Raw genomic sequence first — 94,776 nt, 5'->3', positions numbered from 1 at the left:
GGCTCCCAGTAGACGACTGGGTTGATAGGCCGGATATGGAAGCCCTGTAAGGGGTGGAGTTGACCGGTACTAATAGGCCGAGGGCTTGTCCTCAGTTGCTCGCGTCCACTGTGTTGTTCTGAAACAACGACCCGCCCGAATTCGGGTGTGCGGTTGACAGTTTCATAGTGTTTCGGTGGTCATAGCGTGAGGGAAACGCCCGGTTACATTCCGAACCCGGAAGCTAAGCCTCACAGCGCCGATGGTACTGCAGGGGGGACCCTGTGGGAGAGTAGGACGCCGCCGAACAATCTTTGTGAAGAACCCCCATCCGGATTCCGGATGGGGGTTCTTCGCGTTTCCCGGGCACGTGTTTCCGGGGCGAACGCCGGAGCCCATCGGAGCCGGTCGATGCGCACGGGCGCCGGTGGGGGTCCTGGCGGCTCCGGCGGGAGGAGCTGCGGGGGAGGATCCCGAAAATCTTGGTCGACCGTGTCGAGAACCCGTGGCCGGCTTCGTCCCCGGGGTGAACGCGGCCACAATGGGTGGCACCAGCACGAGGGAGAAGCACGATGGCCAAGTACCTGATGCTCAAGCACTACCGGGGTGCCCCGGACGCGGTCAACTGCGTGCCGATGGACCAGTGGACGCCGGAGGAGATCTCCGCGCACATCCGGTACATGCAGGACTTCGCGGCCCGGCTGGAGAAGACCGGTGAGTTCGTCGACGGTCAGGCGCTCGCACCCGAGGGCACCTGGGTGCGGTACGACGGCGAGGGCCGTCCGCCGGTTACCGACGGTCCGTTCGCGGAGACCAAGGACCTGATCGCCGGCTGGATGGTGATCGACGTGGACAGCTACGAGCGGGCCCTGGAGCTGGCCGGGGAGCTGTCGGCCGCGCCGGGGGCCGGTGGGAAGCCGATCCACGAGTGGCTGGAGCTGCGTCCGTTCCTGGCCGCGCCGCCCACCATCACGGAGTGACCTTGCCGATGGACGAGGCCCTGCTCCGGAGCCTCACGCCGAGCGTGCTTGGGATCCTCGTCCGCCGCGGAGCGGATTTCGCGGCGGCCGAGGACGCCGTCCAGGAGGCGTTGGTCGAGGCGGTGCGCGTCTGGCCGGCCGGTCCGCCCCGGGATCCCAAGGGCTGGCTGGTCACGGTCGCCTGGCGGAAGTTCCTCGACGCGGCCCGGTCGGACACCGCCCGCCGCCGGCGGGAGGACCTGGTCGACCAGGAGCCGGGTCCGGGGCCGGCGGCCGAGGTGGACGACACGCTCCAGCTCTACTTCCTGTGCGCCCACCCGTCGTTGACGCCGTCGTCCGCGGTCGCGCTCACCCTGCGGGCGGTGGGCGGTCTGACCACCCGCCAGATCGCCCGGGCCTACCTGGTGCCCGAGGCGACCATGGCCCAGCGCATCAGCCGGGCCAAGCGCACCGTGTCCGGCGTGCGGTTCGATCAACCCGGCGATCTCTCCACGGTGTTGCGCGTCCTCTACCTGGTGTTCAACGAGGGCTACTCCGGGGACGTCGACCTCGCCGCCGAGGCCATCCGGCTCACCAGACGGCTGGCGGCTGCGAGCGACCATCCCGAGGTGGCGGGGCTGTTGGCCCTGATGCTGCTTCACCACGCCCGGCGGGCCGGCCGGACCGGGCCCGACGGCAGCCTGGTCCCGCTGGCCGAGCAGGACCGCGGCCGGTGGGACACCGGGTTGATCGCCGAGGGGGTCGGGATCCTCCGGACTGCGCTGGCCCGTGACCGGCTGGGCGAGTTCCAGGCACAGGCCGCCGTCGCGGCGTTGCATGCCGACGCCCCCACCGCCACTGAGACGGACTGGGTGCAGATCGTCGAGTGGTACGACGAGTTGGTGCGGCTGACGGACAGTCCGGTCGTGCGGTTGAACCGCGCGGTGGCGGTCGGTGAGGCGGACGGGCCGCGGGCCGGGCTGGCGGCGCTCGCGGAGCTTGACGACGCACTGCCCCGGTACACGGCGGTAGCGGCGTACCTCCACGAGCGCGACGGGGACCCGGGGACGGCGGCACGCCTGTACGCCGAGGCGGCGCACAAGGCGCCGAACCTGGCCGAGCGCGAGCATCTGACCCGTCAGGCGGCCCGGCTCAACGCGGGTCCGAACGCCGCCCGGCCCCGCTGAGGGGACCCGAGGGGTCCCGAGGGGCCGGCCGGGGCGGAGTCAGAGCCGGCCCGCGGCCTTCAGCGCCAGGTAGGTGTCGGCCAGGGCCGGGGCGATCTGCGCGGGCGGGGCGTCGAGCACGGTGACGCCGTGGCGGGTGAGGTGTTCGGCGGTGGCGCGGCGGTCGGCGCGGGTCTGCTCGGCGGCCGCGGCGCCGTAGACGGCCTCGACGGTGCCGCGGCCGGCGGCGAGGACGTCCAGCCGCGGGTCGGCGACGGAGGCGAGGACGACCTCGTGGCGCTTGGTGAGCAGCGGCAGCAGAGGGCGCAGGCCGTCCTCGACCGGGGCCGCGTCGAGGCCGGTGAGCAGGACGATCAGTGAGCGCTGCGGTGCCATCTTGAGGGCGGTGGAGACCAGCGAGCGCATGTCGGTCTCGTGCAGCGCGGGCTCCAGGTCGGCCATCGCGTTGGTGAAGGCGGGCAGTACCTCGTGGGCGGAGCAGCCGGCCACGGCGGCGCGCTTGTGGAGGTCGTGGGCGAGCAGGTCGACGCGGTCGCCGGCGCGGGTGGCGAGGGCGCTCAGCAGCAGGGCGGCGTCGAGGGCGGCGTCCAGACGGGGGGCGTCGCCGACGCGGCCGGCCGAGGTGCGGCCGGTGTCGAGGACGACGAGGATGTGCCGGTCGCGTTCGGGGCGCCAGGTGCGGACGGCGACGGTGGTGCGGCGGGCGCTGGCGCGCCAGTCGATGGAGCGGACGTCGTCGCCGGGCAGGTACTCGCGCAGGGAGTCGAACTCGGTGCCCTGGCCGCGGGTCAACACCGAGGTGCGGCCGTCGAGTTCGCGCAGGCGGGCGAGCCGGGAGGGCAGGTGCTTGCGGCTGGCGAACGGGGGCAGCGCGCGGACCGTCCACGGGACGAGGTGCGAGCCCTGGCGGGCGGCGAGGCCGAGCGGGCCGAACGAGCGGACCGTGACCCGGTGGGCGTGGTGGTCACCGCGGCGGGTCGGGTCGAGCAGGGTGACGGCCCGGCGCCGTTCGCCGCCGGGCACGGTCAGGGTGTGCCGGGAGGCGGTCTCGGCGGTGCCGGGCCGCCAGGCGGACGGGGCCCAGGCGTCGCGGACCAGGGCCCGGAGGGGGCGCCCGGACGGATTGGTGACGGTCAGTTCGACCGAGGCGGGTTCGCCGAGCCGGACGGTGGTGTCGCCGCCCCGGCCGAACCGCAGGTCGCGGACGGGGGCGGCGAGCACCAGGTCGGCCACGACGGCGAGCAGGACCGTGCCGGTGACCAGCCAGATCCCGGTCGCCGACGGCAGCAGCAGGCCCACGACGAGCGCGCCGAGCGCGGCGAGCAGGGCGGTTCGCCCGGTGAGGGCCATGCGGTGCGCTCCTTCGGTGACCCGTCGTCCGGACGCCCGTGACGGGAACGGGCGGCGGGCGGCGGGCGATGGATCGGGAGGGTCGGGCTGATCGGGTGGATCAGCGGGGTGCGGGCGTCTGGGCGAGGACGGCCTGGATGACGGAGTCGGCGGTGACGCCCTCCATCTCGGCCTCGGCGCGCAGCGCGACCCGGTGCCGCAGGGTGGGCAGGGCGAGCGCCTTCACGTCGTCGGGGGTGACGTAGTCGCGGCCGGCCAGCCAGGCCCAGGCACGGGAGGCGGCGAGCAGGGCGGTGGCGCCGCGCGGGGAGACGCCGATGGACAGCGACGGGGACTGCCGGGTGGCGCGGCAGAGGTCGACGATGTAGGCGAGGACCCCGGGGGAGACGGTCAGCTTGGCGATCTGCTCACGGGCGGCGGCGAGGTGCTCGGGCCCGGCGACCGGGCGGACGCCGGCCGCGGCGAGGTCGCGGGGGTCGAAGCCGGCGGCGTGCCGGGAGAGGACCTGGAACTCCTGGTCGCGGTCGGGCAGCGGCAGGATCAGCTTGAGCAGGAAGCGGTCCAGCTGGGCCTCGGGCAGCGGGTAGGTGCCCTCGTACTCGACCGGGTTCTGGGTCGCGGCGACCATGAACGGCACGGGCAGCGCGCGCGGCTCGCCGTCGACCGTGACCTGGCGCTCCTCCATGGCCTCCAGCAGGGCGGCCTGGGTCTTCGGCGGGGTGCGGTTGATCTCGTCGGCGAGCAGCAGGTTGGTGAAGACCGGACCGGGCTGGAAGGAGAACTCGGAGGTGCGGGCGTCGTAGACGAGCGAGCCGGTGACGTCGCCCGGCATCAGGTCGGGGGTGAACTGGATGCGCTTGGTCTCAAGGCTGAGCGCGGTGGAGAGGGTGCGGATCAGCAGGGTCTTGGCGACGCCGGGGACGCCCTCCAGCAGGACGTGGCCGCCGCACAGGAGTGCGACCACCAGGCCGGTGACGGCGGCATCCTGACCGACCACGGCCTTGCCGATCTCGGCGCGAAGGGCGGTCAGCGCGGCCCGCGGGTCGGTGCTGCCGGGGGTGGCGGTCGCCGGGCCGGGGACGGCGCGGAGCTGGGCGGTTGCCTGGTCGGTCACGGGTTCCGAACCTGCCTTTCGAGGGCGTCGAGGTCGTCGGCGAGCCGCAGCAGTGCGGCGTCGTCGGTCGGGGGCGGGCCGAACAGCAGGGCCCGGACGTCCCCGGCGGGCCGGCCGGGGAGCCGGTCGGCCACGGCCGCGCAGAGTGCGTCGGTGTCGGGTGCGCCGGCTCGGAGCGGGACGCCCAGGGCCGGGGCGAGGCGGTGGGCGGTCGCGCCGCGCAGGCCCTCGGCGGCGTGGCCGCGGGCCCTGGCCCGCCGGTAGAGGCGGGCGCGACCCTCGGTGGTCTCGGAGGCGCGGACCACCACGGGCAGGGCCTCGCTGACCACCGGGCCGAGCCGGCGGCCGCGCCAGAGGGCGGCGAGCACGGCGGCGACCACGAGTTGGTAGTAGGCCCAGTGCCAGCCGCTCGGGATGAAGTCCTCAAGGGTCTTGTGGCCGGCGCCCTCGGCGAGCGGGGCGGTGTAGTCCGGGAGGTGCCAGGTGAGGTGCGGCTGCGAGCCGAGCAGGCCGAGGGCGAGGGACGCGTCGCCGTCGGTGGCGAGCTTCTCGTTCTGCAGGAACGCGCCGCTGCCGAGCACGATGACGTCGCCGGCGCCGGCCGGGGTGCTGACCAGCGGGTAGCCGTGGCCGCGCGGGTAGCAGCCCTGGCCTCGGCTGCCGCTGGTGTAGAGCATGCCGCCCAGGTGGGCGCTGCCGGCCCGGGTGGCCTCGACGAGCGGGCAGTCCGCGGTGGTGCTGCGGACGGAGGCGTAGCCGCCGCCGTCCTCGGACGGCCGGATGCCGGGGGCGAGCACGGTGAGTGCGGTCGGGCCCGGGGCGATCAGGACCAGCCTCCGGTGTCCGGCGGCCGCGACGGCGCGCAGCTGGGCGGGGTCGAGCAGGTCCGGTTCGGGCAGCACGAGCGTGTCGGGGCCGGCCGGGCTGCCGGTCGGGTCGGTGGTGAACTCGGCCTTGAGGCCCTGCTGTTCGAGCAGCGTGACGACGGCGTGGGCGCCGTCGGCGTCGTACGAGCGGGGGTCGAGCGGCGGGTAGCGGTGGTCCTGGCCGAGGGAGGTCACGGCGACGGCGCCGATCAGCAGGGCGGCGAGGAAGGCCAGGTACCAGCGGGCCCGGCGCCACAGGCCGCGGGCCGTGGGGGCGAGGCTGGTGGGGGCGGCGCCGGCCGGCGCCTCGGCCGCGGGCGACGGCGCGGGGGCGGTGGCGGTCATGCCGTTCCTCCCGGGGCCTGGGTCGGGGTCGAAGCGGACGCGGCGGGGGCCGCCGCGCCGGGCGTGAGCACCGGGCGGGTGTGCTCCAGCGTCCGGTCGAGCTCGTGCAGCAGCCGGTACGCGGCCTGGTCGGCGGTGCGCTCGCCGTACGTGATGTCGTCGAAGGTGCGGGCGGCCGCGTGCAGTGCGGCGGCGTGCTCGGGCAGCGCCCGGCCTGCCTCGTCGGCGGCCTCGTCCGCGGTGCGGCCGGGGCGGGAGTCGAGCAGGGTGCGCTCCTCCAGGCCCCGGACGAGGGCCCGCATCTGCTCGCGGACGGCGTCGGCCCAGCGTCCGGCGGCGGCGTGCCCGGCGGCGTCCGCCCGGTACTGCGCGGCGCTGCGCGGGCCCTCGACCCCGTACACGTCCCCGGTGGTGCGGGCGGCGCGCCCGGGCGCGCCGAGGCGCCACCAGAGCGCGGCGCCGATCAGCACCGCGACGACCAGGAAGAGCACCAGGCCGGTGGTGCCGCTCGTGCCGTCGCCGGAGATGCTGCCGAGCGCGCCGGAGACGTGGTCCCAGAACCAGTCCACGGCCCGCTGCAGGATCGACGGGTCGTTCTTGTGGTACTCGGCGTTGAGCAGCTCGTCCCGGGCGGCGTCGCGCGCGGGATCGCGCGGGACGGTGACCGGGGCGCCGCCCGCGGCGAGGAGCCTGTCCCCCCAACTAGGCATCCGGTTCAGCGCCTCGCCGGGGTCTGGTCGCTGGGCTCGCCCCAGCCGGTGCCGCCGTACTCGGGCAGGCCGGCGGCGCGGGCGAGCTCGATGTCCAGGGCTTCGCGGCGGATCCGCTGGTCGACGTAGAGCAGTACGCCGACGGCCGCCATGAAGGGGGTGGTGAGGGTGCCGGCGATGATTCCGGCGACCGCCATGACGACCATCATCGCGACGCCCTGGTGGCTCGTGCCGGTCAGGCCGTTCGGGTCGAGGGTCTCGAAGCCGAGCATCAGGCCGATGAAGCGGAACGGGACGGCGATGACCACCGCGACGACCAGCGACAGCACCTTGCTCAGCAGGGTGATGCCGAAGATCCGCCACCAGGAGCCGCGGACCAGGCGCCGCGAGCGCGACAGTGCCGTGGCCACGCCCTGCTTCTCCAGCATCAGCGCGGGGGCAGCCAGGCTGTACCGGACCCACAGCCAGGCGGCGACGGGCAGGGCCAGCAGGCCGACGAGGAAGAGCAGCGCGGTGGTCGCGGGCTCGTCGGCGCCGCCGGCGCCGTAACCGATCAGCGGGGCGAAGCCGAGCAGGGCCACTCCGGGGCCCATCAGGACGGTGAGCAGGGTGAGCCCGAGCAGCTGCAGGATCCGCGGCCGGGCGTCGCGCCAGGCTTCCCCGGCGGTCGCGGAGCGGCCGAGGACGGCGCGGCTGACGACGATCGTGAGGAGTGCGGCGGCGAGCACGTCGAGCAGCAACTGCAGCGGCAGGGCGGCGACCAGGCGCAGGGTCTGGGTGGCGGCGCCGGTCTTGCCCCTGACCAGGAGGTCCACCAGGACGGCTCCGGCCTGGGCGACCACGGCGATGCCGAGGGAGAGGGCGAGAACGGTCCGCCAGTGCCGACGGACGGTGCCGACGGCGCCGTCGAGCAGCTCGCCGACGCCGAGCGGGCGCAGCGGGATGACGCCGGGCCTGGGGCTCTGCGGTGCGCCCCAGCCGTGGGGGTGCCGGCCGCCGGGGGGCTGCTGGCCCCACTGGGGCCGGTCGTACTGGCCGTACTGGCCCGGCTGGCCGGTCCAGCCGGGGGTGGCCTGCGGTGGTGCCGACGGCCCGGGCACGGCGGCGGGCGCGTCGGCCGGGGGCCGGACGCCGTCGCGGGGTGGCTCGGACGAGCTGGGCGAGGCCCAGCCCGGAGTGTCGGTCATCACTGCTCCTCGGAGGGGCGTCGTGGGCGCGGCTCCGGACGGATCTTCCGCCCGCACGCAGCGCCAATCGTGCCATGGGGCCGCAGGAGGCCCCATGGGGATCCGGTTGCTGATCGGCAACGGGTGGTCACGGTGGGTCGGGTGGTGGGCCGCGGACGGTTCGGAGGCGCTCGGGCCGTGGTCATTCGCCCGGTATGGCCGGAATGCGCCGGTGGGGGAAGTTGGCCGTTCTGGAGCAATGGCACTGCTGTGCGGCAGGTCACAATCCGGTAATGAGAGGATGGACGCATGAAGGGACGCGTCCTCGTCGTTGATGACGACTCCGCACTGGCCGAGATGCTCGGCATCGTGCTGCGTGGTGAGGGTTTTGAGCCGTTTTTCGTCGCGGATGGGGACAAGGCGCTAGCCGCGTTCCGGGAGACCAAGCCCGATCTGGTCCTGCTCGACTTGATGCTGCCCGGTCGGGACGGCATCGACGTCTGCAGGCAGATCCGGGCGGAATCCGGGATTCCGATCGTCATGCTGACCGCCAAGACCGACACGGTCGACGTGGTGGTGGGCCTGGAATCGGGTGCCGACGACTACGTCACCAAGCCGTTCAAGCCCAAGGAGCTGGTGGCCCGGGTCCGTGCGCGGCTGCGCCGCGCCGAGGAGCCGACACCCGAGCAGCTGACCATCGGCGATCTGGTGATCGATGTGGCCGGCCACTCGGTGAAGCGGGACGGCCGGGGCATCCCGCTGACCCCGCTGGAGTTCGACCTGCTGGTCGCGCTGGCCCGCAAGCCCTGGCAGGTGTTCACCCGCGAGGTGCTGCTGGAGCAGGTCTGGGGCTACCGCCACGCGGCGGACACCCGCCTGGTCAACGTCCACGTGCAGCGCCTCCGCTCCAAGATCGAGAAGGACCCGGAGCGCCCCGAGATCGTGGTGACCGTCCGCGGCGTCGGCTACAAGGCCGGACCCAGCTGACGTGACGGACCGGGCTGACGAGACCCCGTCGGGTACCGCGACCGACGGGGCCGGAGCCGTGCGCGGGGACGTACTGAGTTCGACCACCCGCCGCCGGCGCCCCTCCGGCGTCGCCGGGCTGGCCAAGCGTCAGCTGCGCCGTCCCGTGCACCGGGTGTCCGCGCTGTACCGGCGGTCGATCCAGCTGCGCGTGGTCGCGGTGTCCCTGCTGGCGTCCATCGCGGTGGTCCTGGTGCTGGGCGTGGTCGTGGTGGCGCAGGTGCGCACCGGCCTGCTCGACACCAAGATGGACGCCGCCCGGGCGCAGGCCAGGATCGGCTTCCAGGTCGAGCAGAAGAAGATCGACGAGGCCAGGGACCAGAAGCTGCGGGGCACCGCCGACCCGACCGTCGACGAGATCGGCACCTGGCTGCTGCGGCAGGTCAACGACCTCGCCGGGAGCGGGCAGACCGTCTACTCGGTGATCGCGATGGCCCCCGGCAGCGGCGCCGTCGTCCCGGACACCGCCGGCTTCGCGCCGCGCTACTCCGGTGACATCCAGCCCAGCAGCATCCCGGACGCCCTGCGGGCCAAGCTCGCCTCCGAGCCCGGCCAGATGTTCGACCAGCCGACCCGGATCCACCGCTCGCCCGAGAGCGGCGGGAAGACCGAGCCCGGGCTGGCCCTCGGCATGCAGTTCATCGGTCCGGCCGCGGCCGGAAACAGCTACCAGATGTTCTACGTGTTCTCCTTCGGCCAGGAGACCGACACCCTCAACCTGGTCACCGGCACCCTGGCGACCGCCGGCGTGTTCGTGGTGATCCTGATGGGCGGCATCGCCTGGGTCGTGGTGCGCCAGGTGGTCACCCCGGTCCGGATGGCCGCCGGGATCTCCGAGCGGCTCGCCGACGGGCACCTGGAAGAGCGGATGAAGGTGACCGGGACGGACGACATCGCCCGCCTCGGGGAATCGTTCAACCGGATGGCCAACGCCCTGCAGGCGCAGATCCGCCAGCTGGAGGAGCTGTCCCGGGTGCAGCGGCGCTTCGTCTCGGACGTCTCGCACGAGCTGCGCACCCCGCTGACCACGGTGCGCATGGCCGCCGACCTCATCTACGACAGCCGCGAGGACCTGGACCCGATGGCCGCCCGCTCCGCGGAGCTGCTGCAGGGCCAGCTGGACCGCTTCGAGTCGCTGCTCGCCGACCTGCTGGAGATCAGCCGGTTCGACGCCGGCGCCGCGATCCTGGACGCCGAGCCGGTCGACCTGCGAGAGATCGTCGGCCGGGTGGTCGAGGCCGCCGAACCGCTCGCCGAGGCCAAGGGCAGCGCCGTGGTGATCCGCGGCGACGGCGAGCCGGTGCTGGCCGAGGTCGACTCCCGCCGGATCGAGCGCATCCTGCGCAACCTGGTCGTCAACGCGCTGGAGCACGGCGAGGGCCGCGACGTGGTGGTCCGGCTGGGCTCGGCGGACGGCGCGGTCGCGGTCGGCGTGCGCGACTACGGCATCGGCCTCAAGCCGGGCGAGGCGTCCCGGGTGTTCCACCGCTTCTGGCGGGCCGACCCGTCCCGGGTGCGGACCACCGGAGGCACCGGCCTCGGCCTGTCCATCGCCGTCGAGGACGCCCACCTGCACGGCGGCTGGCTCCAGGCCTGGGGCGAGCCCGGCGGCGGCTCGCACTTCCGGCTGACCCTGCCGCGCACCCGCGGCGGCGAGATCTCCCGGGCGCCCTTCCGGCTGGAGCCGGAGGACTCCCGCAACAACCGGGGCCTGGGCACGTACGGGACGCCGTACCGGCGGGCGATCAGCCCGGTCGGCTCGACGGCGATGACCGTCGCCGAGGAGCCGACGGAGGCGCCGGACGGCCTCGGTCTCGGTGCCGGCCTCGGAAGCGGGCTCGGCGGGGTGCTGAACATCGGCCCCGGCCTCGGCCAGCGCCGACTGCCCGAGGGGCCGCGTACGGACCCCTCGGACGTGCGGACGGCGGGTGCCGGGTACGGGGCGACCGGCGCCCAGGTCATGGTGGACCCGACGCCCGGACGGCCGTCGGTGGCACAGCGGACGGCTGAGCCGGACGTGATGGGTGGGACGGACCTGGAGGGGTCGCATCGTGCGAGGGACGAGCAACAGGACTGAGCCGCGGCGCCTCGCGGTGACCGGCGCGCTGCTCGCCCTGCTGGCGAGCGGCTGCGCCGCCATGCCGGACTCCGGCGGCATCACCAAGGTGGAGCTGTCCCAGGGCTCGGCGGACAAGAACCTGCAGGCCAGGGTCTACCCGGTGGCACCCGGCAAGGGAGCCAAGCCGCACGAGCTGCTGACCGGCTTCCTGGACGCGGTGACCGCCGACGAGGGGTACGAGACGGCGCGCAAGTACCTCACCGAGGGCGCCGCCGCGGCCTGGAAGCCGGAGGCCGGGATCCGGGTGCTCTCGTCCACCACCATCCCGGGCGGCCAGGACGTCACCAACGCGGACGGCCTGGACCCGGTGACGGTGACGGTCAGCGGGCAACTGGTCGCCAGCGTCGACGACAAGCACTCGTACCTGCCGGTGGCCGGGCAGAACAACAACGTCTCGTCCGATTTCACCTTCGTCCGGGAGAAGGACGGCGAGTGGCGGATCGACAAGCTGCCGTCCGGCGTGATCATGAACGAGACCAACTTCCGGAACAGCTTCCGCCAGGTCGAGCGGTTCTTCTACACCTCGCCGGACCCGTCCGCGGTGGCCTCGGGGAACGTCGGCCAGGAGGTGCTGGTCGCCGACCCGATCTACCTGCGGCGCCGAATAGACCCGCTGACCTCGGCCGCCCAGGCGGTGGCCGACGGGCCCTCCACCTGGCTCTCGCCGGTGGTCCGCACGGCCTTCCCGAACGCCGCCCGGGTCGACCGGGTGACCATCGACGACGGCCGGGTCGCCCACGTGCAGCTCGGCGGCGCCGACGTCAGCGAGCCGATGGCCTGCCGGCGGATGGCGACCCAGCTCTTCTACACCCTCGCCGACCAGGGCAAGGGGCAGGTCGAGCGGCTGGAACTGAAGGGGCAGCGCGGCTCCTGCACCGCCAGCCGCACCGACGTGCCGGCCACCGGCCCCGGGGCCCTGGCCGGATCGACGGCCGCGACGCAGTACTACCAGCGCGCCGACGGCTCCCTGGTGGCGACCGACGAGGGGCGTGCCGGCGACCCGGTCCGCGGCGTCCTCGGCAAGCCGCAGTCGAACACCAAGCCGCCGCTCGGCGCCGTCGCGGTCAGCCGGGGCGGCGCCCAGGCCGCCGTGATCAGCGAGGACGGCCACCAGGTCTACTCGGTGCAGCTGACGGACGCGGCGGTCGCCCTGGGCGAGCCGGTGCTCAGCTCGACGGCGAAGTCGGGCGACAAGGAGGACGGCTTCGCCTCGCCCAGCTGGGACGGCCGCGGCGACCTCTGGGTGGTGGACCGCAACCAGCAGGGGCAGCGCGTCGTGATGGTGCGCGGCAACAAGTCGTACACCGTGCCGGTCGAGGGGCTGACCGGGCAGACCGTGCAGGCGCTGAAGATCTCCTCGGACGGCGTCCGGGTCGCCCTGGTGGTCAAGACCCCGGGCGTGGCCATCCGCTCGCTGATGTTCGGCCTGGTGGTGCACGGCGGCACCCCGCAGGCGCCGACGGTGAAGATCACCGGGCTGCGCCGGGCCGCCCCCACGCTCACCGACGTCGCCTCGGTGTCCTGGGCGGACGCCGACCAGCTGCTGGTGCTCGGCAAGGAGGCCGACCGGACCCAGCAGCTGTACTTCATCAGCACCGACGGCTCGCAGAGCACCGACACCCAACTGCAGAGCGCCGACAGCATGATGACCGTCGCGGCCTCGGAGTCCCGGGCGGACAGCCTGACCCAGGCGCCGCCGGTCCTCGCGATGGCGGAGGTCAAGCAGGCGGACGGCAAGCCGAGCGAACTCAAGGCCTACCGGCTGGTCAACAACCAGTGGCGGGAGGCCCCGCTGGTCGACAAGCCGCGGTCCTTCTTCTACGCGGGCTGACGCCCGGTCGGGAGGGGCGGACGGACCGTCCGCGCGGGCTGACGCCGGGTCCGGCGTGCGGCCCGCGGGGTCGGCGCGCCGGTGGCGGTCAGCCCGCCGGGCGCATCGAGGTGGCCGCGACCGCGGCGCCGGCCCGGGCCGGCAGGCCGGCGTCGGCCAGCGCCCGGGCGGCCTCGGCGAGGCTGGCCCCGGTGGTCACCAGGTCGTCCACCAGGACGGGGTGACGGCCCGCCAGGCCCGCCCGGGCGCGCGGCAGCACGGTGAGCGCGCCGTGCAGGTTGCGGCGCCGCTCCGCCGCGTTCAGCCCGGTCTGGTCGGCGACCGGGCGGGCGTGCCGCAGCAGCGCCGCGGCCCGGGCGTCCAGGCCGGCCCGGCGCAGCGAGCGGGCGGCGGCCCCGGCCAGTCGCAGCGTCGGGTCGTGGCCGCGGGCGCGGACGGCCGCGCGGGCCGAGGGCATCGGCACCAGCAGCAGCGGCGCGGTGCCGGCCCGCGCTCCCAGGGCGGAGCACACGGCCCGGCCGAGGGCCTCGCCGAGCGGGCCGGCCAGTCGTAGTGCGCCGCGTTCCTTGTGGGCGAGCAGCAACTGCCGGACCGGGTCGCCGTAGGGGGCTGCGGCGTGCGCCCAGGGCAGCAGGGTGGGGCCGGGCCGTGCGGCGGCCAGGACGTGCCGGCAGGCCGGGCAGAGCTGGGTGCGTTCGCTGCCGCAGCCGGCGCAGTTCGCGGGGAGCAGGACGTCCAGCAGCCCGGCCAGTGCGTGGCCGAACGGTCCGTGGCCGGACGGTGGACGAGGGGGCGAGGGGTGCGGTGGCACGGCTGCTCCTGGCGGCGGCAGGCACGGGGAGTGAGCAAAGGATCCGCCGTATGGGGGGTGTTGTCCAGGTATTTACCGATACTTCACTCATGGGAGGGTAGACAGGGTGCAACAGCTTGACCGCCCGCTCGCAGTATCGGGTCATACCCCGTTTCTCGCCTGGGGAGGCGAAAACCCCCTGTGAGGTGTTCGATAAGGCTCCAGGGGGTTTCAACCGTCCCTGGTGGGGAGGAAGTGAGGTGAGGGCCAGTCGTTTCCGCCGCTGGCGGCGGGGCGGGGGGCCGGCAGTGGATGGGCTGGTCCAGCTGGGTCTCAGCCCGATCCGGTAGCACCCGGATCGGCGTCAGCACGAGGGATCGGAGTTCTGCGTGGACATCGTCGTCAAGGGCCGCAAGACCGAGGTGCCCAAGAGGTTCCGCGAGCACGTGGCCGAGAAGCTGGAGAAGGTCCAGAAGTTCGACGGCAAGGTGATCAGCCTCGACGTCGAGGTGTCCAAGGAGCACAACCCGCGGCAGGCCGACCGGTCGGAGCGGGTGGAGATCACTCTCCGTACCCGTGGGCCGGTGATCCGGGCCGAAGCCGCCGCCGCCGACCCGTACGCGGCGCTCGACCTGGCTTCGGCGAAGCTCGACGCGCAGCTGCGCAAGTCCGCAGACCGGCGCCGGGTGCACAAGGGCGGCGCGAACGGCCGCACCCCCATCAGCGTCGCCGAGGCGACCGCGTCCCTGGCCGCGCTGCCGGAGCCGTCGACGCTGGAGAGCGGGACCAACGGCGCCGTCCGCAAGACCATGATGGGATCCCTGGAAGTGGAGGGCGAAGGCCCGCTGGTGGTCCGGGAGAAGACGCACCCGGCCGCCCCCATGGCGCTGGACCAGGCGCTCTACGAGATGGAACTGGTCGGCCACGACTTCTACCTCTTCGTGGAGAAGGACAGCGGCCTGCCCAGCGTCGTCTACCGCCGGCACGGCTACAACTACGGTGTCATCCACCTGCAGACGGACCTGCAGGCCGGGCCGGGCAGTGGCGCGGGCGGCGCGATCGGCGAGGCCGACGACGAGGACTGACCGTCCGAGCGGTGATGGAGGGGTGACCCCGGTGGCAGCGACCGCCGGGGTCACCGGCGTTCCGGGGGCGGGGTGGTTCGAACGCGGTCGGGTCCGGGGCCGGGGTCACCCGATGCGGGGGAATCGGTGCCGGAGGGTGACCTCGGCGGCTGCCGGGCGTGGAATGATTGGCGCACGACGACCCGCGAAGGGGGAGGAGCGGATGGGGGATCACTTCGGGCTGGGGCCCGCGGCTGGGCCCGGGCTGCCGTTGGGGCCGGAGGAGGAGCCCGCGTACGCGCCGCGCCGGGGTGAGCCGATCCGTGTGCTGGTGGTGGACGACCACGCCCTGTTCCGGCGGGGGCTGGAGATCGTCCTCGCCGAGGAGCAGGACATCAAGGTCGTCGGCGAGGCGGGGGACGGCGCCGAGGCGGTGCTGAAGGCCGCCGACCTGCTGCCGGACATCATCCTGATGGACGTCCGGATGCCGCGGCGCAGCGGGATCGAGGCCTGCACGGCGATCAAGGACGTGGCACCCAGCACCAAGATCATCATGCTGACGATAAGCGACGAGGAGGCCGACCTCTACGAGGCGATCAAGGCGGGGGCCACCGGCTACCTGCTCAAGGAGATCTCCACCGACGAGGTCGCCACGGCGATCCGCGCGGTCGCCGACGGGCAGTCGCAGATCAGCCCGTCGATGGCCTCCAAGCTGCTCACCGAGTTCAAGTCGATGATCCAGCGACGGTCCGACGACCGGGACTTGGTGCCCGCGCCCCGGCTCACCGACCGGGAGCTGGAGGTGCTCAAGCTGGTGGCGACCGGGATGAACAACCGGGAGATCGCCAAAGAGCTGTTCATCAGCGAGAACACCGTGAAGAACCACGTGCGCAACATCCTGGAGAAGCTCCAACTGCATTCCAGGATGGAGGCGGTGGTGTACGCGATGCGGGAGAAGATCCTCGAAATAGGGTGAGCCGGCCGCGCTCACGCCAGCAGCTTCTCCAGGGCCGGGCGCAGCCGCTCGTCGTGCAGCGCCCCGACCCGCACGGTGTCGCAGCCGACCCAGGCGGCCGCCTCGCGCAGGGCCGTCGCCAGCGGCTCGACGTACCGGGCGTCCCGCCCCCGGTCCCCGGTGAGCGAGATCTGCCGGGCGACCAGGGTGCGGCCCTCGCGGGCCGGGTCGACCCGGCCGACCAGCCGGCCGCCGGCCAGCAGCGGCATCGCGAAGTAGCCGTGCACCCGCTTGTGCTTGGGGGTGTAGGCCTCCAGCCGGTGCTCCATGGCGAAGATCCGCTCCGTCCGCGGGCGGTCCCAGACCAGCGAGTCGAACGGCGAGAGCAGCGTGGTGCGGTGGCGCCCGCGCGGGGTGGTGGCCAGGGCGGCCGGGTCGGCCCAGGCGGGGGCCGGGGCGCCGTCCGGGCCCCAGCCGGCCACCTCGACCGGGACGAGCCCGGAGTCGGCGAGCACCGCGTCCAACTGCTCGGCGCGCAAACGGTGGTAGTCCTGGAGGTCGGCCCGGGTGGCCACTCCGAGTGCGGCGCCGGCCTGGCCGACCAGCGTGCGCACGCACTCCTCGTCCGGCGGCTCCTGGCCGAACAGCGCGTCCGGGACGGCCTGTTCGGCCAGCGCGTAGACCCGCTTCCAGCTCCGGCGCTCGGTGCAGACCACGTCGCCGAAGGCCAGTGCCCGTTCGACCGCGATCTTGGTGTCGGACCAGTCCCACCACTCGGCGGTCTTCTTGGCGCCGCCCAGCTCGGTCGAGGTCAACGGTCCCTCGGCGCGCAGCTTGTCGAGCACCAGGCGGTAGGTCTCGGGCGTGACCTGGTGGCCTCCCCACAGGTGGCCGCGGGCGCGGTAGTGGCGGCGCCGGAAGGCGAACAGCGGCCACTCCTCGACCGGCAGGACGCAGGCCGCGTGCGACCAGTACTCGAAGCTCGTGCCGCCGCCCCAGTACGCCGCCTCGACCGCCGGGCGGCCGACCGCGCCGAGGCGGGCGTACGGCACCAGCTCGTGGGAACGGGCGAGCACCGAGATGGTGTCCAGTTGGACGGCGCCCAGGTGCCGCAGCACCCCGCGCACCCCGGCCCGGCGGTCGGGCGCGCCGAGCAGCCCCTGGGCGCGCAGGGCGATCCGGCGGGCTTCGTCGGCGCTCAGGACGGTGACGGGGGTGCTGGGCGCGGCTGCGGCGGTCATGCCGGCGAGCGTAGTCCGGGGCACCGACAGCGGCCCCGGGCCCGTCCTCAGCCCAGGTCGGAGGGCAGCAGCGAGGCGACCCAGGCGTCGTGGAAGACGCCGCGCTGCTCGGCGTACGAGCGCAGCGTGCCCTCGAAGCGGTAGCCGGCCCGCTCGGCGACCGCGCGGGAGCCGTCGTTGCCGACGTAGGCCTGCCACTCCAGGCGGCGCAGGCCGAGCTCGCGCAGACCGAAGCGGGAGACGGCGCGGGCGGCCTCGGTGGTGTAGCCGCGGCCGCGGAACTCCTTCACGGCCCACCAGCCGATCTCGGCGCAGCCCGGGTCGTTCTCGCGCAGGACCAGCCCCTGGGAACCGACCAGGGCGCCGGATCCGCGCTCGAACACGCACCAGATCCGGTTCGCGCCGGTGCGCCAGCCCTCGGTGGCGAGATCGCGTACGAAGAACTCCGCGTCCTCGCGCCGGTACGGAGAGGGAACCACCGTCCAGCGCTGGATCTCCGGGTCCTGGCAGGCAGCGAAGACGGCGTCGACGTCCGATTCCTGCGGGGCCCGCAGGACGAGGCGCTCGGTGGTGAGGGTGACCGGTTCGGTGAGGGTTTCTGCCATGAACGGATTATTCCGCCGTGCACGGAAAGCGGGCATCCGAATATGCGGCCAACTCCTGGACCTGCCGACCCTTTTGTCCCGGTGGACGGTGCTATCGGGTCATGTGCTCGCGCGGGTGACACGGGAATACCGTGCTGACGCACCTCCCGGGGCATTGGACTCCTCGCATACGATGGCCCGTGCGGTGGGGTGGACCCCCCGTGCAGTCGTCCAGTGCCAATACAGGCAAGGAGCCCGCTCAAGTGTCCGTCTTCGACAAGATCCTGCGCGCCGGCGAGGGCAAGATCCTTCGCAAGCTGCAGCGGATTGCTGCCCAGGTCAACTCCATCGAAGAGGACTTCGTCAACCTCACCGACGCCGAGCTGCGCGCGCTGACCGACGAGTACAAGCAGCGGATCGCGGACGGCGAGAGCCTGGACGACATCCTCCCCGAGGCGTTCGCCACCGTCCGCGAGGCCGCCAAGCGCGTGCTCGGCCAGCGGCACTACGACGTCCAGCTCATGGGTGGCGCGGCCCTGCACCACGGGTACGTCGCCGAGATGCGCACCGGTGAGGGCAAGACCCTCGTCGGCACCCTCCCGGCGTACCTGAACGCGCTGACCGGCAAGGGCGTCCACCTGATCACCGTCAACGACTACCTCGCCGAGCGCGACTCGGAGTGGATGGGCCGGGTGCACCGCTTCCTCGGTCTCGAAGTCGGCGTGATCCTCGGGAACATGACGCCCGCCGAGCGCAAGGTCCAGTACGGGATGGACATCACGTACGGCACCAACAACGAGTTCGGCTTCGACTACCTGCGCGACAACATGGCCTGGTCGAAGGACGAACTCGTCCAGCGCGGCCACAACTTCGCGGTCGTCGACGAGGTCGACTCGATCCTCATCGACGAGGCCCGCACCCCGCTGATCATCTCCGGCCCGGCCGACCAGGCGACCAAGTGGTACGCCGACTTCGCCAAGCTGGTGCAGCGCCTGAAGATCGACCGCGACTACGAGGTCGACGAGAAGAAGCGCACCGTCGGCATCCTGGAGGACGGCGTCAGCCGGGTCGAGGACTACCTCGGCATCGACAACCTCTACGAGTCGGTGAACACCCCGCTGGTCGGCTTCCTGAACAACGCCATCAAGGCCAAGGAGCTGTACAAGGCGGACAAGGACTACGTCGTCATGAACGGCGAAGTCATGATCGTCGACGAACACACCGGCCGCATCCTGGCCGGCCGCCGCTACAACGAGGGCATGCACCAGGCGATCGAGGCCAAGGAGGGGGTGGAGGTCCAGAACGAGAACCAGACCCTGGCCACCATCACCCTGCAGAACTTCTTCCGCCTGTACAGCAAGCTCGCGGGCATGACCGGTACCGGCACCACCGAGGCCGCCGAGTTCCACCAGATCTACAAGCTCGGCGTGGTGCCGATCCCGACCAACAAGACGCCGCTGCGCATCGACCAGCCCGACCTGATCTACAAGTCGGAGCCGGCCAAGTTCGCCGCCGTGGTCGAGGACATCGCCGAGAAGCACGAGAAGGGCCAGCCGGTGCTGGTCGGCACCGTGTCGGTCGAGAAGTCCGAGTACCTGTCGCAGGAGCTGCGCAAGCGCGGCATCCCGCACGAGGTGCTGAACGCCAAGCACCACGAGCGCGAGGCGCAGATCGTCGCGCAGGCCGGCCGCAAGGGCGCCGTGACCGTCGCCACGAACATGGCCGGCCGCGGCACCGACATCATGCTGGGCGGCAACCCCGACCACCTGGCCGCCGCCGAGCTGGCGCAGCGCGGGCTCACCCCGACCGACACTCCGGACGAGTACGAGGCCTCCTTCCCGGCCGCCCTGGAGAAGGCCAAGGTCTCGGTCAAGGCCGAGCAGGACGAGGTCAAGGAGGCCGGCGGCCTCTACGTCCTCGGCACCGAGCGGCACGAGTCCCGCCGGATCGACAACCAGCTGCGCGGCCGCTCCGGCCGTCAGGGCGACCCGGGCGAGTCCCGCTTCTACCTGTCGCTGGGCGACGACCTGATGCGCCTGTTCAAGGCCGGCATGGTCGAGCGCGTGCTCTCGATGGCCAACGTGCCCGAGGACGTGCCGATCGAGTCCAAGATGGTCACCCGCGCGATCGCCTCCGCGCAGACCCAGGTCGAGCAGCAGAACTTCGAGATCCGCAAGAACGTCCTCAAGTACGACGAGGTGCTCAACCGCCAGCGCGAGGTCATCTACGGCGAGCGCCGCCGCGTGCTGGAGGGCGAGGACCTGCAGGAGCAGGTCGGCCACTTCATGGACGACACCGTCGAGGCCTACGTCAAGGCGGCCACCGGCGAGGGCTTCGAGGACGACTGGGACCTGGACAAGCTCTGGACCGCGCTCAAGCAGCTCTACCCGGTCGCCCTGGACCTGGCGGAGCTGGAGGAGGAGGTCGGCGGTCCGGCCGGCCTGACCCCCGAGTTCCTGGTCAAGGTCGTCCAGGAGGACATCCAGGCGCAGTACGGCGCCCGTGAGGACCAGCTCGGCGAGGAGATCATGCGCGAGCTGGAGCGCCGGGTCGTGCTGTCGGTGCTGGACCGCCGCTGGCGCGAGCACCTCTACGAGATGGACTACCTCCAGGAGGGCATCGGCCTGCGGGCCATGGCGCAGCGCGACCCGCTGGTCGAGTACCAGCGCGAGGGCTTCGACATGTTCACCGCGATGATGGAGGGCATCAAGGAGGAGTCCGTCGGCTACCTGTTCAACCTGGAGGTCCAGGTCGAGCAGCAGGTCGAGGAGGTCCCGGTCGAGGACGCCCAGGTGGTGCTCGACAAGCTGGAGAAGGACGCCGCCCGCCCGGAGATCAAGGCCAAGGGCCTGGAGGCCCCGAAGCCGCAGCGGCTGCACTACACGGCCCCCTCGGAGGAGGTCGGCGGCGGTGTGGTCGAGGGCGACTTCGAGGACCTCGCGCCGGAGGACGAGGGCGACGGGATGACCCGCGCCGAGCGTCGCAAGGCCGCCAAGTCGGCCAAGGGCCGCCGCCGCAAGGCCTGAGCCGGCCGCGCGGCCCGCAGGGGCCGCGGGACACCAGGCAGGACGCCGCACAGGGCGCCGCTCCCGGACGGGGGCGGCGCCCTGCGCCGTCCCCCGGTCGCGTGCGGTCACCGGGCCTCCACGGCGGTGCACTGCCACTGCCCGGCCGGGCCGCGCTGCTCCAGCCGGAAGGCCACCATGTGGTGCCGGCGGCCCAGGTCGACCCGGACGCAGGCCTCGACCGCGTCGGGCGAGGGCGAGCGGTCGTGCACCGGGCCGAGCCGGGGCCGGTCGGCGGCCCCGCCGCGGCGCAGCGCGCCCGTCCGGACCAGCGAGGCGAGCTGCCCGTAGCCGTCCAGGCTGGTGTGCCGCATCAGCTGCCCGGAGGGCCGCGCGCCGGTGAGCACCTCGACCAGCTGGTGGGCGAAGCGGGAGGCCAGCGCCCGGGGGTCGGCCGTGGGGGCGCCGGCGCCGACGCCGGCGCAGGCGGTGCGCGGGTGCCGGGGGTGGCGCCCGGCCGGGTCGCAGGCGCCGCCGACGGTGCGCGGGCGGCGGGGCGGGCGGGTGGCGGGGTGGGTGGTCACGGTGGCTCCTCGACGGGGTGGTGCGGGTACGGACGGGTCCAGGCTGGGGGCGCCGCCCGTGGCGCGGCAACGCCTTTCCGGAGCGGTCGGAGCCCGCTCCCGGATTCACCTATCCGGGTGAATCGGCCAGTGCGGTGACGGGTCGGGGCGGCTATCGGAGGGCACCGGGTTGACGGCCGGGGGCCGTTCGTACGGCTCGAAAGGGGACGGTCCGACTGGGCGGACCGGGTGGCGGCGCCGGGGCGTCGCATTGCGCCGTCCCGCCCCGGCGCGCACCATCGGAGCCTGACCGGGAACCGCGGGGAGCTGACAGACGCCCCCAGGACGACGGGCGGGCGGAATGACGACGACACGGGTAGCAGCAGCGGTGCCGGCCCCGACGGTCGCGGGCGCCGCGCCGCGCGCCGGGGGCGCACCCCGGCGGGGCCTGGTGCTGGGCGGCGGCGGGATGCTCGGCGCGGCCTGGACGGTCGGCGCGCTGTGCGCCGTCGAGGAGGCCACCGGGCGTCGGCCCGGCGACGCCGACGTCCTGCTCGGCACCTCGGCGGGCGCGATCCTCGCCGCGATGCTGTCCGGCGGCGTCCACCCCGAACAGCTGCGCGACCACCAGCGCGGCCTGCCGGTCGCCGACGGCCCGCTGGCCGGGCTCGCCTTCGACTACGACACCGCGGTCGGCGGTGCGCTGCCGCCCAGGCCGCGGGCCGGCATCGGCTCGCCGGGCCTGCTGCGCGACGCCGTCCGGCACCCGCGCGAGTACCCGCTGCTGACCATGGTCTCGGCGATGGCGCCGCACGGCCGAGGCTCGCTGGCCCCGGTCGGCGAGCTGGTGCGCGGGCTGCTCGGCCCGGCCGGCTGGCCGGACCCGGACCCGGACCCGGACCCGGTCGCGGACCCGGAGGGGGACGCGGACCGGGCCGTCCCCGGCGCGGGTGGCGGGACGGTGCCGGCGGCGGGCTCACCGCTGCGGGTGGCGGCCGTGGACTACCGCAGCGGCCACCGGGTGGTCTTCGGCGACCCGGACGCCCCGGCGGTCGCGGTCGCCGACGCCGTGATGGCCTCCTGCGCCATCCCCGGCTGGTTCGCGCCGGTGCGCCTGAACGGTTCGGCGTACGTGGACGGCGGCTGCTGGTCGGCCACCAATGCCGACCTGATGCTCGGCCGCGGCCTGGACGAGGTGTACGTGCTGGCCCCGATGGCCCTGCGGCTGGACCCCGGGCCCGCGAGGGCCGGGCGCGCCGCGGCGGCCGGTGCGGCCGGACGCGGGCGCGACACCCTGACCGCGCTGCGCGAGTGGCGCGACCGGGACCGCCCGCGCGGCGTACTGGCCCAGCTGGTCAGCCGCTACCGCCGCGCCGTCACCCGGCAGCTGCTGCGCGAGGCCGCGCTGCTGCGGGCCGAGGGCGTCCGGGTGCGGCTGCTCGCGCCGACCCTGGCGGACCTGGCGGTGATGGGCCCGAACATGATGGACCCGGCCCGTCGCGGAGCCGTCCTGGAATGCGCGCTGCGCACCAGCCGGGAGGCGCTGCGGGCCGCACGGTGACCGGGCCCGGACCGGGGGTGATCACGGGAGCCCCGCGGAGCTTATTCTTGGGGCGCTGGAGAATCCGTTCCGCTGGACGAAGCCCGCTGGATCGAACCGGAGAGTGCCACCGATGCGCGTGTACGTGCCCACCACCCTGACCGGCCTGGCGGCGGCGCACGAGGGCGGCGCCCTGGAGCAGTCCGCGGCGTACGCCGTGACCCCCGCGCTGCGCGAGTGGTACGTCAGCGACGACATCGAGGAACTGGAGTACGCGGCGCTCAACCGGGCCGCGCAGTCCTCCCTGCGGCTGCTGGCTGCCGACCCGGACGCCCCGCGCCGCCGGGTCGTGGTGGCGCTGGACGTGGCCGACGCGTCCGTGCGGCCGTTCCCCGGCGACGAGTACCAGGACCAGGCCTCGCTCGGCCGGGTGGTGCTGGCCGGCCCGGTGCGGCTGGCCAAGGCGGCCGCGGTGCACGCGGACGTGTCCGACGACGAAGTGGTCACGGACGTCGCCGCCGCGGTGGCGGCGGTGGCCGCGGCCGACGCGGGCGACCAGGACGCCCAGTTCACCGTGGACGGCGCCGAGGACCACGACCTGCTCTGGTTCGCGACCCAGGAGATCCCCGCGCTGTTCGCCTGAGCCGGCACACCGGCCGCCCGGGTCGCCCCCGTGCGCCCCGGGCGCACGCCCGGCGAGCCGGGTGGGGCGGGTGCGTGAGTTCCGCCCTACCGGCGCATCGGTGCCCGGCGTTACCGTTGTTCCCCGTGCGCACTCACATCGTTTGGGACTGGAACGGCACCCTCTTCCACGACATGGAAGCGGTGCTCGGGGCGAGCAACGCCGCGTTCGCGACCATCGGCGTCGGGCCGATGAGCCTGCAGGAGTACCGCGAGCAGTACGAGATCCCGATCCCGCGCTTCTACCAGCGGCTGCTCGGCCGGGAGCCCTCCGCGCAGGAGTGGCTGGAGCTGGACGGCGCCTTCCACGACCGCTACCGCGAGCTGAGCCCGTCCTGCGGGCTGACCGACGGCGCCCGCGAGCTGATGGCCGACTGGCAGGCGGCCGGGCACAGTCAGTCGCTGCTGTCGCTGTACGTGCACGACAAGCTGGTGCCGCTGGTCGAGACCTTCGGTCTGACCGGCCACTTCCTGCGGGTGGACGGCCGCAGCGGCCCGGCCGGCGGGCAGAAGGCGGAGCACCTGGTGCGGCATCTGGGCGCGCTCGGCGAGCAGGTGGACCCGGCCCGTACGGTCCTCATCGGCGACGCCGCGGACGACGCCCTGGCGGCGCTGAGCGTGGGCGCGCGGGCGGTGCTGTACACCGGCGGCTCGCACACCCGGGAGAAGCTGGAGCCGGTCGGCGTCCCCGTGGTGGACACCCTGGCCGAGGCGGTCGAACTGGCGGGCCGGCTCACCCGCTGAGCCCCCCGGGCGTGACCGCAGTGGCGGGCGCCACGTCCGCCGTCCGCGTGTCTGAGCGGGCGGACCGGGCCGTCGCTGGTCAGGCTGGACCGACAGCCGAGCAACCAGCAGGACGGAGCCGCCATGCCCATCGACGCAGTCACCGAGGTGCCGACCCCGGTCAACGAGCCGGTGCACGGGTACGCACCCGGCAGTGCGGAGCGGGACCGGCTGGTCCGCCGGCTGGACGAGCTGGCGGCCGAGCAGGTCCCGCTGCCGATGACCATCGGTGGTGAGCAGCGCTTCGGCGGCGGCGAGCGGATCGAGGTCGTGCAGCCGCACCACCACGCGGCCAAGCTCGGCGTGCTCGGCAACGCCACCCGGGAGGACGCCAGGGCCGCGGTGGACGCCGCGCTGGCCGCCGGGCGGCAGTGGCGCTCGCTCTCCTTCGACGACCGGGCGGCGGTCTTCCTGCGCGCCGCCGACCTGCTCGCCGGGCCCTGGCGGGAGACGCTCAACGCGGCCACCATGCTCGGCCAGTCCAAGACCGCGCAGCAGGCCGAGATCGACTCCGCCTGCGAGCTGATCGACTTCTGGCGGTTCAACGTGCACTTCGCCCGGCGGATCCTGGCCGACCAGCCGATCTCCTCGCCCGGCGTGTGGAACCGCACCGACCACCGCCCGCTGGAGGGCTTCGTCTACGCGGTGACCCCGTTCAACTTCACCGCGATCGCCGGCAACCTGCCCACCGCGCCCGCGCTGATGGGCAACACCGTGGTCTGGAAGCCCGCGCCGACCCAGACCCTGGCCGCCCACCACCTGATGCGGCTGCTGGAGGCGGCCGGCCTGCCGCCGGGGGTGATCAACATGGTCACCGGCGACGGCTTGCAGGTCTCGCCGGTCGCGCTGGCCGACCCGGCGCTCGCCGGGCTGCACTTCACCGGCTCCACCGCCACCTTCCAGTCGCTGTGGCAGACCGTCGGCGCCAACATCGGCGGCTACCGCACGTACCCGAGGATCGTCGGCGAGACCGGCGGCAAGGACTTCCTGCTGGCCCACCGCTCGGCCGACCCGGAGATCCTGAGGACCGCGCTGCTCCGCGGCGCCTTCGAGTACCAGGGCCAGAAGTGCTCCGCGCTGTCCCGGGCCTACCTGCCGCGCAGCCTCTGGCAGAGGATCAAGGACGACTTCCTGGCGGAGGTGGACGCGCTCGCGGTGGGCGACGTCACCGACCTGTCCAACTTCATGGGCGCCCTGATCGACCGGCGCGCCTTCGAGCGGAACCGGGACGCCATCGAGCGCGCCAAGGCGGACCCGACGGTCGAGCTCGCGGCCGGCGGCCAGTACGACGACGCGATCGGCTGGTTCGTCCGGCCCACCGTCCTGGTCTCCTCGGACCACCGGGGCGAGATCTTCCGGACCGAGTACTTCGGGCCGATCCTCGCCGTCCACGTGTACGAGGACTCCCGCTGGGACGACGTCCTCCGCCGGGTCGACGGCGGGGCACCGTACGGCCTGACCGGCTCGGTGATCGCGCAGGATCGTTACGCCATCGCCCAGGCCGTCGAGGAGCTGCGGTTCGCCGCCGGGAACTTCTACATCAACGACAAACCCACCGGTGCCGTCGTCGGCCAGCAGCCCTTCGGCGGGGGCCGGGCCTCCGGCACCAACGACAAGGCCGGTGCCGCCCAGAACCTCCTGCGGTGGACCTCGGCGCGGTCGATCAAGGAGTCCTTCGTACCTCCGACCCAGCACCGATACCCGCACATGGGCCGAGAGTGAACATGAGCCTCCGGTTTGGACATGCTGTCCAGGACGGACCCGACATCCTGCAGGTTTGCGCCTCCCCGTCCCTGTCCACCTTCGATTGATCCGGTTAGGCTGGCTGGCGTCGTCGGGTGGCTTGCAGGACGAACGTGTCGTCCTACCCACTGGGAGGACGTTTCATGCGCGCCATGAGCCCCTTTCAGTCGGATAGTGCGGCAGGATTGCGGCTGACCCGTCGGTGTACACCCACACACCAACCGAGTCACGCAACGGCGCGCGACAGGAGCCAAGAAGTCATGCAGACCAAGCTGGACGCAGCCAAGGCCGAACTGCTCAAGAAGGCAGCCGCAGCCGCTGAGAACAGCCAGGTGGGGGGAGCGGCGCCGGGGGAGGGTCTGAGCAACGGCGCTCTGACCGCGTACCTGCACCACTACTACCTCCACACCGCGCCCGAGGACCTGGTCGACCGCGACCCGGTCGACGTCTACGGCGCGGCCGCCTCCCACTACCGCCTGGGCCTCAAGCGCCCGCAGGGCACCGCCGAGGTGCGGGTCTACACCCCCTCGGTCGAGGAGAACGGCTGGTCCTGCGGCCACACGGTCGTCGAGGTCGTCACGGACGACATGTCCTTCCTGGTCGACTCCGTCACCAACGAGCTGTCCCGCCAGGACCGCGGCATCCACATCGTGATCCACCCCCAGCTGGTCGTCCGCCGTGACATCACCGGCAAGCTGCTGGAGATCCTGGACGTCGACGCCTGCTCCCGCAGCCAGGCCGCCGGCACCGAGTGGCCCGCCGACGCGACCGTCGAGTCGTGGATGCACATCGAGATCGACCGCGAGACCGACCGCGACGACCTGCGCACCATCGAGGGCAACCTGCGCCGCGTGCTCGGAGACGTCCGCGAGGTCGTCGAGGACTGGGCCAAGATGCGCGAGAGCGCGCTGCGCCTGGCCGACGAACTGGCCGAGGAGCCCCCGGCCGGCCTGCCCGAGCAGGAGGTCGGCGAGGCCTGGGAGCTGATGCGCTGGCTCGCCGACGACCACTTCACCTTCCTCGGCTACCGCGAGTACGACCTGGTCGAGCACGAGGGCGAGGAGGTCCTCAAGGCCGTCGCCGGGACCGGCCTCGGCATCCTGCGCTCCGACCCGCACAGCCACGACGACCGCCACCACTCGGTCAGCGAGGCCTTCGGCCGGCTCTCCGCGCCGGTGCGCGCCAAGGCCCACGAGAAGAAGCTGCTCGTCCTGACCAAGGCCAACAGCCGTGCCACCGTGCACCGCCCGGCCTACCTGGACTACGTCGGCGTGAAGAAGTTCAACGCCGCCGGTGAGCCGATCGGCGAGCGCCGCTTCCTCGGCCTGTTCTCCTCCGCGGCCTACACCGAGTCCGTCACCCGCATCCCGGTCGTGCGCCGCAAGGTCCAGGCCGTGCTGGAGGACTCCGGCTTCTCCGGCGAGAGCCACGACGGCCGCGACCTGCTGCAGATCATGGAGACCTTCCCGCGGGACGAGATCTTCCAGACCCCGGCCTCCGAGCTGCTCTCCATCGCCACCAGCGTGCTCTACCTGCAGGAGCGCCGTAAGCTGCGCCTCTTCCTGCGTCAGGACGAGTACGGGCGCTACTTCTCCGCCTTCATCTACCTGCCGCGCGACCGCTACACCACGCGGATCCGGCTGCTGCTCACCGACATCCTCAAGGAAGAGCTGAACGGCGCCACCATCGACTACACGGTGTACGCCACCGAGTCGGTGCTGACCCGCCTGCACTTCGTGGTCCGGGTCGCCCCGGGCACCGAGCTGCCCCGGCTCACCGACTCCGACATCGAGCGGATCGAGAACCGACTGGCCGAGGCCGCCCGGTTCTGGATGGACGGCTTCCACGACCAGCTGCACCTGGAGCTCGGCGAGGAGAAGGCCGCCGAACTCGGCCACAAGTACGCCAACGCCTTCCCCGACGGCTACCGCGCCGACTTCCCGCCGCGCACCGCCGTCTCCGACATCAAGCAGATCGAGTCGCTGCACGGCGAGGGCGACTTCCGCCTGAACCTGTACCAGCCCGTCGGCGCCGGCGACGACGAGCGCCGCTTCAAGATCTACCGCGTCGGCGGCCCGATCTCGCTCACCGAGGTCCTGCCGGTGCTCCAGCGCCTGGGCGTCGAGGTGCTCGACGAGCACCCGTACGCGCTGCGCCGCTCCGACGGCACCACGGCGTGGGTCTACGACTTCGGTCTGAAGCTGCGCGAGGCCACCGAGCTCACCGACGAGGCCCGCGACCGCTTCCAGGAGACCTTCGCCGCCACCTGGACGGGCAAGGCCGAGAACGACGGCTTCAACGAGCTGGTGCTGACCGCCGGGCTGACCTGGCGCCAGACGATGATGCTCCGCGCGTACGCCAAGTACCTTCGCCAGGCGGGCTCCACGTTCTCCCAGGACTACATGGAGGACGCGCTCCGCAACAACACCCACACCACCCGCCTGCTGGTCAACCTGTTCGAGGCGCGGCTGAGCCCGAGCCACCGCTCGGGCGCCCTGGAGCTGACCGAGGGCATCCTGGAGGAGCTGACCGGGGCCCTCGACGAGGTCGTCTCGCTGGACGAGGACCGCATCCTGCGCTCCTTCCTGAACCTCATCAAGGCCACCCTGCGGACCAACTTCTTCCAGCACGCCGCCGACGGCGAGTGGCACTCCTACGTGTCGATGAAGTTCGACCCGAAGGCCGTCCCGGACCTGCCGGCCCCGCGCCCGGCGTTCGAGATCTGGGTCTACTCCCCGCAGGTCGAGGGCGTGCACCTGCGCTTCGGCAAGGTCGCCCGCGGCGGTCTGCGCTGGTCCGACCGGCGCGAGGACTTCCGCACCGAGATCCTGGGCCTGGTCAAGGCGCAGATGGTCAAGAACACCGTCATCGTGCCGGTCGGCGCCAAGGGCGGCTTCGTCGCCAAGCAGCTGCCGGACCCGTCGGTGGACCGCGACGCCTGGCTGGCCGAGGGCATCTCCTCGTACAAGACCTTCATCTCGGCGCTGCTCGACATCACCGACAACCTGGTCGGCGGCGCGGTCGTCCACCCGGCCGACGTGGTCCGCCACGACGAGGACGACACCTACCTGGTCGTCGCCGCCGACAAGGGCACCGCGACCTTCTCCGACATCGCCAACGGCGTCGCGGAGTCGTACGGCTTCTGGCTGGGCGACGCGTTCGCCTCCGGCGGCTCGGCCGGCTACGACCACAAGGGCATGGGCATCACCGCCCGCGGCGCCTGGGAGTCGGTCAAGCGCAACTTCCGCGAGCTCGGCGTCGACACCCAGTCCGAGGACTTCACCGTCATCGGCATCGGCGACATGTCCGGCGACGTCTTCGGCAACGGCATGCTGCTCAGCGAGCACATCCGCCTGGTCGCCGCCTTCGACCACCGCCACATCTTCATCGACCCCAACCCGGACGCGGCCGCCTCGTACGCCGAGCGCCGCCGCCTCTTCGACCTGCCGCGCAGCTCCTGGGACGACTACGACAAGTCGCTGATCTCGGCCGGCGGCGGGGTGTACCCCCGCTCGGCGAAGGCGATCCAGCTGACCCCGCAGGCCCGGGCCGCCCTCGGCGTCCAGACGGGCAAGCTCACCCCGGCCGAGCTGATGAAGGCGATCCTGCAGGCACCGGTCGACCTGTTCTGGAACGGCGGCATCGGCACCTACGTCAAGGCCTCCATCGAGACCAACGCCGAGGTCGGCGACAAGGCCAACGACGCGATCCGCGTCAACGGCGAGCAGGTCCGGGCCCGGGTCATCGGCGAGGGCGGCAACCTCGGCTGCACCCAGCTCGGCCGCATCGAGTACGCGGCCACCGGCGGCCCGGAGGGTACCGGCGGCTGGATCAACACCGACGCGATCGACAACTCGGCCGGTGTGGACACCTCGGACCACGAGGTCAACATCAAGATCCTGCTCAACCAGGTCGTCGCCGAGGGCGACATGACGGTCAAGCAGCGCAACGTCCTGCTGGCCGAGATGACCGACGAGGTCGGCCACCTGGTGCTGCGCAACAACTACGCGCAGAACGTGGTGCTGGCCAACGCCGTCGCCCAGGCACACAGCATGGTCAACGTCCACGCGCGGATGATCAACCGCTTCGAGGCGGCCGGCCGTCTCGACCGGGGGCTGGAGTTCCTGCCCACCGAGCGCCAGATCCGTGACCGCCAGCAGAACGGCCGCGGGCTCTCCCAGCCCGAGATGTCCGTGCTGCTCGCCTACACCAAGATCATCCTGGCCGACGAGCTGCTCGCCACCGACCTGCCCGACGACCCGTACTTCCGCACCGCGCTGCACGACTACTTCCCCAGCGCGCTGCGGGCCCGGTTCGCCGACGCGATCGACAACCACGCGCTGCGCCGCGAGATCATCACCACGCTGATCGTCAACGACACGATCAACCGCGGTGGCTGCACCTTCGCCTTCCGCCTGAAGGAGGAGACCGGCGCGACCTACGAGGAGATCGCCCGGACGCACACCGCCGCGCGGGCCGTCTTCGGCCTGGAGACGATCTGGGGCGAGATCGAGGGCCTGGACAACCGGGTCCCGGCCCGGGTGCAGACCAAGATGCGCCTGCACTCGCGCCGCCTGGTCGAGCGCGCCACCCGGTGGATGCTCAACAACCGCCGCCAGCCGCTCGACATCGCCGGGACCATCGAGTTCTTCCACGACCGGGTCAACCAGGTCTGGGGCTCGCTGCCCAAGCCGCTCCGCGGCGAGGACCTGGCCTGGTTCGAGTCCATCCACGGCGAACTCGCCGCGGCCGGGGTGCCGGAGGAGCTGGTCACCCGGATCGCCGGCCTCTCCTCGGTCTTCCCGACCCTGGACATCACCGAGGTCGCGGACCGCTCCGGCAAGGATGTCGCCGACGTCGCCGAGCTCTACTACGACCTGGGCGACCGGCTGCAGATCTCGCACCTGCTCGACCGCATCATCGAGCTGCCCCGCACCGACCGCTGGTCGTCGATGGCCCGGGCCGCGATCCGCGAGGACCTGTTCGCGGCGCACGCGGCGCTGACCGCCGACATCCTGGCCTGCGGCCCCGACGGCGCCACCCCGGAGGAGCGCTACACCGCCTGGTCGGAGCTCAACGCCACCCTGCTCAACCGCGCCAAGAGCACCCTCGACGACATAAGGGGTTCGGACAACTACGAGCTGTCCAGCCTCTCGGTCGCGATGCGCGTCATCCGCACCCTGCTGCGCACCGGTTCGATGCGCTGACGGACAGCCGCACGGAAGGGCCCGCGTCCACGGACGCGGGCCCTTCCGCGTACCGCGCGGCAACCGGTTGTGGATCGTGGGCCGACCTTCGCTACGGTGATCCCGAACGATCAAGGGGGATCACGACATGGGGAAGAACCGAGCTCCGGTCCGCGCGGTGGGCGTGGGCATCTCGGTGGTGCTGCTGGTCGCCGGAGCGGCAGCCTGTACGTCCGACGACAAGAAGGGCGCGGCCGGGGCCGGCGCGGCGGCGACGGCAGGCGCGCCCTCGGCGGCGCCCACGACCAAGGGGCCGGAGGCCTTCTCGGCGGCCGGCTACCGCGGCCTGAAGCCCGGCACGACGAAGGACGCCGGCCTGGCCACCGGCGCGCTGGAGACCGCGCCGGTCTCGCTGCTCGACGGCTGCACGGACTTCGTCTACAAGGGCGGCCCGGCGCCCGACCAGGCCCGGATGACCGCGGAGGCGGCCACCGAGGCCCGCTACAAGGACCTGAACGCCAAGGCCGACGCGGCCTCCGGCAAGGCGCCCGCCCCGGCGGGCACCGTGCCGCCGAACGCCTCCGCGAAGGACGCGGCGGCGGCCGCCGCCGGCTCGGCCGCCGCGGCCAAGGACTCGGCGGCCACCGCCAAGCTGATGGCGGACGCGACGCAGTCCATCGTCGACCTGATGGTGGCCCGGGAGACCAAGGAGAAGGCGTACCTGGCCACCGGCCGTGTCTCCTTCGCCGCGGCCGGCCTGCGCGAGCTGGTCGCCCCGGCCGAGGCGAGGACGGCCGAGGGCATCGGCGCCGGTGCCACCCTGGAGGCCTTGCAGCAGGCCTACGGCGCCAAGGGCCTCCAGTCGGCCAAGAGCGGCAAGTACGTCCTCCCGGTGGAGGGCCAGCAGGGCTGGCAGTACGAGTTCACCATGGACGGCGGAAACGTCGCCGGGATGGCCCTGGTCAACCGCGAGCTGAAGTGCGGCTGACCGGCTGACCGGCCGCGGAGGGCCCCGACGAACCGCCCGGTTCGTCGGGGCCCTCCGTCGTACGCCGGCGGTGCGACCCGCCCGCTCAGCGCTGGGCGGCGGCGCGCTGGAGGGCGCTGGCCAGGAGGGCGAGGTCGGTGGGGCCGTTGCCGAGCTCGCGGACCGGCCGGCGGGCGGGCGGGGCGCCGAGCTGCAGCGGGTCCACCGCGACCACCGTCGGGCGCAGGGTGGCGGTGCGCGGGATGCGACCGCTGATCCGGGCGGTCTGGAAGGCGGTGACGCCGCCGTCCGGCAGCCGCAGGTAGCCGCGGCCGGGGGTGTCCTCGGGGAGGGCGGCCGCGTCGCCCAGGTGGATCAACAGGTCGGAGTCGGCCGGGTCGTCGGTGCGCAGCGCGATCCGCAGCAGGGCGGCCTCGTCCACCTCGCTGCCCGCGCTGTCCTCCGGGCGGCCGGTGGCGACGGCGAGGTGGATGCCGAGCGCCCCGCCGCGGCGGGCGACGTCGGCGAGTGCGCGGGCGAGCGGCCGGCCGGCCGGGGAGGTGGGGGAGAGCAGGGCGTCGTAGTCGTCCACGACGACGACCAGGCGGGCCGGGACGGGCGTCGCCGGGGCGGGCGTCGCGGGGGCGGCGCCGGGCCGGGGGCCCTCCGCGCTGCGCTGCGCGATGACCCGGGTCGCCGGGGCGGCCGCGGCTCCGACGGTGGCGGGCACGGGCACCTGCGGGTGCTCCGCCGGTTCGGGCCGCTCGTCCAGCGCGTGCCGGTCGTCCAGGCCGTGGCGGTCGTCCAGGATGCGCGCGGCGTGCCAGGAGGCGAAGTCCAGGCCGTCGAACAGCCGCTCCCGCAGGTCGAGTTCGTCCTCCAGCGCCTCGGCCGCGAGCAGCGCGGCCCGGGGATCGGCGCCGGCGTTCACCAGGCCGGTCACGTGCGGCAGCTCGGTGCAGCCGTCCAGGCCTTCCTCGGTGGGCCGGCCCTCGATGATCGTGACGGCCAGCCGCTCGGGGCGCTCGGAGACCGCGAGCGAGGCGACCAGGGTGCGCAGCAGTTCGGTCTTGCCGGAGCCGCGGGCGCCGCCGATCAGCAGGTGCGGGCCGCCCGGGTCGGGGGAGGGCAGGGCGAGTTCGGGGTCGGCCAGGTCGAGCGTGCACAGCTCGTCCCGGGTGGTGCCGAGCAGTGCGGTGGCGGCGCCGATGCCGCCCGCGTGCGCGGCCCAGCGGGCGGACAGCTTGGCCGGGGTGACGGTGTCGAGCTGCAGCAGGTCGAGCAGGCGCAGCGCGTCCGGCAGCGGGCCGCGGACGGCCGGGGCTGCCTCGCGCAGCGGGGCGAGGACGCGGGCCAGCCGTTCGGCCCAGGCGTCGGAGACGGCGTCCAGCGAGACCTCGTGCAGGGTCTCGCGGCCGCGGGCGACCGGGCGGTCGAGCGAGAGCTGGGTGCCGACCTCGCCGGTGATCAGGGCGGTCGCGCCGAGGCCCCGGGGGAGCAGCTCGGGCTGTTCGGCGAGGCAGACCGGGAAGATCCCGACCGCGGGGCCCTGGCGCAGCAGCAGGTCGAGCGCCTGCCTGGCGGTCTCGGAGGCCGGGCGGCCGTCGACCACGACCACGGTGGCGGCGTGGCCGCCGAGGCCGCTGGGGCCGCTGAGCCGGGCGGTGAGCTCGGTCAGCCGGGCGGTGGCCTGTTCGTCGTCGAGGCCGATCAGCAGGCGGCAGTCCTGGCCGTCGGCCGGGCGCAGGTGGGGCAGCCACAGGGCCCAGGCCCAGGTGTCGACGCGCTCCTCCGGGGTGCGGGCCGAGTCGGCGTCGACCACGACCAGGCTCAGGCCGGTCGGCGGGTGCAGGGCGGCGAGCTGGGCGACGACGGCGCGGGTGAGTGCGTCCAGGCGCTCGCGCGGCCCGCAGAGGCCGAGGCTGCCGGCGGTCTGCAGGTCGAGGGTGACCGGGACGGCGGGCAGCGTGGTGCCGGGCGTGGTGCCGGGGCCGCCGGGGCGGTCGGCGGTGCCCAGGCGCAGGGTGAGCGCGTCGGGGTGGCCGGGGCCGCGCTCCCACAGCCGGGGGCCGGGACCGACGGCGTTGAGCAGCAGGCTGGCGAGGTCGGGCCAGCGTTCGCGCTGGGCGGCGGTCTGGCGCAGCCGTACGGCGGCGTGGTGGCGTTCGGCGCTCTCCTGGCCGGGCGGCTCGGCGGTGCGGCCGGGCAGCAGCGAGAACAGGCCGCGGCTCCGGCCCGGGGCGGGTTCGGGGGCGACGGGCGGCTCGACCACCGGTGGTGCGGGCCGGGCCGGGCCGGGTGCGGCGAGCTGGAGGTGCCCGTGGCCGTCGGGCAGGGCGGCGCGGACGGCACCGGCGGGTTCGGCCGGGTCGGGGGCGGTGACCTGCAGCGTCGATTCGCCGATCCGCAGCAGGGCGCCGGGCTCCAGCGGGACGGCCGCCTCGGGCGGGCAGGGCGGCACGAGCCGGCCGTCGAGGGTGGTGCCGTTGGTGGACCCGAGGTCGCGGACGGCGACCCGGCCGTCCTCGGCGATGTGCAGCGCGAGGTGCAGCCGGGAGACGTCCGGGTCGTCGATGGGGACGTCGGCCTCACCGGAACGGCCGATCCGGATCTCCCGGCCGTGCAGCCGGTGCACGCCGCCGGCGTCGGGGCCGCCGACGACGCGAAGTTCGGCGACGGCGGGGGTGTCGTCGGGGTCGTCGGCGGTGGGGTCGGGTTCGTTGAGGCTGAGGACGGCTCCGTCGAGCAGCGGGGGGTGGCCGAGCAGGGTGTGCTCGTCCACCCGGTGCGCCCCGGCGTACAGGTGCACGTGGGTGGCGGCCCGCGGTCCGCGCACGCCCACGGCGCCGGCGAGGGCGCCGGCGATGGCGCCGAGCGCGGTGCCGACGGGCGCGGTGACCAGCACGTCCACGTAGGGGATGGCGGAGCCGGCGGCGGCCGGGCCGCTGCGCGGTCGGAGGACGGTCAGCCGGATCTGCATCTCGCCCGCGGGTCCCTTCTGCTGGTGTGAAGCCTGGTACCCCGGCGCCGTCGCGCACGCACCGGGCGGACGCGGCGACCCCATTGGGCCACACGAGTGGCGAGTGTCCATCCTGCCATCCGGCACGGACGGTCCGCGCACCGTACCGGATTTGACGATCTTGCGATCATCGTCATGGTGGAGGTGGCGGTGAGTCAGGTCAACCACCCCCCTCCCGCCCTCCTGAGCTGGCCCCTCGACCCGCTCCGGGTGTCCCCTAGGGGATGTCCCCCAACCCTGCTCGGATGGCCTGCCGGTCACCTCAAAAACCCGAACGGACACCGTTAGAGTGGCCGCAGACACGGGCCCGGCAGGCTCACCGCACCGGCGGAGGAGCGCCCCGCGCGGGCGGCACGGCGAGGAGTGCGACAGGTGCGGCCAGTCGGCAGCAAGTATCTGCTGGATGAGACCCTCGGACGGGGTGCGACCGGCACCGTCTGGCGCGGCGTGGTGCGCGAGGACGTCCAGGTGCCGGGCAGCGAGCCCGGCCAGCGGGTGGCGATCAAGGTGCTGCGCGAGGAGCTGGCCGCCGACCCGGACGTCGTGATGCGCTTCCTGCGTGAGCGCTCACTGCTGCTGCGGCTGACCCACCCGAACATCGTCCGGGTCCGCGACCTGGTCGTCGAGGGCGAGCTGCTGGCCCTGGTGATGGACCTGGTGGAGGGCCCCGACCTGGCCCGCTACCTGCGCGCCAACGGCCCGTTCAGCCCGATCGCGGGCGCCCTGCTGATGGCGCAGGTCGCGGACGCGCTGGCGGCCAGCCACGCGGACGGGATCGTCCACCGCGACCTCAAGCCGGCCAACGTGCTGCTCGCCTCCACGGTGGTCAACGGCATCGAGCAGATGCACCCGCTGCTCACCGACTTCGGCATCGCCCGCCTCGCCGACTCCCCGGGCGTCACCCGCACCCACGAGTTCGTCGGCACCCCCGCCTACGTCGCGCCGGAGTCCGCCGAGGGCCGCCCGCAGACCTCCGCGGTGGACGTGTACGGCGCCGGGATCATGCTGTTCGAGCTGGTCACCGGCCGCCAGCCGTTCCAGGGCGACAGTGCGCTCGCCGTCCTCCAGGCCCACCTCGCGCAGGAGCCGCAGCGGCCCAGCACCATGCCCGAGCCGCTCTGGACGGTGATCGAGCGCTGCCTGCGCAAGGACCCGGCCCAGCGGCCGAGCGCCACCTCGCTGGCCCGCGCCCTGCGGGTGGTCGCGGCCGGGGTCGGCGTGCACGCCTCCCCGGCGGCGGTGGACGAGGCGCTGGCGGTCGCCGCCCTGCTCCAGCCGGACCCGCAGCCCACCACCGTGCCCGGCGCCGTCCCGGCCGTTCCGGGCGGCACCGAGGCCCGCACCCAGGTGCTGCCGCCGAGCGCCCCCGGCGCCCCCGCGTACGACCCGGCCGCGGCGACCCGGGTGATGGGCACCCAGCCGCCGCCCGCGCCCCCGTACGGCAGCGCGGACCGCACCCAGGTGCTGCCGCCCACCGCCGTGCCGCCGCCCCCGTCCACCGCGCCCCCCGGGCCGCAGGAGGAGGCGCCGCACCCGTGGCAGACCCAGCTGCGCGCGGCGCGGGACCGCAACCAGCAGACCCAGGTCGGCTACTTCGGCCCGGAGGACTACGAGGAGTACGGCGAGCCGCAGGTCGCCCCGCCGCCCTACCAGGCCGGTCAGGGAGCGCCGGGCGGCCGGCCCGGCCACCAGGTGCAGCCGCCGGCCGGCTACGGGCAGGCTCCGCCACCGCCCGGCTACGCGCAGCGCCCGCCGGTTGCCCCGCCGCCCTACCAGGCCGGACGAGGCGGGCAGGCCGGCCAGGACGGGCAGGGCCCCCAGCGCGGCCGCCCGCAGCCGCCCGGCGGCCGGCGGCAGGCCCCGGCGGGGTACGGCCAGTCGCAGGGCGGCTACCCGCCGCCCCCGCCCTCCCCGGCGCCGCGCCGGGCCGAGCCGTCGGCGCCGCAGTACCGGGAGGCCCCGCCGCGGCGCGAGGAGCCGCCGCGCGAGCCGGCCCGCCGCCGTGAGCCGGCGCCGGCCCGCGAGCCGCGCCCGCGCAGCCGCAACCGGATGTACATCCCGGGGCTCGGCTGCCTCAAGGGCTGCCTGATGGTGCTGCTGGTGCTGACCCTGGCCGGGGTGGCGCTGTGGAACTTCACCCCGCTGCCGCACTACTGGGACAACGTCGTGGGCTGGTTCGACTCGGCGCGGGACTGGGTGAACAGCGTCTTCGGCAAGTAGCGCCGTCGCCGGCCGCCGGGACCGGCCGGGACGGATCCGCCGTGGAGCCCGGACCGACCGGTCCGGGCCCGACACCGGTGCCGGACGGCAGGATTGACGCTTTGTCGACAATTTCCGAGATTTCTCGCCCGAGACTCCCGCTCCGGGGCCATCAGGCGGCCCTTCGGGGCCTCCGGGCGCGTAGGTTGGTCGCTGTTGTCCCGCCCCACCGAGCGCGCCGGACCCCCGGAGCGCTCCCGCGCCGCCCACGGAGCAGCATTGGCACGCAAGATCGGCAGCCGGTACACCGTCCACCAGGTCATCGGCCGGGGTTCGGCCGGAACGGTCTGGCTCGGTGAGGGGCCCGACGGCCCGGTCGCGGTCAAGCTGCTGCGCGAGGACCTCGCCTCCGACCAGGTGCTGGTCGGCCGCTTCGTCCAGGAGCGCACCGCGCTGACCAGCCTCGACCACCCCCGGGTGGTCGGCGTGCGCGACATGGTCGTGGACGGCAGCGACCTCGCCCTGGTGATGGAACTGGTCCAGGGCAGCGACCTGCGCTCCCGGCTGGAGCGGGACGGCGCGCTGCCGCCGCAGACCGCCGCCTCGATCATCGCCGACGTCGCCGACGGCCTCGCCGCCGCGCACGCGGCCGGGATCGTCCACCGCGACGTCAAGCCGGAGAACGTCCTGCTCGACCTCGCCGCCGCCCCCGGCCCCGGCGGCGCCCCGCGCGCCAAGCTCACCGACTTCGGCGTGGCCCGCCTGGTCGACGCCCCGCGCCGCACCCGGGCCACCCGGATCATCGGCACCCCCGACTACCTGGCCCCCGAGATCATCGAGGGCCTGGAGCCGCGCGCGGCCGTCGACATCTACGCCCTCGCCACCGTCCTGTACGAGCTGCTGGCCGGCTTCACCCCGTTCGGCGGCGGCCACACCGGCGCGGTGCTGCGCCGGCACGTCACCGAGCAGGTGCCGCCGATCCCCGGCCTGCCGGACGGGCTGTGGCGGATCATCTCCGAGTGCCTGGCCAAGGCCCCCGCCTCCCGGCTGCGCGCCGCCGAGCTGGCCGCCCGGCTGCGCGAGCAGCTGCCGTCGCTGGCCGGCCTGCCGGTGCTCGTGGTGCCCGCCCAGGGCCGCGCCCCGGCCGAGGAGCAGCTGACCCCCGGCGAGGCCGTCTACGCCGAGGTCGACGCCGGCCCTGGCGTCCACAAGCGCCGCCGCGGGCCGGCCGTCCCGCTGGTGCCCGGCGCCGCCCCGGACTCCACCCGGGACACCCACACCAGCCTGCGCCGGCCCTCCGCCGAGGAGCTGGCCGCGTACGCCGCCGAGTCCCGCGCCCAGCGCACCGCGCCGGGCCACCGCCGGGACCGCCAGGCCCTGCTGCGCCGCCGCCGGCTGCTGGCCGTCCTGCTGGCCACCGTCCTGCTGCTGGCCGGTGCCGCCGCGGCCTGGACGGCCTTCGCGGCCACCGCGCCGGACCGCGGCCACCCGGCCCGCCCGGCCGTGCACGGCACCGCCCCGCGGGCGCCTTAGGGCAGGGGGAGCGGGGGTGTCGTCATGACCACCCCCGGAACCATTACCCTGGGGGCGTGGCAGCCGTCGATCCTTCCGAAGAGCTCAAGAACCTCGATACGACCATGGGGTCGATCGAGGCCGTCCTCGACCTGGACAAGATCCGGGCCGACATCGCGGTCCTGGAGGAGGAGGCAGCCGCCCCCACCCTGTGGGACGACGTCGCGAACGCGCAGAAGGTGACCAGCCGGCTCTCCTTCCTCCAGGGCGAACTGCGCCGGGTCGGGGGCCTGCGCAGCCGCATCGACGACCTGGGTGTGCTGTTCGAGCTGGCCGAGGCCGAGAACGACGCGGACACCCGCGCCGAGGCCGAGGTCGAGCTCGTCGCCCTCCAGAAGGCGGTCGAGGAGCTGGAGGTCCGCACCCTCCTGTCCGGCGAGTACGACGCCCGCGAGGCGCTGATCAACATCCGTGCCGAGGCCGGTGGCGTGGACGCCGCCGACTTCGCCGAGCAGCTGATGCGCATGTACCTGCGCTGGGCCGAGCGGCACGGGTACCCGACCGAGGTGTACGACACCTCGTACGCCGAAGAGGCCGGCATCAAGTCCGCGACCTTCACCGTGAAGGCGCCGTACGCCTACGGCACCCTCTCGGTCGAGCAGGGCACCCACCGGCTGGTCCGCATCTCGCCGTTCGACAACCAGGGCCGCCGGCAGACCTCCTTCGCCGGCGTCGAGGTCCTCCCGGTCGTCGAGCAGTCCGACCACGTCGACATCGACGAGGGCGAGCTGCGCGTGGACGTGTACCGCGCCTCCGGCCCCGGCGGCCAGGGCGTCAACACCACCGACTCGGCGGTGCGCATCACGCACCTCCCGACCGGCATCGTGGTCTCCTGCCAGAACGAGCGCTCGCAGATCCAGAACAAGGCGTCCGCGATGAACGTCCTCCAGGCCAAGCTGCTGGAGCGGCGCCGCCAGGAGGAGAAGGCGGCGATGGACGCGCTCAAGGACAGCGGCAGCTCCTGGGGCAACCAGATGCGCTCCTACGTCCTGCACCCGTACCAGATGGTCAAGGACGTCCGCACCGCGTACGAGGCCGGCAACCCGCAGGCCGTGCTGGACGGCGACATCGACGGCTTCATCGAGGCCGGCATCCGCTGGCGCAAGCAGCGCGAGACCAGCGCCGAGTAACGGCGCGACGACAGAGCGAAGGGCCCCGACCGCTGCGGTCGGGGCCCTTCGTCGTGGACCGGGGTGGATCGGAGGATCACGAGGGGGTGGAACGGAAGGGCCTCAGGCCAGCGCCTGCCGGGCGATCAGCGCCACCGCGAGCAGTCCGGCCAGCAGGGCCAGCAGCATCGCGGGGGAGAATGCGGCGAACGGCCCCTGCTGGTCCTGCAGTCGGGCCCGGTTGGCGCGGCACACCGGGCAACGCCCGTCGCTGACACGGCCGTTGCAGTTGGCGCACACCAGATGGTCGCAGGTCATGCGATCTCCTCCTCGCTGCTACAGCCAACGCACCGGACGGGGCTTTGGTTCCCGTTCTTGCCCTGTACGGGGGAGCGGCCGGACGCGGTCGCCACCTCCCACTCTGCCAGGTTCCGGCGGTTCCGGCTCCCGGGCTGTGAGATGCCTCGCAATATTCCGGGCATAAGCAGTCATTCTCCCCCAGATTCGGAGGGCTGTCACGGGCTGCCCCTGCGGGCCGGTTGCCGATTCGCGTATGGTCCCAGACCGGGAGCGGCCCTCCGCGCTCCCTTCGCCCGCCCCCGGACCGGGCCCCCGGGGCGGATCGACCGAGGATTGGCGCCGCCTAGGATGGCCTCCGTGATGCAGCCGTGATCAGATTCGACAACGTCTCCAAGACCTATCCCAAGCAGAACCGTCCCGCCCTGGACAACGTCTCGCTGGAGATCGAGAAGGGCGAGTTCGTCTTCCTGGTCGGCTCGTCCGGCTCGGGCAAGTCCACGTTCCTTCGCCTGTGCCTGCGCGAGGAGCGTCCCAGCACGGGCGCCGTACACGTGCTCGGCAAGGACCTCGGCAAGCTGTCCAACTGGAAGGTGCCGCACATGCGCCGCCAGCTGGGCACCGTCTTCCAGGACTTCCGCCTGCTCCCCAACAAGACGGTCGCGCAGAACGTCGCCTTCGCCCTCGAGGTGATCGGCAAGCCCAAGAGCGCCATCAACAAGGTGGTGCCCGAGGTGCTGGAGCTGGTCGGCCTCGGCGGCAAGGAGGACCGCATGCCGGGCGAGCTGTCCGGTGGTGAGCAGCAGCGGGTGGCGATCGCCCGCGCCTTCGTGAACCGTCCGATGCTGCTCATCGCGGACGAGCCCACCGGCAACCTCGACCCGCAGAACTCGGTCGGCATCATGAAGCTGCTCGACCGCATCAACCGCACCGGCACCACGGTGCTGATGGCCACCCACGACCAGGCGATCGTCGACCAGATGCGCAAGCGCGTCATCGAGCTCGACAAGGGGCTGCTCGTCCGCGACCAGGCTCGCGGCGTCTACGGGTACCAGCACTGATCCCCCAGCGCTGACCCGTAGGGCCGCCGGCCCGTACCGCCAGACCAGAGCAGTACCGACCCTGGAGTTGTTTCCCGCATGCGTGCCCAGTTCGTCCTGTCGGAGATCGGTGTGGGTCTCCGACGCAACCTGACGATGACCATCGCGGTCGTCGTCAGCGTCGCGCTCTCCCTCGCCCTCGCCGGTTCCTCGCTCCTGGTCCGCGACCAGGTGAACAACATGAAGGGGTACTGGTACGACAAGGTCGAGGTGAGCATCTACTTCTGCACCAAGGCGGACGCCCGCGACTCGCCCCAGTGCGACAAGGGCGCGGCCACCGACCAGCAGGTCCAGGACATCAAGGCCCAGCTGGACAAGATGACCTCGGTGGTCCAGTCCTCCACGTACGAGAGCTCCGCCGACGCGTACAAGCACTGGAAGGAGATGAACCCGGACAACCCGCTCATCCCCGTCCTCGGCCCGGACGCCCTGCCGCAGTCCTGGCGGGTCAAGCTCAACGACCCGACCAAGTACGACGTGATCCAGAGCGCCTTCGCCGGCAAGCCCGGCGTGAAGTCGGTCGAGGACCAGCGGAAGATCCTGCAGAACCTGTTCGGCCTGCTGAACGGTCTGCAGACGGCGGCGTTCGTGATCATGGTGCTGATGCTCTTCGTCGCCCTGCTGCTGATCGTCAACACCGTCCGGGTGTCGGCGTACAGCAGGCGGCGTGAGACCGGCATCATGCGCCTGGTCGGTGCCTCGAACTTCTACGTCCAGATGCCCTTCATCGCCGAGGCCGCGTTCGCCGCGCTGCTCGGCGCGGTGATGGCCTCCGGCCTGCTGATCGGCGGCCACTTCTTCGTGCAGGGCTGGCTGGCCGACCGGGTGCAGTTCATCCACTTCATCGGCCTCGGATCGGTGCTCGCGGTGATACCGCTGCTGGTCGTGGTGGGCATGGGGATGGCCGGTGTGGCGGCGTTCTTCACGCTGCGCAAGTACCTGAAGGTCTGATCCCCGGACGCCTCGGCGGCCCCGGACGGCACTGCGCCGTCCGGGGCCGCCGCCGTTCCGCACTCCGCCGTTCCGGCCCGTCCCGCGAGGCACGGTGTCTACACTCCGATGCCATGCTGCAAACTCCGCGCAGGGCACGTCAGGCGGCCGCCCTCAGCCTGGTGTTCGGTGCCGTCCTGCTCGCCGGAGCGGCCACCGGGGCCTGGGGCGGCCCGGGCGACCTGCCGCCGCACCCCTCCGTCGACGCCGCCCGGCCCGCGGGCACCGGGCTCCCGGCGGACCCGGCCGGCACCGCCCTGTCCGAGCAGCAGGCCGAGCACCTGCTCGGGGCCACCGGGGACCGCTGGGGCGCGTACTACAGCGCGCAGGAGTACGCGGAGTTCAGTCAGGGCCTGGACGGCCGGTACCTGGGCGTCGGCCTCTCGGTCGGCCGCGGCGAGGACGGCGTGACGGAGGTCTCCCGGGTCGCGCCCGGCGGCCCGGCCGCCGCCGCCGGGATCGCCGCCGGCGACCGACTGCTGCGGGTCGGCCCGGACCAGGCCGACCACCTGCCGGTCACCGAGGTGGTGGCGCGGCTGCGCGGCCGGGGCGACGAGAGCCGGGCCGGCTCCGAAGTCACCCTGGAGGTCCGCCGCGGCGAGGGCCAGGTGCGCGAACTGCAGCTGCACCGCGCGCTGCTGGACAGCCAGCAGGTCGCCGTCGAGCACCTGGACCAGGGCGTCCTGAGGATCACCGTGCGGGCCTTCACCAGCGGGGTGGCCGACCTGGTCCGCACCGCGCTGCGCGCCCCGCACGGCGGCGTCGTGCTCGATCTGCGCGGCAACTCCGGCGGGTTGGTCGACGAGGCGGCCGACACCGCCGGGATCTTCCTGGACGGCGGCCCGGTCGGCTCGTACCAGGAGCGCGGCGGGACCAGGGAGTTGACCGCCCCGCCCGGCGGGGACCAGCGCACCCCGCTGGTGGTCCTGGTCGACGGCGGCACGATGAGCGCCGCCGAACTGCTCGCCGGCGCCCTGCAGGACCGCAGTCGCGCCGTGGTGGTGGGCGCGCGGACCTTCGGCAAGGGCACCGTCCAGCAGCCCAGCCGGCTCGCCGACGGCGCGGTGCTGGAGATGACCGTCGGCCGCTACTTCACCCCCGCCGGACGGTCCCCGGACGGCACCGGCCTCGCCCCCGACGTCCCGGCGACCACCGGCGAGGACGCCGACGCGCTGGCCCTGCGCGTCCTCGCCGGGCTGGGCACCCGCGCCCGGACGTCGGCACCCGCGCCCAAAACAGCTGCCCGACCGGGCTCCGAAGTGCGAGAATGACGGCGCTATGGCAAAGGAAACGGGACACAAGCTGATCGCGCAGAACAAGAAGGCGCGACACGAGTACACGATCCTCGACACCTACGAGTGCGGCCTCGTACTCACCGGCACCGAGGTCAAGTCACTGCGCGAGGGGCGGGCCAACCTGGTCGACGGCTACGCCTACATCCAGAACCACGAGGCGTGGATCGACAACGTCTTCATCCCCGAGTACGCCCAGGGGACGTGGACCAATCACGCGGCGCGCCGCAAGCGCAAGCTGCTGCTGCACAGGCTGGAGATCAGCAAGATCGAGACCAAGGTCCGCGACGCGGGCCACACCCTGGTCCCGCTCTCGCTGTACTTCAAGGACGGCCGGGTCAAGCTGGAACTGGCGCTCGCGGTCGGCAAGAAGCTCTACGACAAGCGCCAGACGCTCCGCGAGAAGCAGGACACCCGCGAGACGGCCCGCGCCGTGGCGGCGGCCCGACGCCGCCAGGGTTAATCCGCTGGACCCTCGCCCGTCGCCTCGCGTACTATGGCGCAAGCAACACGGACGGTCATCGTCCGAGCTGTTTCTCAAAAAAACATGGGGATGATCGGTTTCGACAGGGGATGTTGAAACAGGGGAAGCGAGCCGAGGAACGCGGCAATGATCTCGTTAACCACGTGTCGCAAAAAAATAATCGCCAACTCTAAGCGCGATTCCCAGCAGTTCGCTCTCGCTGCCTAATAAGCACCGATAGCGCTTGGGTGTCAGACCGGGGGGTTCCCGACCCGGACCCTGGCATAATCTAGGGAACTCAACCGTCCGCCCGGGCTGCGAGGGCGGATGGGAAATCAAACAGCAGCTGGGCCTGTTGGCGGCTTGTCCGTGTGACTGCCAGGGCCGAGAAAATCACAGCGGACTGCGCTCGGAGAAGCCCTGAATTAACTCCACTGGACCCGGGTTCGATTCCCGGCATCTCCACCACCCCATGTTCACACCGAAGGCCGTCCACCGCTCCGCGGAGGACGGCCTTCGGATTTTGTACGCTTCGGAGCAGCGCGGCCGGGGGGGCGCGGCGTAGGATCATCCGTCCGCTCGTTTTCCGGAGCCGGATTCCGCCGCAACCACCGAGGCCATGCAGAGCAACACGGACACCACCCCCGCCGCCGATCACGAGACCGTCCGCGAACGTGAGATCGCCGGTGAGCAGCAGCACCTCGACACCGTCTACCACCGGTTGGAGGAGAAGCTCGCCGAGGCCGAGTACATCCTGGAGGACGCCGCCAAGCGGGTCCAGGTCGGCACCCCCGGCGCGCTCGCCGAGCGCGACGCCCAGGTCTACCGGGCCGGCGCGCACCTCCAACGCCTCAACAACGAGTTCGAGGACTTCCTCTTCGGCCGTATCGACCTCCAGCGGGCGGACGCCCCGGAGGAGCACGGCATCCCGTCGAACACCCCGCTCGACCCGGCCGACCCGGCCGTCGCCGAGACCCTCCACATCGGCCGCCTGGGGGTGCTGGACGCCGAGTACGGCCCGCTGGTGATCGACTGGCGCGCGCCCGCCGCGGCCCCGTTCTACCGCGCCACCCCGGTCGAGCCCGGCCGGGTCATCCGCCGCCGGGTGATCCGTTCCAAGGGGCGCAAGGTGATCGGCGTCGAGGACGACCTGCTGCGCCCCGACCTCACCCCGACCCTGGCCGGCCGGGAGCTGGCCGTGGTCGGCGACGGCGCGCTGATGGCGTCGCTGGGGCGTGCCCGCAGCCACTCGATGCGCGACATCGTCTCCTCGATCCAGAAGGAGCAGGACGAGGTGATCCGCGCCCCTGCCGCGGGCGCCACCCTGGTCACCGGTGGCCCCGGCACCGGCAAGACCGCCGTCGCCCTGCACCGCGCCGCGTACCTGCTCTACCAGGACCGCCGCCGCTACGCCGGGGGCATCCTGGTCGTCTCCCCGACCGCGCTGCTGGTCTCGTACACCGAGGGCGTGCTGCCCGCGCTCGGCGAGGAGGGCCAGGTCGCCATTCGGGCGATCGGCTCGCTGGTGGACGGCATCGAGGCGGGCGGCTACGACAGCCCCGAGGCCGCCCGGGTCAAGGGCTCGGCCCGGATGACCCAGCTGCTGCGCCGGGCCGCCCGCGCCGCGCTTGAGCTGGGCGCGCCGCAGGAGCTGAAGGTGGTCGCCCGGGGCGAGGTGCTCAAGCTGGACGCGGGGCGTCTGAGGGCCGTGCGCGGCAACGTGGTGGGCTCCGGCGGCACGCCGCTGAACCTGCTGCGCCCGCGCGCCCGCCGGCTGCTGCTGGACGCCCTGTGGCAGGAGGTCGTCAAGCACCTGCCGAAGCCCACCGACCACTACGCCAGGGAGCAGCGCCAGGAGGAGAAGGAGAGCTTCGACGAGTACGTCTCGGACGAGGCGCCGTTCCTGGACTTCCTGGACGCCTGGTGGCCGGCCCTGACCCCGCGCCGGGTGCTCGGCACGCTCAGGCAGCACCGCCACACCAACCGGATCGCCCGCCGCGCCGTCACCCCGGACGAGGCGAGGCTGCTGGCCGCCTCCTGGCGCCACCTGTCCGCGGAGGGCGAGGGGGCGCTGTCCGCGCACGACGTCGCCCTGGTGGACGAGCTCCAGGTGCTGCTCGGCGAGCCGGCCCGTCCGAAGGTCCGCGAGGTGGACGCGATGGACCTGCTGACCGGCCTGGAGGAGGTCACCACCTTCGCCGACCGCAACACCCGCCAGCGCGAGCGCCAGCCGGTGGAGCGCAAGGAGTACGCCCACGTCATCGTGGACGAGGCGCAGGACCTCACCCCGATGCAGTGGCGGATGATCGGCCGCCGGTCCCGGATGGCCACCTGGACGATCGTCGGCGACCCGGCGCAGTCCTCCTGGCCGTTCCCGCAGGAGGCCCAGGCCGCGCTGGACGAGGTGCTGGCCGGCAAGCCGCGCCGCCGGTTCACGCTGACCGTGAACTACCGCAACCCGGCCGAGATCGCCGAGGTCGCGGCCAGGGTGCTGGCACTGGCCGCACCGGGCACGCCCTCGCCGAGCGCGGTCCGCCACGTGGGCGTGGAGCCGCGCTTCGCGGCCGTCTCCGACCCGTCGCCGGAGGCCTTCGGCAAGGCCGCCAGGGCCGAGCTGGAGCGGCTGCTGGCCGAGGTGGACGGCACCGTGGCGATCGTGGTGCCGATGGACCGCCGGGCCGAGGCGGCCGGGTGGGCGGAGAGCCTGGGCGAGCGCGTGGTGGCGCTGGGCAGCCTGGAGGCCAAGGGCCTGGAGTACGACGCGACCGTGGTCGCCGACCCGACCGGCATTGCCGGCGAGTCGGAGGCCGGGCTGCGGGTGCTCTACGTCGCGCTGACCCGTGCGACGCAGCGGCTGACCGTGCTGTCCGGTCCGGACGACCTGCCGGACGCGGCCGGCGTGCCCGCTCTGCTGCACGGCTGACGGGCCGTAGGGCCGTACGGAAGAAGGCCCCTCACCAGGTGGTGAGGGGCCTTCAGACGTTTACGACACCGACCCGCCATGCTCGCCTCGCGGCAAGTGGTCCCTCGAAGGGACGAAGGTTGGGCCCGGGGGCTTGGATCGAGCCGGTGTCCCGTCCAATGTAACGCATCGGCCCGGAGAGGCAAGGAGTGGGCGTCAGGAGTCCGGGGGGCGCCGACCGGATTGTCGGATCCGCACACTCAATGAACGTTATTTCTGGCTACCCCTTGGAAGGTGCGACGATCGAGGTCTAGCATGCGCAGGCGATGCCTTCAACAAAATGTTGAGCCTGCGGGACAGACGGAAGAAGGAAGCGTCGATGGCGACGGTGCCCAGTGTCTCCAACTCGATCACGGTACGGCTGGAGGTCCCGGCCCGGGGCAACGCCGTCAGTGCGATCACCACGGCCGTGGAGTCCTCCGGCGGGTCGGTGACCGGTCTCGACGTCACCGCCTCCGGCCTGGAGGCACTGCGCATCGACGTCACGGTGGCGGCCTCCTCGGTCGCGCACGGCGAGGAGATCGTCGAGAAGCTGCGCGCGATCGACGGCGTGTCGATCGGCAAGGTCTCGGACCGCACCTTCCTGATGCACCTCGGCGGCAAGATCGAGATGTCGTCCAAGCTGCCGATCCGCAACCGCGACGACCTCAGCATGATCTACACCCCGGGTGTCGCCCGGGTCTGCATGGCGATCGCCGAGAACCCCGAGGACGCCCGCCGCCTCACCATCAAGCGCAACAGCGTCGCCGTGGTCACCGACGGCTCGGCGGTGCTGGGCCTGGGCAACATCGGCCCGGAGGCCGCGCTGCCCGTCATGGAGGGCAAGGCGGCCCTGTTCAAGCGCTTCGCCGGGATCGACGCCTGGCCGATCTGCCTGGACACCCAGGACACCGACGAGATCGTCGCCATCGTCAAGGCGATCGCCCCGGGCTTCGCGGGGATCAACCTGGAGGACATCTCCGCGCCGCGCTGCTTCGAGATCGAGGCCCGGCTGCGCGCGGCCCTGGACATCCCGGTCTTCCACGACGACCAGCACGGCACCGCGATCGTGGTGCTGGCCGCCCTCACCAACGCGCTCAAGGTGGTGGGCAAGGAGATCTCCGAGATCCGCGTGGTGATGTCGGGCGCCGGCGCCGCCGGCACCGCGATCCTCAAGCTGCTGATGGCGGCCGGCGTCGAGCACGCCACCGTGGCGGACGTGCGCGGGGTGGTCCACCAGGGCCGTGAGGACCTCAACGAGAGCCTGCGCTGGATCGCCGAGCACACCAATCGCTCGGGCCGTACCGGCAGCCTCAAGGAGGCCGTGGCGGACGCCGACGTCTTCATCGGCGTCTCGGCCCCGAACGTCCTGGACGGCGACGACCTGGCGACCATGGCCGAGGACGCGATCGTCTTTGCGCTGGCCAACCCGGACCCGGAGGTCGACCCGGCCATCGCCCGGCAGACCGCCGCCGTGGTCGCCACCGGCCGCAGCGACTTCCCGAACCAGATCAACAACGTGCTGGTCTTCCCGGGCGTCTTCCGCGGCCTGCTGGACGCCCAGAGCCGCACGGTCAACACCGAGATGATGATTGCGGCCGCGCGGGCGCTGGCCACCACCGTCGCCGACGACGAGCTGAACGCGAACTACATCATCCCGAGCGTGTTCCACAAGGACGTCGCCAAGACCGTCGCCTCCGCCGTGCGCGAGGCGGCCCTGGCCGACAGTCAGGACGCCCCCGTGCAGGCCCGTCCGACCCCGGGCATCGTCGGCACCCTGGACACCTCCGCCTTCCCCACCGTCAAGCTCTGACGGAGGGACCGGCGGAGGCTTCACCGGTCGCTCAAATGTGCGAATAGCGGTCATACCCGCCCCGCCCGCCCCGAACCCTTGCGACACAAGGGCGAGGGGCGTGTTTGGGCTTGTCAGTCCTAGGGCGTACGGTAGCCCTGCACGGGGCAGGCGTGTCCGACAAGTACGGAACGTCCCCCTGGTCTTCCGGCGAGTCGTCCCGACCGCCGTCCGCGCCCGGTCCGCCGGAGCCGACGGAGCGTCACACCTCCAACGGGCGGGCGATGTTCGGGTGGCCCGGCCGAGGCCCGATTGGCTTTCTCGGGGCCGGTCGGGGCAGGATTCGTATCCAGGCAGGCGGGCGGGCCTTCGAAGGGCTCCGGCGCGCGGCACCGGGTACGGACCCGGCCCGCGACCACGCATTGCCTGCATGAGCACAGTGTGCGGACCTGCGGCCCATCCGGGTGCCCCCCGGTGGGAGCACCGATGGGCCCCCGCACACCGCAAGCGAACAGACCACAGGAGTACACATGAACCGCAGTGAGCTGGTGGCCGCGCTGTCCGAGCGCGCCGAGGTGACCCGCAAGGACGCCGACGCCGTTCTGGCCGCCTTCGCCGAGATCGTCGGCGAGGTCGTCGCCAAGGGCGACGAGAAGGTCACCATCCCCGGTTTCCTGACCTTCGAGCGCACCCACCGCGCGGCCCGCACCGCCCGCAACCCGCAGACCGGCGAGCCGATCCAGATCGCCGCGGGCTACAGCGCCAAGGTGAGCGCCGGCTCCAAGCTGAAGGAAGCCGCCAAGGGCGCTGCCTGAGCCACCCCTTGAACGCCCGAGAGGCCGGGCTCCCCGCGTGGGGAGCCCGGCCTCTCGCCGTACGCCGGGCCGGTGATCAGGCGTCGACCAGCTGCTCGCTGGGGAGCTCGACGTGGGCGCCCAGGTCGCGCAGCTTGTCCATGAAGTTCTCGTAGCCGCGGTTGATCAGGTCGATGCCGTGCACGGTCGAGGTGCCCTCGGCCGCCAGCGCCGCGATCAGGTACGAGAAGCCGCCGCGCAGGTCCGGGATGACCAGCTCGGAGCCCATCAGCTTGGACGGGCCGGAGACGACCGCGGAGTGCAGGAAGTTGCGGGCGCCGAAGCGGCACGGGGTGCCGCCCAGGCACTCGCGGTACAGCTGGATGTGCGCACCCATCTGGTTCAGCGCGCCGGTGAAGCCGAGCCGCGACTCGTACACCGTCTCGTGGACGATGGACAGGCCGGTGGCCTGGGTCAGCGCGACGACCAGCGGCTGCTGCCAGTCCGTCTGGAAGCCCGGGTGCACGTCGGTCTCCAGGGCGATCGCCTTGAGCTCGCCGCCCGGGTGCCAGAAGCGGATGCCCTCGTCGTCCACCTCGAAGGCGCCGCCGACCTTCCGGAAGGTGTTGAGGAAGGTCATCATCTCCAGCTGGCGCGCGCCGCGGACGTAGATGTCGCCCTTGGTCGCCAGCGCGGCGCAGGCCCAGGAGGCGGACTCCAGGCGGTCCGGCAGCGCGCGGTGGTTGTAGCCGTTCAGCTCGTCCACACCGGTGATCAGGATGGTGCGGTCGGTGCCCAGGGTGATGATCGCGCCCATCTTCTGCAGGACGCAGATCAGGTCGACGATCTCCGGCTCGATGGCCGCGTTGCGCAGCTCGGTGACGCCCTCCGCGAGGACGGCGGTCAGCAGCACCTGCTCGGTCGCGCCGACCGAGGGGTAGGGCAGCTCGATCTTGGTGCCGCGCAGGCGCTGCGCGGCGACCAGGTAGGTGCCCTGCGGGTGCTTCTCGATGGTCGCGCCGAACTGGCGGAGCACCTCGAAGTGGAAGTCGACGGGACGGCCGCCGATGTCGCAGCCGCCGAGGCCCGGGATGAAGGCGTGGCCGAGGCGGTGCAGCAGCGGGCCGCAGAACAGGATCGGGATCCGCGAGGAGCCCGCGTGCGCGTCGATGTCGGCCACATTGGCGCTCTCGACGTGCGAGGGGTCGAGGATCAGCTCGCCCTCCTCGTCACCGCTGCGCACGGTCACGCCGTGCAGCTGCAGCAGGCCGCGAACCACCTTGACGTCGCGGATGTCCGGGACGTTGCGCAGTCTGCTGGGGCCCTGGCCGAGGAGGGCGGCGACCATGGCCTTGGGGACCAGGTTCTTCGCACCGCGGACGCGGATCTCGCCTTCGAGTGGGTTTCCGCCGTGGACCAGCAGGACGTCGTCGGTCATCGTTCTCGCAATCCGGGGTGCCAGAGGAGTTGGGGAAGGCTCCGGGAGAGAGCCGGCGGTGGACCGGTCGTACGGGCGCGTTCGGGCCCCCGGCGAAACCGAGTCGGCACGTATAAGGGCGTCCACCAGACGTAGATGGTAGTGGGCGCTCCGGCGGTTCCCGTGAGCCTCTCCCGTGATGGTGCTCTCTCTGGGGCCGCGGACGCCCGCCGATGGGGCCGTACGGGTGTTCGTCCGACGTGGCGGTTTCGCGCGTTGCGGTGTCCCGCAGGGGCCGTTCTGCGGGATCATGTGAGGCATGACGGCGGCCCATTCGCACGGAGGCCGGTCCCACACCGGCCGTCTGCTCGTCGCGACGCCCCTGCTCACCGACCCGAACTTCGCGCGGGCGGTGGTGCTCCTCCTCGACCACGACGCCGAGGGGGCGCTCGGTGTGGTCCTCAACCGGCCGACGCCGGTCGAGGTGGGCAGCGTGCTGGACGGCTGGGGCCGACTCGTCGGACAGCCGGCCGTGGTGTTCCAGGGCGGGCCGGTGGCGCTGGACTCTGCGCTCGGCCTCGCGGTGGCACCGGGGGACCCCGGCACCGGCGAGCCGCTGGGCTGGCGGCGGGTGCACGGCGCGATCGGGCTGGTGGACCTGGAGGCGCCGCCCGAGGTGCTGGCCGGCGAACTGGGCAGCCTGCGGATCTTCGCCGGGTACGCGGGCTGGTCGCCGGGGCAGCTGGAGACCGAGCTGGAGAGCGGCGCCTGGTACCTGGTGGACTGCGAGCCCGGGGACGTCTCCAGCCCCGAACCGGAGCGGCTGTGGCGTTCGGTGCTGCGCCGCCAGCGCGGTCCGCTGGCCCTGCTGGCGACCTACCCGGACGACCCGACGATGAACTGAGCCGGGGGCCCGCCGCGCGACACTGGCCCGGTTTCCCGGGGCGCCCATAGACTTGGCACTCATGAGCACTCTTGAGCCCGAGCGCGGCCTCGGCACCGGCACCCTGGTCGAGCCCGTCCCGCAGGTGTCCCACGGGGACGGCGACCACGAGCGCTTCGCGCACTACGTCCAGAAGGACAAGATCATGGAGAGCGCGCTCTCCGGGTCCCCCGTGGTGGCGCTCTGCGGCAAGGTGTGGGTGCCCGGACGCGACCCGAAGAAGTACCCGGTCTGCCCGATGTGCAAGGAGATCTACGACGGCATCGGCAAGCCGCAGGACGGCGACGGCGACAAGAAGTAGGCCGCCGTCCCGCTCCCGGTGACCCCGCGCGTCGTCGTTTTGCATGGCACCGCGATCGTGCAGTGGTCTATGCCATTCGTTCCGGGCGTGGGCAGGATGTCGGAATGGACCTCATTCCCGCACCTTCGCGTGCCGTCCGCCGCCCGGACGAGGACTTCCCGCTCGGCGCCGCCACCACGCTGACCGCACCGCCCGCGCTGGCCGACGCCGAGCGCTGGCTGCGCGCGACGCTGTCCGCCGCCACCGGGCTGCCGTTGGGCCCGGGCCGGCCGGGCACGGGCGTCGAACTGGTCCTGGACGACGCGCTGGCCGCCGAGGCGTACCGGATCACGGTGCGCCCCGGCCACGCCCTGCTCGCCGCGGGCGGTCCGGCCGGTGCGCTGTGGGCGGCGCAGACCCTGCGGCAGCTGCTCGGGCCGGACGCCTACCGGCGCTCGCCGCTGCGCCGCGAGGGCTGGGTGCTGCCCGGCGCCGACATCGAGGACGCCCCCCGGTTCGGCTGGCGCGGCGCGCTGCTCGACGTGGCCCGGCACTTCCTGCCCAAGGCGGACGTGCTGCGCTTCGTCGACCTGCTGGCCGCGCACAAGCTCAACGTGCTGCACCTGCACCTGACCGACGACCAGGGCTGGCGGGTGGAGATCAAGCGCTACCCGAGGCTGACCGCGCACGGCGCCTGGCGGGAGCGCTCGATGGTCGGCTACCGCTCCGGTCAGCGCCGGGACGACCGCCCGCACGGCGGCTACTACACCCAGGACGACCTGCGCGAGATCGTCGCGTACGCGGCCGCGCGCGGGGTGACCGTCGTCCCCGAGATCGACCTGCCCGGCCACGCCCAGGCTGCCGTCGCCGCCTACCCCGAGCTGGGCAACACCGACGTGGTGGACACCGCCGCGCTCGGCGTCTGGACGGACTGGGGGGTGAGCCACCACGTGCTCAACGCCTCCGAGGAGACCCTGCGTTTCTTCGAGGGGGTGCTGGAGGAGGTCCTGGAGCTCTTCCCGTCCGAGTTCGTCCACCTCGGCGGCGACGAGTGCCCCAAGGAGCAGTGGAAGGACAGCGCCGCCGCCCAGGCCCGGATACGCGAGCTGGGCCTGGCCAACGAGGACGAGCTGCAGAGCCACGTCATCCGGCACTTCGACCGTTGGCTGGCCGAGCGCGGCCGCCGGCTGATCGGCTGGGACGAGATCCTGGAGGGCGGGCTCGCCCCGGGCGCCGCCGTCTCCTCCTGGCGCGGCTTCGGCGGCGGGATCGCCGCCGCGAAGGCCGGGCACGACGTGGTGATGTGCCCCGAGCAGCACGTCTACTTCGACCACCGGCAGGCCGACGGGCCGGACGAGCCGATCCCGGTCGGGTTCGTGCGCACGCTGGAGGACGTCTACCGCTTCGAGCCGGTGCCGGAGCAGCTGGACGAGGTCGCGGCGCGGCGCGTGATCGGCACCCAGGCCAACCTGTGGAGCGAGTTCATGGACAGCGCCCGGGACATCGACTACCGGGCCTTCCCCCGGCTGGTCGCCTTCGCCGAGGTCGCCTGGTCCGAGCTGCCCGCCGAGCCGGCCGCGCGCGACTTCGCCGGTTTCGAGCAGCGGCTGTCGACGCACCTGCGGGCGCTGGACGCGCTGGGCGTCGAGTACCGCCCGGCCGACGGGCCGCTGCCCTGGCAGCGCCGGCCCGGGGTGGCCGGCCGGCCGATCGAGGGCCCGCCGCCGGTTCGGTAGGGACGTGCGGTGGGGCCCGCCGCCGGTCCGGTAGGGGCCGCGGGCGGTGCGGTGGGGCTCGTCGTCGAACGCCCGTCCGCGGCGCGACGGCGGTCCGGTGCTACCCGCCGGGAACTTCTGAGTGGTCATCGGACGTCAAGAACAGATGAACATCTGCCCTGGCCCGACTCGGGTCGGGGCAGATACCGCCCGGTATCCGTCCCAATCGGGCAGTCCCGTTCACCGGCCCCGAAATGATCATCGAGCATTGTGTGCCAGAGTTGCCCAACCCGGCCCGATCGCCCGTACCCTACGGGCCAGGCCGGGCTGCTGACGCGGACACTACGGCCCAAGGCCGCGGGCGGCAGGCGATCGATGAGCAAGTGGAGCACGGTGGGACCCAGGTGAACCGGACGATCATGCTGCCGGCCTCGCTCGACGAGGCCGTCGACGCGCTGGCCGCCGCCCCGGCCGCGGTACCGGTGGCCGGAGCCACCGACCTGATGGAAGCCGTCAACGCCGGACGGCTGCGCCCCGCCGCCCTGGTCGGCCTCGGCCGGATCACCGAACTGCGCGGCTGGCGCTACGAGGACGGCGGCACCGCGGTGCTCGGGGCCGGACTCACCCACGCCCGGATGGACCGCCCCGACTTCGCCGCGCTCATCCCCGCGCTCGCCGACGCCGCCCGCACCGCCGGCCCGCCGCAGGTCCGCAACGTCGGCACCCTCGGCGGCAACATCGTCACCGCCGCCCCGGCCGGCGACACCCTCCCGGTGCTCGCCGCGCTGGAGGCCACCGTCACCCTCGCCCGGGCCGGGGCCACCCGCGAGGTGCCGGTCAGTCACCTGCTCACCGGCCTCGACCCGGTGCGCCCCGGCGAACTGCTCACCTGGGTGCGGGTCCCCCTGCTGCACGCCCCGCAGGTCTTCCTCAAGGCCACCGGCCGCAGCGGCCCGGCCCGCGCCACCGCCTCCGTCGCCCTCGTCCTCGACCCGGCCCGGCGCTCGGTGCGCTGCGCCGTCGGCGCCGTCGCCCCGGTGCCGCTGCGGCCGCTGGAGGCCGAGGCCTGGGTGGCCGGCTGCATCGACTGGGACGGCAGCCGGGAGATCGACCCGGCCGCGAACGCCGCCTTCGGCGAGTACGTGGCCACCGCCTGCGTCCCCGACAACTACGGCGCCGAAGGCTCCTGGGAGGCCGTGACCGAGGGGCCGACCGCCGCGGCCGTTCGGTTGCGGCGTACCGTAGCGGTGCTGGCCCGACGGGCACTGGGAAGGGCGCTGAAGTGACCACAGACCCCATCGAGACCCTCGACGCCGACCCGCTCGGTCTCTCCCCGCAGGTCAGCCGCGAGCTGCGCCCGTGCGCCTCGTACACGCTGCGGGTCAACGGTTTCGAACGGCCCGTCACCGACGCCTGGATCGGCGAGAGCCTGCTCTACGTGCTGCGCGAGCGGCTCGGCCTGGCCGGCGCCAAGGACGGCTGCGAGCAGGGGGAGTGCGGGGCCTGCTCGGTACAGGTGGACGGCCAGCTGGTGGCCGGCTGCCTGGTGCCCGCCGCACTGGCCGCCGACAGCGAGATCAACACCGTCGAGGGCCTGTCGGCCGGCGGCGGCGCGAGCGACGTCCAGCAGGCACTGGCCGCCTCCGGCGCCGTGCAGTGCGGCTACTGCACCCCCGGCATGGCGATGGCGGTGCACGACCTGCTCCAGCGCAACCACCGGCCCACCGAGGTCGAGGCCCGGCAGGCGCTCTGCGGCAACCTGTGCCGCTGCACCGGCTACAAGGGCGTGCTGGCCGCCGTCCAGACCGTCGCGGAGGCCCGCGCGGTGGAGGCCGAGGAGGCGGAGGAGACGGCCGCGCTCGGTGAGGACACCGCCGCGCAGTCCGCCGACCCGGCCGCCGGGGCACCGGTCGACCCGGCCGCGGGGGCCGCGGCCGAGCCGTCCGCCGAACCCGAGGCCGCCGTCGAGTCGCCGGTCTACACCGATGCCGACGCCTGGATCGAGCACGTCCCGCAGCAGGCCGTCGGCCCGCACGCGGCCGAGGCGCACCCCGCGGTCCAGCCGGTCGCCCCGTACCCCGACGGCCGGTACCCCGACGGCCGGTACCCCGACGGCCCGTACCCCGACGGCCAGTACCCCGCCGAGCAGCACCCCGCCGGCCCGCAGACCGTCGAACAGACCCACGCCCCGGCCCCGGCGCCCTACGGCGACCCGTCGGGCGGCTACGACACCGGCGTGTACGACACCACCGTGCTGGCCCCGGTCCAGGTCGGCATCCCCGCCCAGGCCACCGACGAGCACGTCTACTACCCGCCGCAGGGCTACCCCGAGCAGCCGTACCAGGGCACCCCCGCCCACGGCACCTACCTGCCCTACCCGGACGGCCACCAGCAGCAGAACGGCTACGACACCGGGTACGACGCCCCGGTCTACGAGCCGACCCCCGCACACGGCACCCCGCTGCCCGGCGCCGCCTTCGACGGCACGCCGCCGCACGGCACCCCGTACGTCGCCCCGCACCCGCACGGCGCCCCGGTCGAGGGCGGTGCCCCGGCAGGCGTCCCGTACGGTGCCACCCCCGCCCACGGCATCCGGCTCCCCGAGGACGACCACGCATCATGACGTCGCCTACCGACATCGGCGCAGCACTCCAGCAGGACGGCGGCGAGGGCGGCGCACCGGAGCCGTTCGGCCTGGGCAGCTCCCCGCTGCGCAGCGACGCGCTGCCGAAGGCCCTCGGCATCTACCCGTACGCGGCCGACCTGTGGGCCGAGGGGCTGCTGTGGGGCGCGGTGCTGCGCTCGCCGCACCCGCACGCCCGGATCCGCGGCATCGACACCTCCGCCGCGCTCGCGCTGCCCGGCGTACACGCCGTGGTCACCGCCGCGGACCTGCCGCCCGGCCCGGACGGCACCCCCGACGGCGCCCCGGCCGGTCCGGTCGTCGCCGACCGCCCGGTGCTGGCCGCCGGCGTGGTGCGCCACCACGGCGAACCGATCGCCGCGGTGGCCGCCGACCACCCGGACACCGCCCGGCTGGCGGTCGGGCTGATCGCGGTCGACTACGAGCCGATGGAGGCCGTGACCGACCCCGAGCAGGCCTTCACCGCGCCGCCGCTGCACCCCGACGGCAACCTCTTCCGCCACCTGCCGCTGCGCACCGGGGACCCGGACGCGGCCGGCGAGATCGTCGTCGAGGGCCTCTACCAGGTCGGCCGGCAGGACCCGGCCCCGCTCGGTGCCGAGGCCGGCCTGGCCGTGCCGCGCCCGGACGGCGGCGTCGAGCTGCACCTGTCCTCCACCGACCCGCACGGCGACCGCGACCGCACCGCCGCCTGCCTCGGCCTGGAACCCGACCGGGTCCGGCTGGTGGTCACCGGCGTGCCCGGCGCCACCACCGACCGCGAGGACCTCTCCTTCCAGGTCACCCTGGCGCTGCTGGCTCTGCGCACCGGTCGGCCGGTGAAGATGACCCTCACCCGCGAGGAGTCCTTCCACACCCACACCTCGCGCCACCCCGCGCTCCTGCGCTACCGGCACCACGCCGACGCCGAGGGCACGCTGGTGAAGGTCGAGGCCCAGATCCTGCTGGACGGCGGCGCCTACGCGGACGTCTCCGCCGAGGCGCTGGCCGCCGCGACGGCGTTCTCGGCCGGCCCGTACGTCTGCCCCAACGTCTTCGTGGACGCCTGGGCGGTGCGCACCAACAACCCGCCGGCCGGGCGGATGCGCGGCGAGGGCGCCCTCCAGGCCTGCTTCGCGTACGAGTCGCAGCTGGACCAGCTGGCCGCCCGGGTCGGCGTGGACCCGGTGGAGATCCGCCGGCGCAACGCGATGGCCACCGGCGACCCGCTGCCCACCGGACAGGCCGTCACCTGCCCGGCGCCGGTGCGCGCGCTGCTGGACGCCGTCGCGGACGAGCCGCTGCCGGCCCTGCCGGTGGACGACCCGGACGCCGAGTGGCTGCTGCCCGGGGGCCCCGGCGGCGCCGGTGACCCGGCGGCGGTGCGGCGCGGCATCGGCTACGCCGTCGGCATGGTGCACATGCTGGGCGCCGAGGGTGAGGACGAGGTGTCCACCGCGACCGTGCGGGTCAGCGGCGACCACGCCACGGTGATCTGCGCGGCCGTCGACGCCGGTCAGGGCTTCGCCACGCTGGCCCGGCAGATCGTGCAGACCGTGCTGGGCGTCAGCGAGGTCTACATCGCGCCGGCCGACAGCGACCAGTCGATCGCCGGGCCCTCGGCCCGCGGCCGGCACACCTGGGTCTCCGGCGGCGCCGTCGAGCGGGCCGCGCTGATGGTCCGCCACCAGCTGCTGCAGCCGATCGCGGCCAACTTCGGGATGTCGGCGGAGCTGCTGCAGATCGCCGACGGCAAGATCACCTCGTACGACGGGGTGCTCGGGATGCCCGTCGCCGAGGCGCTGGAGGGCAAGGAGCTCTGGGCCACCGCGCAGTGCCGCCCGCACCCCACCGAGCCGCTGGACGAGGCCGGGCACGGCGACGCCTTCGTCTCCATCTCGTTCTGCGCGATGCGCGCGGTGGTGGACGTGGACATCGAGCTGGGCGCCGTGCGGGTGGTCGAGATGACCGTCGCCCAGGACGTGGGCCGGGCACTGAACCCTCGCCAGATCGAGGACCGGATCGAGGCGGGCGTGGCGCAGGGCGTCGGCCTGGCGCTGCTGGAGGACCTGCGCACCGAGGGCGGCGTGCTGCAGAACCCCTCGCTCACCGGCTACCGGCTGCCCACCGCCCTGGACACCCCGGAGGTGCGGATCGCCGCGCTGCTGGAGGAGCGCGACGTGGTCGCCCCCTTCGGCGCCAAGGCGGTCGGCGCCGCGCCCGCAGTGGTCGCCCCGGCGGCCGTGGCGGCGGCGGTCCGTGCCGCGACCGGCCTGCCGATCGGCCGGCTGCCGATCCGGGCGGAGGACGCCGTCACGGCCTGACGCGGCCCGACCCGGTCCGACGCGGCCTTTCGTGGCCCGAGCGGAACCGCCGCGGCCTTTCGTGGCCCGAACGGTACCGCCGCGGAGCACGCGGGGAACTCCCGCGGAAAGCCGCAGGAAAAGGCGAAAGGAATTGCCGGTCGACTTCGGGAGTCGACCGGCAATTCCTCTTCCGGAGGCCGTGGCGGGAATTGAACCCGCGTACACCGCTTTGCAGACGGTTCCCTGAGCCACTCGGGCACACGGCCAGTGAATTCATGGTGGCGGATCCGGGGGAGGAGGGTCAACGAAGTTTTGTAAATTCTGTATGGCAATGTGTGCTACGGTCGAAGACCGGTGGCGGAATTCCCGCCACCCCGGACGAGTGCGTCGTACCCGGTGACGACAAGACGGCGCAGTTCAGCGGCAACCCGGCCGCTGTGGACTGCGGAGGCTCGTCGTCATGGCCTGGCTCGTTCTGATCGTCTCCGGTCTCCTGGAGACCGTCTGGGCAGTTGCCCTGGAATCGTCCAAGGGCTTCTCCCGGCTCGTTCCCACCGTCGTCTTCGGCGTCGCCCTGCTGTTCAGCATGGGCGGTCTGGCGTACGCGATGCGCACCATCCCGATCGGCACCGGGTACGCGGTCTGGGTCGGCATCGGCGCGGTCGGCACCGCTCTCTACGGCATGGCCGTCCTGGGAGACGCGGTGACCGCGGCCCGGATCGCCTGCCTGCTGCTGATCGTCTCCGGCGTGGTGGGCCTCAAGGTGCTGCACTGACCGCACGGGGGCACCGGCCCGCCCCGGCGGGGGCGCCGGCCCCGTCCTAGGCCTCGGGACCGAGTCGATCACCGACCCTGGTCAGGGGTCATCCGGGCGGACGGCTCTTACGATGTCACGTATGACCACAGCCTCCCCCACCTCGGTCGACCCCGTACCGATACCCCTCGACGACGACCCCGGCGGCGGGGTGCTCAGCGGCCGCTTCCGAGCCTTGACACTGGGGATCGTCTCGGTGGTCCTGGTGATCGCCTTCGAGGCGACGGCCGTCAACACCGCGATGCCGACGGCGGCCCGCCAGCTGGACGGGCTCGGGCTGTACGCCTTCGCCTTCTCCGGCTACTTCACCACCACGCTGTTCGCCCTGGTCGTCTCCGGCCAGTGGTGCGACCGGCGCGGGCCGCTGCAGCCGCTGTTCACCGGCATCGCGGTGTTCGGCGTCGGCCTGCTGGTGGCCGGGACGGCGCCCGGGATGTGGGTCTTCGTGGCCGGGCGGGCGATCCAGGGCCTGGGCGGCGGGCTGGTGATCGTCGCGCTGTACGTGGTGGTCGGCCGGGCCTATCCGGAGCGGCTGCGGCCGTCGGTGTTCGCGGCCTTCTCCTCGGCCTGGGTGCTGCCCTCGATCGTGGGCCCGCTGGTCGCCGGGGCGGTCACCCAGCACCTCGGCTGGCGCTGGGTGTTCCTGGCCGTGCCGGTGCTGATCCTGCTGCCGCTGGTCGTGATGGGCCCGGCGCTGCGCCGCTCCATGGGGGTCTCCCCGGCCGGATGCGAGGGGAGCGAGCACCCGGTGCCCGGGGGCACCGACTTCGACCGCCGGCGCACCCTGCTGGCCGCGATGGCGGCGCTCGGCGCCGGCCTGTTGCAGTACGCGGGGCAGCGCCGTGACCTGGTCGGGCTGCTCCCCGGGATCGCCGGGGCGGCGCTGCTGGTGCCGGCCGTCCTGGGGCTGCTGCCGAAGGGGACCCTGCGGGCCGGGCGCGGGCTGCCGACGGTGATCCTGCTGCGCGGGCTGGCCGCGGGGGCGTTCTTCGCAGCGGAGGCCTTCATCCCGCTGATGATGACCACCCAGCGCGGCCTGTCGCCGACGCTGGCCGGGCTCACCCTGACCAGTGGCGGGCTCTCCTGGGCGCTGGGTTCCTGGCTGCAGGGCCGGCCGGGGGCCGAGCGCTACCGCGAGGCGATGATCCGGGGCGGCTTCGTGCTGACCGCGCTGGCGATCGCGGGCGCCGCGCTGGTGCTGGTCCCGGGGTCGCCGGCCTGGGTCGCCTCGGTGGCCTGGGGGATCGGCGGCGTCGGGATGGGACTGGCCATTGCGAGCGTCAGCGTGCTGATGATGAAGCTCTCCGCGCCGGAGGACGCCGGGGCCAACTCGGCCGCGCTGCAGATGAGCGACGCGCTGGGCAACGTGCTGCTCACCGGCCTGGCCGGGGTGCTGTTCGCGGCACTGGGCGGCGGAGCCCTGGCGGCCGCCCACGGACAGGCCGAAGGCGCCGGGTCGCCCGGCGCCTTCGCGGTGATCCTGCTGGTGATGGCCGGGGTGGCGCTGCTGGGAGCGCTGCTCGCCGGCCGGGTCCGCGCCCGGTCCTGACGGTCAGCCGGCGGTGGCGGTGGCGGTGGCGGTGGCGGTGGCGGTGGCGGTGACGGTGGCGGAGGGGGAGGGGGCCGGCGGCGCCGCCGGGGTGCCGAGGAAGGCCTCCCAGCCGCCCGTCGGGGACTGGCCCGGGGCGAGGGTCTGCAGCTTGCGCAGCACCGCCGGGTCCTGGGCGTCCAGCCAGTCGACCAGCTGGCGGAAGGAGACCAGCCGGACCTCCGGCTTGCCCGCGATGGCCTTGAGCACGTCCTCGACGGCGTTCATGTAGATGCCGCCGTTCCACTCCTCGAAGTGGTTGCCGATGACGTACGGCGCCCGGTTGCCGCGGTAGGTGCGGTCGAAGCCCATCAGGTAGGAGTCGCGGGCCTGGGCCTGGAAGCCCGGGTGGAGCGCCGGGTCGGCCTTGGTGTTGGGGCCGCACTGGTTGTACATGATGTTGTAGTCCATCGAGAGCACCTGGAAGGTGTGTCCGGGGAAGGGGATGGACTGCAGCGGGAGGTCCCACAGCGCGCCGCCCTGGATCTTCTGCGGCCACACCTGGGTGCCGTTGCCGCTGCTGTCGTAGCGCCAGCCGCGCTTGACCGCGGTGGGCAGCAGGTTGCGCTGGCCCTCCAGGCAGGGGGTGCGGCTGCCGATCAGCTCCTTGCGGTAGTCGAAGGGCAGCGAGGGCAGGTCGGTGAAGCCGGTGTTGGTGCGCCAGTTCGTCACGAAGTCCATCGCCTGCTGGATCTCGCTGTCCCACTCCTCGGGGGACCACCTGCCGACGCCGGTGGCGCCGCAGAAGTGGCCGTTGAAGTGGGTGCCGATCTCGTGGCCCTCCAGCCAGGCGGCGTGCACGTTCTCCAGGGTGGCGCGGATGTGCTGGTCGCTCAGGTAGCCGATGTCGGAGGCGCCGGCCTTGTGCTGCGGCGGGCGGTAGAGGTCCTTCTTGGACTCGGGCAGCAGGTAGAGGCCGCTGAGGAAGAAGGTCATCTTCGCGTCGTGCTCCTGCGCCAGCCGGCGGAAGCGGGCGAACAGGCCGTTGTCGAGCTCGCCGGCGCCGTCCCAGGAGAAGACCACGAACTGCGGCGGGCGCTGCCCGGGCTGCAGCCGGTCGGGGACGGGCTGGTGCGGCTGGGAGCCGGTGTCGGAGGTGGAGCCGTCGCCGATCAGGACGGTCTGCGGCTCGGGGGCCGGGGCGGGAACGGGGGCGGGGGTGGCGCTCTGCTCGGCGTCCGCGCCGGTGGCGGAACCGCTCGCCCGCTCCCCGCCGGTGGCGTGGTTGCTGCCGCAGCCGGCCGCCAGGGTGGCGGCGGTGGCGGCGCCGGCCGCCAGCAGGGTGCGGCGGGAGAGAGCGTCCATGGTCACTCCGTTCAGGGGGCGTTCGGCGGCGTGCGGGAGTGCCGGGTCCGGCCGGACACCCGGGGTATCGAACCCGTGACCGCGTCAGCATGCCATGGGTGCGGAGACGGTCGAAGAGGCGCAGCGCGCGGTCGCAAGCGATCGCTCGAACGCCGCAACCGATCCGGTCCGTATAACCGTCGGTAGGTCGTGTCGGGTCGTGCCCGCGCGGGGGGCGCTGGCGGGGGCAGGCCGTCGCGCTCCGCGACCGGACGCCCACGCGGTGCAGGAAAGGGGCCTGCAACCCTGCCGATCGGCGGGTGCCGGTACGACCGTCGTATGGACGTGCCTTACAGTCCCATCCGGTTCAATTGTTCCCAGGAAACTCCCAGGAAGAGGAGTTCCGTCGGCAGAGGGGAGCGCCCGTGGGCGTCCAGCAGAGCAGGAGCCCCTGGCCGGGCACCCTGGCGGCGGGAGCCGCGCTGGTGCTCGGCGCCTGGCTGCTGCACGACGGCGGCTCGGCGGTGCTGCCCCCTGCCCCTGGTACGGGCCAGGCCCAGGCCGGCATCGCGCCGGTCTCCGTCGTCCCGCCGCTGGGCCCGTCCGCGCCGACCCGGATCCGCATCCCGGCCGTCCGTCTGGACGCCCCGGTCACCGCGCTCGGGCTGGACGCCGACGGCCACCTGCAGGCCCCGCCGGAGGCGGACCGTAACCTCGCGGGGTGGTACCGGGGCGGCGCCAGCCCCGGCCAGCGGGGCACCGCGATCCTTGCGGGGCACGTCGACAACAAGTCGGGTCCGGCCGTCTTCTACGATCTGGGTGCGCTCCGTCGGGGGGACCGGATCGAGATCGCAAGGGCGGACGGTGCCATCGCCGTCTACCAGCTGTACGCCATCGAAGTGCACGACCGAAAGGACTTCCCGGACGACCGGGTCTACCGTCAGGCCGCTGATGCACAGCTGCGGGTGATCACCTGCGGCGGTGCCTACAGCGCGGAACACGGCTACGACAGCAACGTCGTCGCCTACGGGTTCCTGGCGGACACCACCCAGCCGGGCAAAGCCGCATGACCACGCTCACACTCGCCTCCCGCTGGAACCCGATCGACTGGCCCCTCACCGAGGGCCGGATCCCGCACGCCGTCTTCGTGATCGGCTGGGCGGCGCTGTTCGCGCTCGCCGTCGGCCGCGGCCGCAGCTGGTGGCGCGTCCGCCTGCCCGCCGCGCTGTTCACCGCGGCCGCCCTCAGCCTGCTGCTCGACGTCGTGGTAGACGGCTGGTGGCACCCCTTCCCGGAGGGCACACCGGAGTACGTCACCTGGTGGATAGCCGTCGCCCTGCTCGGGTTCTGCCTGGTGGGCTACCGGATCCGCCGGCTCACCTGGGGCCGCCGCGGCATCGCGCTCGGCCTGAGCGGGCTGGTGCTGCTGATGTCCGCCTCCGAGATCAACATCGGCTTCGGACAGTTCCCGAGCGGGCGCGTGATGCTGGCGCCGTGGCTGACCAAGACCGACGGGCTGGTGCCGGAGAAGGCCGGGCAGACCGTGGCCGCCCCGCCGGACAAGGTGCTCGACGAGGTCTGGAAGGCCCCGGCGGACCTGCCCGCGAAGGGGACCGTCTCGGTGGTGCCGATCCCCGGCCTCCGGTCGGGCTTCAAGGGCCGCGACGCGTACGTCTACCTCCCGCCCGCCTACCAGGCCAACCCGCGGCCGCTGCTGCCGGTGGTCGTGATGCTCACCGGCCAGCCGGGCGAACCCGGTGACTGGGTCCTCCGGGGGCAGCTGAACGAGCGGATGGACGCGTTCGCCGCGCAGCACGGCGGCCTCGCGCCGATCGTGGTGATGCCCGACCAGCTCGGTGCCACCTGGGCCAACACGCTCTGCATGGACTCCAAGATCGCCAAGATGCAGACCTACCTGGCGTCGGACGTCCCGTTCTGGATCCACCAGAACCTGCAGACCGCGACCGGCCGGAAGTCCTGGGCGATCGGCGGCGCCTCGATGGGCGGCACCTGCGCGCTCCAACTCGGTGTCAACGCGCCCGACGTGTACGGCACCGTCCTCGACATGTCCGGGCAGGAGGAGCCGACCCTCGGCACCCGGGACGACACCGTCAGGGTCGCGTTCGGCGGTGACGGAAAGAAGTTCGACGCGGTCGACCCGGTGCAGGTGATGGCCCGGAAGCGGTTCCCGGACACCAACGTCGCCCTGCTCGTCGGTGAGACCGACGACGAGTTCAAGCCGCAGATGGAGAAGATCTACCGGGCCGTACAGGGGGCTGGGATGAAGGCGAAGTTCGAACTGATGCCGGGCGGTCACGGCTGGGTCGTCTTCCGACCCGGCATCGTCCAGCAGATCCCGTGGCTCGCCGGCCAGACCGGGCTGACCCGGTGACCGGGGCGGGCACGGCGGTCGCCGCCGTCGACGAGAAGGGGAAGGGGGCGGCGCGGGTCGTCCCCCAGCGAGGCGCGCAGGGCGGCTCCGAGCAGGGCGCGGACCGCGCGCCGGTCACCCGGACGCCGGAGCCCCGCCCGCAGCGGGTGCGGCGGGCCGCCCGGGTGCTCGGTGGCCGGCTGCGCGCGGCGCCGCTGACGCTGGCGCTGCTGGCCGGACTCTGGCTGATCGGCGCGGCCACCGGCAGCCTGCGCCACGGGCCGTCCGAGCGGCTGCTGGACCGGGCCGGGGTCGGCCTGCCCACGTTCGCCGAGGGCCACTGGTGGGCGCCGTTCACCTCGGTGTTCTGGTGCTCCGGCATCGGCTCCTACGTGTTCACCAGCCTGCTGCTGCTCCTGGTCGGCCCGGCCGCCGAGCACCGGCTCGGCCGGCTGCGCACCCTCGCGGTGCTGGTCGGCGGGCAGGTCGTCGGCACCCTGCTGGGCACCGGGCTGATCGCCTTCGGTTCCTCGGCCGGGGAGCAGTGGACCGCCTCGGTCGCCGACCAGGTCTCGGTCGGTCCCGCCGTCGGCCTGTTCGCGCTGGCCGGGGTGCTCGGGTACCGGCTCACGGTGCTCTGGCGGCGCCGGCTGCACCTGCTGGTGCTGCTCGTCCCGCTGGTCATGACGCTGTACGTCGGTCACCTGCAGAGCGTCCAGCGGTGCGCCGCCGCGCTGGCCGGGCTCGGCGTCGGCGCGCTGCTCAGCCGCGGCCGCCCGTACCTGCGCTCGCTCGGCTCCTCGCACTCCGAGACCCGGGTGCTGGTCGCGCTCTGCCTGGTCGCCGCCGCATTCGGGCCGCTGATCGCCTCGCTGTACGACAACGCCAGCGGGCCCTTCAACACCTTCTCCGAGCTGTACTTCTCGCACCGGCTCGGCCCGGACGAGGTCGCCGACCTGTGCGCGCTCTCGGCACACGACTGCGCCCGCGCGCACGCCGTCGTCCGGATCTTCGACACTCCGGGCCGGCTGATGGCCGCGCTGTTCCCGGCGCTGCTGCTGGTGCTGGCCGAGGGGCTGCGCCGGGGGCTGCGGTTCGCCTGGCTGGTGACCATCGCCACCGAGCTGCTGTGGGCGGGTCTGCTGGGCTGGCTCTACCTGGACGCCGGGCCGGACAGCCAGGACGTGGTGCAGTACTTCGTCGAGGCGATGCTGCTGCCGTTGCTGACCACCGGTCTGCTGCTGGCCACCCGCAAGCGGTTCCGGCTGCGGCTGGCAGGCCGGTCGGTGCGTCGGCTGGCCCTGGTGCTGGGCGGCGCCGCGCTGCTCTCCTCGGCCGCGTACGTCGGGCTCGGGCGGCTGGTGGCCGACCAGTTCGAACCGGGGGCGACCGTGCGGCGGCTGCTGCACGGGCTGCCCGCGCAGTTCCTGCCGCCCGCGTACAACGACCTGACGCCGGACTACCCGATCGCCGTCGGGTCGCTGGCGCGCTTCCTGGAGACGTACTGCGGCCTGGCGTTCTGGGTGGTGGCGCTGGTCACCCTGCTGACGGCCTTCCGCCGGCCCGTGCTCCACACCGACGCCGAGGCGGTCGCCCGCGCCAGGGCGCTGCTGACCCGGTACGGCGGCGGGACGCTGTCGTTCATCACCACCTGGGACGGCAACCACTACTGGTTCGACGAGCAGGGTCGGGCGGGCGTCGCCTACCGGGTGGTCGGCACCATCGCGCTGACCACCGGCGACCCGTTCGGCGCGCCGGAGGACCGGGCCCGGGCGGTGGCCGGCTTCGCCCGCTACTGCGACGCCCGCGGCTGGACGCCGTGCTTCTACAGCGTCTGCGGCCAGACCAGGGACGCCGCCACCCAGCTCGGCTGGCGCTCGGTGCAGGTCGCCGAGGACACCGTGGTCGCGCTGCCCGAGCTGGCCTTCACCGGCCGCAAGTGGCAGGACATCCGCACCGCCCTCAACAAGGCCGGCAAGCAGGGCATCACCGCGGAGTGGTGGGCCTACCACGAGGCGCCGCTCGCGCTGCGGGACCAGATCCGGGCGATCTCCGAGGAGTGGGTCTCCGAGAAGGGCCTGCCGGAGATGGGCTTCACGCTCGGCGGGCTGGACGAACTCGACGACCCCGACGTCCGGGTGCTGGTCGCCGTGGACGAGCAGCGGGTGGTGCACGGGCTGACCAGCTGGATGCCGGTGTACGAGGACGGCGTGCCGGTCGGCTGGACGCTGGACTTCATGCGCCGGCGCTCGGACGGCTTCCGCGGCGTCAACGAGTTCCTGATCGCCTCGGCCGCGCTCGGCTTCAAGGAGGAGGGCGCGCGTTTCCTGTCGCTGTCCGGCGCGCCGCTGGCCCGCACCGGGCAGGGCGAGGAGCCCACCGGGCTGCAGCGGATGCTGGACTGGATGGGCAAGGTGCTGGAGCCGGTCTACGGCTTCCGCTCGCTGCTCGCGTTCAAGGCGAAGTTCCAGCCGGAGTACCGGCCGATGTACATGGCCTACCCCGACCCGGCCGCGCTGCCCGGCATCACCCGGGCGATCGGCAAGGCGTACCTGCCGCACCTGACGGCGGCGCAGGGCGTCCGGCTGATGCGCAAGCTGTCCGGCTGACCGGCCCCCGCGCCGGAGGGCAGGGGCGGGGGAGCGACGGGGGAGCGGGACGGGAGCGACGGGGGAGTGCCGACCGGCCGGCACCGGGACCGCGGTGCCCCGGAGGCGGGCGGGCACGTCGCGGCCCGTCAGCCGAGCAGCTGGGCGAGGGCGCGGTCGGCGTCCAGGTGGAGGTGCTCCTCGCCCTCGGGGACGAGCAGCCGGCTGCGCCACAGGAAGCGGCGCAGGTCGCCGCTGTCGAACCGGACCAGTGCGATGCCCTCCGGGGCCCGCAGCTCGACCATGGTGCATCGGCCGGGCGCGGGCCGGACGTGGACGTCGCCGACGCCGGCCGGCAGCTCGACGCCGGCCGAGAGCAGCCGGCGCGCGAAGACCCAGACGATGTCCCCGGCGTCCCGGTCCTCCGCGTCCTCGTCCAGTGAGAACTCGGCGGGGAAGGCCATCCGGACGGCCAGCGGGTCGTCCGGCAGGTAGGACAGGACGACCCGCAGCCGGACGGAGCGGTGGGGGGAGAGGATCAGGCGGGCCTGGACGGTCTCTTCGACGGTGCGCACGGGGGGTCCCTTCGGTTCGGTGCGGGGCCGCCGCGCCACGACGGGGGTCGCTGCGGCCTCACCCCGGTGAGAGTCCCGCCGGCCGCCGTGATTACCCGGTTCCGGCAGCGATCGGACGTGATCCACGCCACATCGATTTCCGGCCGTACGGGCCCGGCGCGGAGCCTCGCCTGGAGGTCCGAACGGCGCCGGGCCGGTAGGCTGGGCGGGTTGTCCGATCGCCGCCCGACCGCGGGACGGGGCCGAAAAACCGCCTCTGACCTGCGATGATCCCCCTCGGAGACCGTGAGTACTGCCGCCGCCTCCTCGATGCCGCTGTTCTCCGACGTACCGGAGACCCAGGCCCCCGCCCGACCCGCTGGCCACGCCGCGTCCGCCGGCTCGCACCACCTCTCCCCGGCCTTCCCCGGCCGTGCCCCCTGGGGCACCGCCGGCAAGCTGCGGGCTTGGCAGCAGGGTGCGCTGGACAAGTACATCGAGACGCAGCCGCGCGACTTCCTCGCGGTCGCCACCCCGGGCGCAGGCAAGACCACCTTCGCGCTCACCCTGGCCTCGTACCTGCTGCACAACCACCTGGTGCAGCAGGTGACCGTGGTCGCGCCGACCGAGCACCTCAAGAAGCAGTGGGCCGAGGCCGCCGCACGGATAGGCATCAAGCTGGACCCGGCGTACTCCTCCGGGCCGCTGTCCCGCGAGTACCACGGCATCGTGGTCACCTACGCGGGCGTCGGGGTCAACCCGATGCTGCACCGCAACCGGACCGAGTCCCGCAAGACCCTCGTGATCATGGACGAGATCCACCACGCCGGTGACTCCAAGTCCTGGGGCGAGGCCTGCTTCGAGGCCTTCGAGCCCGCGGCCCGCCGGCTGGCGCTGACCGGTACGCCGTTCCGCTCGGACACCAACCCGATCCCCTTCGTGGCGTACGAGGCGGGGGGCGACGGCATCCGCAAGTCCGTGGCCGACTACACCTACGGCTACGGGCACGCGCTCGCCGACCACGTCGTCCGCCCGGTGATCTTCCTCAGCTACAGCGGCAACATGCGCTGGCGCACCAAGTCCGGCGACGAGCTGGAGGCCCGGCTCGGCGAGCCGATGACCAAGGACCTGATCGCCCAGGCCTGGCGCACCGCGCTGGCCCCGCAGGGCGAATGGATCCCGTCCGTGCTGCAGGCCGCCGACCGGCGGCTGAGCGAGGTCCGCAAGGCGATCCCGGACGCCGGCGGCCTGGTGATCGCCACCGACCAGACCGTCGCCCGCGCGTACGCCAAGCTGCTGCGCGAGATCAGCGGCGAGAAGGTCACCCTGGTGCTCTCCGACGAGACCGAGGCCTCCCAGCGGATCTCCGACTACGCGGCCGGGACCTCACGCTGGATGGTCGCCGTCCGCATGGTGTCCGAGGGCGTCGACGTGCCCCGGCTGTGCGTCGGGGTGTACGCGACCTCGATCTCCACCCCGCTGTTCTTCGCCCAGGCCGTCGGCCGCTTCGTGCGCGCCCGCAAGCGCGGCGAGACGGCCTCGGTGTTCCTGCCGACCATCCCGATGCTGCTGGGCTTCGCCAACGAGATGGAGGTCCAGCGCGACCACGTGCTGGACCGGCCGAAGAAGGAGGGCGAGGGCCTCTTCGACGAGGAGGACCGGCTGCTCGCCGAGGCCGAGCGGGCCAACGACGGCCCCGACGGCGCCGGCGGCGAGGAGTTCTCCTACGAGGCACTGGGCTCCGACGCGGTCTTCGACCGGGTGCTGTACAACGCCATGGAGTTCGGCATGCAGGCCCACCCGGGGAGCGAGGAGGAGGACGACTACCTCGGCATCCCGGGCCTGCTGGAGCCGGACCAGGTGCAGATGCTGCTGCAGAAGCGCCAGCACCGGCAGATCCAGCGCAGCAAGACCAAGCCCGCCGAGGAGGCCGACCTGCTGGAGCTGCCGGCCGAGCAGCGGCCGGTCGTCACCCACCAGGAGCTCCGCGAGCTGCGCAAGGAGCTCAACGCACTGGTGGCCGCCTGGCACCACCGCACCAGCCAGCCCCACGGCACCATCCACAACGAGCTGCGCCGCCAGTGCGGCGGGCCGCTCACCGCGCAGGCCACCGCCAACCAGCTCAAGGCGCGGATCGTCCGGATCCGGGAGTGGGCGAAGTAGCGGTCCGGCGGGCCCGCCCGGGCCGCCCCTCCTCCCGCCCGGCGCCGGGCGGGAGGCACCCCCGCCCCGGTGTGTCCGGACTCCGGACCCGGGTCGAACTCCTGCGCTGATGCACCCTGCGGATTGGGATGGTCTGTCCGGAATTCGCGGCGCCGTTGAAGTCGATCACGCCCGAATTTTGGACAACCACTTCCCCCACGACATTTCCTTCACTACCTTTCCCCCACGCTCTTCCGCCGGGCAACCCCTCGCGGGACGGCGCCGCAGGACCGTGCGGGCGTCAAGGAGGACACCACGCACGGCCCTAGCGCGGCCACCCCCACCTGCGCGCGACACCGCCCTTGGGCCGGTGCCGCCCGCCCCGCGAGCGCCGCGGAAAGGATTGCCCGTCGTGACAGCCGAGACCTCCCAGACCCTGGACCGCGGCGTCCGGGTCCTCAAGCTCCTCGCCGACTCCGAGCGGGGGCTGACCGTCACCGAGCTCGCCGCACGGCTCGCCGTCAACCGCACCGTCGTCTACCGGCTGCTGGCCACCCTGGAGCAGCACGGCCTGGTCCGCCGGGACATCGGCGGCCGCGCCCGGGTCGGCCTCGGCGTGCTGCGGCTCGCCCACCGGGTGCACCCGCTGCTGCGCGAGGCCGCGCTGCCGGCCCTGCGCAGCCTCGCCGAGGACCTCGGCGCCACCGCCCACCTGACCCTGGTGGACGGCAGCGAGGCCCTGGCCGTCGCCGTGGTGGAGCCGAGCTGGACCGACTTCCACGTCGCCTACCGGACCGGCCTGCGCCACCCGCTCGGCGAGAGCGCGGCCGGCCGGGCGATCCTGGAGGCGCGTACCTTCCCCAGCCAGCGCCGCCCCGACCAGGGCTTCGTCATCACCCGCGCGGAGGAGCAGTCCGGGGCGTGCGGCGCCGCCGCCGCGTTGCTCGGACTGAGCGGCATCGAGGGCAGCGTCGGCGTCGTGATGCTGAACGGCATGGTGCCCGAGCGGGTCGGCCCCCGGGTGGTGGAGGCGGCGACCGAGGTCGCCGACGCGCTGAGGTAGCGCCCCCCGCCGCCTGCCCCCGGGCGGGCGGACCGCGCCCGGGCGTCGGGTGTGTTTGGATTCCCCTTGTGTCCGACACCAAGCTGCCCAAGGCCCTCACCGCCCCGCGGACCCGCGCGCTCACGCTGTGCGGAGCGCTGGTCACCGCACTGTTCGGCGTGGCCGCCTTCGTCCCGCTGCCGTACACGATCACCTGGCCGGGCCTGACCGCGGACACCCTGGGCACCTACCAGGACAAGCCGGTGCTCACCATCACCGGGGCACCGCTGCGCACCACCGAGGGCGAGCTGCGGATGGTCACCATCACGGCGACCAACCCGGACCAGCGGAACACCTTCCTGCGGTCGATGCAGGCCTGGTTCGACCCGAAGGAGGCGGTGCGCCCGACCGACACCGTCTACCCGCAGGGCAACCCGGCCAAGGCCGAGGAGGTGACCGCCCAGCAGATGGCCGAGTCGCAGGACAACGCCACCGTGGCCGCGCTGAGCTACCTCCACCTCTCGCCGGACCAGGTGAAGGTCAAGGTCGACCTGGGGGACGTCGGCGGCCCGAGCGCCGGCCAGATGCTGGCGCTGGGCATCGTCGACAAGCTCGCCGGCGACGGCAACGGCGGCGACCTCACCGGCGGGCGCACCATCGCGGGCACCGGCACCATCGACCACGACGGCACGGTCGGCCCGGTGGGCGGTGTCCCGCTGAAGACCCAGGCGGCCGCCCGGGACGGCGCCACCGTGTTCCTGCTGCCCAGGGACGAGTGCACGGACGCCAAGGTGAACACGCCCGCGTCGCTGCGGCTGGTGCCGGTCGCCACCCTCGACGAGGCGGTCTCGGCCCTGAAGGCGCTCAAGACCGGCGGCAGCGTCCCCTCCTGCTGACCGGGCGCGGCGACGGGGCCCGGTGCGGGGCGGCCCGGCGGGCCCGGGCCGGGGGTGACCCGGCGGGCTACTCGGCGGCGGCCTGGTCCACCAGCGGCAGGATCCGGTACGGCACCGGGTTCTCCAGCACGATCGCGGTGGACGAGCGGACGATCCCGTCGAAGCCCACCACCCGGTCGATCACCCGCTGCAGATCGGCGTTGGAACGGGCCACGATCCGCACCATCATGTCCCCGATCCCGGTGATGGTGTGCAGCTCCAGCACCTCCGGCACGCCCGCCAGGTGCGCCCGCACGTCCGCGCCCTGGCCCTGGGAGATCTCCAGGGTCGCGAAGGCCGTCACCGGGTAGCCGATCGCGGCCGGGTCCACCTCCGGGCCGAAGCCGCCGATCACCCCCTTGGCCTGCAGCCGGTCCAGCCGGGCCTGCACGGTGCCGCGGGCGACCTGCAGCCGCCGCGAGCACTCCAGCACCCCGATCCGGGGCTCCTCGGCGAGCAGCCGGATCAGCCGGCCGTCCAGGGTGTCGATCGTGTCGTTCGTGCTGCTCACGATCGAAGTGCCTTGCGGGGCAGCGGGGTTGGTCGAGTCGGGCGAACTCGGGGAGTGGGCGGGGGGCATCGCGGCACCGTCCTCCGGTGGGCATTCTGTACAGCTGCGCGGCCGATTCTCCCGCCCCGGGGCACAGCTTGACCAGGAGGAAACGGAACAGTTGCGCGCAGGTCGGCTCGGCGCCACCCTCCAGCCACGACCCCGTGCCCCGGGTCCCCCACCCCGGCGCCGGGGCCCAGCGTGGTCCGTACGCCTACCGGGAGGGCCGTCATGACCGACACCGCCGCCGAACCCGTCCTGCTCGGGGCAGGCCCCATGCCGGACGCGGGCGAACCGGGCCCGCTGCCGACGGGCCGCGCCGACGCGGTGGTCTTCGCGGTCGCCGACGCCGAGCGGGCCGCCCGCCGCTACTGCGCCGCGCTGGGGCTGCGGTGCACCGCGTACGCGGGACCGGAGACCGGCGAGCCGGAGACCGTCTCGTACGTGCTCGCCGCGCCGGGGACGCGGATCGTGCTCACCTCGCTGGTGCAGGTGATCGGCCCGCGCGGCCGGGAGCTGGCCGCGCACCTGGACCGGTTCGGGGACGGGGTCGTCGACGTCGCCGTGAGCGTGCCGGACGTCTACTACGCCTACGACTACGCGGTCGACCGGGGTGCGCTGTCACTGGCCGAGCCGTACGGGACCCGGGACGCGTACGGTGCGGTGGTGCTGGCCGCCATCGGGGTGCCCGGCGGGACCAGGCACACCCTGGTCGACCGGGCCGGCTACGCCGGGCCGTACCTGCCGGGGTTCGTTCCGCACGCAGGGTTCTGACGGGCGGACGGCGGAAGCCCGATGGCGGACGTCCGGTGGCGGGCGTCCGCGACGGGGGTTCGACGGGCCCTACCGGACGGCCGTTTCCACGATCGGCGGGTGCCCGTTCCAGTAGACGAAGACCGAGTTGGCCTGGTCGTCCTTGGTGAAGTCGATCCGCATCCACTGGGGGCCGTTCCACACCTGCATCTGCCAGCCCGGGTCCGGGGTGGCGGAGACCAGCGAGGCCCGGTCGGGCTTCAGGTCCAGCGCGACCTTGCCGCCCGGGATCGGGTAGCTCTTCACGGTGGACGTCGCGGTGGGCGTCGGCGTGGGTCGCCGGGTCGGCGGCGGGGTGGTCGCGGCGGGGGTCGGTCCGTGCGTCGCGGTGGCGGTCGGGGAGGCCGACTGGGTCGGGGTCGTGGACTGCGCGGCCGGGCCCGGCGGTTCGGGGGCGGCGGCCGGGGAGGACGACGTGCCGTCGGCCTTCGGGGAGGGCAGTGGCAGCGCCGTGGGCCGTTCGAACGCGGCGCCGGTCAGCACCGCGTGCACGCCGAGCCAGGACAGCGCCACCGCCGCCCCGGTGGCCGCCGCCCAGGCGCCGAGCTGTACCAGTCCGTTCCGCATCGTCCGCACATCCTGCCGTATTTCCACCGCGTCGGAGACCGGCACCCTCGCCATTCCTCAGGGCAGTTGCACAATGTCCGGACCGGGCCCCGAGGTACAGACCACTCCCTGCTGATGGCGTACCGTGCAGGCCCATGGCAACAGTGCTCGTGGTCGAGGACGACCCCTTCGTACGTTCCGCCCTCATCCGCCACCTGACCGACACCGGTCACGCGGTCCGCAGCGTGGGCACCGCTCTCGAAGCGCTCCGGGAGGTCGCCCAGGTCGGCTGCGACCTGGTGATCCTCGACCTGGGCCTGCCCGACCTGGACGGCAGCGAGGCACTCAAGATGATCCGCGGCCTGACCAACGTGCCGGTGATCATCTCCACCGCCCGGGACGACGAGGCCGAGATCGTCCGGCTGCTCAACGACGGTGCTGACGACTACTTGGTGAAACCTTTCTCCGGTGAGCACCTCAGCGCCCGGATGGCCGCCGTGCTGCGCCGGCTCGGCAGCGGCGCCGCCCCCGTCGCCCAGGTGCTGCGGGTCGGCGGACTGGCCATCGACCTGCAGCGGCGCGAGGCCTCCCTGGACGGGCACCCGCTCGACCTGACCCGCCGTGAGTTCGACCTGCTGGCCTTCCTCGCCGCCCGGCCCGGCGTCGTGGTGCCGCGAAAGGAGATCCTCGCCGAGGTCTGGCAACAGACCTACGGCGGCGACCAGACCATCGACGTCCACCTCTCCTGGCTGCGCCGCAAGCTCGGCGAGACCGCCTCCAACCCCCGCTACCTGCACACCGTCCGGGGCGTCGGCGTGCGGCTGGAGGCCACCGGGGACCAGGCGGGGCACCGGACATGAGGAGGTTCGGGCACTCGCTGCGCTGGGCCCTGATCAAGGCCGCCGTGGCCGGGACCACCATGGTCGCGCTGGCCTTCCTCATCCCGCTCGGCCTGATGGTCCAGCAGACCGCGCGGGACCGGGCGTTCACCGCCGCCGAACGCCAGGCGGCGGCCCTCGGACCCGCGCTGGCGATCACCACCGACCAGGACGCCGTCACCCGGGCCCTGGCCAGCACGGACGCGGGCGGGCAGGGGCGGATGGCCGTCCACCTGCCCGCGGCAGGACAGCCGGAGGCCCCCGGGACCGGCGGCCCCGGCGGACCGACGCTCGGCCAGGGCCGAGCCGCCGCCGACGACGTGGCCACGGCCGGCGGCAAGGGCCGGTCCTTCACCGTGGAGGTGCCCGGCGGCTACGCGCTGCTCCAGCCCGTCGCGGTGGACACCGGGCGGACCGCCGTGGTCGAGGTCTTCGTGGCCGAGGACGACCTCACCCGCGGCGTCGCCACCGCCTGGCTGGTGCTCTCCGCCGTCGCGCTCGGCCTGGTCGCCATCTCGGTGCTGGTCGCCGACCGGATGGGCAACCGGATCGTCGCCTCCGCCCGGCGGCTCGCCGGCGCCGCCCGCTCACTCGGCGCCGGCGACCTCGCGGTACGCGTCCCGGTCGAGGGCAAGCAGGTCGACGGCAGCCCCGAAGAACTGCGCGAAGCGTCCCACGCGTTCAACACCATGGCCGACCGGGTGGTCCAACTCCTCGCCGCCGAGCGGGAACTGGCCGCCGACCTGTCCCACCGGCTGCGCACCCCGCTGACCGTGCTGCGGCTCAACGCCGCCTCGCTCGGCGACGGCGACGCCGCCGACGCCACCCGCCACGCGGTCGCCCAACTCGAGCGCGAGGTCGACCAGATCATCCGTTCGGCCCGCCGCGCCCCCGAGGACGCGCCCGCCGTCACGGTCGGCTGCGACGCCGCCGAGGTGATCCGCGAGCGGGTCGGCTTCTGGTCCGCGCTGGCCGAGGACGAAGGACGCCGCTGGCAGCTGGCCGGCGCCGAACGGGCGGCACCCGTCCCCGTCCAGCGCGGCGACCTGGCGGCCGCCGTCGACGCCCTGCTCGGCAACGTCTTCCGGCACACCGCCGTCGGCACCGCCTTCTCGGTGGACGTGCTGGCCACCGACAGCTCGGTGATCGTGCTGGTCGGCGACGCCGGACCGGGGTACAACGACCCGGCCGCGGCCCTCAAGCGCGGCGAGGGCCACGGCGGGGAGGGCTCGACCGGCCTCGGCCTCGACATCGTCCGCAAGCTCGCCGAGTCCATCGGCGGGGACCTCGCACTCGGCCGCTCCGCCGTCCTCGGCGGCGCCGAGACCCGGCTGCGGCTGCGCACCCGGCCGGAGACGGCGAGGCCCGCGCGGACCGGACGGCGACGCAGCCGCGGAGTGCTCTTCCCCCGGTGAGACGGCGTCAGGGAGGACGACTTCCTTAAGTGCGGCCTAAGGGAGTTCTACCCCTTGCTCAGCCCGCCGGTTCGGCCCCCGGACCGCCGCTAGCGTCGGTCGCGCCGGTCACCCGACCGAGCCGGGCCGGCCGCCCGGACGTCCGCAGGCACTCCGTGCCGGGACGGCGGCCGACCGAAGGCACCCGCGGAGGTAACGCGCCATGACCACCCAGCCCACCCGCCGCTCCGGCCACCGCAGGCGCAGCCGCAAGGGCGCGATCATCGGGGCCGCCGCGGTCGCCGCCGCCCTGGTCACGGGCGGGACGGTCGTCCTCGCCGGCTCGGCCAGCGCCGCCTCGCTCGGTGCCGTCTACAGCCGCACCAGCGCCTGGGACACCGGCTACACCGGGCAGTACCTGGTCACCAACCCGGACAGCAGCCCGATCGAGGACTGGACGCTCAGCTTCGACCTGCCGGCCGGCGCGAAGATCGACTCACTCTGGAACGCCACCTTCATCGCCGACGGCCGGCACGTCACGGTCAAGCCCGAGGCCTGGAGCAAGCGGTTGGAGCCCGGCAGGAGCGTGGTGGTCGGCTTCGTCGCCCAGGGCGCGGGCGCGGCGCAGGCCGAGCCGGAGAAGTGCCTGATCAACAACACCTCCTGCAAGGCCGGCGACGGTCCCGCGCCCACCCCCTCGGGGCGGCCGACCGCCACCGCGACCCCGGCCCCGCCGACCGCCTCCCCGACGCCCACGGCGAGCGCCACCGCCACCACCAGGCCCAGCCCCACCGCCACGACGAAGCCGACCACCCCGGCACCGACCCCCACCCCGACCGTCACCCCCACGGCGACCGGTGTGCCCGTTCCCCCGGTCGGCGCCGGGGCCGGCTTCGCTCCGTACGTCGACACCTCGCTCTACCCGCCCTACGACCTGGCGGCCACCGCCAAGGCGAGCGGCGTGAAGAACTTCAACCTCGCCTTCGTGGTCTCCGGCGGCGGCTGCGTGCCCAAGTGGGGTGGCGTCAGCGACCTGTCCGCCGACGCGGTGGCCGCCCAGATCGGCGCACTGCGGGCGATCGGCGGCGACGTCCGGATCTCCTTCGGCGGCGCCAACGGCAGCGAGCTGGCCCTCGCCTGCGGCTCCACCGCCGACCTCACCGCCGCGTACCAGAAGGTCGTGGACGCCTACGGCGCCACCAAACTGGACTTCGACGTCGAGGGCGGCGCGATCGCCGACGCCGCCGCCAACACCCGGCGCGCCCAGGCCGTCGCCCAGCTGCAGAAGAACGCCGCCGCCAAGGGCAAGGCCCTCGACGTCTCCTTCACCCTGCCCGCGCTGCCCTCCGGCCTGACCCAGGAGGGCGTCGACCTCGTCGCCGGCGCCAAGGCCGGCGGCGTCGCGATCGGCGCCGTCAACATCATGGCGATGGACTTCGGCGACGGCGTCGCCCCCAACCCGCAGGGCCAGATGGGCAAGTACGCGATCGCCGCGGCCACCGCCACCCAGGCCCAGGTCAAGAGCGTGCTGGGGCTGGACGACGCGGCCGCCTGGCGCAAGGTCGCGGTCACCCCGATGATCGGCGTCAACGACGTGGCCACCGAGGTCTTCACCGTCGCCGACGCCAAGCAGCTCGCCGAGTTCGCCAAGACCAAGCACCTCGCCTGGCTGGCCATGTGGTCCGGCACCCGGGACAAGGCCTGCGAGGGCGGCGCCAAGGCCTACGCCGACGCCACCTGCAGCAGCATCGTCCAGCAGCCGCTGGACTTCACCCGGGCCCTCGGGGCGTACACGGGCTGACGCCCGCCGGGTCCCCGGTCGGCCCCGGCCGTCCGTGCTCAGTCCGCAGCCGAGCACGGGCGGCCGGGGCTTCTCGTCACGTTCCGTAGTCGATCGTCTCCGGGCCCGTTCGGGTGGCATCCGGTATCGTCGCTGGTTGGCCGAGCGGTGGACGGAGTGGACAGTGACAGCGGTGCAAGACGAGCGCAGCCCGGTGCGAACCGCACCCGACCCCTCGCCCGAGCCCCTGTCGGACCGGCTGCGCCGAGTGCTCGCCGCTCCCGCCCGGGCCCTGCGCGAGGCCCCCCGCCGTCCGCTGCTGGCCGCCTCCGCGCTGGCGCTGCTCTCCCTGGTCGTGTACGCAGTGGTGCGCCACTTCGTCCACACCTCGATGGTGGACATGATCGTCTACCGGGCCGAGGGCGCCGCCGTCGCCAACGGTGACGACCTGTACGGCCTGCGCGTCACCGAGTGGAACCTGCCGGCGACCTACCCGCCCTTCGCGGCGATGCTGTTCGTCCCGACCACCTGGTTCCCGGTCCCCTTCCTCCGGGTCGCGATCACTCTCGGCAACCTCGGGCTGCTCGCCCTGCTCACCCACCTGTCGTTCAAGCTGGTCGGCTGGCCGCGCCGCGAACTGCGGCCGATCGGCGTGATCCTGGTGACCGGCCTCGGCGTCTGGCTCGAACCCGTCTTCACCACGCTCCGCTACGGCCAGATCAACCTCGCGCTCGCCTGTCTGATCCTCTGGGACCTCACGCGTCCCGACGGACGCCGCAGCAAGGGCGTGGCGATCGGCATCGCCGCCGGCATCAAGCTCACCCCCGGCCTGTTCGCCGTCTACCTGCTGATCACCGGCCGGATCCGGGCCGCCTTCGTGGCCGGCCTCACCTTCCTCGGCACCTTCCTGCTCGGCGCCCTCGTCCTGCCCGACGCCACCTGGGGCTTCTGGACCAAGTACCTCTACGACTCCTCCCGGGTCGGCAAGACCCAGATCGTCGACAACCAGTCGCTGCGCGGGGCCTTCGCCCGCCTGCTGCACACCGCCGACCCCGGCACCGTAGCCACCCTCGGAGCCGGCCTGGTCGCGCTGGCCGGCCTCGCCGTCGCCGCCTGGGCCGCCCGCAGCGGCCGCTGGCTGCCCCGGGCCGAGGCCTGGGGCGTCTGCTGCGCGGCCGTCACCGCGGTGCTGATCTCGCCGATCAGCTGGACCCACCACTGGGTCTGGTGCGTGCCGCTGCTCGTCCTGCTCGCCGCCGAGGCCTCCGTCGAACACGCCCGCCCGGCCGGCGTACGCCGACTGCGCTGGCGGGCCGTCTTCTGGGCCACGCTGGTCGCCTTCCTGTCCTTCGCCATGTGGGCGGCGAAGCCGCTCGGCCCGGCGGTCCTCCACATGTCACCGTGGCGCCAGCTGCCGACCTCGGTCTACCCGTGGGTCGGGCTCTGCTTCCTGCTCGCCGCCGCGATCCGGACGAGGGCGCGCCGCCGCTCCGCCGGCGCGCCGCTGGTCCGGCTGCCCGTGCAGCGCGACGGCGGCGGACCGGACGCCGCCCGCGGCCGTCAGCAGGCCCCCGCGGCCCGCTGAACCGGCGGGGGCGCCGCTCCTGCCACCTCGCCCGGGTACGTACCGGCGCACCTCGCCCGGGTACGTACCGGCGCACACTCCGACGCACGCCCATGCACACTGCGACGCACGCCTAGGCGAGCAGCTCGGCGAGCGAGCCGTCCATGTCCAGCGCGGCCAGCTCGCTGCCCGGCGGCACCAGCCGGTGCGCCCGCTCCAGCCAGGCCGCGACGGCCGGCAGCGGCGCCTCCAGAAGCGCGTCCCCGGCGGGCGAGCTCAGCGCCAGACAGAGCACGCTGCGCCGGCCCGAGCGGGTGCCCCCGGCCGAGGGCTGGGGGAGGGTCGGCCAGATCCGCACGTCGCCCTGGCCGCACGGGCGGAAGGTGCCCTCGACCAGCAGCTCGCGGGCGAACACCCAGGTCACCGGGGAGCCGGTGTCCAGGTGGAAGGTGATGTAGACCGCGTACGGGTCGTGGCTGCCGTAGGACAGCCGCGCCTGCACGGGGACGCTGTGCTCCGGCGAGAGCACCAGGTTGAGCTCCAGCTCGTGTTCGACGACGCTGACGGGGCGTTCCATGATCGTCTTCCTCTCCACCTCGGGGGTGTGCCCGGTTCCGGGCCCTGTGACCTTTGAGAGGGCGGTCCGCACCGGCTCTTACACACGTTTCCGGGATTTCTTCGGGACGTTCGGCGAGGGGTGGTGAACGGGCGGTCGCGCGGCGTGCGGATGCCGATCGTGCGCCTGGTTCTTTACCGTGCGCCGCCCTCCGCTGTCCGGGGATTCGTGAACTTCCCGTCGCGGCTCCGGCGAGGTACTACCCTTTGTGACTACCCGGCGACTGTCCGCCCATCGGCGCTGCCCCCACGTGCGCCGAACGCCGGGCGCGCGCCGGGTCGTGCGCCCGGGCGGGCGCGGCGCGGCCGGTTCCGCGCCGCCGTCGTCGATCCACCGGACCCACCCGGCGCCACCCGGCCCCACGCACGGTTCCACCCGGCGCCACTTCGGCGCCGACGGTTCCGCGCGCGCCACCGGTTCAAGGCTCCACCGGTTCAAGGCTTCACCCGGCTCCACCGGCTCAAGGCTCCACTGGTTCAAGGCTCCACCCGGCACCACCGGTTCCCTCGTCCTTCCTTGCCCTCGTCAGGACCTGCCAGGAAAGAAGACCCCCATGACGGACCGCCCCTTCGCCGGCGGCGGCGACCCGGCCGTCGCACCCCAGCCGGGCTACTACCCCGACCCCTCCATCCCCGGCTTCGTCCGGTACTGGGGCGGCTCCGCCTGGGTGCCCGGGACCAGCCGGCCCGCGCCCGCCGCGGGTGAGGTGCTGGAACCGCCCCGGTACGCGACCCGGCGGGCCGCCCCGGGCGGGCCGCCGTCGCGGGCGGTGCCGCCACCGGCGGTCCCGGGGGGCGGGCTTCCCGAGGGTCAGGTCCCGGCGGGGGTGGTTCCGTCGGCCGTGGTTTCGGGGGCCGTGGTTCCGTCGGCCGTGGTTTCGGGGGCTTTGGCGCAGACACCCGTGGCCGCTGCCGCGCCGGTGCAGGTGCCGCCGTCGGGGGCGGTGCCGACTGCCGGGACGGCTCCGGAGCGTGAGGCGCCTGCGGGTGGGGGTGACACCGGGCCGGTGTACTTCGACCAGACCACGGGTGGGGCGTCCTTCGTGATCGGGCCGCGGGTCGCGGAGGTGATCGGCGGGCCGGTGTTCCGGACGGTCGGGCCGGCGGTGGGGGCCGCTGCCGAGGCCGGGAACGCCGTCGGTGCCGGGGCGTTCGCGGGGTCCGGGGCTTCCGTGCTCCCGGAGATGGGGGCGGGGATCCCGGTGAGCGCGGGGGCCCCGGTCGGGGGCGTCGACGGGCCGACGGCCGGTGCGGTGTCCGAGCCGGCCGAGGCCGTGCCCGGGGCGCTGCCCGGGGACTCGGGCTGGCAGGCCCATCCGCGAGAGCAGCGGGGACTGATGGAGACGGGCGACCCACAGCGTTGGGTCTCCTGGGGGGTGCTTCCGGGAGCGCCCGAGGTGGACGAGGAGCGCGCGGACGAGGAACGCGCTCCAGTTGCCGGGGAGCCGACGACCGGTGCGGCCGCGCCCGCCGTGGCCGTGGCGGTGCGGGAGGCCCTCGGGACGTCCGTCGAGGCCTCGGGCGCGGTGCCGGTGGTGGCGACGCCGGCCGTCGTCGTGCCGGTGGTCGAGGAAGCGGAGGAGCAGGGCGCCGGCGAGCCGGCGCCTCCGGGGCAGGACCGGGGTGTGCCTGCCGCCTCCGGTGCCGCAGGTGCGACCGGCGCGCCTGCCGCGTCCGGTACGTCCGTGCGGCCCGTCGCGTCCGGTACGTCCGTGCGGCCCGTCGCGTCCGCCGCGTCCGCCCGCACCACGCCGATGCCCGCCGTGCGACCGGCCCGACCGGCCCGGCAGAGCGCCGCCCGGCGTCGATCCGCCGCCCCCGCCGCCGTACCGGCCGGGCTGGGGCGCCGACTCGCCGCCCGCACGGTCGACACCGCCGTGCTGCTGGTGGTCGCCGTCGCCGCCGGCATCCCGCTCGGCCGCTCGGTCTCCGACCACCTCCAGGAGAAGCTCGACCAGGCCAAGATGGCCAGCGCCCTCACCCGCCGTCAGGTCCAGGTCTGGCTGGTGGACGACGTGGTGCTGGGGAAGATCGCCGTGCTGATCGGCATCCTGCTCTTCGCGAGCCTGCTCTACGAGGTGCTGCCGACCGCCCGGACCGGCCAGACCTTCGGCAAACGGCTCACCCGGATCCGCGTGGTCGACGCCGCCGCCCCCGCCCGGACCAGGCTGAGCCTCGGCCGCTCGCTGCTCCGGTGGATCGTCCGGCAGACGGGCACGGTGCTGTTGCTCGGTCTGGTCTGGCCGGTCTTCGACCGCCCGGCCCGACGCGGATGGCAGGACCGTGCCGCCCGGACCCGGGTGGTGCGGGCCTGAGACGACGGGTCCCGGGGCCCAGCCCGTTCCACGGCCGCAGCGACAAAACGGGCGGAATATCCCGAACCTTGAGAATGTGTGATGTTCTACTCGGGGCATGAGCACCCACGACCCCTCGGGCCCCCAGCCGGAGGGGGGCGGCAAGCCCTCCTTCGACAAGCAGTCCCCGCAACCGGGCGGCGGCACGCCGGAAGGCCGGCCGCCGGGCCCGACCCCGTCCGACAGCCCGGCCGGAGGCACACCGGAAAGCCCGCCCGAAGGCCCCGCCGGCGGTGGAGCCGAGGGCCCCGGCGCATACCAGGGCACCTACGGCGGGAGCCCGTACGGCGGACCGACCCGCGGCCAGAACCCCTACGACCAGCCCCCGCCCGGCTACGGCACCGGCTACGGCCCCGGCGCGTACGGAACCCCCGGCGCCGGACCCGTCCCCGGCATGCCCCCGATCGGCACCTGGCCCAAGCGGATCACCGCCCGGCTGATCGACTACCTGCTCGTCCAGGCCGTCGCCATCGTCATCGTGGCCCCCTTCGTCACCCTCGGCAACCGCACCGGCTCCGCCGAAGCGTTCTGGCTCGCCTGCCTCATCTGGCTCGTCTACGAGGCCCTGATGACCAGCCGGGACGGCCAGACCCTCGGCAAGAAGGCGATGGACATCCGCGTCGCCATGCTCATCGACGGCAACACCCCGCCCCAGGCCGCCGCCTGGACCCGCTCGGCCGTCTTCATCCTCCCGGCCGTGCTCTGCTGCGCCGCGTTCTGGTGGATCATCGACGGCTTCTTCGGCGTCTTCGACAAGCCGTACCGCCAGTGCATCCACGACAAGGCCGCGAAGACCGTGGTCGTCACCACGAAGCTCTGAGCGGCGGCGCGGAACGCGTCCACGCCCGGCGGCGGATCAGCGCTGCCGGGCGTACGCGTGCTCGGCGGCGGTCGGGGCGGCAGGGTCCGCTGGGGCGGTCGGGGCGGTCGGGGCGGTCGGGGCGGTCGGGGCGGTCGGGGCGGTCGGGTCTGCAGGGTCCGCAGGGGTGGCAGGGTCCGCCGGGGTTGCCGGGGCGGGCGCGGCGCCCTCGGCCGGGCTCGGCTCCGCAGCGGCGGACGAGGCCGAGGTGGACCGCGCGAGCACCGTCACCGTGGTGCCGAGCACCAGCGCGAACACCACCAGCACCGCGACCGCCAGGACGCCCGAGGCACCCGAGACGGCCAGCAGCGCCACCGTACTGGCGACGACGGTGAACGAACCGAGGCAGAACTGGGCAGCGGAGGGACGCGGCATGGCGGGGGTCCTTCGCACGTCGGGGGAAACGGGCGGGAATGAAGCCGGTGCCAGAAGTCCTACCCGGCAAGGGAGTTCACTACCTCCAGGCTAGTCCCCCGGCCCGGGGGCACAGGGGGCGCACGGGCTCACCCCGGGGTCGTCCGCCCCGGTCTGTACGGTGAACCGGTACGTGCCGACACCACGCACCACCCAGCACCACCGGGCGCCACCAGGCACCCGTCACCACACCCCGGGGGAACCGACCGTGCCCGTGCCCGCCGACTGGCCCACCACCGAAGCCCAAGCACTCGCGGAACAAGAACGGCTGCGCCCGCTCGTCCGGGCCCACGACGACCAGGACACCCCGGTCGAACTCATCGCCGGCGTGGACGTCGCCTACGACGACGAGCACGACCTCGTCGCCGCCGCAGCCGTCCTCCTCGACCGGGACACCCTCGACGTCGTGGAACAAGCCACCGCCGTCGGCCGCATCGCCTTCCCCTACGTCCCCGGACTCCTCGCCTTCCGCGAGATCCCCGCCGTCCTCGACGCACTCGCCGCCCTCACCCGCACCCCCGACACCGTCGTCTGCGACGGCTACGGCCTCGCCCACCCCCGCCGCCTCGGCCTCGCCAGCCACCTCGGCGTCCTCACCGGACTGCGCACCCTCGGCGTCGCCAAGACCCCCTTCACCTTCGACCACCACCAACCCGACGCACCCCGCGGCTCCTCCACCCCGCTCACCGACCCCGCCACCGGCGAAGAGGTCGGCCGCGCCCTGCGGACCCGGCCCGGCGTCAAACCCGTCTTCGTCTCCGTCGGCCACCGGATCAGCCTCGACACCGCCGTCAGCACCACCCTCGACCTCGCCCGCCGGTACCGCCTCCCCGAGACCACCCGGCACGCCGACGCCCTCTGCCGTCGCGCCCTCAGCCAAGCCCAGCACAATGGGACGACCGCGAACTGACCAAGCCCCGGGCAGGATTCGTGCCCGGTGTGTTAGACATGAGACACCGGGGCCCGGCCCCGACGACCACGGACGGACGCACGGGGGAGGCGCCGACATGGGATCAGGCACGGGTACCGGCTCGACCGGCGGAGCCGGACAGGGCTACCGCGTCGAAATCGAACAACTCCGCAGCTTCGCCGGCCAAGTACGGCTCCTGCTCGCCGACTTCCAGAAACACGCCGACGGCACCGGCACCCACGGCCGCAGCGGCGTCGGCAAGAACGCCTTCGGCACCTTCGCCGAAGCCACCGAGATCCACGGCCGCTACAGCACCATGCGGGACGCCCTCCGCGACCTCCTCAACCAACTCCAGGAAGCCGTCGAGGAAGCCCAGCGGAAAGCCGACCTCACCGCCACCAACTACGAAGAACACGACCAGCACACCGCGAAGAAGCTCAAACTCGGCGGCGACGGCTGGTCCGTCGACCAGCCCTCCGCAACCAGCCAGGCCGCGCAGGAGAAGAACCTCACTCCCTCCAACCGCGGCAACGCCACCATCTAGCCACCGCCCGCCCGGACACGAACGGAGGCGAACCGCCCGTGGTCTACACCGACTTCACCAAATACAGCCACGCCCAGCTCCGCACCATGGCACAAGCCCTCGACCCCGGCGCGGTCATGGCCGCCGGAGACCCCTGGCGCACCGCCTCCGACACCCTCAAACAGATCCGCCTCACCCTCACCAAAGCCAGCACCGAAGCCGCCACCACCTGGGAAGGCAGCACCAGCGACGCCTTCCACACCCGCATGCTCAACCTGGCCGCCAGCATCAACAACGCCGCCGCCTACGCCAACGACGCGGCCAACATCCTCCACAACGTCTCCGACGCCATGGCCAAGGCCAAACGCGAAATGCCCGAAGAACCCGGCAACTGGGACGAGTTCAAGGACAACGTCAGCGACGGCGTCTCCGCCCTCTTCGGCAGCGGCGACGACGAACACATCCCCATCGCCGACCGCAAGAAGGCCGAAGCCGCCGCCATCATGCAAACCCTCGCCATGCACTACCGCATCGCGACCCCGGCGCTGAAGGCTCCGCCGCCCTACGACCCCAAGAAGCCGCCGGTGCGGAGGGATGAGGGTGCGGACGGATCGCAGGACGATCCGAGTGGGGCTGCGGCGGCGGCCGCGATGGTGTCCGGTACGTCGGTGGGTGCGGCGGGAGCATCGACACGGGGCGCGAACGTGCCGCCGCCGCAGCGGTCGAAGTCCGCCCAATCTTCGATGCAGGGTCGGTCCGCACCGAGGAACGCGACTGTTGCCCCGACCGACTCGGGTATCAGGGGCGGTACGGCGCAGGCTCTGCCGAAGCCGTCGGGTTCGTCGAGCCGGGGACCTGCCGAGGGAATCTCAGGCAGGCCCGTGCTGCCTCCCAACGGGAGTGTGCCGAGCCCCGGGCTTGCTGGGACCCAAACTTCTGGGCTCCACGTCGTGAATAGTGGAACACCTGCTGGTGGGCTGTTCGGGGGCGGTGAGCATGAGACCGTCCGGCCTTCAGGGCCGAGCTCGACACTTCAGCCGGTCGGGCCGATCGTCGGCCAGGGAAAGTCAGGCCCAGGCACCAGAGAGATCCCGGGCAGTGCGACACCAGCTGAACCTTCCGGGCCGCGCAACGGGCGTGTCGGCGGTGGCGGTGACGTTCACCCGGGCGCCGGCGTCGGAGGCCGTGGAGTACTCGGCGGCAAGCCGTCAGCGGGGTCCTCGGCCCGGCCAGGTGGCGTTGCCGGGCAAGTAGCGAAGCCTGGGGCAGGGGCCCAGGGCAAGCAGTCCTTCACGGAAGGTGGATCCGGGCTTGGAGCCCGAAGCAGGCTCAGGGGTGAGCCCGGTGCCGTGGGTGCGAACGGGATGTCTCCTGGTGCTCCGCTGAGCGGGACCCAAGGGCGGAAGCGGGACCGGAGGAAGGACGGCAAGCGGCCGGACTACCTCGTCGAGGATGAGGAGACCTGGGCGTCGGACAAGCCGACCAACCCGAACGTGGTGGAATGAAGCCGGTCCATGGACGGACGGGTGATCTGATCGCATCCCGCAGGTCGGTGACCTGCGGGATGCCTCGCTGAGTGGGGTGACCGGGTTTGATGAGCCGCCGGGTGGCGCGTGGTGCGGCGGCTCTGGCCGCAGGGGTTCTGATGGCGGGCTTTGCCGTTCCGGCGGCGTCAGCCGATCAGGTCAGGGATCAACAGTGGGCTTTGAAGACCTTCGAAGCCGAGACGAAGGTCTGGCCCATCAGCCAGGGTGACGGCGTGGTCGTAGCCGTGATTGACACCGGGGTCAGCCAGGACCAGCCGGATCTGACCGGGCAGGTGCTTCCCGGGGCTGACTTCTCCGGCGGTGGCTCGGACGGACGAGTGGACTCTGACGGTCATGGCACCGGTATGGCCAGCCTGATCGCAGGGCACGGACATGGTTCCCAGGCAGGGGTGATGGGCCTCGCCCCGAAAGCGAAGATCCTTCCGGTCAAAGTGATCACTGACAGCAGTGATGGCCAAGACGCTCAGCCCACGCCGGATTCCCAGCAGAACGAATTCGCTGATGCGATTCGCTTTGCGGCAGATCACGGCGCGAAGGTCGCCAACATTTCACTCGGCGGGAACTACCGCCTCGACTCGAAGCTCCGGAAGGCTGTCAACTACGCGGTGTCGAAGGACGTCGTGCTGGTCGCCGCTACCGGAAACAGCGCTTCTGGGTTGGGTGCTGAGTATCCGGCGGCGTTTCCGGGGGTCGTGGCCGTTGGGGCTGTGGACTCCAACGGGGCAGTGTGGGAGCGTTCCACCTCAGGCATCGAGACCACACTTGCCGCGCCTGGAGTGGGGATCTACCGCTCCGCGCCCAAGTCATCGACGGGATACGAGCGTAGGAACGGCACCTCGGATTCCACGGCCTATGTCTCTGCGACGGCGGCTCTCATTCGTGCCAAGTATCCGAACTTGTCCGCAGGGCAGGTGATCAATCGGATGATCAAGTCGGCCGTACCTCCGGCCGATGGGTCGGTGGTGCCGAACAACCAGTACGGCTACGGGCTCGTTGCGCCGGCGAAGGCTCTGGAAGCAAATCCGGCCGTGGACAACGGGCCGCGGGACAATCCCCTCACGGGCCGGAAGGAATCGCGAGGCACACCTCCTCCGGTGGATGAGGAAACGGACGAGCCCTCTCCGGCGGCCGTGGTTCCTGAGGGGGGCAGCGGCCGTAGTAGCGGGATCGGGTTTGGTGTCGGGGTGGCGATCGGCGTGGTGCTTTGGGCCGTGCTCGTCGGCGCTGTGGTGTTCGTTGTCGTATTGGTGGTGCGGGCGCGGCGGCGGAGGCGGGTGGCGGCTGCCGGGGCGTTCCAGCAGCCGCCGTACGGTGGGTCGTAGCGGTGATTGCTCGGCCCGGTGTTGTGCCGGGGGCAGGGTAGGGGGTCGGGGGCTGGCAGCATTTCGGCGGCGGCTGGCGTTCCTGCTGCTGGTGGGGCGTCCGCGGTGGCGGCCATGCTGGGCCCATGAGCACTTCTGAGAGCGCCGCGAACGCGGTGGATCCCGTGAACGCCGTGAGCCCTGTGGATGTCGTGAGCGCCGCTGCCGGGGAGGTCGTCCCGGACACCAAGGACTGGACCTGGGTGCTCGAACGTCCTTGCCCCGAGTGCGGGTTGGACACGCCGCGGGTGGTGCGCGAGGACGTTGCCGGGATGGTCCGGGCGAATGCGGAGGGCTGGCTGGCGGTGCTGGCGGGGGGCGGGGACGGGCTGCGCCGACGGCCGGAGCCGGGGGTCTGGTCGGACCTGGAGTACGCGTGCCACGTCCGGGACGTCTTCCGGTTGTTCCTGGTGCGGCTGGGTCTCATGCTCGACCGGGACGACCCGCTGTTCCCGAACTGGGACCAGGACGAGACGGCTGTCGCCGAGCGCTACGGGGAGCAGTTGCCGGGGGTGGTGGCGGGGGAGCTGGCGGAGGCCGCGGAGGCGTTGGCGGCCGCGTTCGAGCGGGTGGCCGGTGAGCAGTGGCGGCGGACGGGGAGCCGCAGTGACGGGGCGCGGTTCACGGTGGAGTCGTTCTCCCGGTATCTGATCCACGACCCGGTGCACCACTTGTTCGACGTGACGGGCGAGCGGGTCTGAGACCGCCCCCGGGGCAGGGTGTCGGGGCGCGCGCGGGGTGTGCGTGGTCCGGGAGGGGCGCGCGGGGCGCGAGGTCACCAGCCGGAGGCCTCGCGCAGCATGGTGCGGCGCAGTCGGCCGGCCACGCTGGCGGCGTCGGTGCCGATGACGTCGGCGATCTCGGGGGCGGCGAGGCCGACGACGTAGTGCAGGATGGCCAGGTCGTCGTCGGCCGGGCGGCGGTCCGGGTCCGGGCCCGGATCGGGCGGTTCCAGCCGGGTGTGCTCGGCGACGGTGCCGCGCAGGATCTCCCAGGCGTGCGCGGTCGGGTTGGAGCTTCCCATCAACTCGCGCCAGTGCACCGCGATTTCGGCGAATGCCTGATGGACGGCGGTGGCCGCGTCGCTGTGCTCGGTCAGCCACACGCGGGCGTAGCTGAGGTACCGGGGGCGGTGGAGTTCGCAGAACGCGGTGAACTCCAGTGGTACGTCCTCCGGCTCGCCGGGCCCCGGGGGTGGCTCGGCAGAAGTCGCTTGACGGTTGGTCATCTCGTCTTCTCGGAAAGGGAGATGGGTTTCTGACGGTCGATCATCTGTGCTCACTCTACGGTAGGCCCTCGGTGCGCTGGGTGACCAATCCGATGGAATGCCCGGAACCCGTCGCCGCCCGGCCGGTTCCGGTGACGACCGGGTGCGGCAGGGCGGCGGAACGGCCGGGCGGGGTGCCGGCGCGGGGCCGGCGGGTGGTGCTGCGCAGTGGCGTGGGAGGCGTAGGTGCGAGCGCGTCGCAGCTGGTCAGAGGGTGTAGGGCGACTGTGACTGCAAGGCAGTTGATGTGCCACCGTAGGCCCTGCGGCGGCTGACGTCCACGCCCGCGGCGCGAACCCGGGCCCGCACAACCACCCGCGCAACCGTGCTCGCGATCACAGCGAAGATCACTGCGTCGAGGGGCGCGGACGCTGGTACGGGCGCCGGGACAACCACACGCATGGACGCATCGGGGGCCGGGGCCGGGGCGGCGGGTGGCCGGGCGGCGGAGCGGTGCCGGTGCGGGTGGTCCGGCCCTGTCGTGGGCGGCTGCGCGGTTCGTCGGTGCCCCGGCGGCCTGAAGCTGGCCTCGGCGGCCGGGGCGGTGCGGACGGGCGGTGCGGTCGCCCGTCGGTGGTCGTCCGTCAGGAGGTCGTGCGGGCCTCCGACGGGGAGATCCGGTCGGCGGCGGTGTCCCGTTCGGTCTGGGTGGGGAAGGACTCGACGGCCCGGCGCCGGGCCGCCTGCGCGGCGGTGGCCGCCGCTGCCGCTGCCGCTGCGGCCGCTCCGGCGGCGGCCTCCTCGCGCTCGCACCGGTGCGCCGCCTGGGCGGGGTGTGCCGCCGGAGCGTGTCCGCCGGTGGTGCCGTGTCCGGGGGTGGTGTGCCCGCCGGTGGCGCCGTGCCCGCCGGGGGGCCGTCGGCGGCGGCCGACCGCGGTCCGGGCGGCGTGTTCCTCGGCCGCCTGTCTAGCGGCCAGGTAGGCCTGCACGGCCGCCATGCCGTAGACCGGCTGGATGAGCTGGTGGCCCTTGAAGAACGGCCTGGCCGGGGCGAATCCGGCGGCGACGACCAGGTCGCGGATCTCTGCTATCTCGGCTTCACTGCGGGCGGTGAAGCGGACCTCCCAGCCCTTCTTGTACGTATGGCCCTTCTCGCCGCTGCGGCGGGCGGGGTCCGGGCGGCGGACGTATCCGGGCAGGCGGCCGAGGCGGAGCTGGGCCGCGCGGAGGCCGGCGGTCTCGTCACGTGACATGACGTAAGCCTAGGCAATCCCCGGGGTGGGATTGACGCCTGGAGGGTCCCTCGCCGTATGCCTTTGATCACTCTGGGTCAGACGACCAGGTCGGCGATCGTTTTCGATCAAGTGTGACAACCGGATGGGCGTCAATTACTCCAAATGAGTGAGGGTATGAGGACTTTAGTGCGGGCTGATCCCGGTTTCGCGACGGTTGCGTAACAGTGCGTCAGGCTCCCGGTCACGGGTCCGGGTGGTTGGGGATGGTGTCCGCATGAGCTACCGGATTCCCACGCCGCCACCGTCACTGGAGGAGCTGGCGAAGCGTCAGCAGAACGTCGTCACCGCGAGTCAGCTGCGCGCCCGGGGCGTGCCGGCCCGCGTCATCACCGGGCACTGCCGCCGGGGAGGCCCCTGGCAGCGGCTGCTGCCGCGGGTCTACCTGCTGCAGCCCGCCGAGCCCACCCCGGAGCAGCGGATCTGGGCCGCGCTGCTGTACGCCGAGCAGAACGGCCGCGAGGAGGGCCGCCGCGAGGGCGCGGTGATCACCGGCGCGGCGGCACTGGCGCTGTACGGCTTCGCGGCCGTGCCGCGGCTGCCGGCGATGACCGGGGTGGACGTCCTGGTGCCCCGTCAGCGCCGGCTGAAGGACGTGGGCGAGGTCCGGATCCGGCGCACCGAAAGGGAGTTGGTGGCCCGCTCGGTGCACGGACTGGCCTGTGCGCCGGTGGCCCGGGCGGTCGCGGACGCGCTCGGCGAGTGGACGGCGGACCCGCAGGCCCCGGCGCCGGTGCGCGAGGTGCTGCGCGAGGCCGTCTCCCGCCGCGAGGACGGCTGCACGGTCCGGGAGTTGGCCGTCGAGCTGATCGAGTCCGGGCTGACCGGCGAACCCCGGGTGCGCGCCGCGCTGGACGAACTCCTCGCCGCCGAGCGGGACTCGGTGCTGGAGCGGCTCGGCCACCTGGTGGACGAGTGGTTGCTGCCCGTCCCGCTGAACGCCCCCGAGCTGCGGATGCGCGGCGGCACGTACATCGCCGTCCCGGACCTCTACTGGCCGGAGCGCGGCGTCGCGGTCGAGGTGGACTCGGACCTGCGCTGCGTCAGCGAGGGCGAGGCCGCCTGGGTGCGCGGCGGCCAGCACCGGATGGAGTACCTGGGCATCCGCGTGGTGTACGTCTCCGGTGCCCGGCTGGCCGCTGACCCAGACGCGGTGGGCGGCGAGCTGCGCGAAGCCCACCGGGCCGGTGGTACGGACGTGGTGGAGCTGCTGGTGGTCTGAGCCGGCGGCGCCGTCGGCACGACCCCGGGGGTGCGGGGAGGCGCGACGGTGCGCGCCGGGGGACGCAGGGGGACCTCAGAGGGACGTCAGGGGGACGTCAGGGGACGCCGGAAGACGTCAGGGACGGACCACCGGCGTGCCGACCAGCTCGACCCCGGCCGCCCGCAGTTCCTCCAGCGCGGCGGCGGTGGTCTCCGGGGCCACCCCGGCGGTGAGGTCCAGCAGGACGCGGGTGGCGAAGCCCGCCCGGACGGCGTCCAGCGCGGTCGCCCGCACGCAGTGGTCGATGGCGAGGCCCACCACGTCGATCTCGTCGACCTGCCGTTCGCGCAGCCACTCCAGCGGGCCGCGCTCGTTCTCGTCCAGTCCCTCGAAGCCGCTGTACGCCGCCGAGTGGGCGCCCTTGTCGAAGACCGCCTCGACCGCACCGGAGATCACGGCGGGTGCGAAGTTGGGGTGGAACCCCACGCCCTCGGTGCCGGCCACGCAGTGCACCGGCCAGCTGTCGACGTAGTCCGGCTCGGCGGAGAAGTGCGCACCCGGGTCGATGTGGTGGTCGCGGGTGGCGAGGATGTGCTGGTAGCCGGGGGAGGATTCGGCGATCAGATCGGTGATGGCGGCGGCCACCTCGGCGCCGCCGGCGACGGCCAGGCTGCCGCCCTCGCAGAAGTCGTTCTGAACGTCGACGACGATCAGTGCCCGGTGCATGGCTCGCATCCTCGGATGTCGGGGGCCCGCTGCAGGCGGCGCCCCGGTGGGGGAGCCCTCGGGAGTACTCGGCCCGGCGGTGCGGGGCTCGGGGGGTTCTCGGGGAGCTCCGGGGAACTCTACGGCTGACTCTAGGGAGTGCCGCGCGGGGGCGGAAGCCCCCGGGGGCGGTCCGGGTGGGCCGGACCGGGGCCTGCGCGGCCCGGAGGGCGGCGTCGGTCAGAGGACCGCGTCGGCGGTCAGGACCAGTTCGGTCGGCAGCACCGGGTCGCCCTTGGAGAGCTGGGTGGCGGACAGCGGCAGCGCGGCCCGGGCGCGGACGTGCCGTTCGCGGGCGGCGCTCAGTGGCTCCCGGCCGACCGTCTCGCCGGCCCGCACCAGCGGCACCTGCACCACGTGCGGCTGCAGCTCGTCGGGGACGGGCCCGGTGCCGACCACCTCGGCCTCGGCCACGCCGTCGGCGTCGGGCCGCCGGGCCGCCCACTTGCGGCCGCCGGTGCTGGTCTTGCCGCCCGCCGCGCGCTTGGCCACCGGCACCAGCGGCCCGCCGTCGTCCCCGGCCCGGGCGACCAGCTTGTAGACCATCGCGCAGGTCGGGTGCCCGCTGCCGGTGACCAGGCTGGTGCCGACGCCGTAGCCGTCCACCGGGGCGGCGGCCAGGGCGGCGATCGCGTACTCGTCCAGGTCCGAGGTGACGATGATCCGGGTGTCGGTGGCGCCCAGCTCGTCCAGCTGGCGGCGGACCCGGTGGGCCAGCAGGGTGAGGTCGCCGGAGTCGATCCGGACGGCGCCCAGCTCGGGGCCGGCCACCTCGACCGCGGTGCGCACGGCCTCGCGCAGGTCGAAGGTGTCGACCAGCAGCGTGGTGCCCTTGCCCATCGAGGCGATCTGGGCTCGGAAGGCGTCCCGCTCGCTGTCGTGCACCAGGGTGAAGGCGTGCGCGGCGGTGCCGGTGGTGGGGATGCCGTGGGTGAAGCCGGCCTCCAGGTCCGAGGTGGCGGCGAACCCGGCCACGTACGCGGCCCGCGCGGCGGAGACGGCGGCGTGCTCGTGGGCCCGGCGGGCGCCCATCTCGATCACCGGGCGGCCGCCGGCGGCGGCGGTCATCCGGGAGGCGGCGGCCGCGATCGCCGAGTCGTGGTTGAGGATCGAGAGGATCACCGTCTCCAGGATCACCGCCTCGGCGAAGCTGCCCTCGACGGTGAGCAGCGGGGAGCCGGGGAAGTAGACCTCGCCCTCGGGGTAGCCGTGGATGTCGCCGCGGAAGCGGTAGTCGGCGAGGAAGCGCAGGGTGTCCTCGTCGACCACGCCCTGGTTGGCCAGCCAGTCCAACTGGGCGGTGGTGAAGCGGAAGTTCTCGACGGCGTCGAGGACCCGGCCGGTGCCGGCCATGACGCCGTAGCGGCGGCCGCTCGGCAGGTGGCGGGTGAACACCTCGAAGACGGAGTGGCGGTGCGCGGCCCCGCTGCGCAGGGCAGCCTGCAGCATGGTGAGCTCGTAGCGGTCGGTGAGCAGCGCGGTCGACCCGGCCGCGCGCACTGAAGTGGCGTCCATGGGGATGATGCTACTACCACTTAGCGTCAGAGTGACGATTTCTCGCCGGACGGGCCGGGGCGGAATCGCCCGGGTGTCCCCCGGATGGCAGCATGGGGCGTGAGGAGCAACGGACGAACGTGCAGCGAGGAGGACCCGGCGTGAGTGTCGCGCCCGCGGAGATCGAGCGCCCCGAGGTCGAAGGCCTGCCGGTGGCAGAGCCGGACACGCCCTGGGTGACCATCGTGCACAACGACGCGGTCAACCTGATGAGCTACGTCCAGTACGTCTTCCAGGCCTACTTCGGCTACCCGAAGGACAAGGCCCGGAAGCTGATGATGGACGTCCACACCAAGGGGCGGGCGGTGGTCTCCAGCGGTTCCCGCGAGGAGATGGAGCGCGACGTCCAGGCGATGCACGGCTACGGCCTCTGGGCGACGCTCCAGCACGACTGACGCCGGACCGCCGGCCGTATGACCGAAGACGACGAAGACGGGCTGACCGATACAGATGGCTGGGTTGTTCGAGAGCACCGGCGGTGGCGGCGCGACGATCGCGCTGGACGAGTGGGAGGCCTCCATCCTCCGCTCGCTGGAAGTGCAGTTGCTGGAGCTGATCGGCCCCGGCCCGGGCGGTGGCGACGGCGACCCGCTGGCCGCGCTGTTCGCCGAGGGGCCGACCGAGGCGCCCGCCGATCCGGTGCTGGCCCGGTTCTTCCCGGATGCCTACGGGGACCCGGAGAAGCCGGACGACGACGAGGCCGCGGCCGCGTCCGGCGAGTT

The 94,776-nt window shown here is 73.4% G+C and carries 74 protein-coding genes, 1 tRNA gene, 2 rRNA genes, 1 other RNA gene, 1 pseudogene and 1 riboswitch (1 of these 80 running past the window's edge); of the genes and pseudogenes, 56 read left to right on the top strand and 23 right to left on the bottom strand.

The genetic code is table 11. The annotated features are described in order from the left end of the window. From AB0D10_RS09230 to AB0D10_RS09215, 4 genes are all read left to right on the top strand, one after another. Positions 1–93: ribosomal RNA gene (locus AB0D10_RS09230) — 23S ribosomal RNA — on the top strand; the annotation flags it as partial. Positions 94–171: 78 nt separating this feature from the next. After that, positions 172–288, top strand: a 5S ribosomal RNA gene (gene rrf / locus AB0D10_RS09225). A 263-nt stretch (positions 289–551) separates the two neighbouring features. Further along, the gene (locus AB0D10_RS09220; RefSeq protein ID WP_360253523.1) at positions 552–959 is read left to right on the top strand and encodes a YciI family protein; all 408 of its coding nucleotides are present in this window, start codon (positions 552–554) and stop codon (positions 957–959) included. Positions 960–967: 8 nt separating this feature from the next. After that, entirely contained in the window at positions 968–2,125 is a 1,158-nt protein-coding gene (locus tag AB0D10_RS09215; RefSeq protein WP_360253559.1) for a DUF6596 domain-containing protein, read from the top strand. Positions 2,126–2,164: 39 nt separating this feature from the next. Here AB0D10_RS09215 and AB0D10_RS09210 read toward each other — a convergent pair whose 3' ends face one another. From AB0D10_RS09210 to AB0D10_RS09190, 5 genes are all read right to left on the bottom strand, one after another. Beyond that, on the bottom strand, positions 2,165–3,475 hold the full coding sequence (locus AB0D10_RS09210) for a DUF58 domain-containing protein (RefSeq protein ID WP_360253521.1): 1,311 nt from the start codon (positions 3,473–3,475) through the stop codon (positions 2,165–2,167). 100 nt (positions 3,476–3,575) lie between these two features. Next, positions 3,576–4,505 carry a MoxR family ATPase gene (locus AB0D10_RS09205; RefSeq protein ID WP_360253557.1) on the bottom strand — a complete coding sequence of 310 codons (930 nt, stop codon included), beginning with the start codon at positions 4,503–4,505 and terminating at the stop codon, positions 3,576–3,578. 80 nt (positions 4,506–4,585) lie between these two features. Next, on the bottom strand, positions 4,586–5,800 hold the full coding sequence (locus tag AB0D10_RS09200) for a DUF4350 domain-containing protein (RefSeq protein ID WP_360253519.1): 1,215 nt from the start codon (positions 5,798–5,800) through the stop codon (positions 4,586–4,588). Further along, a complete protein-coding gene (locus AB0D10_RS09195; RefSeq protein WP_360253517.1) occupies positions 5,797–6,510 on the bottom strand; it encodes a DUF4129 domain-containing protein in 714 nt (237 codons plus the stop codon). Before AB0D10_RS09195 ends, AB0D10_RS09200 begins: the two co-directional genes overlap by 4 nt. A 5-nt stretch (positions 6,511–6,515) precedes the next feature. Then, the gene (locus AB0D10_RS09190) at positions 6,516–7,697 is read right to left on the bottom strand and encodes a glycerophosphoryl diester phosphodiesterase membrane domain-containing protein (protein ID WP_360253515.1); all 1,182 of its coding nucleotides are present in this window, start codon (positions 7,695–7,697) and stop codon (positions 6,516–6,518) included. 288 nt (positions 7,698–7,985) lie between these two features. Between AB0D10_RS09190 and mtrA the strand changes: the two genes are divergently transcribed. The 3 genes from mtrA to AB0D10_RS09175 all read left to right on the top strand — a co-directional run bounded on the left by mtrA (position 7,986) and on the right by AB0D10_RS09175 (position 12,652). After that, positions 7,986–8,663 carry an MtrAB system response regulator MtrA gene (mtrA, locus tag AB0D10_RS09185; RefSeq protein WP_030061806.1) on the top strand — a complete coding sequence of 226 codons (678 nt, stop codon included), beginning with the start codon at positions 7,986–7,988 and terminating at the stop codon, positions 8,661–8,663. 118 nt (positions 8,664–8,781) lie between these two features. After that, positions 8,782–10,779: an MtrAB system histidine kinase MtrB gene (gene mtrB / locus AB0D10_RS09180; protein ID WP_360253555.1), complete on the top strand. Its 1,998-nt coding sequence runs from the start codon at positions 8,782–8,784 to the stop codon at positions 10,777–10,779. Further along, a complete protein-coding gene (locus AB0D10_RS09175; protein ID WP_360253513.1) occupies positions 10,754–12,652 on the top strand; it encodes an LpqB family beta-propeller domain-containing protein in 1,899 nt (632 codons plus the stop codon). The genes mtrB and AB0D10_RS09175 overlap by 26 nt, the downstream gene beginning before the upstream one ends. Before the next feature lie 88 nt (positions 12,653–12,740). Here AB0D10_RS09175 and AB0D10_RS09170 read toward each other — a convergent pair whose 3' ends face one another. Next, the gene (locus AB0D10_RS09170) at positions 12,741–13,463 is read right to left on the bottom strand and encodes a phosphoribosyltransferase family protein (RefSeq protein ID WP_360253511.1); all 723 of its coding nucleotides are present in this window, start codon (positions 13,461–13,463) and stop codon (positions 12,741–12,743) included. A 368-nt stretch (positions 13,464–13,831) separates the two neighbouring features. Between AB0D10_RS09170 and raiA the strand changes: the two genes are divergently transcribed. Both raiA and AB0D10_RS09160 read left to right on the top strand, forming a co-directional pair. Then, positions 13,832–14,527: a ribosome-associated translation inhibitor RaiA gene (gene raiA, locus AB0D10_RS09165; RefSeq protein ID WP_360253509.1), complete on the top strand. Its 696-nt coding sequence runs from the start codon at positions 13,832–13,834 to the stop codon at positions 14,525–14,527. 163 nt (positions 14,528–14,690) lie between these two features. Beyond that, entirely contained in the window at positions 14,691–15,482 is a 792-nt protein-coding gene (locus tag AB0D10_RS09160) for a response regulator transcription factor (RefSeq protein ID WP_360253507.1), read from the top strand. Between the two features lie 11 nt (positions 15,483–15,493). On the opposite strand, the gene AB0D10_RS09155 is transcribed toward AB0D10_RS09160, so the two are convergent. Next, on the bottom strand, positions 15,494–16,702 hold the full coding sequence (locus AB0D10_RS09155) for a crosslink repair DNA glycosylase YcaQ family protein (RefSeq protein ID WP_360253505.1): 1,209 nt from the start codon (positions 16,700–16,702) through the stop codon (positions 15,494–15,496). 47 nt (positions 16,703–16,749) lie between these two features. Further along, positions 16,750–17,307, bottom strand: a complete 558-nt coding sequence (locus AB0D10_RS09150) for a GNAT family N-acetyltransferase (protein ID WP_360253503.1) — start codon at positions 17,305–17,307, stop codon at positions 16,750–16,752. Positions 17,308–17,549: 242 nt separating this feature from the next. Between AB0D10_RS09150 and secA the strand changes: the two genes are divergently transcribed. Continuing rightward, the gene (gene secA / locus AB0D10_RS09145; RefSeq protein ID WP_360253501.1) at positions 17,550–20,312 is read left to right on the top strand and encodes a preprotein translocase subunit SecA; all 2,763 of its coding nucleotides are present in this window, start codon (positions 17,550–17,552) and stop codon (positions 20,310–20,312) included. Positions 20,313–20,419: 107 nt separating this feature from the next. Here secA and AB0D10_RS09140 read toward each other — a convergent pair whose 3' ends face one another. Beyond that, the gene (locus tag AB0D10_RS09140) at positions 20,420–20,875 is read right to left on the bottom strand and encodes an Rv3235 family protein (protein WP_360253499.1); all 456 of its coding nucleotides are present in this window, start codon (positions 20,873–20,875) and stop codon (positions 20,420–20,422) included. 340 nt (positions 20,876–21,215) lie between these two features. On the opposite strand from AB0D10_RS09140, the gene AB0D10_RS09135 reads away from it, so the two are divergent. The 6 genes from AB0D10_RS09135 (at position 21,216) to AB0D10_RS09110 (ending at position 31,775) form a co-directional block, all read left to right on the top strand. Beyond that, entirely contained in the window at positions 21,216–22,415 is a 1,200-nt protein-coding gene (locus tag AB0D10_RS09135) for a patatin-like phospholipase family protein (RefSeq protein ID WP_360253497.1), read from the top strand. 112 nt (positions 22,416–22,527) lie between these two features. Continuing rightward, positions 22,528–23,037, top strand: coding sequence for a hypothetical protein (locus AB0D10_RS09130; protein WP_360253495.1), 510 nt, complete (start codon positions 22,528–22,530; stop codon positions 23,035–23,037). 125 nt (positions 23,038–23,162) lie between these two features. Then, a complete protein-coding gene (locus AB0D10_RS09125; RefSeq protein WP_360253493.1) occupies positions 23,163–23,819 on the top strand; it encodes an HAD family hydrolase in 657 nt (218 codons plus the stop codon). Between the two features lie 129 nt (positions 23,820–23,948). After that, on the top strand, positions 23,949–25,580 hold the full coding sequence (gene pruA / locus AB0D10_RS09120; RefSeq protein ID WP_360253553.1) for an L-glutamate gamma-semialdehyde dehydrogenase: 1,632 nt from the start codon (positions 23,949–23,951) through the stop codon (positions 25,578–25,580). Positions 25,581–25,861: 281 nt separating this feature from the next. Next, on the top strand, positions 25,862–30,808 hold the full coding sequence (locus AB0D10_RS09115) for an NAD-glutamate dehydrogenase (protein ID WP_360253491.1): 4,947 nt from the start codon (positions 25,862–25,864) through the stop codon (positions 30,806–30,808). Between the two features lie 127 nt (positions 30,809–30,935). Beyond that, positions 30,936–31,775 (top strand): hypothetical protein, encoded by an 840-nt coding sequence (locus tag AB0D10_RS09110; protein WP_360253489.1) that lies wholly within the window; start codon positions 30,936–30,938, stop codon positions 31,773–31,775. 85 nt (positions 31,776–31,860) lie between these two features. Here AB0D10_RS09110 and AB0D10_RS09105 read toward each other — a convergent pair whose 3' ends face one another. Continuing rightward, complete coding sequence (locus AB0D10_RS09105) at positions 31,861–34,734, bottom strand: FtsK/SpoIIIE domain-containing protein (RefSeq protein ID WP_360253487.1); 2,874 nt, start codon at positions 34,732–34,734, stop codon at positions 31,861–31,863. A 411-nt stretch (positions 34,735–35,145) separates the two neighbouring features. On the opposite strand from AB0D10_RS09105, the gene AB0D10_RS09100 reads away from it, so the two are divergent. The 3 genes from AB0D10_RS09100 (at position 35,146) to prfB (ending at position 39,674) form a co-directional block, all read left to right on the top strand. Then, positions 35,146–36,993, top strand: a complete 1,848-nt coding sequence (locus AB0D10_RS09100; RefSeq protein WP_360253485.1) for a protein kinase — start codon at positions 35,146–35,148, stop codon at positions 36,991–36,993. Between the two features lie 258 nt (positions 36,994–37,251). Next, positions 37,252–38,505 carry a serine/threonine-protein kinase gene (locus AB0D10_RS09095; RefSeq protein WP_360253483.1) on the top strand — a complete coding sequence of 418 codons (1,254 nt, stop codon included), beginning with the start codon at positions 37,252–37,254 and terminating at the stop codon, positions 38,503–38,505. A 56-nt stretch (positions 38,506–38,561) separates the two neighbouring features. Beyond that, complete coding sequence (gene prfB / locus AB0D10_RS09090) at positions 38,562–39,674, top strand: peptide chain release factor 2 (RefSeq protein WP_360253481.1); 1,113 nt, start codon at positions 38,562–38,564, stop codon at positions 39,672–39,674. 102 nt (positions 39,675–39,776) lie between these two features. Here prfB and AB0D10_RS09085 read toward each other — a convergent pair whose 3' ends face one another. Continuing rightward, a complete protein-coding gene (locus AB0D10_RS09085) occupies positions 39,777–39,971 on the bottom strand; it encodes a hypothetical protein (RefSeq protein ID WP_360253479.1) in 195 nt (64 codons plus the stop codon). Positions 39,972–40,321: 350 nt separating this feature from the next. Here AB0D10_RS09085 and ftsE point away from each other — a divergent pair, with 350 nt between their 5' ends. From ftsE to AB0D10_RS09045, 8 genes are all read left to right on the top strand, one after another. Next, positions 40,322–41,011 (top strand): cell division ATP-binding protein FtsE, encoded by a 690-nt coding sequence (gene ftsE, locus AB0D10_RS09080; RefSeq protein WP_030059730.1) that lies wholly within the window; start codon positions 40,322–40,324, stop codon positions 41,009–41,011. Positions 41,012–41,089: 78 nt separating this feature from the next. Then, positions 41,090–42,001: a permease-like cell division protein FtsX gene (gene ftsX, locus AB0D10_RS09075; protein WP_360253477.1), complete on the top strand. Its 912-nt coding sequence runs from the start codon at positions 41,090–41,092 to the stop codon at positions 41,999–42,001. Between the two features lie 113 nt (positions 42,002–42,114). Then, the gene (locus AB0D10_RS09070; RefSeq protein ID WP_360253475.1) at positions 42,115–43,311 is read left to right on the top strand and encodes a S41 family peptidase; all 1,197 of its coding nucleotides are present in this window, start codon (positions 42,115–42,117) and stop codon (positions 43,309–43,311) included. Between the two features lie 7 nt (positions 43,312–43,318). Further along, positions 43,319–43,795 (top strand): SsrA-binding protein SmpB, encoded by a 477-nt coding sequence (gene smpB / locus AB0D10_RS09065; protein ID WP_360253473.1) that lies wholly within the window; start codon positions 43,319–43,321, stop codon positions 43,793–43,795. Between the two features lie 86 nt (positions 43,796–43,881). After that, positions 43,882–44,263, top strand: a transfer-messenger RNA (tmRNA) gene (gene ssrA / locus AB0D10_RS09060). Between the two features lie 151 nt (positions 44,264–44,414). After that, positions 44,415–46,718 carry a UvrD-helicase domain-containing protein gene (locus tag AB0D10_RS09055; RefSeq protein ID WP_360253471.1) on the top strand — a complete coding sequence of 768 codons (2,304 nt, stop codon included), beginning with the start codon at positions 44,415–44,417 and terminating at the stop codon, positions 46,716–46,718. A gap of 358 nt (positions 46,719–47,076) precedes the next feature. Next, positions 47,077–48,549, top strand: coding sequence for an NAD-dependent malic enzyme (locus AB0D10_RS09050; protein WP_360253469.1), 1,473 nt, complete (start codon positions 47,077–47,079; stop codon positions 48,547–48,549). Positions 48,550–49,058: 509 nt separating this feature from the next. After that, positions 49,059–49,343 (top strand): HU family DNA-binding protein, encoded by a 285-nt coding sequence (locus AB0D10_RS09045; RefSeq protein ID WP_030242980.1) that lies wholly within the window; start codon positions 49,059–49,061, stop codon positions 49,341–49,343. A gap of 76 nt (positions 49,344–49,419) precedes the next feature. Here the strand turns inward: AB0D10_RS09045 and murA are convergent, their stop codons facing one another. Beyond that, positions 49,420–50,760 carry a UDP-N-acetylglucosamine 1-carboxyvinyltransferase gene (gene murA, locus AB0D10_RS09040; RefSeq protein WP_360253467.1) on the bottom strand — a complete coding sequence of 447 codons (1,341 nt, stop codon included), beginning with the start codon at positions 50,758–50,760 and terminating at the stop codon, positions 49,420–49,422. 298 nt (positions 50,761–51,058) lie between these two features. Between murA and AB0D10_RS09035 the strand changes: the two genes are divergently transcribed. The 6 genes and pseudogenes from AB0D10_RS09035 (at position 51,059) to AB0D10_RS09010 (ending at position 58,624) form a co-directional block, all read left to right on the top strand. Further along, positions 51,059–51,643 (top strand): YqgE/AlgH family protein, encoded by a 585-nt coding sequence (locus AB0D10_RS09035; RefSeq protein ID WP_360253465.1) that lies wholly within the window; start codon positions 51,059–51,061, stop codon positions 51,641–51,643. A gap of 61 nt (positions 51,644–51,704) precedes the next feature. Then, positions 51,705–51,983, top strand: a complete 279-nt coding sequence (locus tag AB0D10_RS09030) for a DUF3039 domain-containing protein (protein ID WP_360253463.1) — start codon at positions 51,705–51,707, stop codon at positions 51,981–51,983. 104 nt (positions 51,984–52,087) lie between these two features. Beyond that, positions 52,088–53,698, top strand: a complete 1,611-nt coding sequence (locus AB0D10_RS09025) for a beta-N-acetylhexosaminidase (RefSeq protein WP_360253461.1) — start codon at positions 52,088–52,090, stop codon at positions 53,696–53,698. 398 nt (positions 53,699–54,096) lie between these two features. After that, positions 54,097–54,963, top strand: a complete 867-nt coding sequence (locus AB0D10_RS09020; RefSeq protein WP_360253551.1) for an FAD binding domain-containing protein — start codon at positions 54,097–54,099, stop codon at positions 54,961–54,963. 77 nt (positions 54,964–55,040) lie between these two features. Beyond that, positions 55,041–55,526, top strand: a pseudogene (locus AB0D10_RS09015) ((2Fe-2S)-binding protein); the annotation flags it as partial. Positions 55,527–56,296: 770 nt separating this feature from the next. Next, complete coding sequence (locus AB0D10_RS09010; RefSeq protein ID WP_360253459.1) at positions 56,297–58,624, top strand: xanthine dehydrogenase family protein molybdopterin-binding subunit; 2,328 nt, start codon at positions 56,297–56,299, stop codon at positions 58,622–58,624. Between the two features lie 176 nt (positions 58,625–58,800). Here AB0D10_RS09010 and AB0D10_RS09005 read toward each other — a convergent pair. Beyond that, a tRNA-Cys gene (locus tag AB0D10_RS09005) sits at positions 58,801–58,872 on the bottom strand. Between the two features lie 85 nt (positions 58,873–58,957). Further along, positions 58,958–59,023, top strand: a riboswitch (guanidine-III (ykkC-III) riboswitch). Positions 59,024–59,066: 43 nt separating this feature from the next. On the opposite strand from AB0D10_RS09005, the gene AB0D10_RS09000 reads away from it, so the two are divergent. Together AB0D10_RS09000 and AB0D10_RS08995 are read left to right on the top strand one after the other, a co-directional pair. Further along, positions 59,067–59,381, top strand: coding sequence for an SMR family transporter (locus AB0D10_RS09000; protein WP_360253457.1), 315 nt, complete (start codon positions 59,067–59,069; stop codon positions 59,379–59,381). 121 nt (positions 59,382–59,502) lie between these two features. Further along, the gene (locus AB0D10_RS08995; RefSeq protein ID WP_360253455.1) at positions 59,503–60,969 is read left to right on the top strand and encodes an MFS transporter; all 1,467 of its coding nucleotides are present in this window, start codon (positions 59,503–59,505) and stop codon (positions 60,967–60,969) included. A gap of 3 nt (positions 60,970–60,972) precedes the next feature. Here the strand turns inward: AB0D10_RS08995 and AB0D10_RS08990 are convergent, their stop codons facing one another. Then, complete coding sequence (locus AB0D10_RS08990; protein WP_360253453.1) at positions 60,973–62,313, bottom strand: hypothetical protein; 1,341 nt, start codon at positions 62,311–62,313, stop codon at positions 60,973–60,975. Between the two features lie 404 nt (positions 62,314–62,717). Here AB0D10_RS08990 and AB0D10_RS08985 point away from each other — a divergent pair, with 404 nt between their 5' ends. The 3 genes from AB0D10_RS08985 to AB0D10_RS08975 are packed head-to-tail and all read left to right on the top strand — an operon-like array spanning position 62,718 to position 67,272. After that, entirely contained in the window at positions 62,718–63,362 is a 645-nt protein-coding gene (locus AB0D10_RS08985) for a class F sortase (protein ID WP_360253451.1), read from the top strand. Then, a complete protein-coding gene (locus tag AB0D10_RS08980; RefSeq protein ID WP_360253449.1) occupies positions 63,359–64,684 on the top strand; it encodes an alpha/beta hydrolase-fold protein in 1,326 nt (441 codons plus the stop codon). Before AB0D10_RS08985 ends, AB0D10_RS08980 begins: the two co-directional genes overlap by 4 nt. Continuing rightward, the gene (locus AB0D10_RS08975) at positions 64,681–67,272 is read left to right on the top strand and encodes a rhomboid family intramembrane serine protease (RefSeq protein WP_360253447.1); all 2,592 of its coding nucleotides are present in this window, start codon (positions 64,681–64,683) and stop codon (positions 67,270–67,272) included. Before AB0D10_RS08980 ends, AB0D10_RS08975 begins: the two co-directional genes overlap by 4 nt. Positions 67,273–67,400: 128 nt before the next feature. Here the strand turns inward: AB0D10_RS08975 and AB0D10_RS08970 are convergent, their stop codons facing one another. Continuing rightward, the gene (locus AB0D10_RS08970) at positions 67,401–67,826 is read right to left on the bottom strand and encodes an SsgA family sporulation/cell division regulator (protein WP_360253445.1); all 426 of its coding nucleotides are present in this window, start codon (positions 67,824–67,826) and stop codon (positions 67,401–67,403) included. A gap of 309 nt (positions 67,827–68,135) precedes the next feature. Here AB0D10_RS08970 and AB0D10_RS08965 point away from each other — a divergent pair, with 309 nt between their 5' ends. The 3 genes from AB0D10_RS08965 (at position 68,136) to AB0D10_RS08955 (ending at position 71,885) form a co-directional block, all read left to right on the top strand. Continuing rightward, positions 68,136–69,968, top strand: a complete 1,833-nt coding sequence (locus AB0D10_RS08965; protein ID WP_360253549.1) for a DEAD/DEAH box helicase — start codon at positions 68,136–68,138, stop codon at positions 69,966–69,968. Positions 69,969–70,359: 391 nt separating this feature from the next. Beyond that, positions 70,360–71,010, top strand: a complete 651-nt coding sequence (locus AB0D10_RS08960; RefSeq protein WP_360253443.1) for a helix-turn-helix domain-containing protein — start codon at positions 70,360–70,362, stop codon at positions 71,008–71,010. A 68-nt stretch (positions 71,011–71,078) separates the two neighbouring features. Beyond that, on the top strand, positions 71,079–71,885 hold the full coding sequence (locus AB0D10_RS08955) for a S16 family serine protease (RefSeq protein ID WP_360253441.1): 807 nt from the start codon (positions 71,079–71,081) through the stop codon (positions 71,883–71,885). Positions 71,886–71,952: 67 nt separating this feature from the next. On the opposite strand, the gene AB0D10_RS08950 is transcribed toward AB0D10_RS08955, so the two are convergent. After that, positions 71,953–72,435, bottom strand: a complete 483-nt coding sequence (locus AB0D10_RS08950; RefSeq protein WP_360253439.1) for an Lrp/AsnC family transcriptional regulator — start codon at positions 72,433–72,435, stop codon at positions 71,953–71,955. Between the two features lie 270 nt (positions 72,436–72,705). Here AB0D10_RS08950 and AB0D10_RS08945 point away from each other — a divergent pair, with 270 nt between their 5' ends. After that, positions 72,706–73,248, top strand: coding sequence for a VOC family protein (locus AB0D10_RS08945; protein WP_360253437.1), 543 nt, complete (start codon positions 72,706–72,708; stop codon positions 73,246–73,248). Between the two features lie 69 nt (positions 73,249–73,317). Here the strand turns inward: AB0D10_RS08945 and AB0D10_RS08940 are convergent, their stop codons facing one another. Next, entirely contained in the window at positions 73,318–73,854 is a 537-nt protein-coding gene (locus tag AB0D10_RS08940) for a hypothetical protein (protein WP_360253435.1), read from the bottom strand. A 134-nt stretch (positions 73,855–73,988) separates the two neighbouring features. Here AB0D10_RS08940 and AB0D10_RS08935 point away from each other — a divergent pair, with 134 nt between their 5' ends. The 4 genes from AB0D10_RS08935 (at position 73,989) to AB0D10_RS08920 (ending at position 79,470) form a co-directional block, all read left to right on the top strand. Beyond that, on the top strand, positions 73,989–74,693 hold the full coding sequence (locus tag AB0D10_RS08935; protein ID WP_360253433.1) for a response regulator transcription factor: 705 nt from the start codon (positions 73,989–73,991) through the stop codon (positions 74,691–74,693). Further along, positions 74,690–76,126 (top strand): HAMP domain-containing sensor histidine kinase, encoded by a 1,437-nt coding sequence (locus AB0D10_RS08930; protein ID WP_360253431.1) that lies wholly within the window; start codon positions 74,690–74,692, stop codon positions 76,124–76,126. The genes AB0D10_RS08935 and AB0D10_RS08930 overlap by 4 nt, the downstream gene beginning before the upstream one ends. Positions 76,127–76,328: 202 nt before the next feature. After that, positions 76,329–77,906, top strand: coding sequence for a cellulose binding domain-containing protein (locus tag AB0D10_RS08925; RefSeq protein ID WP_360253429.1), 1,578 nt, complete (start codon positions 76,329–76,331; stop codon positions 77,904–77,906). 163 nt (positions 77,907–78,069) lie between these two features. After that, on the top strand, positions 78,070–79,470 hold the full coding sequence (locus AB0D10_RS08920; RefSeq protein ID WP_360253427.1) for a glycosyltransferase 87 family protein: 1,401 nt from the start codon (positions 78,070–78,072) through the stop codon (positions 79,468–79,470). A gap of 112 nt (positions 79,471–79,582) precedes the next feature. Here AB0D10_RS08920 and AB0D10_RS08915 read toward each other — a convergent pair whose 3' ends face one another. Beyond that, positions 79,583–80,026, bottom strand: a complete 444-nt coding sequence (locus AB0D10_RS08915; RefSeq protein WP_360253425.1) for an SsgA family sporulation/cell division regulator — start codon at positions 80,024–80,026, stop codon at positions 79,583–79,585. Between the two features lie 592 nt (positions 80,027–80,618). Between AB0D10_RS08915 and AB0D10_RS08910 the strand changes: the two genes are divergently transcribed. Together AB0D10_RS08910 and AB0D10_RS08905 are read left to right on the top strand one after the other, a co-directional pair. Then, positions 80,619–82,379 (top strand): RDD family protein, encoded by a 1,761-nt coding sequence (locus AB0D10_RS08910; RefSeq protein WP_360253423.1) that lies wholly within the window; start codon positions 80,619–80,621, stop codon positions 82,377–82,379. Positions 82,380–82,476: 97 nt separating this feature from the next. Beyond that, the gene (locus tag AB0D10_RS08905) at positions 82,477–83,238 is read left to right on the top strand and encodes an RDD family protein (RefSeq protein WP_360253421.1); all 762 of its coding nucleotides are present in this window, start codon (positions 82,477–82,479) and stop codon (positions 83,236–83,238) included. A gap of 36 nt (positions 83,239–83,274) precedes the next feature. On the opposite strand, the gene AB0D10_RS08900 is transcribed toward AB0D10_RS08905, so the two are convergent. Continuing rightward, positions 83,275–83,652, bottom strand: a complete 378-nt coding sequence (locus tag AB0D10_RS08900) for a hypothetical protein (RefSeq protein WP_360253419.1) — start codon at positions 83,650–83,652, stop codon at positions 83,275–83,277. A 247-nt stretch (positions 83,653–83,899) separates the two neighbouring features. Here AB0D10_RS08900 and nfi point away from each other — a divergent pair, with 247 nt between their 5' ends. The 5 genes from nfi to AB0D10_RS08875 all read left to right on the top strand — a co-directional run bounded on the left by nfi (position 83,900) and on the right by AB0D10_RS08875 (position 88,733). Next, the gene (gene nfi / locus AB0D10_RS08895) at positions 83,900–84,601 is read left to right on the top strand and encodes a deoxyribonuclease V (protein ID WP_360253417.1); all 702 of its coding nucleotides are present in this window, start codon (positions 83,900–83,902) and stop codon (positions 84,599–84,601) included. A 97-nt stretch (positions 84,602–84,698) separates the two neighbouring features. Then, the gene (locus tag AB0D10_RS08890) at positions 84,699–85,145 is read left to right on the top strand and encodes a type VII secretion target (protein WP_360253415.1); all 447 of its coding nucleotides are present in this window, start codon (positions 84,699–84,701) and stop codon (positions 85,143–85,145) included. 38 nt (positions 85,146–85,183) lie between these two features. Then, positions 85,184–86,629: a hypothetical protein gene (locus AB0D10_RS08885; protein WP_360253413.1), complete on the top strand. Its 1,446-nt coding sequence runs from the start codon at positions 85,184–85,186 to the stop codon at positions 86,627–86,629. Between the two features lie 89 nt (positions 86,630–86,718). Continuing rightward, positions 86,719–87,993, top strand: coding sequence for a type VII secretion-associated serine protease mycosin (gene mycP / locus AB0D10_RS08880; RefSeq protein WP_360253411.1), 1,275 nt, complete (start codon positions 86,719–86,721; stop codon positions 87,991–87,993). Between the two features lie 125 nt (positions 87,994–88,118). After that, on the top strand, positions 88,119–88,733 hold the full coding sequence (locus AB0D10_RS08875) for a DinB family protein (protein WP_360253409.1): 615 nt from the start codon (positions 88,119–88,121) through the stop codon (positions 88,731–88,733). A gap of 74 nt (positions 88,734–88,807) precedes the next feature. Here the strand turns inward: AB0D10_RS08875 and AB0D10_RS08870 are convergent, their stop codons facing one another. Together AB0D10_RS08870 and AB0D10_RS08865 are read right to left on the bottom strand one after the other, a co-directional pair. Beyond that, on the bottom strand, positions 88,808–89,260 hold the full coding sequence (locus AB0D10_RS08870; protein ID WP_360253407.1) for a hypothetical protein: 453 nt from the start codon (positions 89,258–89,260) through the stop codon (positions 88,808–88,810). Positions 89,261–89,883: 623 nt separating this feature from the next. After that, the gene (locus AB0D10_RS08865; RefSeq protein WP_360253405.1) at positions 89,884–90,492 is read right to left on the bottom strand and encodes a hypothetical protein; all 609 of its coding nucleotides are present in this window, start codon (positions 90,490–90,492) and stop codon (positions 89,884–89,886) included. Between the two features lie 256 nt (positions 90,493–90,748). Between AB0D10_RS08865 and AB0D10_RS08860 the strand changes: the two genes are divergently transcribed. Further along, positions 90,749–91,753, top strand: coding sequence for a hypothetical protein (locus AB0D10_RS08860; protein ID WP_360253403.1), 1,005 nt, complete (start codon positions 90,749–90,751; stop codon positions 91,751–91,753). Between the two features lie 117 nt (positions 91,754–91,870). On the opposite strand, the gene AB0D10_RS08855 is transcribed toward AB0D10_RS08860, so the two are convergent. Both AB0D10_RS08855 and AB0D10_RS08850 read right to left on the bottom strand, forming a co-directional pair. Then, entirely contained in the window at positions 91,871–92,461 is a 591-nt protein-coding gene (locus tag AB0D10_RS08855; RefSeq protein ID WP_360253401.1) for an isochorismatase family protein, read from the bottom strand. A gap of 219 nt (positions 92,462–92,680) precedes the next feature. After that, positions 92,681–94,015: a nicotinate phosphoribosyltransferase gene (locus AB0D10_RS08850; protein ID WP_360253399.1), complete on the bottom strand. Its 1,335-nt coding sequence runs from the start codon at positions 94,013–94,015 to the stop codon at positions 92,681–92,683. Positions 94,016–94,155: 140 nt separating this feature from the next. On the opposite strand from AB0D10_RS08850, the gene clpS reads away from it, so the two are divergent. Both clpS and AB0D10_RS08840 read left to right on the top strand, forming a co-directional pair. Beyond that, positions 94,156–94,449, top strand: coding sequence for an ATP-dependent Clp protease adapter ClpS (clpS, locus tag AB0D10_RS08845; RefSeq protein ID WP_360253397.1), 294 nt, complete (start codon positions 94,156–94,158; stop codon positions 94,447–94,449). 55 nt (positions 94,450–94,504) lie between these two features. Further along, positions 94,505–94,776, top strand: the start of a protein-coding gene (locus AB0D10_RS08840; RefSeq protein WP_360253395.1) for a DUF2017 domain-containing protein. The gene runs 301 nt beyond the window's last position; only the first 272 of its 573 coding nucleotides appear in the window; the start codon lies at positions 94,505–94,507; its stop codon lies off the right edge, out of view.

The organism is Kitasatospora sp. NPDC048545 (assembly GCF_040651155.1).
In the GTDB taxonomy this organism is placed as follows: domain Bacteria; phylum Actinomycetota; class Actinomycetes; order Streptomycetales; family Streptomycetaceae; genus Kitasatospora.
The sequence above is the reverse complement of the archived record's forward strand: the minus strand, read 5'-3'. Positions and strand labels throughout refer to the sequence as shown.

Bases quoted from the DNA above. Each gene is read 5' to 3' on its own strand.
- AB0D10_RS09220 (WP_360253523.1), top strand. From the start codon at position 552: ATGGCCAAGTACCTGATGCTCAAGCACTACCGGGGTGCCCCGGACGCG.
- AB0D10_RS09215 (WP_360253559.1), top strand. From the start codon at position 968: ATGGACGAGGCCCTGCTCCGGAGCCTCACGCCGAGCGTGCTTGGGATC.
- AB0D10_RS09210 (WP_360253521.1), bottom strand. From the start codon at position 3,475: ATGGCCCTCACCGGGCGAACCGCCCTGCTCGCCGCGCTCGGCGCGCTC.
- AB0D10_RS09200 (WP_360253519.1), bottom strand. From the start codon at position 5,800: ATGACCGCCACCGCCCCCGCGCCGTCGCCCGCGGCCGAGGCGCCGGCC.
- AB0D10_RS09195 (WP_360253517.1), bottom strand. From the start codon at position 6,510: ATGCCTAGTTGGGGGGACAGGCTCCTCGCCGCGGGCGGCGCCCCGGTC.
- AB0D10_RS09190 (WP_360253515.1), bottom strand. From the start codon at position 7,697: ATGACCGACACTCCGGGCTGGGCCTCGCCCAGCTCGTCCGAGCCACCC.
- mtrA (WP_030061806.1), top strand. From the start codon at position 7,986: ATGAAGGGACGCGTCCTCGTCGTTGATGACGACTCCGCACTGGCCGAG.
- AB0D10_RS09160 (WP_360253507.1), top strand. From the start codon at position 14,691: ATGATTGGCGCACGACGACCCGCGAAGGGGGAGGAGCGGATGGGGGAT.
- AB0D10_RS09155 (WP_360253505.1), bottom strand. From the start codon at position 16,702: ATGACCGCCGCAGCCGCGCCCAGCACCCCCGTCACCGTCCTGAGCGCC.
- AB0D10_RS09150 (WP_360253503.1), bottom strand. From the start codon at position 17,307: ATGGCAGAAACCCTCACCGAACCGGTCACCCTCACCACCGAGCGCCTC.
- AB0D10_RS09135 (WP_360253497.1), top strand. From the start codon at position 21,216: ATGACGACGACACGGGTAGCAGCAGCGGTGCCGGCCCCGACGGTCGCG.
- AB0D10_RS09130 (WP_360253495.1), top strand. From the start codon at position 22,528: ATGCGCGTGTACGTGCCCACCACCCTGACCGGCCTGGCGGCGGCGCAC.
- AB0D10_RS09115 (WP_360253491.1), top strand. From the start codon at position 25,862: ATGCAGACCAAGCTGGACGCAGCCAAGGCCGAACTGCTCAAGAAGGCA.
- AB0D10_RS09110 (WP_360253489.1), top strand. From the start codon at position 30,936: ATGGGGAAGAACCGAGCTCCGGTCCGCGCGGTGGGCGTGGGCATCTCG.
- AB0D10_RS09105 (WP_360253487.1), bottom strand. From the start codon at position 34,734: ATGCAGATCCGGCTGACCGTCCTCCGACCGCGCAGCGGCCCGGCCGCC.
- AB0D10_RS09085 (WP_360253479.1), bottom strand. From the start codon at position 39,971: ATGACCTGCGACCATCTGGTGTGCGCCAACTGCAACGGCCGTGTCAGC.
- ftsX (WP_360253477.1), top strand. From the start codon at position 41,090: ATGCGTGCCCAGTTCGTCCTGTCGGAGATCGGTGTGGGTCTCCGACGC.
- AB0D10_RS09070 (WP_360253475.1), top strand. From the start codon at position 42,115: ATGCTGCAAACTCCGCGCAGGGCACGTCAGGCGGCCGCCCTCAGCCTG.
- smpB (WP_360253473.1), top strand. From the start codon at position 43,319: ATGGCAAAGGAAACGGGACACAAGCTGATCGCGCAGAACAAGAAGGCG.
- AB0D10_RS09055 (WP_360253471.1), top strand. From the start codon at position 44,415: ATGCAGAGCAACACGGACACCACCCCCGCCGCCGATCACGAGACCGTC.
- AB0D10_RS09050 (WP_360253469.1), top strand. From the start codon at position 47,077: ATGGCGACGGTGCCCAGTGTCTCCAACTCGATCACGGTACGGCTGGAG.
- AB0D10_RS09045 (WP_030242980.1), top strand. From the start codon at position 49,059: ATGAACCGCAGTGAGCTGGTGGCCGCGCTGTCCGAGCGCGCCGAGGTG.
- murA (WP_360253467.1), bottom strand. From the start codon at position 50,760: ATGACCGACGACGTCCTGCTGGTCCACGGCGGAAACCCACTCGAAGGC.
- AB0D10_RS09035 (WP_360253465.1), top strand. From the start codon at position 51,059: ATGACGGCGGCCCATTCGCACGGAGGCCGGTCCCACACCGGCCGTCTG.
- AB0D10_RS09030 (WP_360253463.1), top strand. From the start codon at position 51,705: ATGAGCACTCTTGAGCCCGAGCGCGGCCTCGGCACCGGCACCCTGGTC.
- AB0D10_RS09025 (WP_360253461.1), top strand. From the start codon at position 52,088: ATGGACCTCATTCCCGCACCTTCGCGTGCCGTCCGCCGCCCGGACGAG.
- AB0D10_RS09020 (WP_360253551.1), top strand. From the start codon at position 54,097: ATGCTGCCGGCCTCGCTCGACGAGGCCGTCGACGCGCTGGCCGCCGCC.
- AB0D10_RS09010 (WP_360253459.1), top strand. From the start codon at position 56,297: ATGACGTCGCCTACCGACATCGGCGCAGCACTCCAGCAGGACGGCGGC.
- AB0D10_RS09000 (WP_360253457.1), top strand. From the start codon at position 59,067: ATGGCCTGGCTCGTTCTGATCGTCTCCGGTCTCCTGGAGACCGTCTGG.
- AB0D10_RS08995 (WP_360253455.1), top strand. From the start codon at position 59,503: ATGACCACAGCCTCCCCCACCTCGGTCGACCCCGTACCGATACCCCTC.
- AB0D10_RS08990 (WP_360253453.1), bottom strand. From the start codon at position 62,313: ATGGACGCTCTCTCCCGCCGCACCCTGCTGGCGGCCGGCGCCGCCACC.
- AB0D10_RS08980 (WP_360253449.1), top strand. From the start codon at position 63,359: ATGACCACGCTCACACTCGCCTCCCGCTGGAACCCGATCGACTGGCCC.
- AB0D10_RS08965 (WP_360253549.1), top strand. From the start codon at position 68,136: ATGCCGCTGTTCTCCGACGTACCGGAGACCCAGGCCCCCGCCCGACCC.
- AB0D10_RS08945 (WP_360253437.1), top strand. From the start codon at position 72,706: ATGACCGACACCGCCGCCGAACCCGTCCTGCTCGGGGCAGGCCCCATG.
- AB0D10_RS08940 (WP_360253435.1), bottom strand. From the start codon at position 73,854: ATGCGGAACGGACTGGTACAGCTCGGCGCCTGGGCGGCGGCCACCGGG.
- AB0D10_RS08935 (WP_360253433.1), top strand. From the start codon at position 73,989: ATGGCAACAGTGCTCGTGGTCGAGGACGACCCCTTCGTACGTTCCGCC.
- AB0D10_RS08930 (WP_360253431.1), top strand. From the start codon at position 74,690: ATGAGGAGGTTCGGGCACTCGCTGCGCTGGGCCCTGATCAAGGCCGCC.
- AB0D10_RS08925 (WP_360253429.1), top strand. From the start codon at position 76,329: ATGACCACCCAGCCCACCCGCCGCTCCGGCCACCGCAGGCGCAGCCGC.
- AB0D10_RS08915 (WP_360253425.1), bottom strand. From the start codon at position 80,026: ATGGAACGCCCCGTCAGCGTCGTCGAACACGAGCTGGAGCTCAACCTG.
- AB0D10_RS08910 (WP_360253423.1), top strand. From the start codon at position 80,619: ATGACGGACCGCCCCTTCGCCGGCGGCGGCGACCCGGCCGTCGCACCC.
- AB0D10_RS08905 (WP_360253421.1), top strand. From the start codon at position 82,477: ATGAGCACCCACGACCCCTCGGGCCCCCAGCCGGAGGGGGGCGGCAAG.
- AB0D10_RS08900 (WP_360253419.1), bottom strand. From the start codon at position 83,652: ATGCCGCGTCCCTCCGCTGCCCAGTTCTGCCTCGGTTCGTTCACCGTC.
- AB0D10_RS08890 (WP_360253415.1), top strand. From the start codon at position 84,699: ATGGGATCAGGCACGGGTACCGGCTCGACCGGCGGAGCCGGACAGGGC.
- mycP (WP_360253411.1), top strand. From the start codon at position 86,719: ATGAGCCGCCGGGTGGCGCGTGGTGCGGCGGCTCTGGCCGCAGGGGTT.
- AB0D10_RS08875 (WP_360253409.1), top strand. From the start codon at position 88,119: ATGAGCACTTCTGAGAGCGCCGCGAACGCGGTGGATCCCGTGAACGCC.
- AB0D10_RS08870 (WP_360253407.1), bottom strand. From the start codon at position 89,260: ATGACCAACCGTCAAGCGACTTCTGCCGAGCCACCCCCGGGGCCCGGC.
- AB0D10_RS08865 (WP_360253405.1), bottom strand. From the start codon at position 90,492: ATGTCACGTGACGAGACCGCCGGCCTCCGCGCGGCCCAGCTCCGCCTC.
- AB0D10_RS08860 (WP_360253403.1), top strand. From the start codon at position 90,749: ATGAGCTACCGGATTCCCACGCCGCCACCGTCACTGGAGGAGCTGGCG.
- AB0D10_RS08855 (WP_360253401.1), bottom strand. From the start codon at position 92,461: ATGCACCGGGCACTGATCGTCGTCGACGTTCAGAACGACTTCTGCGAG.
- AB0D10_RS08850 (WP_360253399.1), bottom strand. From the start codon at position 94,015: ATGGACGCCACTTCAGTGCGCGCGGCCGGGTCGACCGCGCTGCTCACC.